Origin of the sequence: Xenorhabdus bakwenae (genome assembly GCF_030272115.1) — a bacterium.
Lineage (GTDB): Bacteria > Pseudomonadota > Gammaproteobacteria > Enterobacterales > Enterobacteriaceae > Xenorhabdus > Xenorhabdus bakwenae.
Map to the genome: position 1 here is coordinate 2073986 of NZ_CP119194.1, position 115343 is coordinate 2189328.

Consider the following 115343-nt stretch of genomic DNA (forward strand, 5'->3'; position numbering starts at 1 on the left):
CCTGATTTTCTCTAATAGAAACAACGCGTTCTATTTCTGATTTTTTCTTATTATCAACCTGTTCAGACTGACCAAAAAACAATCCACCACGTCGAATTGACATACTGCCGCAACGGCTAATACCCCGTAACTCGCCATGTTCAAGGATATCTAATGTCTCCGCACAGCACGTGCCTTCAACATGACCATCAATGATAATTTCAGGGGCATTCAGCTCACCCTCTACTTTACCGGCATGCATAATCCGAATGGCCCCCCCTTTTACGCGAATATTGCCAATAACTTTACCCCAGATCTGGATATCCCCGTCCATTTCGACATCCCCTTTGAAGACAGAGTTTTTTGCAATAATGGTATTGGGACGGATCTCGGTTTCAGGTAATTTTTTCTCTTCAGGCTTGATGCCCATAGCGGGAGTCGCAGAACTGGCAGTCGCTGCCTCGGTTGTTTTTTTCCAAACATAGCGTTTATTCTCAATTTCATTTTCATAAAGTAAAACACTAAGGCTAAAAAAGATAAAATTGCTGTCATAGTGCAGCTAAAATGCGCACCATACAGATACAGTCCCAATGCAATTCCCCAAAGGAGCCATACACTGCATAAAAAAGCGTTATCTGAAAAACGATACATTGTCATATTGTTCTCGTTTTTGTGGTTTTTTCTTATATTTCATCAGCAAAATATATCTATACATATGCCTTAGCAGGTAACAAACAGGCTGTGGAAGCACATCCTACCATTGTACAAGTATAAAAAACAATCTACGATGCTATAACAGAGTGATTTATAGCGTTATTACACGGATAAAGCTTCTATTTGAGTTTAATCCTCTGATTTGTCATTTAATTTTCTCACATTGATGAAATAAAAAAAATACATAAATTTAATTTCTTATTTATACCTATCGCCATTGAAGATGCTTGATTTCTTATCCAAACCAGATCATGCTTGCAACCATGAAAATTCATCTGACACCAGAACAAAAACGCGCCCTCGAATTGATGCATGATACTACTCGTGATAGTCGAGTCTGTGATCGCATCAAGGCCGTGCTTTTAGCGTCAGAGGGCTGGACTGCCCAGATGATTGCACAGGCCTTGCGTATTCATGAAAGTACGGTAAGCCGTCACCTAAAAGATTTCATCGCGCAGGAAAAGCTCACCCCGGAAAATGGCGGCTCTGAAAGCCATCTCTCTGCCGAACAAACCGCCGACCTGATTGACTATTTGACGACAAATTTGATGCATACTACCACTCAAATTGTGGCCTATGTCCGAACACGGGTCATGCTCCCAATCATTAGATTGTTGTAGTAAACTCCCCACTTTTTATTACTGGTGAGATATGGCTAAAGTTGATGTGGTTTGTCGTTACTGTCACAAAGCGGAAGAGGTCAAAGGGCATGGAAAAGGAAGCAGCGGACATCAGCGTTATCACTGTTATGCCTGCCGTAAAACCTTTCAACTGAATTACACCTACCAAGCCTGCAAACCCGGAATGAAAGATCAGATTGTGGATATGGCTGCGAATAATGGCGGTATCAGAGACACCGCTCGTGTCCTGAAGGTGGGTATCAACACCGTTCTTCGTACCCTAAAAAACTCGAACCCAGACAGGTAACTACACTGCCGCTGGCCGCAAATAATATTCATATTATCTGCGAAATTGATGAACAATGGTCTTTTGTCGGTAACAAGAAGAATCAGCGCTGGCTTTGGTATGCCTGGGAACCGGAGCAAAAGCAAATAATCGCGCACGTATTGGGGGATCGCAGCAGGAAAACACTGAGCAAATTGCTGGCACTTCTGGCTCCTTTCGAAATTCAATTTTTCTGTACCGATAATTATGCCGTTTACGATTGCCTTTCTGAGGAAAAACACTTTAGAGGGAAGAAATTTACTCAACGTATCGAAAGAACCAATCTGACCTTACGTACTCGCATCAAGAGACTGAATCGGAAAACGATCTGTTATTCCAAATCCGAAGAAATGCATGACAAAGTGATAGGCACTTTCATTGAGCGTGAATACTATCTTCCAAAGGTTATCTAACTATTGGGTGCATGACCCGAACACGTTGGCAGGTCTCTTTCAGCGTGGGCGGAATAACGAAATGGCTTCACCGCCAAGGTTTCAGCTACAAAAAACCCAAGGGAGTGCTTCATAAATTTGATGCGAATAAACAGCAACAATTTATTGATTACTACCAATCTCTGAAAGATGAAGCGGGTCAGAATGAGCCGATCCTATTTATTGATGCGGTGCATCCTTCACAATCCACAAAGCTCAGCTATGGCTGGATGAAAGCGGGAAAGAATCAGGTAAAAGAGATCGAAACCACCGGCAGTCGTACCCGTCTCAATATTCTGGGTGCCCTCAATTTACAACGTATTGAAGACACCGTGATCCGTGAATATCCGAGCATCAATGCTGAAAATATCGCGTATTTCTTCGGGGCGATCCGGGAAACTTACCCGCTTTCGCAAAAAATCCATATTATTCTGGATGGTGCGGGTTACCACCGAGCCGAGTTGGTGAAAGATATTGCGTATGTCCTGAATATTGAATTGCATTACCTACCGCCTTACAGCCCAAACCTCAATCCGATAGAGCGATTGTGGAAATATATGAATGAGCAAGTGCGTAACAATGTCTATTTTCCGAATGCGAAGACGTTCCGTCAAACCCTTCGTCACTTTTTTCATGTCACTTTGCCCGAAAAAGCGAAAGAACTGACGACTCGACTGACTGACAATTTTCAGATTTTAAAACCGGCATCTTCAAGTTAGATTGGTATATATATCCCAATCACATAAACCCACAATTTATTGACAACACATACAATGCATTAATAAAAATGCATCATGGTTAGATGCCATGAAAAAACACATTATTCTCAATGGCTATTTAGTTTATGTTTAGTTATATAATGCCAGCGGTTATTTAAATAATAAAAAAACACTTCATGCACTCATCAAAAAATGATTACTCACGATACGGAAAATTAGGAGTATTAGATGAAAAGGACGACGGGCTTAAACCAAAAGAGTATTTGCACAATCCAGTTGACTATGCCGGATTTCAATATCCTGGAGCATAAACAAAGAGGGTTATATATTTTACTTGATGGCGAAATGGTGTGGAAAGATTGTATAAACACTTATCACATTAAATCGAATGAAATCCTTTTTACCCACCCCGGAAGTTATGCAGCTAAAACCCGGACAGAAAATTGTCAGCTCTTATGGTTGCCCTTACACATGGAGTTTTTACGTCGTTTTTTACAACGTTTCGGCTCATTATTAAGTCAGTTAGAGCGACAGGAGTTCCCTGCGTCCAGATTGATTCCTTTTAATCAGTTTCCCTTGTTAACGGAAAGCATTCGCGGGCTGGCGAACTTACTGGCGCATGATTCCCCTCCGGCTTTGGTTCAGCTAAGAGTTGAAGAGTTATTGTTACTGCTTTCCCTGGGTAAACAAGGCGCATTGTTAATGTCTATTCTACGGAAATTAAGCAACCGGCCGGTGGAACGCCTGCAAACATTTATGGAGGCCCACTATCTCAAAGAATGGAAATTGAATGACTTCGCACGTGAATTCGGTATGGGATTAACTTCTTTTAAGGAGCTTTTTAACAGTGTCTATGGCACTTCACCCAGAGCCTGGATTAGTGAACAACGCATTCTTTATGCTCATCAATTATTACTCAATAGCGAAATGAGTATCGCCGATATTTCACTGGAATCGGGTTTTTCCAGTCAGTCCTATTTCACTCAAAGCTATCGCCGACGTTTTGGTTGTACACCCAATCGCTCCAGATGCGGCAAAGATTAGCGATTCATTTAATAACTAATCGTTAGTGCTATATTCCATAAATCAAGGCTTTCCAGTTTGATATAAACTTGTTTAGATCAAACTGAAAAGCCGCAACCACAATTAGGCGAAGATATTATGATCGTTTTTATCGATCAATATCCTCTTATTGATCTGTGCAATCCATTGGACGACGCCGTCTCATCTCGCATATAGTCATGGTGACTCATCACTGTTTAGAGCTAATCCGACTAAGTGCTAAGTCACCACCAGGGACTTTTATATTTGCCGTATTTTCGGCCTGCTTCCGCGCAGGCTTTTTTTATTCTTTTTGCTTGCTATCTGCACTATAAAAGACTGTACCTAATTTAATTCTTTCACGGCCGGTAGCCAGACGATGGCGATTAGTATCCCGCAACGAGTAAATACAGCCACAATATTCCTGCTGATAGAACGCTTCTCGTTTACTGATTTCTATCATGCGGGCAGATCCGCCCCCTTTACGCCAGTTATATTCCCAATACATTAAGTCAGGGTAACGGGACGCAGCACGAACCCCACATTCATTGATTTGTTGCATATTTTTCCAGCGCGAAATACCGAGTGAGCTGGTAATCACTGGGAAACCATGTTCGTAGGCATAAAGTGCTGTTCGTTCGAAACGCATATCAAAACACATTGTGCAACGAATACCGCGTTCAGGCTCATTTTCCATTCCTTTCGCGCGTTCAAACCAATTATCACGGTCGTAATCAGCGTCGATAAAAGGAATGCCCATTTCCTGCGCAAAACGGATATTTTCATCTTTACGTAACTCGTATTCTTTCAGGGGATGAATATTCGGGTTATAGAAAAATATTGTGAAATCAACGCCTGAAGCCAACATGGCTTCCATCACTTCCCCAGAACATGGCGCACAACAAGAGTGCAACAAGACTTTTTTGTTCCCATTTGGCAGTGGAAGAGGTTTACGCTCATCATTCAGTGACATAATATTTCTTACCTGATTCAGACAATAAAAAATCAGGAAGAGAACAAATCCCCCTCCCTGTGTTTACTGGATAGACATTTTACCTTTTTCTACTGTCTTACGACAATCTTTGTCACATAATCAGGCTTCCTGTACTTCTGGCAAAACCTGTCCACCATCAACGACTATTGTTTGTCCGGTAATATATTTCGCTTCATCGGAAGCCAGGAAACAGGCGGCATAGCCGATATCTTCAGGCGTACCCAAAGCCCGCATTGGCGTGATATCTTTCGCATAACTGAGGAATTCATCACCAAATGACGTTAAACCTTCCGTCATGATCATACCTGGCATAACGGCATTAATGGTGATACCTTGCCCCGCATATTCCAGTGCGGCACTGCGCATAAACCCGAGTTGCCCTGCCTTACTGGCACCATAGTGACTGTAACCCTGAATACCCGTTATCTCACCCGTTATTGATGAAGTGATCACAACGCGCCCGTAACGCTGCTTTTCCATGACATTCAATGCCGCTTGTACCAGAAAAAATGTCCCTTTAAGGTTGACGCTGTGCACTAAATCCCAATCCTCCGCAGTCATATCTTTCAGATAATGCTGTGGAAAAATACCGGCATTGGAACAGAGAATATCGAGCCGGCCGTACTTTTCAACAATCCGGGTAATCACGTTTTTACAGGCTGCTTGATCAGTCACATCAAGAGGAATGAAATCAACTTCCAGCGCTTTGGCAATGGCTTTCCCTCTCACCTCATCAGTACCGGCAATAATAGTCACCGCACCCGCTTGCTTCAATACTTTGGCAATTCCCGTGCCAATACCTTTGGTGCCACCTGAAATAAAAGCAATCTTTCCGGCTAAATTGAACATCGCTTTTCCTTTTGTATTAGTGGTTAACGTTTTTTATTATCTAACATAGAACTCTTCGATTTATTTTTAAACCGTGACTTTATCAAGTTTAATAAATGAAAGCAGCATATTAAAAAACACAAAATAAAGTCACATTATTTACATGAAAAATCGAAATAAAGCATCTTCCTTAAATTTTTCCGACATTGCTTATTCTGCTGCCAGAGATTACTTTTAAAGTACATAACATTTTGTTAACGATAATAATATGGAGTGAAGAGTATGATCATCGATAATTCATTCTTACATGAATATACCGGCACTGCATTATCACCGCTTTTATTTCTTAAACGGGCTGTATTGAGCAATGGTCATGATAACGCCATCATTGATGGAAAACAGCGTTGGACCTGGCACCAATATGCCAATCGCTGTGAAAGGCTTGCTATCTCTCTCCAACAAATGGGGGTGGATAAAGAAAACGTCGTTTCGGCTATTTTACCCAATATCCACGAACTGCTTGAATTACATTTTGCCGTTCCTTTGGCCGGCGGCATTCTTAATGCCTTGAGTACCCGAACAGACGCAGCCACATTAAATTTTGTTTTTGAAAAACTGCATCCCAAAATATTATTTATCGACAAAAATTACCTTTCACTATTAAATAATGTCGCTTTCAAGCAGCCAATTAAGATAATCATTGTTGATGAAAACAACTCAGCTATTCCTATATCTCCTGCCGGACATGAATTTATCTCTTACGAATCACTGGTAACCGAACACTCATCAAAGACACTCTCATTTACCCAGATTGACGAACAAGCCGCTATAAGTATCAATTGCACTTCGGGCACCAGCGGGCAACCGAAACTGGTTGTGTATTCTCACCGTGGGGCATTTTTAAATGCCATTTCCAATATTCTGGATTGGGACATGCCCAAGAACCCCATCTTTTTATGGACGCTTCCCATGTTTCACTGCAATGGCTGGTGTTTCCCCTGGACAGTTGCGGCACGGGCTGGCACACACATCTGTATAAGGAAATTTGATGCAGAAGACGCAATGCAACTGATCCAGCAACATCACGTCACCCATTATTGTGGTGCCCCGATTATTCACTACGCTTTAGGCAAGATAACGCAAAAGCATAAAAAGCATTTTAATGGTCGCGTTTATGGCCTGATTGCCGGTGCCCCACCGACAGAAATGATGTTTTCGTTGCTGAACGAAGTCGGTATCAATGCAACGCATGTTTATGGACTAACTGAAACTTATGGCCCTGTGGTCGTTTGTGAAAATAAGCATGAATGGAACGCATTGCCAGAATCAGAAAAAGTCTTAAAACGGATGCGTCAGGGAATTGTCTCTAATTTACAGGGTCAGGTAAGCGTTATTGATAAAAATAACGCGGAAGTTCCTTTTGATGGCAAAACCCTCGGTGAGATCGCAATCCGCGGTAATATCGTAGCAGCTTATGATCCGGTACGTCATGTGACACCGGAGATCACCAACCAATGGTTTTATACGGGTGATTTAGCCGTCGTCGATCCTGATGGCTATATCAAAATCATCGACAGGAAAAAAGATATCATTATTTCCGGGGGTGAGAATATTTCCAGCCTTGAACTGGAAAATGCCTTATCCAGTTACCCAAGTGTATTAGCGGTTGCTGTTGTGGCGAAACCCGATCCCTATTGGGGAGAAGTTCCCCATGCTTTTATTGAACTCGATGAAAATACAACACTCACGGAGCAGGAGTTAGACGATTATATTTGTACGGTAATAGCACGCTATAAACGCCCTAAAGGATATACTTTTTTTAACTTTACCGCGAAATGCCAATGGCAAAGTTGTAAAAGATCAATTGAGAAAACGTGTCAAAGACTGATATACCCCGCATAAAGACAATAACGATAAATGAGTCCCCCGGACTTAATTTATATGTTTAAAGACGGTGCGATGACGTGCGGCCTTTCTGACGCCGGTAAATTGATCCCACTGCTTGCCAATTTCCCCATATGGCAATACATCGAGCAGGCTGCATCAATCAGGGACATCGCCATAGCCGCACCGCTACCCTCGCCAAGACGCAAATCTAAATGCAGGTAGGGTTGCAAATGCAAATATCGTAGCGCCAGCGCGGCGCCTTTTTCTGCCGACATGTGGGAAGGGATGCAATAATCCCGTGCTATGGGGGATATCTGACAGGCGGCTAATGCGGATGCATAGGACAAGAAACCATCAAGTATCACAGGTACACCAGAAGCTGCCGCTCCCAGAATCACACCCGCCATACCGACAAGTTCAAATCCGCCCACTTTTGCCAATACATCAATGGCGTTGTTGTGATCTGGCTGATTGATGGCAATAGCCTGCTGCACAATGAACTGCTTATGTGCCAGCCGCTCAGAAGGAAAATTAGCGCCTAATCCGACCACATCACAGGGATTATTTCCTGTCAGGACACTGATCACCGCAGCGGCGGCCGTCGTATTGGCAATTCCCAGCTCACCAATACCCAATACCGTTATTCCTGCTGCAATACGCTGTTGCACCAATTGTGCGCTTGCCAACAACAACATTTCAGCGTGTTCATAATCCATCGCAGCGCCTTTGGCAATATTACCGCAGCCCCGTGCAATTTTAAGGGACAACATGTGTTCGATAGGCTCACAATCAATGCCAATATCCACGGGCAAAACATGCGTTCCACTGTTTTTCGCCAGCACACAAACACCGGTTAATCCTTGCAACATATTGCGAGCCTGTATGGCCGTAACGTTTTTAGGTGAAATAGCCACACCTTCGTCATAGACGCCATGATCAGCACACATGACGATAATCTCTTTTTGCAGGTTTTGTAGACCAACAATGCCCGGCATGCCCGATAATTGTATCGCCAACGCTTCAAGACGCCCCAAACTTCCCAATGGCTTGACTAAACTGTCAATGTGCTGTGCCGCTTTTTCCATATTTCCCCGATCCAGAGGCCGGATAGCATCGAGCAATGATTTTAGTGTCATGTTTATTCATTCCATGCCGAACGAGAAACAATCGCAGCTGATTATTCTCTCCTGATTGGCTTCGTTTATTGCCAAATCATCTATTGCCAGATCATTGCCAGCAAAAAAAGCAATTTCCCCCACCTCAATGGAAGCCCCCAGCGTATCGCCCGTTTGTCCCCCAAGACGATAATTGAAATAGAGGGCAAGCCCGTAAACCACAAGCAATGACACCATCATTGCCGACAAGGTTTGCCAATTCCCCAGTGCCATCACCAATACAACACCAACCAACACGGTCAGCGTAGTCACAGAAAAGCTAATTTGGCCAATATAACTGCTTCCCATTCCCTCGCCTTCACGGGCGTCACGTTGCGCATACATTAAAAGCACCACGGCTGTACGTCCGACAATCGATGCACAAGTCAACAAGACAAGCAAATACAAGGGGGGATGATAAGATAATTCAACAACAGCGAATGTTTTGAGGGCAAGACAGAAAATTAACCCGACTCCGCCATACGTTCCAAGCCGGCTATCGCGCATAATTTCCAGCATTTCTTTACGCTGGCGGGAGGAAAAAAGCCCATCACACGTATCCGCCAATCCATCTAAATGTAACCCGCCCGTCAATAAAACCAACGCCAGCACATAACCCACCGCACCGATATACATTCCCCCACCCGACTGGCTGATCGAAAGTGACACCAGGCCAGCCAGACCACCAACAATGAACCCAATCAACGGAAAATAAGGCACACCACGCCAATATTGGCGAAAATCGACGCCTGTCGCCCACTTTTGCGGGATCGGAAGCCGTGTCATAAACTGTAGTGTGGCCCAAAAAAGGTGTAGTTTCATTTAATCTTCACTCCAATGCCCGAAACCATCAGCCAGACTTCTTTAGCCGCTTGTGCCAGCTTTTGGTTGGCACGTCCAGCAATATCGACAAAATGGCGTGCCAATCGGTTTTCAGGTGTGATACCCATCCCCAACTCGTTAGTCACCAAATATACTGGCATCGGACACATCAGGCAGGCATCAATCAGGTCATCGATCTGGTGATGGATAACCCCCTCCAATGAGGCGAAATCAAGTTCATCGGGTGAGACACCACCCGATAAGTCAAACAACACGCTGGCAATTAATGTGGTCACACATTCTAGTATAACGCCCTCTTGGGGTTGGCGGTGCTGGCGGATAACAGAGCCTAAATCTTGATGGCCTTCCCAGGTTCGCCAATGTGTCGGTCGTCCCTGTTTATGCCGCTCAATACGCGCGGCCATCTCTTCATCGGTGACCTGTGCCGTCGCTATATATAACACCTGCTCGCACTGTTTAGCGAGCAGGTGTTCAGCGTAGCTACTCTTGCCGCTGCGGGCACCGCCTGTCACTAAAATCATGGCATCACTCCGCCAGATGAGTGTTCATGCATTAACTGATAAATCCGCGCGATATCCAGATGCTCACGCATACTGGCGGCCAACTTGTTGAATTGTTTTTCTTTATGCTGGCGGTAATTAAAGGCCACATTTTCCAGTGGAACATCGCCTTTTCTGATACGCAATTGATTTAATAGTGGGCGGGTAAACGTGTTTTGATCGAACAAACCATGCAGGTAACTTCCCATCACCAAACCATCTTGAGCCACTGCACCATCAAACCCGTTTTTTTCCTCACGATTTCTTTCTTCGCCGTTGCGCCAATATATTTGGGCAAAAGGCGTTGCCTGCTGACCAAGCCGAGTGGTTCCCAGATGGATTTCATAACCCGCAATCGGTTGTTCGCTGCATAATTTCAGCATACCTGACAACGCAGGCATGACTACGCCCCTAACCTGTGCGGTCTGTTTTTCACTGGCAAAGTGGGTTTCCGTATCCAATAAACCTAATCCTGTCATTTGCGTTAAGCCGGATTCCACCCCATCCACAATCTGCTTACCTAACATTTGATAACCCCCGCAGATCCCGATAATCGGCACATTTTTCTGATGAGCCGTGATAATTGCCGGTTCAAACCCCTGGGTTTTCAACCATACCAAATCTGCCAATGTATTTTTGCTGCCGGGAAGAATAATCAGGTCGGCTTTCTGGAGTTCAGAAGGTTTGGAGACATAATGCAAAAACACATCCGGTTGAGCTGCCAGCGCATTGAAATCGGTGAAATTGGCGATATGGGGGTATTGGATGACAGCAATATCCAGACAGTTTCCTGTTTTTTGTTGCGGCCGATCATATTTACCCACCTGCAAAGCGACGCTGTCTTCATCTTCCAGATCAAGATCCAGCCACGGCAACACGCCCAATATCGGGACTTGTGTCAAAGCTTCGATCTGATCGATCCCTGATTGCAACAAAGCGATATCACCGCGAAATTTATTGATGATCACCCCCTTGATACGGGCTTTTTCCGCCGGTTTAAGCAAGGCTAATGTGCCGTAGATGGATGCAAATACCCCGCCACGATCAATATCTGCCACCAAAATGACCGGCGCATCCACTAATTCAGCCATCCCCATATTAACAATATCGCGATCACGCAAATTGATCTCAGCCGGACTGCCCGCTCCTTCTAACACCATGATATCCGTTTCTGCCGCTAACCCGTTATATGCCCTCAAAATCTGCTGGAGCAATTGGGGCTTGTATTCGTGATATTCCGCCACAGTCATGCTGCACATCACTTTCCCCATAAAAACCACCTGCGCCTTGCGATCGCTGGTGGGTTTCAACAATACAGGATTCATCCGTACATCCGGCGCAATCCCCGCAGCTTCCGCCTGAAATATCTGCGCTCGTCCCATCTCTTTGCCATCTGCGGTAATCCCAGAATTAAGCGCCATATTCTGTGATTTAAAGGGCGTACAGCGATAGCCATCCTGGGCAAATAGCCGACAAAATCCCGCCACCAGCACACTTTTGCCGGCATCAGACGCCGTTCCCTGAACCATCAGCGATAATGTCATTCTATTTCCTCTCTTATTTCATTGTGTCCTGTTTTTCCGCCACAGCAGTGCCAATCACCACCATCGGCATACCATTATCACTCACCTTGATAATGGCCAGTTTTTATTAACCAGAATCGTTGAAAAATAGGACAATCCCTGCATCCCCTCTTTTTCGCTGGGGGGCAGTGCGGCAAGATTGCGCCAACCTTGTTCAGTCGGCAAAGTCGCATCAGCCATCATCAACGCATGTTCTAACAGATTGTGACGTTGCAGCAGGTCACGGATCAGAGGAAAACGCGAATAGATTTTCATCAGGACAATGCAGTCGTGATTGAGTAATGCTTGCTCTAAGACAGTTTCAGACGCGGTACAGGCAATGACAGCCAATGTTTGATCTTCCATCGCCAGTGGCATCGCACTGGCGGCGGCAATGGCAGAAAATGAGGTGATCCCCGGCACAATTTCCAGCCATGAGGGAGAAGTCATCTGTTGCGATACCAACCGCTGCAAAAGAAATACCCATGTACTAAACAGCATCGGATCGCCCAAAGTGATAAACCCCACTTTCCTGCCATTCGCCACTTCCTCTTTCAAGGCTTGCGCCACTTCATCCCACACCGCTTGTTTTGCTGCTATGTCGGCTTTCATTAAAAAGTGATAAGTGCAAACTTGAGTGTTCGGCGAAAGGTATTCTTCAATGATGGCGTGGGCGAGACTTCTGGCGCCTTTTTTTCCCGTCGGGGTATAGATCACATCAAGTTCAGAAAGAATACGCGCAGCCCGTACAGTAATCAGGTCACTGGCTCCCGGGCCAACGCCCATAACATACAGTTTTCCTGCTGTTGCTGTTTCGTTCATAACGCTTTCTCCTGCTCATTTAGCGCGTAAGCAAGGTGATCGACAAACATCTGCCGAATCATCGGGTTTTCCCCCAATCCCTGTAGCCAGGGGATCGCAACAATCCCCGCATTCTCCAACTGTGACTTCCAGGAGTCTTCTTCATTTGAAGCCATATCATTAGTGGCATGATCGCCGGCCACCAGCATCAATGGCATCAGATAAGCCTTGCGGATCTTTTGCTCTTTTAATCCCTTAATGATCAGAGGAAGTTCAGGATAGCTTTCGACCGCGCCTACCCGTGCCGGAAAATGGGAATGGCTCATCAGGTGATCCAGACAGGCGTAGGCAGAAAAAGCAGAGTGTGTTGTACCGTGTCCCATAAAAACGACACATTCATTCTCTGCCAACCGCGGAAGCTGGTGGCGCAGTGCCCGCATCAGTTGCAGGTAGTCATCAAAGTGGCTAAGCAGGGGCGTACCCAGCACCAACCGCTTAAAACGAGGACGAAATTTCTCAACCTCACGCCGCACTTTTTCATATTCATCGCCATTAATGATATGCAGGCATTGAACAGCAACATCGTGATAGCCTGCGTGATGCAGTCTGGTCAGTGCATCGTGGGGAGTATCAATGTGAATGCCATCGCGCTGACGCAATTTGCGAATGATCATGCCGGAGGTAAAGGCCCGAAAGAGTTTCCGGTCTGGAAACACCGAGGCTAATTGCTGCTCACAGGCTTCAATATTGTTTTTCAGCGTTTCGGGATAACTGGTTCCGAAACTTATCACCAATAATGCTTTTTTCATTTCGCTTTTCCTTATTGGTTTATTTACGTGCCAAAATCCGCCAATAACCGTGCCATCTCGTCCAATCCGTTGGCCTGCGTGATCCCCTCTCCGGCAAATTGCTGCCCCGGGCGACAGAGCACAATGCAGGGCAACCCGAGAGAAAGGCAGGGTTCCACTTTTTCCCTGAACCCGCCTTGCTCACCAGACTCTTTGGTTATGACGACCTCCGCCTGACAAAATTGGTAAAATGCCCGATTGAAATCGGCACTGAAGGGACCTTTCAGGGCAAAGATCTGATCGACCGACAAACCACAAGATTCACACAGCGCCAAAACGTCTGCGGTTGGTAATACACGAGCCAGCACCGTTTTTCCTGGCAGGTGCGCCACGTAGTCGGCCAATTGTTTACTGCCGGTGGTCAGCAAAATACGGTTTGCCAAACCGGTTGCTATTTCACACGCCTGCTTAATGGTTGCCACTTTATAGATAAGGGGATGTTCAACAGCATCAATATCGCTGGGACGGATATAACGAATGAGAGGAACACCTAACTTTTGGCAAGCGCCGACAATGTTTTGACTCAGCCGTTCAGCATAAGGATGGGACGCATCAATCACCCTTTTTGTCCCTCGCTTTTGCAGATATTCGGCCATCTCTTCGGACTCCATCCTGCCGGTAACAATTTCACCGCGGATCCCCATCGCCTGCTGTGCTCCCGCCGGCGTCGCCACTGACAAGCTATAATTTATGCCGGCAATATCCATCATCACACAAATCTGGCGGGCATCGCTCGTGCCGCCAAAAATGTGAATCAATGGTTGTTTCATAGCTTGTATCCTCTCGGCGTGATCATCAGCCCATCACGGATATACGTTGACTGGTTGCCCACGATCACCAGACTGCGCATATCAACACGGGAAAAATCCATTGAGCCAAAAGTCGTCAGCCATTTATCCTCATGTTTGCGCCCGGCCGCTTTCACCACGCCAACGGGCGTTTCTGGCGATGTCCACGGCGCCATCAGGGAAAATGCCCGGGCCAGATGCTCTTCCCGTCCGCGACTGCGGGGATTATAGAAGCAGACCACAAAATCGGCTTCTGCCGCAGCCTGAACCCGCTTTTCAATAACCTCCCACGGGGTGAGCAGATCGCTTAGGCTGATATGACAAAAGTCATGCATCAATGGCGCACCAAGCAAGGCGGCGCAAGCCGTACTCGCCGTCACGCCCGCTACCAGCCGGACTTCTACCTTGCGCTTTTGCTGGCTGACCAACGCCAAAATCAAGCCAGCCATGCCATAAATACCCGCATCCCCGCTACACACTACCGCCACATTTTTACCCTGTTCGGCCAGCTCAATGGCTGTCTGGCAGCGTTCAATCTCTTTGCACATGCCGGTTTTGATAATTTCTTTATCGCCTACCAGTGGTTTCACCAGATGGGTGTAGGTTTTGTAACCCACCACGATGTCAGCCGCTTTCAATGCCGCAATCGCCTCCTGCGTCATCATGGCTTCGCTGCCGGGACCGATTCCAATGACTGTTAACATGGATGCAATACTCCTAATGTGATGGTGACGCCCTGCTCACGCAGGGTATGACCAACCAGATGCCCTTGGCTCATTAGCCAGGCCACGGGTTGGGAGACACAGCCTATACCCACCGTTTTTCGCACAAATTCAGAAACCGGAAATGTCTGTTCACACTGGGCAAGCTGATTAACAGAGAAGATTTGGTAGGGAATTTGCCGCTCTTGGGCCAACTGGATTAACGCCGGTTCGTTTTTTTTCAGTTCAACACTGCCGACGGCTTTTAGCGCCAAAGATTCAAGGTGATGTTCCGCCAGATGGCGATCTAATAATTCTGCGAGCCGTTCCGCTTCCACTCCCCGCCGACAACCGATGCCTGCAACGATACGGCGCGGGATTAATTTAAAAGTCGGGATTGCCAGTGCCAGATGTGTCCGTTCATAGCTGATGTATACCAGAGCATCCAGCTCAGGCCGATCTTCCAGCGACTCAACGGGAATGAACCCACGCGTGTCATAGCGATCTTTTTCATCACTCAAGTCGGGATGCCACCAAATGCCGACCCGCTTGCCATTGACCAGCATTTGATTAACGGTTTTGACATTGGCACGGAAATTCTCCATTGTTCCATCAATTTCTTGCGATAACAGATCCAATGCGGCGACCTGGTTAACATCGGTTGCAGTGGTGATCACCGCCTGACCATCAAGAATAGCTGCGATCTGTTGTGCCAGCTTATTCGCACCGCCCATATGCCCCGACAATAAACTGATCGCAAACTGCCCTTTTTCATCCAGTACGACGACCGCCGGATCGGTCATTTTGTCCTTGAGCAACGGGGCGATAACCCGAATGGCGATCCCCGTCGCACCAATCATGATCAACGCGCCATATTGGGTGAATGCCCTGCGTACCGTATTGGCAAAACCACCTTCAAATGCCCTGAACCCGCTGCCGACATCCATAACTTCACTCGTCACCCATTCCGGGGAAGTGAAACAATCCATTGCTAAATGGGTTCGCAAACGACGAGCCAACGCCATCCCCCCTTCTGTCAGGCAAAACAAGGCATATTCTTTGTCAGGTGACATTAAATCAGGCGCTACGGTATTCATGGCTGAACCTCGCATCGTACAGTTTCGAGTAGTGATACTCTTCGCCAAGAAAAGCGCCTACCAGGATCAAGGCCGTTTTACGAATGCCGGCGCGGCCTACCTGTTCAGCAATTGTCGCCAATGTCCCCCGCACTATCTGGCAATCCGGCCAGGTTGCCTTATAAACCACCGCAACAGGGGTTTCCTGTCCATAACCGCCCTGAACCAACCGAGCGACAACCTCTGTCATATTCTGTACCGAAAGGAAGATCGCCATTGAAGTTTGGTGAGCAGCAAAGGCCTCCAGCGTTTCCCGGGGCGGCATCGGCGTTCTGCCTTCCATGCGGGTGATAATCAAACTTTGCGCGACTTCGGGCACGGTGTACTCCACGCCCAACTGCGCAGCCGCCCCAAGAAACGAACTCACCCCGGGCACAGAAACAAAACCAATAGCATGATTTGCCAGTTCTTCGGCCTGCTCACGTATGGAGCCAAACAGCGATAAATCTCCCGTTTGCAGGCGAACCACCAATTTGCCCGCTTGCACGCCATTCACCATCAATTCCGTGATTTCCGCTAACGTCAATCTCGCGCTGTCATGGCATTCGGCATCTGCACGGCAATAATCCAGTAACGCCCGATTAACCAGCGAACCGGCATAAATCACCACGTGCGCCTGACGTAATAATTGATAGCCTTTCAGGGTAATCAGGCTCTTATCCCCTGGTCCCGCCCCCACAAACCAGACTTTTTCAGTATCAAAACTGACGTTATCTATCTGTTCAGCGTTAATAGATTCAGGCATCATTCCGCTCCTCTTGACCGGATTTTTTCTGGCAGGACAACAAATAAGTGGGATTGTTGGGTTTGAAATAATGTCCTTGCCCGAGTGCTGTCAGTTCTCCCACCTGAATTTCACGTCCATCAAGCGCGGTCACCCGACAGGATTTCAGGTGCGATAATGCTTGCGTGAAGTTTTCCAGCAGGATAAAAGTCATGACTAAACGCCCACCTGAGTTCAGGTGCAGCAACGCCCAATCAATGACTTCTGTCAGATGCCCACCCGTTCCGCCAATGAAAATAGCTTCTGCGGTGCTGTCCAATGGCACAGGGGCAATACCAGACTGGATACGAACCCTCTGGCAGCCAAAATGCCGGACATTTTCAGCAAGCAGTGACAAGGCCTCTTCCTTGCGTTCAATGGCGAGAATATCCAATGCCGGATAGCGCAATGCCGCTTCAATACTGACGCTGCCCGTACCCGCCCCAACATCGATAAAACGGCAGGCGTTTTCCAGTTCCAGTCGTTCCAATGCCAGCGCCCTAACCGTTTCTTTGGTCATGGGGATGCGATGACCACGCAAAAACAGTTCATCTTTCATTCAGGTTCACCCTTTAAAATCACCACGACATTCAGGCCATAATCAATGTTGCCGCGTTGCACGACCTGTTCCGCGTACAAACAAATTATTTGCTCATGTTCATGGGATAAATTTTTGCCGATCACCATGCGACGTTGCTGCCCGCGCACCAGAATTTCTTGCGCAATCTGGTAAGGGCCAATGGCGTCATCCGTTACCATAGCGATTTTTTCGTGTTGCAATAGCCAGTCAAAATCCGGTTTGCGCCCGTGGCTGCTGGTGAGATAAATGTCGTTCATATCCAGCAAAATCCGGGCGCATAAATATTGGATTGAACTGATGCCAGAGATAATGCGGATATTTTGTCCAGAAAAATGCTCAATGATTCGTTTGCCGATGCCATAAAAGAGGGGATCACCCGAAGCCAGCACAATAATTTGCCGATGCTGATTCTGTTCAAGCCACTGCATCAATCCATCCACATCAGCATCCAAACGGCGGGTTTCCCCGTTGAAATGGGAAAATTCGGCGAGATGGCGCTTTCCGCCGACCAACACTTCCGCCTGTCTGATCGCTTCCAACGCCGCCCGTGTTTGGTTTGCAGCGGCGCCGGGACCAATACCAACAACAGTGATCATCGGCAATCCTCCATAAAATCCTTCACTATCGCGTCCACAGGCCGGTTGCAGCCCAACACCTGATTATCAAAAGAGAAGAGAATGGCATCACACTGCGGCTTACCACGGGCGAAACGTAGCATTTGGTCGATACGCCCGCAGATTTTCCGGGCAATTTGTTGGTACACGGCCTGCCAGCCCTGCTCTGCAATCAACTCAATGGCTGCTTCGGTGGTATCACATTGATCCACGGCCTGAATCAGTTCGAAAGGTGCCCCTATTAAGGCCAGATTGGCAATCAGCGTTTCCATGCGACCATCAGCAATATGGCTGTGGGTATGAAAGATACCGGCCGCGATTTTCACCAACTTGCCGACATGCCCTACCAGAACGATATGACGGAACTCCAGACGCACGGCTTCTTGCAACATATAACCGACAAAGTTACTCATTGTGACGACATAATTCGCATCAATACCCAACTGCTGACTGACAAAACGTTCACCATGATTTCCCGGCACAAAAATAATGCGATCCAGCCCATCGGAACGTTTGGCTTCTAATTCCAATGCCAGAGAACGTTTCCAGCTCTCTTCCGACATCGGCGTCACAATGCCTGTCGTGCCAATAACCGAAATACCTCCCTTAATCCCCAATCTGTCGTTATAGGTTTTCTTCGCCCGTTCCTCGCCTTCAGGGGCAAAGAGGATGATATCTGCCCCACGCTGCGGACCGATGACCTCCCGTACCGCTTCTTCAATGGTATGCCGTGGGGTTTTATTAATGGCTGCCCAGCCAATCGGCAAACCTACCCCCACCCGCGTTACCCTGCCAATGCCTTCATCGCCATCCAATGTGATCACCCCGCTGTCATTCAGGCAGACACGGGCAAAAATCAACATACCGTGGGTTGCATCCACATCATCGCCGCCATCTTTACGGATAGCGGCAACCGCCTGCTGTCCCTCAATCAAGGGCTGTTCAACATTCAAGACCAGGGTGACGCCCGAAGGCGTGACAATCGAAACCTGATGAATAATCTGCTGACGCAAGATCATCAATGCCGCAACCCTGGCAGCGGCTGTGGCACAAGACCCCGTGGTGTAGCCCTTGCGATACTGCTTGCCCCGATGCCAAACCGTTCCGAGGCTATTGGCTTGTGTATCACTGATTTCATTCATGCCTGACCTCCGGCATCCGGTACAGAATGGCGTTGATAATGGCGGCGGCAATATTGCTGCCTCCCTTGCGCCCTTTTGCTGCAATGCAGCTTAATCCGCGATTGATCAGGGCATTTTTTGATTCCTCTGCGCCAACAAACCCAACAGGCACACCAACGACTGCAATGGGTGCAAATGGGTGTTCCAGCAACCGAAACAGCGCAGTCGGGGCGTTGCCAAAGACAAAAATCTTCTCCCCTGCTTCTTGCAGGGCCAGATCGACGGCGGCCATTGAACGTGTGATTTGCTGGTTTTTTGCCATTTGAACGGCGCGGGGATCGCTGACATAACAACGGCACTCGCTGCCATACTGAGCCAGGCGCGTTTTATTGATGCCAGATAGCACCATTGTTGTATCGGTATATAACGTACAGCCACGCAAGATACCGTCACGAACGTGGCGCAAAACATGCGGGGAAAAATAGAGAATATCAAGCCAGTCAAAATCAGCGGTGGTATGGATCACCCGTTTGATCACCGCTTCTTGATCCGCGTCCACAAAACGATAATCAGGCCGCGATTCAAAAATAAGCTGGCTGATAATATCAAAGCTATTTCTTTCGATCTGTTGGGGTTGTCGGATGTAATCGCTCATGCTGTTCCCTCCTTATATCATCACACTGACCAGACTATGCAGCAGCGCAAACAGCAACAGCGCCATCACGGATGCCACCACCATCATCTGAACAGACTGTGGAATATCATCAGGCGTGACTTCACGCCTGGCATCGCCCATCCACGGTTTTTCGACAAGTTGGTTAAAGTAGACATTCGGCCCGCCAAGACGGATACCCAATGCCCCTGCTACAGTGGCTTCCGGCCAGCCACTGTTGGGGCTACTGTGTTGGTAGCGATCACGCCAGCCAATGTGTAACGCCTGCCGAAAATCCAAACCCTGCCATTTCGCGGCCATTGCCAGCAGAAGCCAACCCAAACGGGCAGGCAGCCAATTCGCCACATCATCCATACGTGCCGAAAACATCCCCAGCGCCCGATAGTGAGGCGTTTTATAGCCCACCATTGAATCAAGGGTATTGATTGCTTTATAAGCCAGGGCAAGCGGAGCACCGCCGAGCATTAAGAAGAACAATGGGGCAATCACGCCATCCACGCTGTTTTCTGCCACGGTTTCAATCGTGGCACGGCTGATTTGGGGAGGGAGCAATTGATCAGTGTCCCGACCGACAATTTTGCCAAGCTGTTGACGGCTGGCAGCTAAATCCCCCTGACGCAATGCCTGATAAACGGCATTTGCCGCCTCGTCTAAGCCACGTCCTGCCAACACGGTATAAATCAGCCAAATTTCAACCAAACATCCCAGCCAGAACGTCACGCCATAAACCAATTGCAAAACCCAATAGCTCGCCAGCCAGACACTCCCCACGACCACCAGCCATAACAGTACGCCGCCCCATGTCAAGTCGGTTTCAGTTTGGCAAATCCGGCGAATAAGCTGCTCAGTTTGGTTAGTCAGCTGCCCCATCCAGCGCACAGGGTGCGGCCAATGGGGAGGATCACCCAATTTCCTGTCCAGAATAAAAGCCGTAACCCACAATAAGACGGTCATAACAGCCTCCGTGCCATCATCAGCCAACGCTGGAGCAAATGGGGGCGTTGGGCAAAATGAATATGCAGATAGCTCGCCAGGGTATTGCCATTCTGGTAGCCTCCCTGCCAGCTTTTCTGCACGGTTTTTAATGTTTCTTTTGGATCACACCATTTAACACACTGAAAAACGGGGGGTTGGGTCGTGATAAAATCCGAGTAATGGAATTCATGCCCGCGCAACGTTTCCCCTTTTGCCACGAAAGGCGTATCACACATTGCCGTAGCTTCGCAGTAACCAAAGCGTTGCAGGTGATCTCCCATCTGGCTTTCACCGGCAATCAACCCCACCATGTCATGGCGTACACCATCTGCATCAATCAGGGTATCGCCGAGATACATCAAGCCACCGCATTCCGCATAAATGGGAATATCTTTGTGCTGCGCCTGACGTAATGCCAAATGCATGGCGTGGTTAGAAGAGAGGGATTGGGCATAAATCTCAGGGTATCCCCCGCCCAAATAGATCATCTGGCATTCAGGTAACCGATGATCATGCAGGGGACTGAACCGTTTGATAGTCACACCGGCTTTTTCCAGCAACAACAGGTTATCAGGGTAATAGAAGTGGAATGCCTCATCTGCTGCCAGAGCCAGTGTTAAACCTTGCCCCATCGCGGGATCAATAAGGGAATCGGTATTGCCTTTTGGCAAGGAAGATAGCTGGGTTAATGCCAGCAACTTATCTAAATCCACCAAGGCTTCGATTTGTTGAGCCAGACGAGTCCAGCACTCTTCGCGTTGGCTGACTTGTTCTTGCGCAGAGATCAACCCAAGATGGCGGGAAGGCAGGGTAACCTCTGGCATCACCGGCAGCCGCCCCAAAACAGGAATACCACAATAGCCTTCAATGGCCTGTTTTAATAACTGAAAATGGCTATCCCGATTGACGCGATTGAGCAGTACTCCCACAATATTGACTGCGGGATCAAATTGCTGAAACCCCATCACGGTAGCCGCAATCGAGGTGGAAACCGCCTTACCGTCCACCAATAAAACTACCGGACAGCCAAGTTGCTTTGCCATTGCCGCACTACTGCAATAGTTGGGATCTGTACCATAGCCATCATATAACCCCATCACCCCTTCAATGACGCCAATCTCTTTATCAACCATAGCGTGGTTAAATAAACCATTCAGGATCGGTTCGGGGAGCATAAAGGCATCAAGATTACGTGAAGCGACGCCCGTCACAGCACGATGCCAGCCACCATCCAGATAATCAGGCCCGATTTTAAACGGCTGTACCCGTAATGAACGGTTCATCAAGGCGCGCAGTATGCCTAACGTAACGGTGGTCTTGCCACATCCGCTACCTGTACCGGCAATGACAAAAGTATGTTTCTGTTGCATGTGCTTACCCCAAAACATTTAAATTCTGTATTGGTGTTAAAATTGGCATTCGTTTTAAATCTGCAACGCAGATTCCCATTCATTGATATTTATCAAATAAACGTCTTTTAGTTCATTTTCGACAAAACAATTAATATTCAATGAATAATATGGATATCCACAAATCTTTTATTTTGCAACAAATAAGCAACTTAACAAAAAGCATTATCACAATATTAATTGTGCATGAAAAATAAAACAGAGAAACTAATCCACTCCAAAATACACACTTTTAAATTTTAATAAAAACACCCTTTATTACTTTTGTGATCTTGTTCATGATTATTGATTTTTAAATACTATTTTTATTTAAAGCGAAACAAAAACTAATACACAACCACTAAGCCATCAATTAAAAACAAAACTTAACTCATTGAATTTATAATAAAAATATTAATATAATAAAGAAACCTTCATATGGATATATATTTTCAACAAACAAGTAAATTCAATTTTAAAATAATTCATATTTAAGAATAAAAATATTGATATAAATCAACTTTACTTATCCTGCATTAAAGTAATAATGATAAAAATCCGAAATAAATATAACGCCATCCATAAGAACAAGAAAAAATAACCCATAAAGTGATAAATAAAAAACAGAACTCGCCATCCTGATAAAAATATAGTTCTCCCTTTGATTATTTATATTTTAATTCCATAGAGGTAACCCAATGAATAAAGGCAATGTATGGTTAGTGGGAGCCGGCCCTGGTGATGCAGGTTTAATCACGGTCAAAGGATTACGCTGTATTCAATCTGCGGATGTCATTGTTCATGACCGTCTTGTCAATTCTGAACTTATAGCCCAAGTATCCGATCACTGTGAAATTATTAATGTTGGCAAAGAACATGATTACCATCCCATCCCACAAGAAGAGATTAATCAAATTCTGGTCAGGCATGCACAGGCGGGAAAACGGGTTGTTCGCTTAAAAGGCGGCGATCCCTATGTTTTCGGCCGTGGAGGGGAAGAAGCGGAAGTGCTGGCACAACATGGCATTAAATTTGAAGTCATTCCGGGGATCAGTGCCTCAATTGGTGGACTGGCCTATGCCGGCATTCCCGTCACCCACCGCAATTATGCATCGAGTTTCCACGTTGTGACCGGACACACTTCTCAAGGTAACGAACAACAGAATTGGGAGATACTTGCCCAATTGGAAGGAACATTGGTTATTCTCATGGGGATGACCCGCCTGATGGAGATCTGCCAACAGTTGATGCTATATGGCAAATCCCCCACAACCCCTGCGGCGGTGATCATGTACGCCAGCCACCCCAAACAAAAGAGTGTTATAGGCACACTGGAAACGCTGGCTGCAAAAGCAGAAGAACAGGATCTGCACGCACCCGCACTGATTGTGGTTGGTGATGTCGTCAATTTAGGGACAAGGCTCTCCTTCTCTCCCACTGATGGAGCAATCCATGAGTGAACATGGCGGCAATATCATCGGCATTGCCCAACAATATGGCCTTCCAGCTAATGAGCTGATTGATTTCAGTGCCAATATCAATCCGTTAGGGGCGCCAGAACGGGTTAAGGCGTTGATCAAAAATAGTCTTGCTGACATCGAAAAGTACCCAGATGTGGAATATCGCCGCTTGCATCAGGCGATCGCAGAGACCCATCAATGCGATTACAACTCAGTAATAGCCGGCAATGGTGCAACAGAACTGATCTATGCCATCACCCGTTATCTCAATCCCAAACGGGCCTTGCTGCTTATCCCGGGATTTGCTGAATATCGACGAGCCTTGCAGCAAATTGGCACAGAAATTATCGACTATCCACTAACAGAGGACGCCGGGTTTCAACCTGATTTACGCCTGTTGGATACACTTTCCACAATTCAACCCGATTGTGTTTTTATCGCTACGCCCAATAATCCCACCGGATTAATGCCGGACAACCCGTTTATGCAATCACTGGTGGAATATTGTGAACAGCAAGGAATTTCGCTGATTGTCGATGAATCCTTTATTGATTTTCTCCCTGAGAATCGCGGGTTGATTCCGCAAGTTACGGTCACCAGACATCTTTATGTATTGCGTTCAATGACCAAATTCTTTGCCATTCCCGGATTACGCTTAGGCTATTTAGTCAGCGGAAATATGGCCGGGATTGCAGAGATGAAAAATCGACGTGAACCGTGGTCAATGAATGCCTTTGCTGCACGGGTTGGTGAGATTTTATTTGATGAACATGACTATATTGCTGCAACACATCAATGGCTGACATCGCAGCAACATTATCTCGCGTCTCAGCTTTCAACTTTCCCTGAACTGACTGTCTGGCCGCCATCGGCTAATTTTCTGTTCTTTCGCTGTGATAAACCCGATCTGGATTTATGGCATGCTTTACTTACACGTCGGTTGTTAATTCGCCATTGTGAAAATTATGCCGGATTAGACGAGCGTTACTATCGTATAGCCGTGCGCAGTGAGTGGGAAAATCAGCGCCTAATTGCAGCGATGCAACAGGTTTTTGCCTATGGCTGAAGCCGCTTGTCCCGCTTCCTGCGGAGAACTGCTGCAAGGGTGGTTGTTTGGGGGGGAAAAGTTAATCTCCTGCCCGATTAATTGGTTCAGTTGTGTTGCTGTCAGTGAAGGTATTCCCATCCCCCAGGAACGGCCACGTATGCGCCAGATGGTCAATGTACTGCTGGATTACTGGCAGGAGCCACCAGAATTAACTGCTGGCTTGCGGATTGAATATCAATCGACCATTCCGATCGCCAAAGGCATGGCCAGTAGCACAGCGGATATTGCCGCTACCGCCCAGGCCACTGCCAGATTATTGGGCAAGTCACTGGAAAGCACCGAGCTTGCACAACTCTGTGTCAAACTGGAACCCACTGACAGCACGATCTTCAAACCATTAACCTTGTTTGACCATCTCACCGCCCAAACTCAAATTCCCTTCGACTGGCAACCGGATATCGATATTTTACTATTGGAAAGCCCACAAACTATTTTGACAGAAGAATATCACCAACAGGATCATCACGCACAATGGCGGGATAATGCCCCTTTATTCCAACAAGCCTGGCGACAATTTCATACAGCGAACCAACGGCATGACTATTACCGCCTGGGGGAAGCTTGCACATTAAGCGCTATTGCCAGCCAATCGATATTACCGAAACCCTGTTTTGATCAACTGCGGGATTTGGTCGAGCAAACGGGTATCTATGGTCTGAACGTTGCCCATAGCGGCAGTGTCGTCGGCCTGTTATTCGATTCACATCGCCATGACGTCAATTACCTGCGCTGGTGGCTGTGTCAAAAGAAGATTTCTGAGCACTATCCGAAAATTCACCAGGTTAAACTGATTGCGGGGGGTATTCGCTGAAATCTATACCAATCCAACTTCAGGATGCGTGTTATATTTCCCCAACCGTTTGTGACGAACAGGGAACCGTCCTTATCCAGCCAGGAAAAAACGTGAAATTAGGCACCCGAATGGTGTAATTTTTTGAGTTGTAAAATAACAGGAATACCATGAGAACACAGAAAAGATGTATGGGTTACGTCGCTATCGTTGTAGATGATTATGATAGGGCTATCGATTATTACACTAATAAATTGGGATTTACGTTGGTAGAAGATACGCCACAGCCAGGAAAAAGATGGGTTGTTGTCACCCCAAATCCTGAAAGTGACTGTAACTTACTGCTGGCCAGAGCCTCTAATGAAAGGCAAGAAGCGTTTATTGGTAACCAATGTGGTGGACGGGTGTTCTTATTCCTGCAAACTGACGACTTTTGGCGTGATTATCACAAAATGAAAGAAAATGGCGTCCATTTCTGTGAAGAACCCCGTCAGGAAGAATATGGTATGGTAGTCGTTTTTGAAGATATTTATGGGAACCGTTGGGATTTATATCAGAACGCGACTGTTTAGAGTTAATCAATAAATATTACTCTTAGCCCAATTATATTGGGCTATACCAATCCAATTTCAAGGTGCGTGTTATATTTCCCAGCGCAGCGGGGAAATATAAGGCCTCGCGGCGTCTTGCGGATGGCAACTTGAAGTTTATCGCGTATAACATTATTTCAATGAGCAGTATAATTTTTAAATCAAACTTACATTTTTTATATTTTATCCTGCCATACCAATATGTTTAGAATAGCCGCAGTCATCATATATATGACTCATGCCAAATAACAACAAATTTCAACCACAAGGAGAAAATTACCACAATTATATTGTGGATCATAGAAAAAACCAAAAATAAACAAATTAACCCTTTAAAAATAAACACAAAATTAAACTTTAACCAACATTTAAAACAGGATAATACCTTATGAGCATAATCAATATAAATATAAGTGGCAGTAGTGACATTACAATCATAAACAATACCCCATCTAACCCAGAACCACTCATTTACAATACAGACACACCCGCATCAGAACCTCTTACCGTCAATCCTTATAGGGATATGACAATAGAACCACACTCTTCTATTGAGGCAATAAGAATTGATACGCCAATTATTCCCGAAACCCGCCCCAATTATTACGTAGCCAATTCTGGCCCCGCATCATCAGTTAGAGCCGTTTTTTATTGGTCTCACTCTTTCACATCAGAATGGTTCGAATATTCTGCTATCACAGTGAAAGCCGGGGAAGACGGCATATTACAATCACCGAGCAACTCTGTGTATTACAGCAAGGTCGTCATTTATAACGAAACCGATAAACGCGCCTTTGTTACTGGATATAATAAGTAACAATATGAAAAAACATTTATAACTCATAGAGTTTAATTTAATTATTCTCTAACTAAAGCACTATTTAACTAACGCACTATTTAACTAAAGCACTATTTAACTAAGGAACTAAGGTAAAATAAAATTATGAATACCACACCTATTAATGTATCTGAAAATGACACATTGCCTGTACTCACTGACGTCATGCTTATCGTGCCTTATACCACCTCTACCCCCGATTATGAATGGGATATGTCATCAATAATAAAGGATGCCATTATTGGCGGTGTAGGGTTTATTCCAGGAGTAGGTTCCGCAATGTCTTTCCTGTTAGGGCTATTTTGGCCGCAACAGAAAGATAATACCTGGGAGCAAATCCTCCAAAAAGTAGAGCAAATGATAGAGAATGCTGCTCTACAAACGATTAAAGGAATACTTAATGGAGATATACAAGAAATCAAAGGAAAAATGGAACATGTGCAATACATGTTGGAAACCTCGCCTGGCAGCCAGGAAAGCCATGACGCCTATATGTTCCTGGCTAGATATCTGGTGAGTATCGATGAAAGATTCAAATCTTTTGATAATAAAACAAACTACCAGATCCTGCCGATGTACACTAACACGGTTATGTTACAGATCCCTTATTGGAAAATGGGGATAGAAAAGAAAAATGATATTGGGCTGACCGATATTGAAGTCAATGAGTTAAAACAACTTATCGACACATTGGTTGACAGAGCCAGAAACTATATTCATACGATGTATACTAATGAATATAATAATGCCATAAATACATCAACAGCAGAGAGTGTCACTAATAATTTATTGTCTGTAAGAGGGTATTGTTTATTACACGGTTTAGAGTGTATTGAGTTAATTGAACATCTACAAAATAATAGCCTGGAAAGTGGTTTTAATCCTAAAACTATCAGTTATTCAACCGTATTTGATCGTCCTACTAACAAAACGAGAATTCAGGCTCTGACAGAAGACGATCAAATGCAGGAACCCTTCAAGCCCTCTTTAATCGACGGTAAATACAATAAAATAAAATCATTGCTTGGCTATGTACGAAGAATCGGCAATGCCCCCAGAGTGGGTGGTATTCAAATCACGTTTGCCAACGATTCATCCTATACACTCGGCACCGTAACATCAGAAACGAGTTCTATTGAACTCAATGATAGTGTTATCGAAAGGTTGGAAGTATGGGGCAATGGCGCGGTTGATGAGGCGTTATTTACGTTAAGTGATGGGCGTCAACTCAGAGTCGGTGAGCGCTACGCGACAAAATACAGAAAATACGCTGTTGATGGCCACTATATTGCAGGGCTGTACTTAGCCAGCGATGAACCTTCACTTGCTGGTCAGGCCGCAGGTATTGCCGTTTCATACCATATGTTAGCTGATAAAAAATAATACCGGCTAATGGAATTTGAGTTGTAAATAAGCCCCTGGTTACATAGCTAATTATGTCGCCGGGGGCCGTTTTTTCTCATCATATATTCCAGTTTCACCTCGCCATGAAAATCAACAAATCATAAAAACCAAACATATGTTTGCAGTTTCCATAGAACAATCCAACACACTGTTTTAAAAGAGACTCTAACAGAATAAAATATAGTTGACTCACTTGATGTATTTAGTTACCTGATTTTCATCAATTTCTCAGCATAATATTCGAGACAAACATCACATTTTTATGTTATTTACTGGCTTTACCAATCTTACGATCATATTCTCATAACGAGAAAGAAATATAAAAATAGCCTTTACTGTCTGTCAGATATGGCATAAAACATCAGTGCAAAAAAATAACCAAAGGTATGATATGTCAAAAAGGGAAAACCAGATATTGCAACTTCTAAAGCGTGATCCTTTCATTCAGCAACAAGAAATTGCTGATATTCTCGGAATCAGTCGCTCATGTGTTGCAGGGCATATTATGAACCTAAGTAAAAAAGGTTATATTAAAGGCAAAGGGTATATTTTATCTAACGATGTTTATACTGTGACTATTGGTGCAGCGAATATAGATTTAACAAGCTATACCTCAGCCAAATTAATTTATGAAGATTCCAACCCAGGGAAAATTATTTCTACACCAGGGGGTGTAGGAAGAAATATCGCTCAAAATATTGCATTATTAAAAAATGAAAGTTATTTAATTTCCGTTATCGGTAACGATTCAAACGGCAACGCACTGTTTGATCATACAAAATCGGCCGGTGTTAATGTTAACTATTTCTATAAATTAGATGGCGAAAAAAACCTCAATCTGCAATTCTGTTATAGATGAAAATGGAAAGTGTGTCGTTACTGTTAATGATATGGGCATTCTGGAAAAATTAACGCCTACGTTATTATCTCAAGCTAAATCTTTAATTCAGCATGCTAACGTGTTAGTTATTGACTGTAATTTAACTGAAGAAGCCCTAAAATGGCTATTTAATCATTCCGGTAATGTCCCAATTTTTGTTGACACGGTTTCAAGATCCAAAGCATCCAAAATTCGCCATTTCCTATCGCATATTCATACTTTAAAACCCAATCGAACTGAAGCAGAAATCCTTAGTGGCATAAAAATTGAAACCCAAAAAGATGCCGCTGATACGGCACACTGGTTTCATCAGCATGGCGTCCAGCGCTTAATTTTGAGTATGGATACAGAAGGTGTTTATTACAGTGAAATGGATAATACATCAGGATGTTCAAGTGCAATCAATACCAATATTGTTAATGCCAATGGCGCGGGTGATGCCATGATGGCTGGCCTTGTACATTGCTGGTTAGAAGGCATGGAACTGAAAGAAAGTATCCGCTTTGCACAGCAATGTTCAGCATTAACACTCTCTTCGGAACATATTGAGATACTTCCTAAGAACCGTATATATTTTTGAATGACAAAATTAGAACCACTTGATATATACCAATCCAACTTTAGAATGCGTGTTATATTTCTCCGCGCAGCGGGGAAATATAAGGCCTCGCGTCGTCTTGCGGATTGCAACTTGACGTTTATCGAGTAGATGAAACTGGATTTAGTGGCACTGGAAATTTATATCAACTTTGCAGGAAAATGGGGGGCATGGTCATTATTGGTGGTTGTGACCTTTACGATTGTTGTTCACCTTAAACATATCAAAGCGAATGTGGCAATTGCCCGTTAAAAAACGCGCTGTCCGGCTAACCAGACAGCGCGTTTGACTGGTTTTAATCAAGAAATGATTATTTATGCGTATGCGGACGCATTGCCGGGAACAGGATAACATCACGGATGGTGTGGCTGTCAGTAAACAACATCACCATACGGTCGATACCAATCCCTAAGCCTGCTGTTGGCGGCAAGCCGTGCTCCAACGCAGTAATATAGTCTTCATCGTAGAACATCGCTTCGTCATCACCCTGATCTTTCTGGCGAACCTGCTCTGCAAAGCGCTCGGCCTGATCTTCCGCGTCGTTCAGCTCCGAGAAGCCATTACCAATTTCACGACCACCGATGAAGAATTCAAAACGATCCGTAATGAATGGGTTGTCATCGTTACGGCGTGCCAGCGGAGAAACTTCTGCCGGATATTCTGTAATGAATGTCGGCTGGATCAGGTGACTTTCCGCGGTTTCTTCAAAGATTTCACACTGAACACGGCCTAAGCCCCAGCCCTTTTCAACATCAATGCCCAAGGATTTCGCTATAGCAACCGCTTTGTCCATATCATCCAGATCGGCCATGTTGGTTTCCGGACGATATTTGCAAATCGCTTCTTTCATAGTCATCTTGGTAAAAGGCTGACCAAAATCAAATGCCTGTTCGCCGTATTTCACCGATGTTGTACCCAGTACTTCTTGAGTCAGGGTACGGAACAGTTCTTCGGTCAGTACAATCAGATCCTGATAATCCGCGTAAGCCATGTAGAGTTCCATCATGGTGAACTCTGGGTTGTGGCGCGGGGAAACACCTTCATTACGGAAGTTGCGATTGATTTCGAAAACGCGCTCAAAACCACCGACCACCAAACGTTTCAGGTACAGTTCTGGCGCAATGCGCAGGTACATGTCAATATCCAGCGCGTTATGGTGCGTAATGAATGGACGCGCACTTGCCCCTCCGGGGATCGCTTGCATCATCGGCGTTTCAACTTCCATAAAGCCTTTTTGGATCATGAAGCTGCGTAATGCCGACATCACGCGGGAACGGATCTGGAATGCCTTGCGTGATTCATCGTTCGAGATCAGATCCAAATAACGCTGACGATAGCGAGTTTCCTGATCCGCCAAGCCGTGGAATTTATCCGGCAGTGGACGCAATGCCTTAGTCAGCAAGCGCAACTCAGTACAATGGATAGAAAGCTCACCCGTTTGAGTTTTGAACAGCTTACCGCGTGCGCCTAAAATGTCACCCAAATCCCATTTCTTGAACTGCGTGTTGTAAATACCCTCCGGCAGATCATCACGGGAAACGTAGATCTGAATGCGTCCCCCCATGTCTTGCAGGGTGGCAAAAGAGGCCTTACCCATGATGCGACGAGTCATCATACGACCAGCAACGGTCACTTCGATGTCAAGCTCTTCCAGTTCTTCCTTAGTCTTGTCATCGTATTTGGCATGCAGATCTGCGGAAATGTTTTCACGACGAAAATCATTTGGGAAAGCAATGCCATTGCTGCGCAAGGCAACCAGTTTTTCACGGCGCGTTTTCAGTTCATTATTTAAATCAGGAGCCTGTTCAGCGCCTTGTTGTTGTTGTGACATTTGAGTTCCTCATAGGCCAGCTTTTAAGCTTGCTTCAATGAATTTGTCCAGATCCCCATCCAGCACAGATTGTGTATTGCGGGTTTCTACACCAGTACGCAAATCTTTAATGCGGGAATCATCCAAAACGTAAGAGCGAATCTGACTGCCCCAACCGATGTCCGATTTGTTATCTTCCATTACTTGTTTATCAGCATTCTTCTTCTGCATTTCCAATTCGTACAGTTTCGCTTTCAACTGTTTCATCGCCTGGTCTTTGTTTTTATGCTGAGAACGGTCTGTCTGACATTGGGTGACAACACCCGTCGGTACGTGGGTGATACGTACTGCAGATTCGGTTTTGTTAACGTGCTGACCACCCGCACCAGAGGCACGATATACATCAATACGTAGATCAGCCGGATTGATCTCGATATCAATATCATCATCCACTTCTGGATAGATAAAGGCAGAGCTAAATGATGTATGGCGGCGACCACCTGAATCAAAAGGACTTTTACGTACTAAACGATGGACGCCCGTTTCTGTACGCAACCAACCGTAAGCATATTCACCCATGATCTTGATGGTGGCAGATTTCAGACCAGCAACATCACCATCAGACTCTTCAATAATCTCTGTCTTGAAGCCTCTGGATTCTGCCCAACGCAGGTACATACGCATCAACATGCTGGCCCAATCCTGTGCTTCTGTGCCGCCAGATCCCGCCTGAAGATCCAGATAGCAGTTTGCGCTGTCATATTGACCAGAAAACATGCGCCGGAATTCAAGTTGGCCTAACTTCTCTTCCAGCTGTTCCAACTCAACGACGGCTTCATTGAAGGTTTCTTCGTCATCAGCTTCAACGGCTAATTCCAGCAGGCCGTTCACATCTTCCAATCCCTGGGTCAGCTGATCAATAGTTTCTACGATGCTTTCCAGTGATGAACGCTCTTTACCCAACGCCTGTGCCCGTTCCGGTTCATTCCAGACATCAGGCTGTTCGAGTTCAGCATTGACTTCTTCTAAACGTTCTTTCTTGGCATCATAGTCAAAGATACCCCCTCAGAACTGCTGTCCGCTCAGACAGGTCCTGAATGTGATTTTTTACCGGATTAATTTCAAACATATTTCGTGTCTTATACGTTGTGTATTATGAATAAACGATGGTCGCATGGATATTTTCGAACCGTGTATTGTAACGGATCTATCAAGGGGTTTATAGCCTTCATCTTTTAAATGCAACTGGAAAACCGAAGTTCATTCACCAGGGCCAAATATGCTGGATCAAAAGCTGAACATCACGTTTACCACGAAATTCGTTAATATCCAGTTTATAAGCCAATTCTACCGTTTTGATACTGTTATCCGGCCAGCGACTGACATCAATATTAAATGCAATGCCATCTAACATTGGCCCACCATTTAATGGTTCAAGCATGACTTTCAAGTGCTTTCCACCCACAATACGCTGTTGCAGTAGCTTGAATTTGCCGTCAAAAACCGGTTCCGCAAATGCCTGCCCCCACGGGCCGCCATCACGCAGAATTTCAGCAATTTCCAGCGATAATTCTTCCAATGCTAATTCACCGTCGCTCCAGATTACCCCTTCAAGTTGGGCGATATCCATCCAGTCTGCGACTAGTTCGGAAAAAGAGTGCTGAAAGAGGTCAAATTTGTCTTGTTCAATCGACAATCCCGCGGCCATCGCATGACCACCAAATTTCAACATCAGTCCGGGGGACAGAGTATCAAGACGTTCAAGTGCATCCCGCATATGTAAGCCATTAACGGAACGCCCAGAGCCTTTCAAAGTGCCATCGCCCGCCGGAGCAAAAGCAATGACCGGACGATGAAAACGCTCTTTAATACGTGAGGCCAAAATACCCACCACCCCCTGATGCCATTCGGGATGGTAAATGGCTAATCCGTAAGGTAACTGGGTATGGGTTCGCTCGATTTTATCGCAAATCAGCAAGGCCTCTTGCTGCATACCTTGTTCGATTTCCCGGCGGGTTTGGTTTAAGCCATCCAGTTCACAAGCAATCTGACGGGCTTGTGCCATGTCATCGGCCAGTAATAACGCCACCCCAACGGACATATCATCCAGACGTCCGGCGGCATTTAATCGTGGTCCCAACGCAAACCCCAAATCACTGGCGGCCAATTTTGTCGCTTCCCGTTTGGAAACTTCGAGCAGCGCCCGTATTCCCGCACAGCAACGCCCTGCCCGAATGCGATTGAGCCCTTGATATACCAGAATGCGGTTATTGGTATCGAGAGGAACCACGTCAGCCACTGTACCCAATGCCACTAAATCCAGCAGCTCTGCCAAATTAGGTAATGGAATACCTTGTTGCTCAAACCATGCCAGGTTGCGCAATTCAGCCCTGAGTGCAGACATCAGATAAAATGCCACACCAACCCCTGCTAACGCCTTAGAAGGAAAAGCGCAGTCAACTAAATTGGGATTAATCATGGCATCTGCGGCGGGCAGTATTTCGCCCGGTAAATGGTGATCAGTGACGATCACCTTGATGCCATGTTGATGTGCCGCAGCGACACCATCATGGGATGAGATCCCATTATCCACGGTGATAATCAGATCTGCGCTTCTTTTGACAACTTCATCAACCACCTGAACGCTTAATCCATAACCATCTTCAAAACGGTTTGGCACAAGATAATCAAGGTTACGATATCCCATGGCACGCAAAGCGCGGATACTCAAAGCGGTACTGGTTGCCCCATCTGCATCAAAATCGCCAACAATGACGATACGCCAATGTTCATATAATGCAGTGATCAACAAGGCAACTGCCTGCTCAATGCCATTGAGAGATTGGTAATTGAGAAGTCCCTTTGCACTACGCTCCAGCTCATCAGCTTGAAGTATGCCACGCATAGCATATAAACGGCGCAATAATGGATGGATATCCTTGGGAAGATGGTTAGGATCCGCCACCGGTCGGCGGCGGAGTTGTATTTCTCTACTCACAGTTTCTTATTCACTGATTTTTTATTCACGCGTTTTTGTATTCACTGAATGGAATGCCTGAACGATTTCGATCATTCGCCATCATGCTCTAATTCAGCCTGCAAATCTTTGGGTGACAAGTACCCACCGAGTACTTTGCCATTTTTTAGGACAATCGCGGGTGTACCCTGGACGCCAAACTGTAAGCCCAGCTGATATTGTTTTTCGATGTCGTTCTTACATGCCTTAATTTGGGAGACATTTTCGCCTTTAAAAGCAGCGTTCAGTGACTTATTCGGTGTTGCACTGCACCAAATAGACTGCATATCTTTAGCTGATTGGTGTTGCAACCCATGACGAGGAAACGCCAGGTAACGGACAGTAATCCCCAATTCGTTGTATTCTTGCATACTCTCATGCAATTTACGGCAATAACCACAGGTAATATCAGTAAAAACAGTAACAACATGTTTTTCTTTTGGCGCTTTGTAAATAATCATTTGATTTTTCAAAGCTTCCAATTTTTTAACCAGAACCTGGTTGCTGATATTTTTGGGTATTTTGCCACTAATATCATAAAGTGGCCCTTGTAACAGGTATTTGCCATCATCAGATATATAAATAGTGCCATGCTCAGTTAAAATTGAACTCACACTTGGTAATGGGGATGACGTGATACTTTCAGCCTTAATTCCCATTTTAGACAGTGTGTTATTGATAGCACTCTCATCAGCAAAAGCATTGCTGGCAACAGCCATCAACAGTAATGAAAGGCAAAACGAGATCTTCTTCATTATTCGTTCCTTTATTTTTCCACCTAGTTCGCAGCTACCCACGAGGGTGATGTTGTTGATGCAGCACTTTGAGACGTTCTGTGGCTACATGGGTATAAATCTGGGTTGTGGAGAGGTCACTATGGCCTAATAACATCTGCACAACACGTAAGTCTGCACCATGATTAAGTAAATGTGTTGCAAAAGCATGGCGTAAGACATGGGGTGACAAGCGTTCAACATCAATGCTTGCCAATATGGCATAGTGTTTGATTCGGTGCCAGAACGTCTGGCGTGTCATCTGCGTTCCCCGCTTACTGGGAAAAAATACATCAGATACAGAACCATTCAATAACCACGGACGTCCATATTCCAGATATTTTTCCAGCCAATAAACAGCCTCTTCTCCCAAAGGAACCAACCTTTCCTTATTTCCCTTACCCACAATTCTGACCACGCCCTGACGTAAGCTCACATCAGATAAGGTCAGGCCAACCAGTTCTGAAACTCGCAATCCGCAAGCATAAAGCACTTCCAGCATGGCTTTATCCCGCAATTCAAGGGGTTGGTCAACCAAAGGCGCATTAAGCAAATTTTCAACTTGTTTTTCGCTTAAATCCTTGGGCAGACGTTTAGGCAACTTAGGCGCAGATAATAGTGCTGTTGGATCATCTGCCCGCATTCTTTCACGATATAGGTACTGAAACAACCGCCGCATGGCACTCAGCAAGCGGGCTGAACTACTGGCTTTATAACCGCCATCTACTCGTTCAGCCAAAAATGATTGTAATTCTATCGACTGCACTGAAAGTAAACCATGACCATAATGCACCAACCAATTGTTCAAAGCTTGTAAATCAAGCCGATAAGAGACCAGGGTGTTTTCGGCCAGATCTTTTTCCAGCCAGATGGTATCGAGAAATTGCTCTATCAGGGGATTGGCCAGTGGATGTGGTTCCGGTGGATGCTGTTTAATTACATCATCTTCCGATGAATGATTGTCTGATAGGTTATGTTTTTTTGGCACAACACCTCCTGTCTGCCTATCTGCACCTTCCAATCGGCTATTATGCCTGAAAAAGCAATTATTCTGTTACAATACCGATCCTGATATTCGAAATTCCCTGATAAATAATGATGAAAATTGGTCTCTTTTACGGCTCCAGTACCTGCTATACAGAAATAGTAGCAGAAAAAATACGCGATATACTCGGTGAAGATCTGATCGAACTACATGATGTCAAGGATTGTGATCCCCGCTTGATGGAAGAATATTCTGTCCTGATCCTCGGTATCCCTACCTGGGACTTCGGCGAATTACAGGAGGATTGGCTGACTATCTGGGATCAACTTCCTTCGTTAGATCTGGCAGGAAAAATCGTTGCCATGTATGGCATGGGCGATCAGATCGATTATGGCGAGTGGTTTCTGGATGCATTGGGAATGCTGTATCACCATCTGTTACCAACGGGTGTACAGTTTATCGGGTTTTGGCCAACCGATGGTTATGAATTTACCAGCCCGAAACCGCTGTCCGAAGATGGCAAACATTTTGTCGGGCTGGCTCTGGATGATGTGAACCAATTCGAACAAACAGATGAACGTTTAAGCGAATGGTGCATGCAGATATTAGCGGAAATGGACGCGTTGTTTTAGTAATCCTCACTGTCCAGGATATTGGCGCATCAATTGATTCAAATGACGCCAGGCCGCGGGCGACATACTATCTGATGCTATCCATAACCGAACTGGCGGTGAGTAGCGCCTATTTTCTGCCTGACTAAATGCATGGAGCATAACGACCATACCATAGCGATGGAACCACGGTGGTTGAGCGATACGCCAGGCAGCTTTTTGCCAATGCACTTTGTTGCTTTCGAACAGTACCAACTGGCCCTGACACTGCCGGATATTTTTCTGGCTCCATGCCCAACTGCTTATAATAATGGCAAACAGTGAAAACCAGAAAAACGGAAGCCAAAAATAAGCACTGTTAATCGGCCAGGGTGCCACCAAAGCAGCAATGGCAACTACACCATGCACGCCTGTGGAAAACAGGCGGGTATGGCGAGACTCCCTTAATTTATTGTTCCACAGGACCACGGGCTTGGTTTCTGCTCTGGATCAATTTCACCATATGGTAAAGCTCATCATCTTCGGGCCGTCCATGATTCATAAGCCAATTAAAAAGGTCGGGATCTGGGCACTCCAGCAAACGAACGAAAATCCGTTTGTCATCATTACCCAATGAATCATATTCATATTCAAAAAATGGCATGATAGAAATATCCAGTTCACGCATTCCACGACGACATGCCCAGTGAATACGTGCTTTATTATCAATGTCCATGTTTAAAAAGCCCCTTTATCATTTTCATTTTCATTCGTGCCATTGAGACGGTAATAAGATTATTAACGATTCTGCCCTGTTTTTCATCATCTGCATCAGCGAAATCACGAGATATATCGACAAGATGCGAAGCCTATCGCAACAAATTGACCCTGTATGCCTTATCGATAAATAACAAGAATAACCCCTTTGCATTAAACCGCATCTCTTTTACCATTAGCGTTATTTCTTAGTTAGTTTACTGGCAGGAGCTGCTATGACTTACCAAACTCCGTTTTCTGCACAAGATCCATCTCCTTCTGCAACACTACCACTGACTTTAATTTCCCTTGATGACTGGGGGATCGTGACAGCCATTGGCGCTGATGCGAAAAAGTATCTGCAAGGTCAGATTACAGCCGATCTGACTTCCCTGAATGATAACCAGCATGTGTTAACTGCCCATTGTGACGCCAAAGGCAAGATGTGGAGTAACTTACGACTGTTTCAGCGTGGTGAAGGTTTTGCCTATATTGAACGCCGTTCATTATTAGAAACCCAATTAACTGAATTGAAAAAGTATGCGGTATTTTCCAAGGTGGCGTTTGCCAAAGATGAGGAAAATATCTTGCTCGGTATCGCCGGCACAGGAAGTCGGAGAGCGCTGAAAACCCGCTTCCCAACTCTGCCTGATACCGAATCCCCTGTTATCCAGCACGAAACCACAACCCTTCTCCACTTAGCGCTTCCCGCAGAACGTTTCCTTATCGTCACAGACAAAACAACTGCCGCTAAATTAACCGAAACGTTAGTCGAAGAGTTTCAATCGCAGCTGAATGACAGCCAGCAATGGTTGGCGCTGGAGATTGAAGCGGGGTTCCCAGTGATTGATGCCGCCAGCAGCGCACAATTTATTCCACAAGCAACCAACCTCCAGGCAATCGAAAACGGTATCAGCTTCAAGAAAGGCTGTTATACCGGTCAGGAAATGGTAGCCAGAGCCAAATATCGTGGGGCAAATAAGCGAGCCATGTACTGGCTGGCAGGTAATGCTGCTTCCCTGCCTGCCGTTGGCGATGATTTGGAATGGCAATTGGGTGATAAATGGCGGCGAACCGGTTCAGTATTGGCGGCGGTCAAACTGGCTGATGGTTCAATCTGGGTCCAAGTGGTCATGAATAATGATATGGAAGCAGGGAGTGTATTCCGTATCCGTGAAGTTGAGGGCAGTGTTCTCACCATTCAAACATTGCCTTATTCACTAGACGAAGAAAAATAACTATTGAGGTTTTTGTATGTCATTAGCTATACCTCCTGTTGATTTCGGCCCTTTCACCGATGTCATCGCGTTTATTATGGAACTGGATCAATTAAAATATGTCCATCGCAAGACGAAGTTATTGAATAATACGCGCCATGAAAACTCTGCTGAACATAGCTGGCATTTTGCTGTTGCTGTCATTGGCTTTGCGCCTTATGCCGGAGATGTGGATATTAGCCGCGTTGTACAGATGGCTTTGATTCATGACATTGTTGAGATCGATGCGGGTGATGTTATTGCGTTTGATCTGGCTGCCCGTGCAGCCATTCACGAACATGAAGTGAAAGCAGCTAACCGTATTTTTGGCTTACTGCCGGAAACCCAGGGAAAATATTTTCTGGAACTGTGGCACGAATACGAAGACGCCATCACGCCGGAAGCGCGTTTTGCTAAAACGCTCGATAGAATTATGCCGGTATTTATGAACCTGCATAACCAGGGACAGAGCTGGGTTGAGAATAATATTCGCTTTGAGCAAGTTTACAACCTGCTCCACTTTGTTGCCGAAAGTTATCCTGAACTATGGAAATACCTGCTGCCACAATTGGAAGCAGCAAAAGAAAAAGGCTGGTTGCAATAATTTTCCGCCTTTTCTCCTCTAATCTTCTCAATCAGGCTGTCAGGTACAACTGGCAGCTTTAAAATTCTTTCTTACTCTCCTTTCTTAAGCAAAGCTGACGTTAGTCAGATTTCCCTGTTGGGTATTTTAGGTCACGTATTCAATCCGTTGATGATTTTGTATAATCACCATTTTTTCGGAGAGATTAAATGGCAACGGCTGAGGTAAAATGTCGATTTTGTCAACACGTTGAATTCGTTAAAAAACACGGTAAAGGCGATGCAGGGCATCAACGCTATCGCTGTTTCTCTTGCAAACGAACCTTTCAACTTGAATACGCCTATCGGGCGTGCCAGGCGGGCATAAAAGAACACGTTGTTGATCTTGCTATGAACAACGCAGGTATCCGTGATACTGCCCGTGCATTACATATCAGTATTAATGCTGTTGTCCGCGTTTTAAAAAACTCCAACCGCGATGCGTAACGACACTCCCTTTGGATAATGTCGAAGTCCAGCTTATCTGCGAAGTGGACGAAATGGGGTCGTTTGTCGGGAATAAAAAAACAGTGTCAGACATATTTCCTGACACTGCTTTCGTTGAGTCTCGTTAATTTATTTATGATTAACGATAATCTTCAATCGGTGCACAAGAGCAATGTAAATTGCGATCACCGTAAACATCATCAAGGCGTTTAACCGTCGGCCAGTATTTATTGGCTTTTGTTTCCGCTGTTGGGAAAACGGCAATTTCACGGCTATATGCATGATCCCAATCAGAAACCAGTTCAGCCTGAACGTGTGGCGCATTAACCAATGGGTTGTCTCCCAAAGGCCATTCTCCGCTTGCCACTTTGCTGATTTCCTGCCGAATTGCCAGCATTGCGTCAATAAAGCGATCAATTTCAACTTTGCTCTCTGATTCCGTTGGTTCAACCATCAAGGTTCCCGCAACCGGGAATGACATGGTTGGTGCATGGAAACCATAGTCAATCAGACGCTTGGCGATATCCATCTCATTGATGCCGAATTCTTCTTTCAGTGGGCGAATGTCCAGAATACATTCGTGAGCAACATAGCCATTACGTCCGGTATAGAGGATCTCATAAGCACCTTTCAGGCGGCTTGCAATGTAGTTGGCATTCAGGATCGCAACCTGGCTGGCTTGTTTCAGCCCTTGTGCCCCCATCATGCGAATATACATCCAGCTAATCGGCAGGATAGAGGCACTGCCGAATGGCGCTGCGGATACTGCACCTAATGTCGTCACTTCATCCATTTCCACTACAGAATGACCCGGCACAAATGGGGCAAGGTGTTTTTTCACGCCAATCGGTCCCATGCCTGGACCACCACCACCGTGTGGGATACAGAAGGTTTTATGCAGGTTCAGGTGCGAAACATCGGCACCAATAAAGCCAGGTGTCGTAATCCCCACTTGGGCGTTCATGTTCGCACCATCAAGGTAAACCTGACCCCCGTTTTGATGAATAATGTCACAAATCTCACGGATGGTTTCTTCGTAAACACCGTGAGTTGATGGGTAAGTCACCATGATACAAGCAAGATTGTCACTGTGTTTTGCTGATTTTTCACGCAAATCAGCCAGGTCGATGTTGCCTTCTTTGTCACAGTTCACAACAATAACCGTCATACCCGCCATATGAGCAGAAGCCGGGTTTGTGCCATGCGCAGAGCTTGGGATTAGGCAAATATGGCGATGTTGTTCTCCACGGCTGGCGTAATAGCGACGAATTGCCAGCAAGCCAGCATATTCTCCTTGTGCGCCAGAATTAGGCTGCATACAGAATGCGTCATATCCGGTCAGCAATACCAGCCAATGGGAAAGCTGGCTGATCATCTGGTGATAACCCTGCGCTTGTTCTGGCGGGCAGAAAGGATGCATATCGGTAAATTCAGGCCAGGTAATCGGCATGATCTCCGCGGCTGCATTCAGCTTCATGGTACATGAACCCAGCGGGATCATGGCTTGATTCAGCGCCAGATCTTTACGCTCCAGACTGTGCATATAACGCATCATGTCGGTTTCACTGTGGTAACGACGGAAATTATCATGTGCCAAAATGTCGTCATTACGCAACATCGAGGCTGGGATAGATTGGCTGTCTGTCGCAACTTCACGATCAAGAGCATCAATATCCAGGACTGAATCAGAACCTGTTATCACTTGATACAAGGTTAACAAATCATCACGGCGGGTTTTTTCACTCAAGGATACACCGACAGCACCAAGAATATCAGTACGTAAGTTAATCTGTGCGTTAGCCGCTCTTGCCAGTACCTGAGCCTTATCTGACACTTCAATCGCTAATGTATCAAACCATGTCTTATGACGTAGTGTGATACCCGCCTTTTGCAAACCCGCAGCCAGAATATCTGTCAGTCGGTGAATACGGTTAGCAATGCGCTTCAAACCTTCATGACCGTGATAAACCGCGTACATGCCCGCAATATTGGCCAGTAAAACTTGCGAAGTACAAATATTGGAATTCGCTTTTTCACGGCGAATATGCTGTTCACGGGTTTGCATCGCCATGCGCAATGCTCTGTTACCCGCAGCATCACGGGAAACACCGATAATACGGCCCGGCATGGAGCGTTTGAATTCATCTCTGCATGCAAAGAAGGCGGCATGAGGGCCGCCATATCCCATCGGTACACCAAAACGCTGGGCAGAACCAAAGACAATATCAGCACCTTGTTTACCGGGCGCGGTCAAGATGACCAATGCCATGAAATCTGCGGCAACGCTGACAATGATTTTACGCTCTTTCAGTGTTGCAATCAGGTCACTGTAATCATGGATTTCACCCGTCGTGCCTGTTTGTTGCAGCAAGGCACCAAAGATCCCTTCCAGTTCCAGTACTTTTTCTGCTTTATCAACAATGACTTCAAATCCAAATGTTTCAGCACGGGTAAGTACGACATCCAACGTTTGTGGATGAATATCATCGGCCACAAAGAAACGTTCAGCCTTTTTCAGCTTGCTGATCCGTTTTGCCATTGCCATCGCTTCTGCGGCTGCTGTGGCTTCATCCAGTAGTGAAGCAGAGGCCAGATCTAAACCTGTCAGATCAATGGTGACTTGCTGAAAGTTCAGCAAGGCTTCTAATCGGCCTTGAGAAACTTCTGGTTGATAAGGGGTATATGCAGTATACCAGCCCGGATTTTCCAGCAAATTACGCAAAATAACGGGGGGAAGAATGGCGGGTGAGTAACCCATACCAATATACGATTGATAACGCTGGTTCTGGCTCGCTATCGCTTTCAATTCAGCCAAAGCCTGTTGTTCAGTCACGCCTTCACCAACCGCAGGAACCGCTGATAATGCGATATCACGGGGAACGATTTTATTGGTCAGATCCTCTAGAGAATTTGCACCTATTATCGCCAGCATCTCTGTTTGCTGTTCAACAGAAGAACCAATGTGGCGACGAATGAATTCACCTTGATTTTCAAGTTGGATTAATGTCTGAGTCATTGATGATAATTTCCTGAAACTCGCTATGCCTTTTATCTTTCAAGTGACAGTTTTGTTGTCTATTACTTGAAATCTATTGGCTATAAAAACGACAAAAAAAACGCCCCATTCACAATGTGATATGGGGCGATTCAAAATAATTACTCATCTTCTTCCAAGAGTGACCGATAACTTTCGGCATCAAGCAAATTAGCGAGTTCACTCTCATCAGCTATTTTAACGCGGAACAGCCAACCTTCGTTATAGGGTTCACTGTTCACCAATTCGGGAGAACTTTCCAGATCAGGGTTAACCGCAATAATCTTACCGCTGACTGGTGCGTAAATATCAGAAGCCGCTTTGACTGACTCTACAACAGCACAATCATCACCACTATTTACCTCTGTGCCTATTTCAGGCAAATCAACAAATACCATATCTCCCAATAACTTCTGGGCATGTTCGGTAATACCTACGGTATATTCACCATTGCCTTCCGAGCGAACCCATTCATGTGATTCGGTATATTTCAATTCTGCTGGTACATGACTCATCGTTGCCTTCTCCTTGTTTTTATCACTCTACAAGTGGTTTTCCCATCCGCACAAAGCCCGGTTTAACAACCTGTACGGGCATTTCACGATTACGGATCTGGACAACCGCCTGTTCACCAATACCTTGCGGTACACGTGCAAGGGCTATACTAAATCCTAAGGTTGGGGAGAATGTTCCACTGGTAATCACGCCAGAACGCATTTCACCGGAATCATCAGTGAAGTTGACAGTTAAACCACCACGCAATACTCCCTTTTCACGCATGACCAGTCCAACCAACTGATCAGTAACGGTTTCGCGTTGTCTTTCCAATGCTTCACGACCTATGAAGTGACGGTCTTCCGGTTTCCAGGCAATTGTCCATCCCATGTTGGCGGCCAGAGGTGAAACAGTTTCATCCATTTCTTGACCATAGAGGTTCATGCCCGCTTCAAGACGCAATGTGTCACGCGCCCCTAATCCAGTGGGATTTACCCCTACTGCCAATAACTGTTGCCAAAAGTCTGCCGCTTGTTCTTTGGGCAGTGCAATTTCATAACCTGCTTCGCCGGTATAACCCGTCGTTGCAATAAACAGATTTCCCGACTGGACGCCAAAGAAAGGTTTCATACCCGTTACCGCTTGTTTTTGCGCATCACTTAGCAAGGATTGCACTTTGGCTTGCGCGTTTGGTCCCTGGACTGCAATCAAGGCCAAATCATCACGCACGGTAATTTCAACGTCATATTTCTCAGCATGTTGATAAATCCAGGCCAAATCTTTCTCGCGGGTCGCCGAATTCACAACCATACGATAAGCATTATCAGTGAAAAAATAGACAATCAGATCATCAATGACGCCGCCAGATGCATTTAGCATTGCGGTATATAGCGCTTTGCCCTGTTCGGTGAGTTTGGCAATGTCATTGGCCAGAAGATAACGGAGAAAATCACGGCAATCTGGACCGTGTAGATCCACAATGGTCATATGGGAAACGTCGAACATACCAGCATCAGCACGCACTGTATGATGTTCGTCAATTTGTGAACCATAGTGCAGGGGCATCATCCAGCCATGAAAATCTACCATGCGTGCTCCGCATGCCAGATGTTGATCATATAGTGGGGTGTGTTTTGACATTATTTCCCTCTTTACGTTCTTGACATGAAAACATTCGTGACCTGAAAAAACATACGGCGCATTAACCGGCAGGTGTTGGATCATGAAGCAAAGAAGCGGTTAATCACGCAAACGATACCTTGGGATCAGAAGTTATCACTGAAACAGGAAATGAACCATAAAATAAATTAGCTGCATTGCTGTAGCCATCTGAAAAGGCACGTATTGCCATACAGAATTTTTGTCTGATTTACTGCACAAAAATACTCAAAATTTTTAACAAATGGCAAAAAAACAATCTTTTTAGATTGAAAAAAGGCTAAAGTGCGAAGTAAATCGACTCAACACACCTTAGCCTGATATGAGAAAAACTAATTCTAATTCATGGGCTGAATTAGATTTTTTCAACCGAAGCGGTTTGAGCGATCAACCAATCAGGCAGGTCATTGAGTCCCATTGCATGACGAAGCCATTGCGGCTTCATTCCCGGTAAGTGATCAGCCAGTGTTAATCCCATTCCACGCAATAATTTTTTAGCCGGGTTATTGCCATCAAATAGCTGACGAAAACCCTGCATACCTGCAAGCATGACCGCAGCACTGTGTTTACGGCGACGTTCATAACGTCCCAAATAGAGATACTGACCGATGTCTTTGCCTTGCTGGTTTAAGCGGCTCAATTCACCTGTCAGTTCTGCCACATCCATCAATCCAAGATTAACGCCCTGACCAGCCAGTGGATGGATAGTGTGTGCCGCATCGCCCAAGAGCGCCAACCGATGAGCGGCAAAATTGCGGGCATAACGCCCCGTCAATGGGATAGTTTGTCGATCACTGATCAGTCTGCATTGACCAAGACGCATATCAAATGTCGCGCTTAATTGCCGATTAAACAGCGCCGATTCCATAGTTTTGCGCTGTTGTGCAGATTCAGCCGGCAATGACCATACAATCGAACATAAGTCAGGATCGGGCAGTGGCAGGAAAGCCAATATTCCATCACCGTGGAAAACCTGACGTGCAACACCTTCATGAGGCTCCTCAGTCCGAATTGTCGCGACCAATGCATGGTGTTCATAATCCCAGAAAGTCAGTGGAATATCGGCATGTTGACGCAACCAGGAATGGGCACCGTCTGCACCAACGACCAACCGTGAAGTCAGCATGCTTCCATCGGATAACGTGATAAAGGCTTCGTTTTCTCCCCGGGCAACATGCTTAAGAGAGGATGGGGTGAAAATCATCACATCGGGCAAATTTTCCGCACGTTGCCAGAGTGCTTGCCGGATCACACAGTTTTCGATGATATGGCCCAGATGGGTCAGGCCATTTTCCGCCGCATTAAATTGAATACGTCCGAAGCTATCCCGTTCCCAAACTGCCATCCCCTGATAAGGGCTGGCCCGCATTGCAACAATATCTTGCCAGACACCAAGGTGAGTGAGTAATCGTTCACTGGCTGCATTGATGGCCGAAACACGTAACGCATATTCATCATTGACACTAAATGGCGTTGTCGGTGGGTGCTCTTCTACAATCGCAATACGCAAACCACTATCTTGCAAACCACAAGCCAACGCAAGGCCAACCATTCCACCCCCTGCGATCACCACATCAAATGATTGCATTTTTTCTTTCCTCTTAATCTGCCAATGGTGACTGTGCAACCCAACCTAATGTCTGACGGGCAAATAGATCCTGCATCGGGGATAATCTTTCCATTGTCATCAAGCCAAGATTACGTCCCATTTTTAACGGTAAATAGTCATTGGCGAATAATCTGACCAACCCATCCGTAAGTCCAATCGTGGTGTCACGATCGGCCTGACGCTGTTGCTGATACTGTGCCAGTACTTTATAGGAGCCGATATCCTGTCCAGCAGTGGCCGCTACTGAAATGACTTGTGCCAAAGCCATCACATCACGCATTCCCAAGTTAAAACCCTGCCCAGCGATCGGATGCAAGGTTTGGGAAGCATTACCGACCAACGCCAGACGGTGGCTAATTTGCCGGCTGGCGGTCGATAAAGCCAATGGATAACTATGCCGTTGACCGGTTTCCCGCATTTTTCCCAAACGCCAGCCAAATGCTTTTTGCAGCTGTTGGCAGAATTCATGCTGGCTCCAGTTATTGACTTCTGATTGTTGTTCCAGTGGGTGGCACCATACCAGTGAACTACGCCCTTCCGACATCGGTAACAACGCCAATGGCCCATGTTTGGTAAAACGCTCGAATGCCCTTCCTTGAGGATGTTCGGAAGTCAAAACATTGGCAATAATGGCAGTCTGCTCATAAGATCGCCGTTGAAAGGGTATATTACACGCCTGGGCTATCGCAGAATGGCTACCATCCGCAGCGACCAGCAGTTCTCCTGTCAGTTTTTCACCATTATTCAGCGAAACCACGACAGAACTGTCTAAACGTTCTACGGAACTCACTTTAGCCGGGCAGTAAAGTTTAATATTTGAAGATTGTTTTAATAACTCAAAAAGATGAATTCCGGCATCATGCAATTCAATCACATTGCCTAATGCCGGAATGTCATAGTCACTGGCGCAAATATTGACGAAACCACTATTGCCGCGGTCGCTGACATGAACGTGAGTGATTGGGGTAACACAATGTTGTAATGCAGGCCAAATACCGACCTGATGCAAGCGCTGGCATGTACCATAAGCCAAAGCAATGGATCTTGCATCAAAACCCAGATGTTTTCTGGCAGGTTCTGCTGCTTCAATCAAGGAGACTTGCAATTGCCCCCGACTCAACGAAGCAATAGCCAGAGCCAATGTCGCTCCTGTCATTCCTCCGCCCACAATAATCACGTTCATTATCACTTCCTGATCACGTTAACCTTAACTGTGCTTTGCCTGTACCATCAGAGCTTCTATCTCATCGGGATCTTTCACGACAGACTCAGTCAGGTTTTCATTTCCTGTTTCTGTTATCACAATGTCATCTTCAATACGAATACCGATACCCCGGTATTCCGGCGGGACATCCGCATCGGGTGCAATGTAAAGTCCAGGTTCTACAGTCAGCACCATGCCAGGTTCCAGAATACGATCGCGGTCAACACCGTAATCGCCGACATCATGTACATCCAGCCCCAACCAGTGACTTAAACCATGCATGAAAAATTGACGGTAAGCATTGGTTTCGATCAATTGTTCGACTTCACCATGCATAATTCCCAATTTTACCAACCCTTTCACCATGATGCGTACGACTTGTCCGGTAACTTCGCTTATGCTGGTCCCCGGCTTATATAGCTCAAGGGAAAAATTAATAGCTTCCAGCACAATATCGTAGATTTCACGTTGAGGGCGCGTAAACTGGCCATTTACCGGAAATGTCCGCGTAATGTCACCTGCATATCCCTGATATTCACATCCCGCATCGATCAACACCAAATCACCCTCTTTCATACGGCGTTCATTTTCAGTGTAATGCAGGATACAGGCATTATCTCCCGCGCCAACAATGGTGTTATAAGCAGAGTAACGTGCGCCCTGATGGGTAAATTCATGGTGGATTTCAGCTTCAAGCTGATATTCAAACATACCAGGGCGGCAAGCCTGCATCGCCCTGATATGCGCCTGTGCGCTGATTTCCCCGGCTTTGCGCAGGGTTTCTAATTCAGCGTCTGATTTAAACAGACGCATTTCGTGCAGCCACGGGCGCCAGTCTGCGATGACCGTTGGCGCTTTGAAGTTACGGCGGCTGTTTTTGCGCAATTTATCTAAAGCACTAAAAAAGAGGTTATCCGCGTATTCAAATTCGCCCTGAGCGTGATAAACCACTTCCAAGCCATTCAACAATAAATAGAGTTGTTCATCGAGATCGCCAAATGGCAAGGCACGATCCACCCCCAATTTTTCCAGTGCAGCGCCTTGTCCAAGACGACGACCAAACCAAATTTCCGCCGTCAAATCGCGAACACGATTAAATAACACACTGTGATTGTGGGTCTCATCGCTTTTGATCAGTATCAGAACCGCTTCCGGTTCACTGAAACCGGTCAGATACAGAAAATCACTGTTCTGACGGTAGGGATATTCACTATCTGAATTACGTGTCGCAAGCGGGGCCGAAAAAATGATAGCCGCACTGGCCGGGGCCATTTTTGACAATAATGCCTGACGACGGGATAAATATTCTTGTTTAGTCATACCCTCTCCTGCAATTCCATATTATTAGTTGGTATACCCCTTATCTTCCAAGGCTTGAAATTTATAGGGTGAATACCGCCAATCAGTGCAATGTTGGTTTTTCATTTTTTGCACTGCCTACGGTTTTAGGTGTCGCAAACGCGATATAACAGAGTTGAACCGCAACACGGACATATTCCAGTACTTCTTCAAGGGCTTGAGATAGCTCTTCCTGATCTTCGTTTTCGTCATAGCCCAACATGCCGATGTTACGTAAATCGGTGATAATCTCCTGAATTTCTGGATTTTCTGTCAATTTAGGATTGGCTACGCCCAATCCGAGCAGAAAGTGGTTGACCCATCCCGACAACGCTTCTGCGCATTCAAAAACTCCCGCCTCTTCATCAGGAAGCAACAGATGGAACGAGAAACTACTGTCATCCAGCAATTCAAACGTCGTTTCGTACAATTCCTTCAGCGGCAGAGCCAAAACCTGAGAAAATGCCAGGCCATCATTCGCAAGATCATGCACCAGTGTCTGCCAACTACTCTCGTGATTTCCACTGCATAGTAACCCACTGATTAAGCCATGTATTTCTGCGGCTGTCAGGGCAACGGACTGTTGATGCAAAATTTCATCAAATGATTGATAATTAGGTAATGAGTTTTGTATAGACATGTATATTGATCATCGTTGGCGATATAAGTTCATGCTATGCTACCATCAAGGGGAGTCGCTATACCAGACAGCACACACCGATATATCCCCAATCGATTTCGAGATGCCGCGTTGATAGCAAGGGCACGAATCCCCAAAACATAGATACTTTATATCTATAATTCATTGACTGGGATAAGTGAACATTGCCCAAAAGCAGCTGCTTGAAGATGAAGGGAAGAAAAAGGGGCTTTTGGTATTGTACGGTAATGATTGGTGTCGGCCTTGTTTTATACCATAATTTACTTTATACCCAATAGATTTCAGATTACAGCTCTGGCAACAAAGCCGCAATTTGAGAAATAAGGGATATATATCAACATCAAGGTATCGGCACAATAATAAATCAGGAAGGTGTCATGTCTGCACAACCAGTAGATATTCAGATTTTTGGGCGGTCATTACGTGTCAATTGTCCAACAGAGCAGGTTGAAGCGTTGCAAGCTGCTGCTGAGGAACTTGACCAGCGTTTGCATAACCTTAAAGAACGCACCAGAGTCACTAACACTGAGCAACTGGTTTTTATTGTGGCACTGAATGTCTGTCACGAGTTGGCACAGGAGAAGATGAAAACCCGTGACTATGCTTACAATATGGAACAAAAAATAAAAATGCTCCAGCAATCCATTGAAAAGGCACTGTTAGAGCAAGGTAAAGTGACCTGATACTCCAGTCGTCAACTTAATCTTGTTGATAAATCAGGCAGTAGTCACTATAGATTAATATAAGCAGTTGCTTTCTTCGTTTAGTTCCATACAATAGGCTTCATAGCATTGCTTAAAGCCTATTTAGTTGGTTTAAGCAGCAAAAATTTTCTCTGAGGTGTTCGTGAGCAGGGAAGTCCCCTGAGCCGATATTTCATCTCTATAGAATGTGGTGCTACGTTTCTTGTGAGCATGCTTGGCCAGACCAAGAAGCCTAATAGCAACGACGCTACGTTCACCTTGAACCAAGGGTTCAAGGGTTACCACCTGTAACGGCATCTTGGAGAACTTCTCATTCTTTATCTGTTTTGTATCCTTTGCTGTGTTAATTAACAGGCAGGTATCATGCAATCAGATCCCTCTTTTTCTCTGCGCAATTCCATTAGAAAAAAAATTCGGCAGCTACGGCAAAATCTATCCCCTGAACAACAATCGCAATTTGCTCAACAAGCCGTTAAACAGGCTATAGCGCACCCTAAAATCCAGCAAGCTGATAAAATTGCCCTCTATCTCTCCTTTGATGGAGAATTAGATACGCGTCTGCTAATTCAACAATTTTGGCAGCAAAACAAACAGGTCTATTTGCCAATATTGCATCCTTTCAGCCGCAATCACCTGCTGTTTCTCCGTTATTGCGCCGATATGCCTCTTATTCGTAATCGCTTTAATATCGAAGAGCCTCAGTTGGATGTTCGGCAGGTTTTACCCATCGCTGAACTTGATGTCATGTTTATTCCTTTGGTCGCTTTCGATTGTACAGGGCAACGCTTAGGGATGGGGGGGGATTCTACGATAGGACTCTCGCAAAATGGCAACAACAGAATTTTTATCCGATTGGATTAGCCCACAATTTTCAGTTAGTTGAGAAACTACCCAGTGCGAGTTGGGATATTCCTCTGCCAGAGATCATGACCCCAGAAAAAGTATGGCGATGGATATGAACGACGATTCTACTCAGTGAGTAACAGGGGTCATGCTTCCAATCATTAGATTGTTGTAGTAAACTCCCCACTTTTTATTACTGGTGAGATATGGCTAAAGTTGATGTGGTTTGTCGTTACTGTCACAAAGCGGAAGAGGTCAAAGGGCATGGAAAAGGAAGCAGCGGACATCAGCGTTATCACTGTTATGCCTGCCGTAAAACCTTTCAACTGAATTACACCTACCAAGCCTGCAAACCCGGAATGAAAGATCAGATTGTGGATATGGCTGCGAATAATGGCGGTATCAGAGACACCGCTCGTGTCCTGAAGGTGGGTATCAACACCGTTCTTCGTACCCTAAAAAAACTCGAACCCAGACAGGTAACTACACTGCCGCTGGCCGCAAATAATATTCATATTATCTGCGAAATTGATGAACAATGGTCTTTTGTCGGTAACAAGAAGAATCAGCGCTGGCTTTGGTATGCCTGGGAACCGGAGCAAAAGCAAATAATCGCGCACGTATTGGGGGATCGCAGCAGGAAAACACTGAGCAAATTGCTGGCACTTCTGGCTCCTTTCGAAATTCAATTTTTCTGTACCGATAATTATGCCGTTTACGATTGCCTTTCTGAGGAAAAACACTTTAGAGGGAAGAAATTTACTCAACGTATCGAAAGAACCAATCTGACCTTACGTACTCGCATCAAGAGACTGAATCGGAAAACGATCTGTTATTCCAAATCCGAAGAAATGCATGACAAAGTGATAGGCACTTTCATTGAGCGTGAATACTATCTTCCAAAGGTTATCTAACTATTGGGTGCATGACCAGTAACAGGAGCTATTGTGTCTTCAATAGCCCCTGACTTTCTAATCAATCACGATCCTTGTTAACGAGCAATCATATCTCAGTAAAGCAAGCGAGAACGGATCGTGCCCGGCAAAGCCTTCAGTTTCTGCAAGACCAATTCAGCCTGAGCTGAATTCTCCGTCGTAATATCAATAACTACATAACCAATGCCGCTGTCAGTCCGCAGATATTGAGCATCAATATTGATTTCTTGCTCAGTGAACACTTGGTTAATACTGGTCAAGATACCCGGGCGGTTTTCATGGATATGCAGTAATCGGTTCGTATCTTTGGCATGAACAGGGAGCGAGACTTCGGGAAAATTGACCGCTGATAATGTTGAACCATTATCAGAATATTTGACTAGTTTACCAGAAACTTCATAACCGATATTTTGCTGGGCCTCTTGTGTCGATCCCCCAATATGTGGCGTCAGCAGTACGTTATCAAACTGGCTCAATGGTGAGATAAAGGGATCATTGTTTGTTGCGGGTTCATGAGGAAAAACGTCAATCGCGGCACCAGAAAGATGCCCGATTTCCAACGCATTGCTGAGGGCCTCAATATCAATTACCGTACCCCGTGATGCGTTGATCAGAATTGAACCTGGTTTCATCAATTCCATTTCTGCTGCGCCAATCATATTTTTGGTTGAAGCAGTTTCGGGAACATGCAGGCTCACAACATCACTCATATTCAATAATTCAGACAAATGATGAACTTGCTGTGCATTACCTAATGGCAATTTATTTTCAATATCATAGAAATAGACATTCAGGCCAATATTTTCCGCCAAAATGCCAAGCTGTGTACCAATATGCCCGTAACCGATAATGCCTAATTTTTTTCCGCGCGCTTCGTAGCAACCTTTTGCTTGCTTATCCCATACTCCATTGTGGGCTTTGGCATTCGCCTCAGGAATACGGCGTAACAGCAGCAACAGTTCACCCAATACCATTTCAGCGACCGAACGCGTATTGGAAAAAGGCGCATTAAATACCGGAATACCGCGCTTTGCCGCCGCTTTCAGGTCAACCTGATTAGTGCCAATACAAAAACACCCAACTGCAACCAGTTTTTCCGCTGCGGCGAAAATCTCTTCGGTCAATTGGGTGCGGGAACGAATACCGACAAATCGGGCATCACGGATCGCGGCTTTCAATTCTTCCGGTTCTAATGCCCCTTTGTGATATTCAATATTGCTGTACCCTGCCGCTTTCAGGCTATCTACTGCGCTTTGGTGAACGCCTTCCAGCAGCAGAAATTTAATTTTGTCCTTTTCTAAAGATACCTTAACCATTTGCCCGCCCTAGTTGTACTTACTTTCATAATGCATATCGACGCCACCAAAATAACAAAAAAAACAGTAACGGCAATACAATCGATTGCTTATATCACAGAATAAGCAACAGTAAATAAGTTGTTATGCAAAGTAAAATAATTCGTTACGGGATAAAGGCAGAGTTTTGCGGTTTTTTTAGACATAAAAGTGATATATATCACTAAATTTTCTGTTTTGAATAAAAATAAAAATATTTTGAGAGCAGATTATTCTGCCCTCAATAAATGCTTATTCAGTGAGCGTCTTAACGCCATCCGCAGTCCCTACCAGTACTACGTTTGCTCCTCGGTTAGCAAAAAGGCCCACTGTCACCACGCCAGCGATCCCATTGATCTTATTTTCTAACGCAATGGGATCAACAATCGAGAGGTTGTGAACATCCAGAATATGATTACCATTGTCAGTGACTACGTTTTCACGATAAACCGGTGTTCCGCCCAATTTCACCAGCTCACGAGCCACATAAGCCCGTGCCATTGGGATGACTTCAACTGGCAGAGGGAATTTGCCTAACACATCGACTTGCTTAGACGAATCAATAATACAGATAAATTTCTTCGCAACCGCCGCGATGATTTTTTCCCGGGTCAACGCTGCGCCGCCGCCTTTGATCATCTGCATTTGACCATTAATTTCATCAGCACCATCAACGTAAATATCCAAAGCGTCAACCTCATTGCAGTCAAACACAGGAATACCGAGACTTTTCAATTTCTCAGTCGATGCGTCTGAACTTGACACAGTACCTTCAATTTTATCTTTGATAGTGCCTAACGCATCAATAAAATGCGCGGCGGTAGAACCTGTACCCACGCCGACAATTGTACCCGGTTTAACGTATTCCAATGCCGCCCAACCTACTGCTTTTTTCAGTTCGTCCTGAGTCATATTGATCACAGCCTATAATCAGTTACAAGGAAAAATCTGACGGCTAGTATAAACAATATTGGCTCACCTCATGAAAAAATATGGCATAGTGCTGGTTAGGCCACATAATGGTTTTTATTGGGCTGTAACACAAAAAGTGCAAACACGGAGAATCTTATTTTCAATGAAACGTCCTGATTACCGATCATTGCAAGCATTAGACGCAGTGATCAAAGAACGTGGTTTCGAGCGGGCAGCGCAAAAACTTTGTATTACTCAATCAGCGGTATCCCAGAGAATCAAGCAATTAGAAAATATGTTTGGTCAGCCACTATTGGTACGCACTGTTCCTCCCCACCCGACAGAGCAAGGGCAAAAGTTGCTTGCGCTATTACATCAGGTGGAAATGCTGGAAGCACAATGGCTGGGTGATGAAAATAGTAATGAGATCCCGTTATTGCTTTCCCTTGCTGTTAATGCAGACAGCCTGGCAACGTGGCTTTTACCGGCTCTCCATCCGGTTTTGTCTGATCTACCTATTCGGTTAAATATTCAAGTAGAAGATGAAACCCGTACTCAGGAGCGTTTACGGCGTGGTGAAGTCGTCGGTGCAATTAGTATTCAGTCTCAACCTCTGCCAAGCTGCTTAGTTGATAAATTAGGCGCTCTGGATTACCTGTTTGTCGCCTCTCCGGCGTTTGCAGACCGTTTTTTCCCGAATGGCGTCACGCGTTCAGCATTACTGAAAGCACCTGCGGTTGCATTTGACCATTTAGATGATATGCATCAAGCATTTTTACAACAGAATTTCGATTTATCGCCGGGAAGTGTGCCCTGCCATATCGTGAATTCTTCCGAAGCATTCGTTCAACTGGCAAAACAAAGTTCGACTTGTTGCATGATCCCACACTTGCAAATCGACAAAGAGCTAAAAGCCGGTGAGTTAGTCGATCTCACACCAGGGCTGTGCCAACGCCGTATGCTTTATTGGCATCGTTTTGCCCCTGAAAGCGGAACGATGAGAAAAGTCACTGACGCCCTGCTAAAACGAGGGCGCCAGATGTTACGTCAGGAAGATGATGCTCATTAACGCTGTAATTCAAAAACGGCATCAACATGATCAGAAAACTCTATGCTCTGTGGTTCGTAAGTTTCGCTGGCAGAGCCAGAAGCGGGCGCTGCCAACAAGTCAGCCTGGTATTTCAGACGACTCATTGGTATAGGCACAGCTTCAGGCGCACGATAATTAATGCTATACACAGGGCCTAACTTACTGTTGAACCCTTTTGCCAATGTCGTTGCCTGTTGAATGGCATTCTCGATGGCTCTTTGTCTGGCTTCATCACGATAACGTTGCGGATTATTGACACCAAACTGAACCGAGTTAATTTCATTCAGCCCTGCTTTCAGGGCACCATCCAATAAGGCATTCAGTTGCTCTAGCTTGTTAACTTTCACTTCAACTGAACGCGACGCCCGATAACCTGTAATACTCGATTTTCCACTCTTTTGTTCATATTGATATTCTGGCTGGGTGCGCAAATTAGCAGCATCAATATCTTTTTTTTCGATGCCACTGTTTTTCAGGAAATCAAAATATTTCGCCACTCGTTCATCGACTTTTTTCTTTGCTTCTGCCGCACTCTTTTGCGTTTCACTCACATGGATTACCAGGGTAGCCATATCTGGCGTCGCTTTAACTATCGCGTTACCAGAGGTGGAAATATGTGGAATAGAGAGTGAGTCAGCGGCGGAAGCTGTCATGCAAGACAAGCTGCCTAAAGCCATCATTGCGGCCAATACCAGTGATCTACGTTTCACAAGACCTCCTAAAGTTACATGAATAAGGCGCTTTCAAAAACATTAGCACACTCTCTAGAGAGAAGTAATCTATAGAGAAATATTGTGATTGATAAAAAATCTATATCCTTGCTGAATTAAGCCCCAGGCGATATACCACATCATACAACCAACGAAAATATTGATGATCCGTTGCGCTCTGGGTTGATTAAGCACAGGTGAAAACCATGCAGACAAGAATGACAAGGCAAAAAACCAACTGATCGACGCCATCACTGCCCCAATGGTAAACCACGACCGAAGTTCGGCGGACAATTGTCCGCCTATACTGCCCAATACGACAAAGGTATCCAAATAAACATGGGGATTCAACCATGTCACAGCGAATAGCGTGACGATAACTCGCCAACGGCTTTGGATAATTTTTTCAGCATGGGAAAATTCGACTTCTGCCGATAACGCAGTTCGAAAAGCGCCCCAGCCATACCATAGTAAAAATACAGCGCCTCCCCATGTCACCGCTTGCAATAAAAGTATAGATTGCCCCAGCAGGGTACTGCCACCAAATATTCCCGCCATAATAAGCAGAGCATCACTTGTGGAGCATAATGTTGCACTCATTAAATGGAACTGTTTCCTGCTCCCTTGTTGCATGACAAATACATTTTGGGGTCCAAGCGGAAGGATCATCGCAGCACTAAGAAAAAAGCCCTGAATAAATGTTGAAAACATGCAAAGATTCCTAATAATTATTCAATTAGTTACGATATCAGTGCATATTAAACAAGATGATGCATTAGTAAAAATGAATGATTCTAATACATCATTAGGAAAGGTGATGTGAGAAACTCTCACATCACGATATCTTGATTATTCGTTCGTCTTCTTCTGTAAAACACTATTTTGCTGATGCAGATAAACATCCATTTGCGGGAATGGAATGCCGATATTGTGCCTATCCAAAGCACGTTTAAAGTTTTCCATCAAATCCCAATAGACGTTCCAGGCATCACCATTGGTGGTCCACACACGCACAATAAAGTTCAATGATGAAGGTGCCATTTCATGCAGCCGAATAGTGACACCTTTTTCATGTTGAATGTGTTTATCTTCCTGAATCACATCACCCAACACTCTTTTCACTTCATCAATATCCGCATCATACGCAACACCTACCATAATTTGGGTACGGCGATCAGGTTCACGGCTGATATTGATAATATTGTCCGCGATAATCTTACCGTTAGGGATCACAATGATACGGCCATCTGCCGTGCGCAATGTTGTCGAGAAAATCTGTACTTGCATGACAGTTCCTTCCACGGCACCAATGCTGACATATTCGCCAGTACGCAGTGGGCGGAAAAGCACCAATAAAACACCGGCAGCAAAATTAGACAGTGAACCTTGCAATGCCAGACCTACCGCTAAACCTGCGGCACCGATGACTGCAATCACAGAAGCAGTCTGAATACCCAATTTCCCAAGAACAGCAATAATCGTAAACGCGATGATGGCGTAACGAATAATCGCGGCCAGAAAATCAGAAATGGTGGCATCAATGCCACGTAGGGACATAACACGCTTAATGGCTTTACTAACCAACTTGGCAACAAATAAGCCAACGATAAGGATCAAAAAGGCAGATACGATGTTTACCACATACTGAATCAGTAGATCCTGATTGTTGGTAAACCAGTTTGCCGCTTTATCAATCTCATTTGACAGATTGATCTTTTCCATACAAAGCCCACCGTGATTATTGGAGCCTATTTCCGTTCAATGCCGTTATTCACAACGAACACGACTCGCAGAGATAGGCTCCCGTTCAAAGAATAGAAAGCCACTATCACAACACAAGAATGTGTGGAATATAAATTATGGCAGAAAGCCTTCATGGCTTGAACACGGCCACTTATGTTTTATTTTTGTGCAAAATAAATTCTCTGTAGTCTCCCAACATCTTGATAAAATCATCTGTCCCACAAAAAGCCAGACTCTCGTTATCGTAGTAACTCATTCCTTCTTCTATAACCTCTGTATCAAATTGAAGTTGATTGGCCCTGATCATGATCTCATCTTCACTCATTAATAGCGTATATTCATGACCCGCCAACTGCCACTGGCGTTCACTCCCTTTAATCTCTTGCAAGGCCACAATGATTTTATCCAATACACGCAAATCGCCTTTCACTTCTTCATTCAACCAATGACCAATGGCTTCATGATCCATTGAAAAGGATGTTGTTACTTGGCCGGCAATATCCTGCATAAATTCATATTCCATCACATACCCCCTCACCTACTATTTTTACAGATGCCAAATAATTCCATTTGGATTTTAAACAGTTCTGCCATTTCCACCTCTGAAGCCGCCCACAAACTGAGACAAAAACTACTACGAAATTGTTATAAAACGATAGGCCGAAAAACAAAAAAAGGGGAAGCATTTGCTTCCCCATACATTGCAATATACTTTTTTATACTGCGGTTTGGAAGATCACGTCTTCCGCTTTCTCTGTGTATTGATTCAATTGATCAAAATTGAGGTAGCGATAAGTATCGGCCGCGCTTTCATCGACTTTATCCATGAACTGCAAATACTCTTCCGGCGTTGGCAAGCGCCCCAACAGTGAAGCGACAGCCGCCAACTCCGCCGAAGCAAGGTAAACATTGGCACCGGAACCTAAGCGGTTAGGAAAGTTACGGGTGGAAGTGGATACCACTGTTGCACCATCCGCCACACGTGCCTGATTCCCCATGCACAATGAACACCCCGGGATCTCAATGCGTGCTCCGCTCTTGCCGAAAACACTGTAATAACCTTCTTCCGTTAATTGAGCAGCATCCATCTTAGTCGGAGGAGCAACCCATAAGCGAGTCGGTAACTGGCCTTTATGCTGATCCAGTAATTTACCCGCCGCACGGAAATGACCAATATTCGTCATGCAAGAGCCAATGAATACTTCGTCAATTTTGCTGTTAGCCACATCAGATAACAGACGTGCATCATCGGGATCATTAGGTGCACATAAAATAGGCTCTTTAATGTCTGCCAGATCGATCTCAATAACGGCTGCGTATTCAGCATCTGCATCCGCTGCCAACAATTGAGGATCATTCAGCCAGTTTTCCATACCGATAATACGGCGTTCCAATGTCCGGCGATCACCGTAACCTTCCGCAATCATCCATTTCAGCAAAACAATGTTCGATTGCAAGTATTCAATGATTGGCTCTTTATCCAGCTTGATAGTGCATCCTGCCGCAGAACGTTCGGCAGACGCATCAGCCAACTCGAATGCCTGTTCGACTTTGAGTTCAGGCAAACCTTCAATCTCAAGAATACGACCAGAGAAGATGTTTTTCTTGCCTTTCTTCTCGACGGTCAGCAAACCTTGCTGAATCGCATAATAAGGAATGGCATGAACCAGATCACGCAACGTGATTCCAGGCTGCATTTTTCCTTTAAAGCGAACCAGTACAGATTCTGGCATATCCAACGGCATGACGCCTGTTGCCGCAGCAAATGCCACCAAACCTGAACCCGCCGGGAAAGAAATACCAATCGGGAAACGGGTATGGGAATCTCCGCCTGTACCCACCGTATCCGGCAATAACATGCGGTTCAACCATGAGTGGATAATGCCATCTCCTGGACGCAACGATACGCCACCACGGTTCATAATGAAATCAGGCAATGTATGGTGTGTCGTCACATCAACCGGTTTTGGATAGGCAGCCGTATGGCAGAATGATTGCATGACCAGATCCGCAGAGAAGCCCAGACAGGCCAAATCTTTCAATTCATCCCGCGTCATTGGTCCCGTGGTATCCTGAGAACCCACAGAAGTCATCTTAGGCTCACAATATTCCCCCGGACGGATACCACGTTTACCGCAGGCACGGCCAACCATTTTCTGTGCCAGTGAGAAGCCACGATCGCTTTTCGCAACCGCTTTTGCCTGACGGAATACATCACTGTGTGGTAAGCCCAGTGATTCTCGCGCCTTGCCAGTCAAACCACGACCGATAATCAATGGAATACGGCCACCGGCACGGACTTCATCGATCAATACATCGGTTTTCAGGGCAAAAGTAGCCAGTAATTCATTGGATTCGTGATGGCGGATTTCACCTTTATAGGGATAGATATCAATCACATCTCCCATATTCAGTTTGGAAACATCCACTTCGATGGGCAACGCCCCTGCATCTTCCATGGTGTTGAAGAAAATGGGGGCAATTTTTCCGCCCAAGACCACGCCGGCACCACGTTTATTTGGGACAAACGGAATATCTTCCCCCATAAACCACAATACGGAGTTCGTTGCCGATTTACGGGAAGAGCCTGTACCCACCACATCCCCAACGTAGGCCAATGGATAGCCTTTCTTGCTCAGGGCCTCGATTTGCTTAACCGGGCCTACGACACCGGCTTGATCAGGCTCAATACCTTCACGGGCATTCTTGAGCATTGCCAAAGCATGTAAGGGGATATCAGGGCGTGACCACGCATCAGGAGCAGGAGAAAGATCATCGGTGTTGGTTTCCCCCGTGACCTTAAAGACGGTAACGGTGATTTTTTCCGCTAATTCAGGACGCCCAAGGAACCATTTTGCATCTGCCCACGATTGCATAATCTGTTTGGCATGGACATTACCCGCTTTTACTTTTTCTTCCACATCGTAGAAGCTGTCGAACATCAGCAAAGTATGAGAAAGTGCTTTCGCCGCAATCGGAGCCAACTTTTCATCATCCAGGGCATCAATTAAAGCGTGGATATTATACCCACCCTGCATAGTTCCCAATAATTCAATGGCTTTTTCCTGTGTCACCAAAGGAGAATCAGTTTCTCCCTTAGCAACGGCAGCGAGGAAACCTGCTTTAACATAAGCAGCTTCATCTACACCAGGAGGGACACGATGGGTCAGTAAATCTACCAGGAAATCTTCTTCACCTTTAGGTGGGTTCTTCAGTAATTCGACCAGCGCTGCTGCTTGAGCTGCGTCTAACGGCCTAGGGACGATGCCTTGAGCTGCACGCTCGGCTACGTGCTTGCGGTATTCTTCTAGCACGACTTTCTCCTCGCTCTCATTGTCATTTTATATACCCGGCTGTCAGCACCCGCTAACGATCATTGAAAATGATCATCTAAAAACAATCACTAAGGGTGCAAGGTCAGAGGATTTTGCTCGCATAACATCAGAATTATGCCCAGATTCGGGCGTTTAGCATACCAAAATTTGAATAGCATGTTAATTCATTCACATAAAATCAACATTAAACCATAATAAAATTCTGGATAAATGAGTCTGGAGAGAGTATTAAAGTTTTAAATGCTATATGTTGTTATTTTGGCCTGAAAATTCCTTAACTTCTACTGCAACTATCTGTAAATAAAAACGGCTTTCCTGTTTGAAAGCCGTTTAAAATTTCTTTTTAACCTACTGCAAAATCTAAAGAATTATTTCTTTTTCTTTGCCTTAGGATTTGGCAAGTCAGTGATGCTGCCTTCGTAAATTTCCGCAGCCATGCCAATTGATTCGTACAGGGTTGGGTGAGCGTGGATAGTCAGAGCGATATCTTCTGCATCACAACCCATTTCGATAGCCAGACCGATTTCACCCAGCAGTTCACCGCCGTTAGTACCCACAATGGCACCACCGATAATACGGTTACTTTCTTTATCAAAAATCAGTTTAGTCATGCCATCTGAACAGTCAGAGGCAATTGCGCGACCGGAGGCTGCCCATGGGAAAGTCGCAGTTTCGTAGCTAATGCCTTTTTCTTTCGCTTCTTTCTCGGTCAGGCCAACCCATGCCACTTCTGGCTCAGTGTAAGCAATGGATGGAATAACTTTTGGATCGAAGTAATGTTTCTTACCAGAAATAACTTCAGCAGCAACGTGACCTTCGTGAACACCTTTGTGTGCCAGCATTGGCTGACCAACGATATCACCGATAGCAAAGATGTGAGGCACGTTAGTGCGCATTTGCTTATCCACACGGATAAAGCCACGTTCATCAACTTCGACGCCCGCTTTGCCAGCATCAATCAGTTTACCGTTCGGTACACGACCGATAGCAACCAGAACCGCATCATAACGCTGTGGCTCTGCCGGTGCTTTTTTACCTTCCATTGTTACGTAGATGCCATCCTCTTTAGCTTCTACTGCGGTCACTTTCGTTTCCAGCATCAAGTTGAACTTCTTACTGATGCGTTTAGTGAACACTTTAACAACGTCTTTATCTGCCGCAGGAATAACCTGGTCGAACATTTCTACCACATCGATCTGAGAACCCAGAGCGTGGTAAACAGTCCCCATTTCCAGACCGATAATACCACCGCCCATCACTAACAGGCGTCCTGGAACGGTTTTCAGTTCCAGTGCATCGGTAGAATCCCATACACGAGGATCATTATGTGGAATGAATGGTAGCTGAATTGGGCGTGAACCCGCTGCGATAATGGCATTCTCAAAATTGATCGTTGTTGCGCCGTTCTCGCCTTCTACCACCAGAGTGTTAGCACCGGTGAATTTACCAACACCGTTAACAACGTTAACTTTACGGCCCTTAGCCATGCCGCCCAGACCCCCTGTCAACTGAGAAATAACTTTTTCTTTCCAGAGACGGATCTTATCAATATCAGTTTGCGGTTCACCAAACACGATACCATGCTGTGCCAGTGCTTTTGCTTCTTCAATCACTTTAGCAACATGCAACAGAGCCTTAGATGGAATACAACCCACATTCAGGCAAACACCACCCAAAGTAGCGTAACGTTCAACCAGAACCGTATCCAAACCTAAGTCCGCACAACGGAAAGCAGCAGAATACCCTGCCGGGCCTGCTCCAAGCACCACTACCTGGGCTTTAATTTCAGTACTCATCATGACCTCTTAATTGTTTGTCCGGCGGGTCAGACGAAAAAAAACCATATTCCACCGGGACGTACACACCGCGAGCAGTTTACAGAATTGTAAATAACCTGAAAAGCGCGTTAACGTGACAGAAATCCCAACCTGCCAGATGCAAGACGAAAAACTCTGTCACGATAGTCATTATCAGGCCGGTATATTTACCGGCCTTTGCATTACATCACCAAACGGCGGATATCGCTCATCAATTGATTAATATAAGTGATGAAACGTGCACCATCTGCCCCATCGATCACACGGTGGTCGAAAGACAGAGACATAGGCAGAATCAGGCGCGGAACAAATTCCTTGCCATTCCAGACGGGTTTCATGGAAGAACGAGACAGCCCCATGATGGCCACTTCTGGCGCGTTGACAATTGGTGCAAAGCCGGTAGTACCGATACCACCCAGGCTGGAGATAGTGAAGCAACCACCCTGCATGTCGGAAGCAGTCAGCTTACCAGCACGTGCTTTCTTGGAAACTTCAGCCAGTTCTCTGGACAGTTCCATGATGCCTTTCTTGTTGACATCCTTGAATACAGGAACCACCAAACCGTTAGGTGTATCAACCGCGATACCGATGTTGACATATTTTTTCAGGATCAGCTTCTGGCCATCTTCAGAAATGGAGCTGTTAAAGCGAGGCATTGCTTCCAATGCTTTCGCAGCGGCTTTCATGACAAACACCAGCGGAGTGATTTTCACACCAAGCTGTTTCTTTTCAGCTTCTTTGTTCTGCTGTTTACGGAACTCTTCAACTTCAGTGATATCCGCTTCATCAAACAGATTAACGTGAGGGATCATGACCCAGTTACGGCTGAGGTTAGCACCAGAAATTTTCTGGATACGGCTCATTTCAACTTCTTCGATTTCACCAAATTTGCTGAAATCAACTTTTGGCCACGGCAGCATACCGGGCAGACCGCCACCCGCAGCAGCAGGCGCTGCTTCTGCACGTTTGATCGCCTCTTTCACATAAGCCTGAATGTCTTCGCGCAGGATGCGACCCTTACGGCCAGTTCCTTTTACTTTAGCCAGATTTACGCCAAATTCACGCGCCAGACGACGAATGACTGGAGTCGCGTGAACGTAAGCGTCATTTTCGGCAAACTCATTTTTGCCTTCTGCTGGCTTGCTTGCTGCTGGCGCTGGCGCTGCTTTCGCAGGTTCAGCCGCAGGAGCCGGAGCGACTGCTGGCGCTGAAGCCGCACCCGCAACCTCGAATACCATGATCAGAGAACCCGTTTTCACTTTATCGCCAGCCGCGATTTTGATCTCTTTCACTGTACCCGCAAATGGTGCAGGCACTTCCATTGAGGCCTTGTCACCTTCAACTGTGATCAGTGACTGCTCCTCAGTCACAGTATCACCCACTTTTACCATGATTTCGGTCACTTCAACTTCGTCACCACCGATATCGGGTACATTCACTTCTTTGCTTTCTACTGCTACCGCTGCTGGAGCTACCGCCGCTTGCGGTGCAGGTGCAGCTTCTGCCGTACCGTTTGCGGATTCAAAAATCATGATCAGCTTGTCGGTTGCAACTTTGTCGCCAACGGCAACTTTGATTTCTTTAACTACACCCGCCTGTGGAGAAGGAACTTCCATAGAAGCTTTGTCACCTTCAACCGTAATCAGTGACTGTTCTGCTTCTACTGTGTCACCTACTTTCACCAAAATCTCGGTAACTTCAACTTCATCTGCACCAATATCAGGCACGTTAATTTCGATAGACATGAATCTTTACCTCTTATGCCAGACGTGGGTTAACTTTTTCTGGGTTGATGTTGTATTTCTTGATAGCTTCTTCAACGGCTTTCACATCAACTTCGCCACGTTTAGCCAGTTCACCCAGAGCCGCAACAACCACATAAGAAGCATCAACTTCAAAGTGATGACGCAGATTTTCACGACTGTCAGAACGACCAAAACCGTCAGTGCCCAATACACGGTAATCGCTTACAGGAACGAAGCTACGGACTTGCTCTGCAAACAGTTTCATGTAGTCAGTAGAAGCAACAGCCGGAGCTTCGTTCATGACCTGAGCAATATAAGGAACACGAGCTTCTTCTGATGGGTGCAGCATGTTCCAACGCTCACAATCCTGACCATCACGAGCCAGTTCGGTGAAGGAAGTCACGCTGTATACATCGGAACCAATGCCGTATTCAGCAGACAGGATCGTCGCTGCTTCACGAACGTGACGCAGGATAGAGCCAGACCCCAGCAACTGCACTTTACCTTTTTCACCTTCCAGGCTTTCCAGCTTGTAGATACCCTTACGGATGCCTTCTTCAGCACCTTCCGGCATGGCTGGCATGTGGTAGTTTTCGTTCAGCGTGGTGATGTAGTAGTAGATATTCTCTTGTTGCTCACCATACATACGCTCCAGACCATCTTGCATGATAACAGCAACTTCATAAGCGAATGCGGGATCATAAGAGATACAGTTAGGAATAGTCAGGGACTGAATATGGCTGTGGCCATCTTCATGCTGCAAACCTTCACCGTTCAGAGTCGTACGACCAGAAGTACCACCAACCAGGAAGCCACGCGCTTGCTGGTCACCCGCTGCCCAACACAGGTCACCAATACGCTGGAATCCGAACATGGAGTAGTAGATGTAGAACGGGATCATTGGCAGGTTATTGGTGCTGTAAGAAGTTGCAGCAGCTAGCCAAGATGAAGCAGCACCCAGCTCGTTGATACCTTCTTGCAGGATCTGGCCTTTTGCATCTTCTTTATAGTATGCAACTTGCTCACGGTCTTGCGGAGTATACTGCTGACCATTAGGGCTGTAGATACCGATTTGACGGAACAGACCTTCCATACCGAAGGTACGTGCTTCGTCAGCAATAATTGGAACCAGACGATCTTTGATCGACTTGTTCTTCAGCATAACGTTCAGTGCACGAACGAAAGCGATAGTGGTAGAAATTTCTTTGGATTGTTCTTCCAGCAGCGAGCTGAATTCTTCCAGCGCTGGGATTTCCAGTTTCTCGTCAAAGTTAACGCGACGGCTTGGTACATAACCACCCAGTGCGTTACGACGCTCATGCAGGTACTTAGATTCTTCAGAATCTTTATCGAAATTGACGTATGGCAAGTTTTCGATCTGCTCATCAGATACCGGCACATTGAAACGATCACGGAACTGACGAACGCCTTCCATGTTCATTTTCTTAACCTGGTGAGCAATGTTCTTACCTTCGGCGGTATCACCCATACCGTAACCTTTAATGGTCTGAGCCAAGATTACAGTTGGTTTGCCCGTGGTATCCTGTGCTTTTTTCAGTGCAGCGTAAACTTTCTTCGGATCGTGACCGCCACGGTTCAAAGCCCAAATTTCGTCATCAGTCATATCTTTGACTAATGCAGCTGTTTCCGGGTAACGACCGAAGAAGTGTTCACGAACATAAGCACCATCTTTAGACTTGAATGTCTGATAGTCGCCGTCCAGCGTTTCGTTCATTAATTGAACCAGTTTACCACTGGTGTCTTTACGCAGCAGTTCGTCCCAACGCTCACCCCACAGGACTTTCAGTACCTGCCAGCCAGCACCTTCGAAGATCCCTTCCAGTTCGTTAACAATTTTACCGTTACCGGTTACTGGGCCATCCAGACGCTGCAAGTTACAGTTGATGACGAATACCAGATTATCCAGTTTTTCACGAGTTGCGATAGTGATCGCACCTTTAGATTCTGGTTCATCCATCTCACCGTCGCCCAGGAAAGCGTAAACGGTTTGTTTAGAAGTATCTTTCAGGCCACGGTTTTCCAGATATTTCAGGAACTTAGCCTGATAAATAGCGGAAATTGGTCCCAGACCCATTGAAACAGTTGGGAACTGCCAGAAGTCAGGCATCAGTTTTGGATGCGGGTAAGAAGACAGGCCATTACCACCGATTTCCTGACGGAAGTTGTTCATCTGCTCTTCTGTCAGACGGCCTTCAAGGAACGCACGTGCGTAAACGCCAGGGGAAATGTGGCCCTGGAAGTATACCAGGTCACCGCCATCATTTTCGTTACGAGCGCGGAAGAAGTGGTTAAAACACACGTCATAAACGGTAGCGGAAGACTGGAATGAAGCCATGTGACCACCCAGCTCTAGATCTTTTTTAGATGCACGCAGAACGGTCATCACCGCATTCCAGCGAATAGCAGAGCGGATGCGGCGCTCTAAATCCAGGTTGCCAGGGTAAGCAGGCTCATTCTCAGCAGGAATAGTGTTGATGTAATCGCGGCTTGCAGCACCTGCAGCAACGCTAACACCACCTTTACGAGCTTCATTCAAAACCTGATCAATCAAGAACTGAGCACGTTCAACACCTTCTTCACGGATGACCGATTCGATCGCCTGTAACCAATCGCGAGTTTCGATCGGATCCACGTCATTTTTCAAAATATCTGACATGGTGTATTCCTTATCTGTTATCTATTTTCTAATGGTTATTGGAGCCTATCTTCTGGTCATACCTTTTGACGAAACTGCCTGTTATGACCGGAAGATAGGCCCTGCTGTATATTGCTGCTAAAACTCTTGAAAAGAGTTGACAAACTGTACAAACGCAGCAGTCAAATCTGTACAGTTAAGTTAGAACCCGCCCCATTCGGGAATTTGATTTGTCTATGACGTTCCAAGGGACAGGCTCTTATTCCTGATGTTGCTGGAGCCGCCTCAATGAACGCTCACGGCGAGTACGTTCACGAGTCAGATCCAATAAAACTTCTTCAATAAAGGCCAGATGACGATGGGAAGCCTCACGGGCTTTTTCCGGTTCTCTCGCCATAATAGAGCGAAAAATTTCAGCCCTGTGGTTACTAACAGCTGCCAACATTTCTTTACGGGTATAAATAACTTCAAAATTGCGCCTGATATTTTGTTCTAACATTGGGATCATACAGCGCAATAAATGCAGCAATACCACATTATGGGCAGCTTCCGTGACAACAAGTTGGTATTGCAAGACAGCATCAGATTCCGCATTCACATCACCACGTTGTTGTGTTTCTTGAATGGCAAGATGGCTTTGCTCAATGCGTTGGAAATCCTCATCAGTTCCTCTAAGGGCGGCATAATAAGCTGCAATCCCCTCTAACGCATGACGGGCTTCAAGGAGATCGAACTGGGATTCTTGATTCTCTGCAATAAGTTGGGCAAGTGGGTCGCTGAAACTTTGCCACAGATTGTTCTGCACGAAAGTTCCGCCCCCTTGACGACGGAAAAGAAAGCCTTTGGCTTCCAATTTTTGAATGGCTTCGCGTAATGAAGGACGTGATACTTCAAACTGCTTTGCCAGCTCACGCTCAGGCAGCAGTTTTTCTCCCGGGCGTAGCGAGCCTTCGAGAATGAGCTGTTCAAGACGCTGCTCAATCACATCTGATAACTTTGGTTGGCGAATCTTGCTATAGGCCATATCTGCTGTAAGCCATTCAATAAGTAAATGTTGCTTTGGACTATGCCCGACTCAGCTAAGTCTTACTGACTAAATCTTAGCCATTAAATCCTAGTTAACAGGTCAAAGTCAATTGGTAATACCAATTTAGAATACAGGGTCTTAAAGTAACAAAGTATTCACTAGCTGTCTATAAAGACCTTGGGCTAAATCATAAAAACCTGCAAATTTTAACAAAATATTTTAAATATTATTAGAAAATTATAACCAGAGAGGATTTTTAGATCGGAGATATCAGGGAGATTTAACGTTTTTTAAACGCATAGATGAGCAAAATGAAACGTTACAGCAAGATAAAAACTCAAAATTATGCAAAAAATATGAATTAAAATTCAGGCAGAAATCATTACAGACAATTCATAAGTCAATCAAAATAGCCAGACTCAAACAACGGTTCCCGATGCCACTGGTAAGTTCAAGCCGCGAGGCCTTATATTTCCCCAGCAGAAAAATAAAGGGCTTCCCTGGCCCTCTATCTCTCTTGTGTGTCAAACTAATGCGCCATAAATCGTCAACAGCGCGACAATAATCACAATAGTAAAGGTCGCTTTTTTCGCTAATGTTACGGCAGCAACAGGTGTTTCTATAGGGTCAAGACGGGGTTCTTTACTTAATGCGAATTGTGCTAATTGACTAACTACCTTGTATTGTGATGACCGAAAATCAGTGAGTGATGCAATCCAGGCGGGTAAGGCTCTCTCTCCATGTCCTAACAAAGCATAGGTAATACCTGCCAACCGTGCAGGAAGCCAATCCAGCCAGTGCAGTATCCCGTCAACGCCAGATTGTGCTCTCTGCACTGCCGTTGCGTGCTGGGCCAACCAACGTTGATAAGCTCTCAGGCAACCATACCCCATCAAAACCGCCGGACCGAATTGACCCAAGACAGCCAACCAAAAAATAGGGGCAAGATAATAACGGAAATTTATCCAAATCAATGAATTTTGTATCTCACGCAACCGCTCTTCTTTTGTGGTGTCAGGTAATATTCCCCGAATCATCGTCAGACGAGCAAGATACTTTTTCTGCTGCCCAAAATCATCCTGGCGCACAGCCTGAAGATATCCGCGGTAATCATGCCGCAGCCTGCCTGCACCAATACATAACAGACTGATTATGATACCCAGCACAATCGCGAGCATACCAAAAGCAACAGAGCTAGAAATATCAATAAGCTTCCATGTCAATAAAGCGACCAGAAAGGTCATACCCAGGCTACCCCATAGTGAATGTGATTTGAGTCTGGCAAAAGCCGGGGCTAGATAGCGTTCCAGTTGCCAGTGATCCCTCATCTTAAAAACACGTTCCCATGCCAGTATTAACAATAGAATAAAGAGAGTCATCCAACTCGCTCCTGCAATAATTGACGGTAATGTTCCCAATAAAAATAAGATCCAGGATCGGTTTTCCTTCCCGGTGCGATATCGCTGTGTCCTGTAATATTGTCACGAATATCAGGATATTGGCTAATAAGCAGCTCAGTAACCTCCGCTAATTTAGTGTACTGAATTTCAGTAAATTCCTCATAATCTGTGCCTTCCAGTTCAATGCCTATCGAAAAATCATTACATTTCTCACGGTCACAGTAGCAGGAAACACCAGCATGCCAAGCTCTTTTATTGAAAGGAACATATTGTACAACCTCACCATCGCGCCGGATTAAGCAGTGAGCAGAAACACGTAAGTGCTTAATTTCATCAAAAAAAGGATCGGCTTTAGGATCTAATGTTCCCATAAATAATTGATCAATATAAGGGCCACCAAACTTGCCAGGAGGTAAACTGATGTTATGAATAACCAATAATGCGGGTGTTTCTTCTTCTGGGCGCAGATCACAATGCGGGGAAATCACCTTTCTCGCACCATCAATCCACCCTTCATGCAGCTTCATTCTTTTACCTCCCCCTTAATATTTAATATCACCCTGCCAAAATAACCCTTCCAATATGGCCAATAGCAATCAACTTCATTAAGCGTAATGCTATGGCATAAGGTGTAACAAGTTAGTTAGCATGTTAGCACCTTCAATCGGCCAATATATCGGATGGTTTCTTATTTACGGGCAGACTCGAAAAATTTGTGCAAAAAAATGTAACATAAAGTTATTTTTTCGAGCCTGCTTCATAATTTTTATTAACCATATTTTATTTTTCTCTTTTTTCTCCATGATTATTGGCACCGATACCCAATAGATTGCAACTTAAAAGATGAAGGGTATGCCTGCTATTGAACATGGCAATCAGTCCAGATATGTATACAAGGAGAAAAAATGAAACAACAAGGATTTACCTTAATTGAAGTAATGGTTGTTATGGCTATTGTGTCTATTCTCGGCGCAATTGCCATTCCCAGTTATCAGGGATATATCCAAAAAGCCGCATTAACCGATATGCTACAAGCTATTGTGCCTTATAAATCAGGTGTGGAACTGTGTCGCTTCGAGGCTGCAAATTATAAAAATTGTCACTCTGGTCACCCCTCCATTCCATCAGGCCACAATAGCCGCTATATCAGCACCATTTCAGTAAAAGAGGGGGAGATAACGATAGTGGGTCAGCAAAACCTTAATGGACTCCATGCCACGTTAAAACCTATTCAGGATACGAAAACGGGGTTCACTCAATGGGAAGCGATTTGTGAATCTGAAAATGAATCGTTAAAACTAAAATGTCAGGAAACCTTGAAATTTTAAACAGTTATTTTCATTCCTGACAGGCTTTAAATTAAAGAGAAAACCATTATACCAATCCAACTTCAAGATGCGTGTTATATTTTCCCACGCAGCGGGGAGATATAAGGCCTCGCGTCGTCTTGCGGATTACAATTGGAAGTTGATCGAGTATAAGTCACACCAATATTAAAGGAATAAAGATAATGATAAATAAGGATCACCTTTTAATGGAAAAAGAAATAAAAGAGCTATGTCAACGACATCAGGCCATTATTATAAAAAAAGATTTCCATACAATCACAATTGCCTGTAATAAACCACCTAATGAGGATTTCATTGCCGCACTGAGATTTATTTCAGGTTTAATCGTTAATGTAGATATTTGGCCACAAGCAAAAATAGAATCGATGTTGACACAAGAAAATTCATTAATGTCAGCAAAAAATTACTGTTCAGAAAGTGATGAAGAGGAACCGTACCGTATAAATCACCTTGATAGCCACCATACTCATTATCATGATGCAATACAAACCAACAATCTCCATGATGAAGAAATAGACACACCCGTTATTCAATTAGTTAATCAGACAATATTAACTTCAATACAAAAAAGAGCTTCAGATATTCATTTTGAACCATCTCAACGTGGTTACCAAATACGTATTCGAGTTGATGGTACATTACATACCATGCAGGCACCTCCTCCTCAAATGAATACGGGTATTCCTGCTCGCTTAAAAATCATGGCAAAACTCAATATCGCTGAAAAACGCCAGCCTCAGGATGGGCAATTTGACTGGAGTGATAACAAAAACAGTTATGCGATTCGTATATCAACACTCCCCACACTACATGGAGAAAAAATAGTCCTGCGTATTTTAAATACCATACATCAACTATCTCTGGAACAGTTAGGATTGCCTGAACCACAATTACAACTTTTACAACAAAAACTCCATTTTCCACAAGGGATGATTTTAGTCACTGGGCCGACTGGCAGCGGAAAGACAGTCACATTGTATAGCTGCCTGCAATATTTAAACCAAGCGAAAAAGAATATCTGTAGTGTCGAAGATCCTGTCGAAATTCCTTTAAATGGCATCAACCAAACACCAGTTAATAACAAAATTAGTCTGGATTTCGCCAAAGTTCTCAGAGCATTATTGCGCCAAGATCCCGATATTATTATGGTTGGCGAGATCCGTGACAATGAAACCGCTGAAATATCAATGAAAGCAGCTCAAACAGGCCACTTAGTTTTATCAACCCTGCATACCAATTCCACTATTGATACGTTATCTCGCCTGCATAATCTGGGAATTTCTGGCTATACCACAGCCTCATGTGTGAAACTAATTATTGCTCAGCGACTGGTTCGTAAGCTTTGCCCCCATTGCCGACAACAAGACAGTATATCCACAGAGATCCCTAATATTACTGGTTCAGCATCTATAAAAAAATGGAATGCGGTCGGTTGTGATCACTGCTTTTCTGGCTATTACGGCAGAACTGCTATCTATGAATTTCTCGAAATCAAACCTGAACTCCAGCAAGCCCTGTCTGAGTGTTCTAACGCCAGCTTCCCACATCTACTTACCTCACAACAAGATGCAACGCTTTTTTCCGCAGGGCTGACATTAGCGGAAAAAGGAATCACCACTCTTGAAGAGATTTATCAGATTACAGGCCATGAGACAGTATGAAAATAGAATATATTTACCAATGGCAGGCAATTAACAAGCATGGAAAAGCCATAACAGGGGAGAGTATTGGGCACAATAAAAAAAGTGTATTCCAATACCTCAGCCATCTCGATCTTCAACCCTATACCATTAAATGTAAAAAAATTATTTATTACAGCAAAAAGGAAATTGCCTATCGCCTGCATTTTATTCATCAGTTAAGTACGTTACTGACTTCAGGCATCCCTTTACTCAAGGGACTGACTATTTTACTGCAAGAGTGTAAATATGCTCTCTGGCGATGTGTATTGATGGATATAATTCAGAAAATTCGTCAGGGAGAGGCATTCTCCACCACACTCGAACACTATCCGAAGCTATTTTCTCCCTTGTTCTGTCAGCTTATCGCAGTAGGAGAACAAACCGGCCAGCTTGAAAACTGCTGCCAGTTAATCATTAATCGGTTGGAACAGCAAAATAGGCTGGGGAAGAAAATTCAAAAGGCTTATCACTATCCCTTGATAGTCGCTTTTGTGAGCTTTTTGGTTATTATTCTGATGTTGATCTTTGTTCTGCCAGAATTCCGACAAGTCTATTCTTCGCTAAATGCCACCCTGCCCTTGTTAACACAGTGGGTTCTATCAGGATCTGATTTATTGATCCATCATGGCGTATTACTATTGTTAATAATATTTATATTATTAACCAGTTATCTATGGCTACGTCACCGTTTTCCCATTTTTAAAGCAAAAGAAAAAATGCTCTTCCTGAGATTCCCTATTTTTAAGCAACTCACTATTTATCAACAGACTAATCAAATATTTCATATCCTGTTTATGACACAGAAAGCGGGATTAACACTAATGGCGGGGCTTGAATGTGCCCTCATAGCAACTCAGCATCCTGTTTTTATTGCTGGCGTGAAAAACCTGCACAGGCAAATTCAACAAGGCATACCAATGAGTGACGCATTAAAACAAACAGCATATTTCCCTGCGCTATGCCAACAATTTGTCATGGCAGGTGAAGAATCAGGAGAATTAGAATTATTTTTATTCAATCTTGCAGAATGGTATCAAGAAAAATCAATCAACCTTGCTGATAGATTGGTTCAATCATTAGAACCTTTGTTGATGTTAATAATGGCCTTGATTGTCGGTTTATTATTGCTGGCTATGTACCTGCCTATTTTTCAATTAGGTGCAATATTAACTTAACAAGGTAATTACATATTTCATTATCTTTTCCCAAGACGGCCAAAGCAGGAATTGTACGTGTTTGTTTATAGCCCATCAGCGTCCCTTGAGTTACAATTCGATTATGCTATCAGAGATATTTAAAGGGATAGAATGACTTATATTGTTGCACTTACGGGTGGAATTGGTAGCGGTAAAACGACTATCTCTAATGCATTTTCATCCCTTGGTGTCCCGCTTGTTGATGCAGATATTATCGCCAGAGAAGTTGTCGCTCCTGGCACCCCCGCACTACAAGCAATCACCACGCGCTTTGGGACCAATATATTATCGCCCGATGGTAGCCTTAATCGCGCAATGTTACGCCAAAAAATTTTCGCTGCCCCAGAAGAGAAACAGTGGCTCAATGCTCTTTTACATCCACTGATCCAAATAGACACACAGCGGCAATTAACCCAGGTGACTGCCCCCTATGTCATCTGGGTTGTTCCTTTGCTCATTGAAAACAATTTAATGCATTTGGCAGATCGTGTTTTAGTTGTTGATGTCCCAGTTGAAGTACAGATTACCCGAACCATGGCTCGTGATGGAGTAAGCCGTGAGCAAGTAGAAAATATTCTGGCTGCACAGGCCAGCCGTCAGGACAGACTGGAAAAGGCAGATGATGTCATCGTTAACCACAGCAGTGAACAAGATCTTACCTCTCGTGTGGTCGAGCTACATCAACAGTATTTAAAACAAGCAAAATCAGTCAGACAGGAAAACCGTAATGAGTGATGCACCATCCACTATTATTTTTGAACATCCACTCAATGAAAAAATGCGTTCATGGTTGAGAATTGAGTCTTCACTACAACAGTTGGAAAAACAACGTCATCTGAATTCTCAGACGAGTAGCCTTTCGTTTTTTCGTACAATTGCTGAATTAATTGAGATCATGGAACGCGGTGAAGTCCGCTCTGAGCTATTGAAAGAGCTGGATCGCCAGCAAGCGAAATTAAAACAATGGCTCAGCGCTCCGAATGCCGATACGGCGATGATCCATAGTTTGACAGAGCAACTTAAAGAACGCAGTACTGCCTTGAACCAAGCCCCACGGCTTAACCAATTTATCAAAGAAGATCGGATTATCAGCATGGTACGCCAACGTCTCAGCATTCCCGGAGGATGTTGTAGCTTTGACCTGCCAACATTGCACCTGTGGCTACATTTACCACAATCTGTCAGGGATAAATCCGTCACAGCCTGGCTGGACAGCCTTAATCCGTTACAACAAGCCTTAGAAAACATTCTGGAACTCATACGCCACTCCGCCGCTTTCACCCCTAAAGTCAGCCATAACGGATTTTATCAGGGGAATGCTGATGAAGCCGATTTGTTGAGATTAAAATTGGACGTGGTGCCAGATACATTGGTTTACCCACAAGTCTCCGGCTACAAAACACGTTTCGCTATCCGTTTTTTACCAATGGATAGTGAACATGGTGTTGTACCTGCCCATTTGTCATTTGAATTGGCCTGCTGTTAACATAGGCCCAATAAATTTCAAGCTGTGATGTGAAAATGGAGGGTATGACCTTCAAATCAAGCGGGAGAAAGTATTATGTCTGAAGTATTGACTGTCGAATGTCCAACGTGTGACAACACAGTAATATGGGGAGAAATTAGTCCACATCGCCCATTTTGCAGTAAACGTTGCCAATTAATCGACTTGGGTGAATGGGCCAGTGAAGAAAAACGAATAGCAAGCCAAAGTGACAGTCCAGAAAATGATAACTGGAGTGAAGAGCCTTAATATCACGTAACATATGTTATAGCGGTGCCTGTTTTATTTGGCGCCGCTTATATTGAATGATTTGACTACCCTAATTTACTAAAAATCCTTTAGCAGGAACTATTTTGGGTTAGAAAGCCTACAATACTACGGTTTGCTGGAGGAAATTCATCAGCAATTAATTCTGATTGTAAAACCCAGCGGGAAGGTTGCCCTTCTTTACCAAACGGCTCGTTTTCCCATTCATCCACCAGGAAAAAATCAAGGGTAATACTTCTATCAGGAAAATCATGTTTGATGGTATCAATTAATTCACAGTGCGTTACTGTGATCCCAACTTCTTCCTTTAATTCTCTGATCAATGCTTGTTCGGATGTTTCTCCCTGTTCGCGTTTTCCTCCGGGAAACTCCCAAAAACCGCCCATATGTGAATCAGCCCTACGCTGAGTGATAAAAATTTCATCATTGCTATTTTTAATAATACCTGCTGCAATATGCAGATGTTTTTTTTCCATAATCGCTTTTCTTACCGTCTATTATTCAACTTAAGTCACTATCCATTGCAGGTTACATTAGAATGAGTTGAAGCTGCAAATCTGTATTTCATGCAATAAAATGTCATCGCTTTTAATTACCAATTACCTCTCTGGAAAAAACAAATCATGTGAAAACAAACTGTAAACAGTGTCAAAAATTAACTTACAAATAGATTAAAACGACTATTTTAAGCATTAAGGAAGCACAGTTTATGCTAAATGATGTTCAATCATTGATCGAAGCACAGCAAATCGCCTATCAATTTCCTGGTGAAACAACGTCGCTATTTTCTGGTATCGATATATTCTTAAATACAGAAAAATATGCGCTAGTTGGGCGCAATGGTATTGGTAAATCCTGGCTGGCATCAATACTGGCACAACAGATCCGTCCCACAGAAGGTAGTGTAAAACATTTTTGTAGGGTGGGTTATTTGTCACAAGGTTTAACACCTTTTTCCGGTAATGTCGCAGATATGCTGGGGTTAACCAAAATCATGAGCGCCAATGAACGTGTCCTTGCTGGCGTTGGTGATGAAGCAGATTTTGATGCTATGGAAGGAAACTGGGATTGGCAATTTCAAACTGAGTCTTTACTGGCAGAAGGTGAACTCAATCCAGGCGTATTAAATCAACCGGTTAATTCCTTGAGCGGTGGAGAACAAACACGGATCAGGTTGTTGGCGCTGAAACGTCAAAGCGCAGGTTTTATGATCCTAGATGAACCAAACAATCACCTTGACCGACAAGGTCGCCTTTGGCTGGCTCAGTGGTTAAGTGCTTTTGATGGCGGAGTTCTGCTGGTTACCCATGATACCCAACTATTACAGCATGTATCGGTTGTTTACGAACTCAGCGGATTAGGGTTATCCCGCAGTATCGGTGGATGGAAAACCTGGCTGGAAAGTAAAGAGCAACTACGGCTGGGCATTCAACGTGAAGTGGATCAAACCCAAAAAAGCCTAAAACAAGCCTTACGTGATAAGCAAAAAGATCATGAAAAGAGTAGCAAAAGGCAAAGTCAGGGGAAGCAACGGCGGAAAAATGCCAATCAGGCTAAGATCCTGCTTGATCACGCATTAGGACGCTCAGAAGCAACACTATCACGGATAGCAAAACAGAATGAAGAGCGATTGCAACACAGCTCTTCATTAGCTATAGAAGCCAGAGCAAAACTCGAAATTATCGATCCGCTGTCAATCGCTGTTGCGACTCCGCAAACCGCCACTTCTCCGTTACTCTATCTTCAGGATGTCATTCTGCCTTTCGGCTCCGGTACGTCCATCAGTTTAACCATCAATAATGGTGATCGCTTGGCTATCACTGGTAAAAATGGTAGCGGAAAATCCACTTTATTAAAGGTAATGACGGGTTCACGGGTTCCGAAACAGGGTATCTGTCGTATCACTCCGTCACACAGTCTGATGGATCAGCATTTTTCGTTCCTTGATAAAAACCAATCCGCGTTACATAACTTTCAATTACAGTCGCCAGGCTGGACAGAAGATCGTTACCGTACCCGGTTGGCACAATTGCGTATACGCGGTGAGGAAGCCTTGAAACCTGTCAGTTATCTCAGTGGAGGAGAACAACTTAAAGTCGCGCTGGCTTGCCTGTTTTGTGGGCCATATGCACCTGCCCTGCTGTTATTAGATGAACCAGATAACCATCTGGATATTGAATCTCGTGAGCTGCTGCAAAAAGCGCTACATGATTATACAGGAGCAATGGTACTTATTTCTCACGACGATAAGTTCATTGAAAATGTAGGCAATATGCAGGAATTAATATTATGACAAAACCCTCAAATCTATTTCTTAAGCAAGTTCCATTGAAGAATTTTTTTGCAGAATAAGATCTAAGGGTTTTCGATAAATTAACCCGTGCCAGTAGTAACTGAATTCACCATTGGCACGGCTTTCTTGCTTATAAACTCACTCTACTTATAAGCGACCGTGGCAATGCTTATATTTTTTGCCAGAACCACATGGGCAAGGATCATTGCGTCCAACTTTACGCTCTCCCGTTGCCATTTGAGCTTCGGCCTTTGACATCAACGCACCCTGCTCAACTTCATGGCTCAAATGTTGTTGTTTTGCCAAACGTTCAGCCTCTTCACGACGCTGCTGTTCAAGCGCCTCAACTTCTTCCGGCATTCTAACCTGGACCTTGCTCAAGGTACTGATCACTTCATATTTCAATGATTCCAGCATATTGGCAAACATGGCAAAAGATTCGCGTTTATACTCCTGTTTTGGATCTTTCTGGGCGTAACCACGCAAGTGAATGCCTTGGCGGAGGTAATCCATCGCCGCCAAATGCTCTTTCCACAATGTGTCCAGGGTTTGCAACATGATGCCTTTTTCAAAGTTACGCATCATTTCTGCACTGACAATTTCTTCTTTTTGCTTATAAATTTCGATCGCTTTTTCAAGAATACGTTCACGCAATGTTTCTTCGTGCAATTCAGGCTCTTTGTCCAACCACTCTTTGATTGGCAGATTCAAATCGAAATCGTTGATTAAACGTTCTTGCAATCCTTCAATATCCCACATTTCTTCCAGTGATTGCGGTGGAATATGAGCATCAATGGTTACCTTGAAGACATCTTCGCGGATGCTGGTGATGGTTTCGCTGACATCACTCACATCAAGCAAGTCGTTACGTTGAGCATAAATAGCCCGACGCTGATCGTTCGCAACATCATCATATTCCAGCAACTGTTTACGAATATCAAAGTTACGGCTCTCAACTTTACGTTGAGCATTCGCAATCGCTTTCGTCACCCATGGGTGTTCAATGGCTTCCCCTGGCTGCATACCCAGTTTACGCATCATACCGGTCACACGATCGGAAGCAAAAATGCGCATTAAGGAATCTTCCATTGATAGGTAGAAACGTGAAGAACCCGCATCACCCTGACGGCCCGCACGACCACGTAACTGATTATCTATACGCCGTGATTCATGACGCTCCGTACCAATAATGTGTAAGCCACCCGCAGCCAATACTGCATCATGGCGTTCTTGCCATTCTGCCTTGATTTTCTCGATTTGTGCTTCAGTTGGCTCTTCCAATTTAGCGACTTCCGCCTGCCAACTGCCCCCCAACATGATGTCTGTACCACGTCCTGCCATGTTGGTTGCAATCGTCACTGTACCAGACTGGCCAGCCTGCGCGATGATGTCGGCTTCCAATGCATGAAATTTTGCGTTCAGAACGTTATGTGCAATACCCGCTTGCGTTAATGCGTTAGCCACAAGTTCTGATTTCTCAATCGAGATTGTCCCCACCAAAACAGGCTGACCACTGCTTGTCCGTGCTTTGATGTCTTCAATGATTGCCTCAATTTTTTCCGCTTCTGTCATATAGACCAGATCCGGTAAATCCTGACGGATCATTGGGCGATTGGTTGGAATAACAATGGTATCTAATTTATAAATGGAGCTGAATTCAAACGCTTCCGTATCCGCTGTTCCTGTCATCCCCGCCAGTTTTTCGTATATACGGAAATAGTTCTGGAATGTGATTGAAGCCAGCGTCTGGTTTTCATTCTGGATCTCGACACCTTCTTTCGCTTCCACAGCTTGGTGCAAGCCATCAGACCAACGACGTCCTTGCATGGTACGCCCGGTATGTTCATCAACGATGATAACTTCACCCTCTTTGACGATATAATCAACATCGCGGGTAAACAGGGCGTGAGCACGCAGAGCCGCTGTTACATGGTGCATCAGCATAATATTGGTCGGTGAATACAAGGATTCGCCTTCATCCATCAATTTGGCATCCACCAATAACTCTTCAATCAATACCAGGCCACGCTCTGTCAGGTTGACTTGACGTGTTTTTTCATCAACAGAGAAATGTCCTTCACCCTGGAAGGTTTCTGAATCCTCTTTTTCCTGACGAACCAGTTTCGGGATCAGCTTGTCTACTTTGATATAAAGCTCAGAACTGTCTTCCGCCGGTCCTGAAATAATCAGAGGTGTACGGGCTTCGTCGATCAGAATCGAGTCAACTTCATCCACCAATGCATAGTGCAATTTGCGTTGGACTCGCTCTTCTGGGCTAAATGCCATATTGTCGCGCAAATAGTCAAAACCAAACTCATTGTTAGTACCGTATGTGATATCCGCAGCATAAGCTTCACGTTTTGCCGGTGATGGCATACCCGGTAAGTTAATACCGACACTTAAGCCAAGGAATTCAAACAGCGGGCGGTTATTTTCAGCATCGCGCTGTGCCAGGTAATCGTTCACGGTAACAATGTGAACACCTTTACCACTTAGGGCATTAAGATAAGCCGGTAATGTTGCGGTCAGTGTTTTACCTTCACCTGTACGCATTTCCGCTATGCAGCGTTCATTCAAGACCATCCCGCCCAATAACTGCGCATCAAAGTGGCGCATACCAAATACACGTTTACTGGCTTCACGCACAGTAGCAAACGCTTCTGGCAGAATTTTATCCAGTGATTCTCTCTCGTTAAAACGGGCACGAAATTGCTCTGTTTTCGCTTTCAACTCTTCATCAGAGAGTTTTTCAAAGTCCGGTTCCATACGGTTGATCTCATCAACCACTTTACGTAAACGGCGCAAGGTACGGTCATTGCGGCTACCAAAAATTTTTGTCAGTAATTTAGTCAGCATAATTAGTACATCTCAGATAGGGCTATTGTTGTAGCCAATCAATCATTTCTTAAAAATGAGCTTATTAAACTTAACGTTAAATAAGCCGGTAGTATTAAAGCAGAAATAGATGATTGGGCGTTGGCCCTGCCCTAATTCCCTGAACTTTTGCGATCCAGAGAGCTGGAGTATGGGTATCAGGAAGCACAGCATCAATCATCGCAACATCTGAGATAATTTCTTCAAATGGCATTGGTGCTTGTGTCAGCATGGCATGCAACGTATCCAGCATAAGTCGTTGCATGGAGGGAGAAGAAATCTGGGGACTTTCTTTTGCGCCTTCGTACTTGATTGGCTCTGCCACCGAAAAAGCAAAAGAAAGTTGACGGATCACATTACGAACGGCATGTTGCTGCCAATAATTTAAATAATTAGCAGGTTGGCGCTGGACACTTTTTAATTGGAGTAAGTGTAATTCAAATAAGTGATCAAAAGAGGAAAATGCCGGGTGACGGCTTCCCTGGGCAGAAGAAGTATTTGTATGATGCAGGCTTTCTGCCACGCCAGCGAAAACAGTAGGAACACCAATTCCTGTAGCAACCATGCCCAGTAAAAGGTGAGACCAAAAATAACGCCTACCAAATTGTCGCCAAAGATTTAAAATACTCATTAATCCTTCATTAATAAATACTGGAACTGCCCCTATTATGCGAGATAGCCGCCCACAATCACTGGATAAGCTGTTTGAAGACGCGGCAACTGTCGGAAAAAGCCCACTTCAAATGATCCAACAACATGCCATCGCATTACTGAAACTCAACCGTGCCGTTCTCAGTTTGCTTCCTGCACAATTGCACCCGTGGTGCAGGGTCGCTAATTATCGCAAACAAATTCTGGTACTGGAAGCCGGAAATGCCAGCTGGATGACCCGGCTGCGCTATGAAATTCCTGTCTTACTCTCTACATTGAGAAGCGAAATTCTACCATCTTTATCCTCAATCGACATCAGGATTAACCCATCATTAATGGTTAAGTGTGATAATAATGAACAAAGATTCTCAAAATTATCAACCAAAGCATCCAGTAATGATAATCAGGAATTACCAAAGCGCCAGCTCACTCGTGAAAGCGCAAAAACATTAATGATGTTGGCTGAAAATAGCCCTGAAAAATTGAAAAAGAGGCTAGAGCGGTTGGCTGCGCTGGCCGGAGAGAGTACCAGTACAGCCAAAAAGAAGCGTTAACGCTGAATAAAAAACATCAGAGAAAGAAGCGTGATAGATAATATAACCCATTGGGGCATCATAGGAATGTTCTCAACATTCTTTATCAATCCACATGTCAGCCATTATGCCAACACTAGTGATGGTGCGCGGAAAGCCAATGGCATTTCAGCTTCATCTTCAAATGTGACAAATTCCCAGGCGCTTTCCTGTGCTAAAACAGTTTGCAGTAACTTGTTGTTTAGTGCATGGCCTGATTTAAACGCAGTAAAGGCACCAATGATATTATACCCACACATGAATAGATCACCGATGGCGTCCAACATTTTATGGCGGACGAATTCATCTTTAAAACGCAAACCATCTTCATTGAGTACGCGGTAGTCATCAACGACAATCGCACAATCAAAGCTGCCACCGAGACACAAGCCTTTAGATTGCAAATACTCAATATCACGCATAAACCCGAAAGTACGCGCACGACTAATCTGGCGAACAAATGAATCCGCAGAGAACTCCAGCCCATAGCGCTGGGTACCCGCATCAATCGCCGGATGATTAAAGTCGATGGTAAAATCCAGGCTGAAACCATGATAAGGCGCCAATTCAGCCCATTTATCACCGTCTTCCACACGGACGCTTTCTTTCATTCGCACGAATTTCTTCGCGACATTCAGCTCTTCAATACCCGCATCCAATAACAGGAAAACAAACGGGCTAGCGCTGCCATCCATAATCGGGATCTCTGGTGCATCGACTTCAATAACAATATTATCGATCCCTAAACCTGCCAACGCTGCATTCAAATGTTCAACTGTTGAAATACGCACATTATGCTCATTCACCAGACAAGTACAGAGCATAGTATCACGCACAGATTTGGCATCTGCCGGAAAATCAACCGGAGGATTCAAGTCAGTACGACGATAGATGACCCCGGTATTAGCCGGCGCTGGACGCATTGTCAGCGTGACTTTTTTTACCGGTGTGCAAACCGACGCCGGTCGCTTGAACAATACGTTTTAGTGTCCTTTGTTTGATCATCGTTTATATCTCGCAATGTTACTTATCCCGCCAATCACTATAATGTATGACTGGCAGGATAGTTTAACACAAAAAGCGGAGAAGCCAATTTTTTAGCAATTAATCAGCCTGCTTACGCAAAAATGCAGGAATGTCCAGATAATCAGGCTCTTTGCCCGTATGTGCATTTTGGTCATTGACGACTTTTGCTACCGTTTTGTTCTCATCAGACAATGAAGAAATTCCGCCAGATATCTGCTGGTAACGGCGCTCCATCGGATTTGTCTGAGGAGCTTTATTATTGGTCACCAGGGTGATTTCTGGGCGTTTGTCCATGCCAATGCCTGTTGCCACAACGGTTACACGCAGCTCATCATTCATATCTGGATCCAGTGATGTCCCGATAACCACCGTTGCATTATCAGAAGCAAATGCACGGATTGTGTTACCAACGGTTTCAAACTCATCCAAACGCAGGTCAAAGCCCGCTGTGATGTTAACCAAAACGCCACGGGCACCAGAAAGATCAATATCTTCCAGCAGTGGGCTGGAGATAGCCATCTCTGCGGCTTCTTCCGCACGATCTTCACCTTGTGCAATACCTGAACCCATCATGGCATAACCCATTTCCGACATCACGGTACGAACGTCAGCGAAGTCAACGTTCATCAGTCCTGGGCGGGTGATCAGTTCGGCAATCCCCTGAACCGCGCCTTTCAGAACATCATTGGCTGCACCGAATGCATCCAACAGAGAAATACCTCGTCCCAGGACTTTCAATAATTTGTCATTTGGAATCGTGATCAGTGAGTCCACATGCTTGGACAGTTCAGTGATCCCTTGTTCCGCGAAGGCCATCCGTTTTTTGCCTTCGAAATTAAATGGCTTAGTGACAACGGCAACGGTCAAAATGCCAAGCTCTTTGGCAATTTCGGCTACAACAGGGGCAGCACCCGTTCCCGTGCCACCTCCCATACCAGCGGCAATAAACACCATGTCTGCACCTTCCAGTGCTGTACGCAGTGATTCGCGGTCTTCTTCCGCCGCAGTACGACCAACTTCCGGGTTCGCACCAGCGCCTAATCCTTTTGTAATGCCGTTGCCAATCTGGATAGTCTGACCAACAGCCGTCTTACGCAGTGCCTGAGCGTCCGTGTTAACAGCAAAGAAGTCAACACCTTCAATGCGCTCACGCACCATGTGCTCCACAGCATTACCGCCGCCGCCGCCGACGCCGATGACTTTAATCACCGCGTCGTTGGTTAATTCCAGTGGTTCAAACATAATTTCTCTCCGTTTTGTGCCTTTATAACGAGACCTGCGACTTTGTCATGGTCTCTGTATAAAAAATCAAAATTCTTTTTTCAGCCAGTGGCTGACTTTCTTAAACCAGCCACTCACTGACGTTCTTTTATCGGCATCGGAATCTCCGCCAAGGTGGGATTCTTTGCCATAATGCAGAAGTCCAACCGCTGTTGAGTAGCAAGGCTCCTGCACATAATCTGTCAATCCAGTGATGTTCAGAGGGCGGCCAATGCGAACCTGGGTATGAAATACCCGTTGAGCGCATTCGGCCAGGCCATCAATTTGGGCTCCTCCCCCAGTCAGGACAATCCCTGCCGCTAGGTGGTGTTTCACTCCCTGCTGCCGCAATTGCTCCTGCAATCGCAATATTTCATCATTAACTAAATTCAGCAGTTCGGTATAACGGGGTTCGATAACTTCAGCCAGTGTTTGACGTTGCAAGCTACGAGGAGGGCGTCCTCCCACGCTTGGAACTTCTACACTTTCATCCTTACTTACTATCGAACCCAATGCGCAGCCGTGACGAACCTTGATGGTTTCAGCATCACTTGGAGGAGTACCAAACGCATAAGCGATATCACTGGTCACCACATTGCCTGCATAAGGAATCACCTTGGTATGACGCAATGCACCACCAGTATATACAGCGATATCCATCGTCCCGCCGCCGATATCAACGACACAGACGCCCAATTCACGTTCATCTTCTGTTAACACAGCATAACTTGCTGCCAATCCTGCAAAAATAAGTTGATCAACTTTCAATCCACAACGTTCAACAGCTTTTACAATGTTTTTCGCCATGTCGTTATGGCAGGTAATCAAGTGGACTTTTGCCTGCATACGCACACCAGAGAGTCCAACCGGATTTTTGATCCCTTCCTGATAGTCAATCGCGTATTCCTGTGGGATCACATGCAAAATACGGTGTTCATCACGAACACGAACTGACTTAGCTGTATGGACAACACTGTCCACATCATCCTGTGTAACTTCTTCTTCTGAAACCGGCACCATACCAATTTCGTTCTGGCAACTAATATGTTTGCCGGAAAGCGCCAGATAGATTGAAGATATCTGGCAATCCGCCATGAGTTCAGCCTGATCAATGGCACGCTGTACGCACTTGACAACCGACTCAAGATCGTTGACACCGCCTTTGTCCATGCCGCGGGATGGGCAACTTCCTACTCCGATAATATTAACCATACCATCGGGCAGAATTTCACCAACCAGGGCAGATACCTTTGCTGTACCGATTTCAAGGCCAACTACTAATTTTCTGTCCGTTGATTTGATCATCGTTATTCTGCCTGTCTCTGTATTATTACCAGTCACTGTTTGTTTTCTTGCCCATTCATTGGAACCGGCGCATCAGTTAATAAAGGAGCCCAACCTACCGCAGCACCACTGTCATAACGTAGGTCAACATAAGCCACACGTTTTTCAGTGTTTCTCAACAACACAGGATAAAGTTCAACAAAACGTTTCATTCGCTCCATTTTATCTCGATTTCCTAGCTCTAAACGGATATCGTTATCCAATATCAGTTGCCAGGAGTTACGTGCTGTCATGATCACTGCTTTCAGTTTCATCTGGTGTTTTTCAAGAAAAGTCGCCATTGTGTGGTACTCATTCAATGCGTCTTTTTCTTTGCCTTCTGGCCCATACAACATCGGATACTGGTCATTTGCACTGCGCTCTATAGGTAAGCTAAATACCCGGCCTTCGGCATCCAACAGTCGGGTATCATTCCAGCGCGCATAAGGTACGTATTCTACCAGATGTATTTTAAGTTCATCAGGCCATTGTTTGCGAACAGTGACCTGCCGGATCCATGGCAATTGTTCAATCTTTTCCTGAATGACGTTGACATCCTGAGTCATAAATGTCCCGGGAGAACCCAGGGATAAAATAGTCTGTCTTACGTCATCATTCGTGGTGTAATGGCGCTCACCAGTCAGTACCAGCTTTGAGAGTGGTAATCTGCTAGGATCTTTCATCCAGTCCAGTGTCATCCAGCCCCCCCATATGATGGTGCCGACGACCATCAAGAAAAAGATAATCCCTGCCAGGTAGTAACCATTACTAGGACGAAATCGCTGTATTTCACCCTCCCGCTCCCGGCTATTCCGGGCTGCCTGCGACATATTAATCAGCCAACTCCAAAATTCTCACTACGAGTTGAGAAAAACTTAATCCAGCCTGACGCGCAGCAGTTGGCACAAGGCTATGGCTGGTCATGCCAGGGGACGTATTCGCTTCCAACAGGTAGAAATTACCATTCCCATCGTCCATGATATCGACTCGCCCCCAGCCATGACATCCCAGCGCTTTATACGCCTTTGAGGCGATATCTAATAGCTCTTGTTCTTTTTCTGCACTCAAGCCGCTTGGACAAAAATATTGTGTTTGGTTGGAAATATATTTCGCATCGTAATCATAAAATGTATCTGGAGCCTGAATACGGATAGAAGGAAGAGCTTCATCCCCTAAAAATCCGACGGTATATTCAGGGCCAAAAAGCCATTTTTCAACCAACACATCAGTATCGTATTGAAATGCCAGTGCCAATGCGCTACGCAATTCGGCATATTCACTCACCTTAGTCATCCCTACGCTGGAGCCTTCCAGATTCGGTTTAATCATTAATGGCAGACCTAATTCTTGAACATACTCTTTGAGTTGAAAATCATTAAGTTGTTCAAATTTTAGAGAATTAATGACGACATAAGGTGAAACAGGCAGTTTTGCTCCCAGCCAGAGTTGTTTTGTGCGCAATTTGTCCATTGACAAGGCTGATGCCATCACTCCGCTGCCGGTATAAGAAATTTGCAAAAACTCCAGCAAACCTTGCAACGTACCATCTTCACCACCGCGACCATGCAGTGCGATAAAGACTTTATTGAATCCTTCCTCTTTGAGTTTAGTCACATCAAAGTCTTTTGTATCAATTGAATAAGCATTAATGCCTGCTTCCTTCAGCCCTGCCACAACCGCATGTCCTGATTGCAATGAAACTTCGCGTTCAGCGGAAGTTCCGCCCAACAGAACAGCAACTTTATCAGCCATGATGTCCTCCCTCATAAAAAGATGGCTGCAATTTTGTTTCAGCCAAATTGCGCGCTATTTTACCGATATTGCCGGCACCCTGTACCAAAACTAAGTCATTGTTTTCTATCACCTGTGACAGAATGGTTGAAACTTGTTCAGGTTCTGATACAAAAATCGGGTCCAACTTGCCACGACTGCGGATAGTACGGCATAAAGAACGGCTATCCGCGCCTGGGATCGGCGTTTCACCAGCGGCATACACATCCAACATTAATAGAACATCTACCTGACTCAGAACATTGGCAAAATCATCATATAAATCACGCGTTCTGGTATAACGGTGTGGCTGGAATACCATGACAATACGCTTATCCCCCCAACCCGCTCGTGCCGCTTTAATCGTGGCATCAACTTCTGTTGGATGATGGCCATAATCATCAACCAGCATCACGCTTCCTTCTTTGCCATTGATATGTTTAAGAGGAAAATTCCCCAGAAAATCAAAACGGCGTCCGGTTCCCTGAAACTCAGCCAGTGACGCCAGAATAGCGGTATCATCAATGCCTTCTTCTGTTGCCACGGCAACTGCGGCAGTTGCATTCAGCGCATTGTGGCGTCCGGGGGCATTTAAGATCACATGCAAATCCGGCAAGTCAGTTCGGCTGATGGTGAAAAATCCCTGAGCCCCTTTTTGCTCATAGTGAGTAATACGAACGTCTGCTTCCTCACTAAAACCGTAGGTCGTGATATAACGCCCAATTCGGGGAACCAGTTCTTTCACGACAGGATCGTCAATACACATAACCGCACGCCCATAAAATGGCAGGTTATGCAGGAAATTAACGAACGTTTGCTTTAGGTTTTCAAAATCCCCCTGGTAGGTATCCATGTGGTCAGCTTCAATATTAGTGACAACCGCCATCATGGGTTGCAAATGCAAGAATGAAGCATCACTTTCATCTGCTTCTGCAATCAGATAGCGGCTGCTACCTAATCGAGCATGTGTACCCGCTGCTTTGACTAACCCACCATTCACAAAGGTAGGATCGAGCCCCGCCTGCGCATAAATGCCAGCAATCATCGCCGTCGTCGTGGTTTTTCCATGCGTTCCCGCAATCGCAATACCGTGGCGATAACGCATAAGCTCTGCCAGCATTTCCGCACGGCGGATCACGGGGATCCTCGCTTCACGCGCCGCCACAATTTCGGGGTTTTCTGCCGAAATGGCCGTGGATGCCACGACGACACTGGCGTCCCGCACATTTTCTGGACGGTGATTGAAATAAATAGTTGCACCCAGTGCGATCAATTGCTGTGTGACAGGATTGGGGGCCAGATCAGAACCACTTATCTGATAACCTTCATTAGCCAACACCTCGGCGATACCACCCATGCCAGCACCGCCAATGCCAACAAAGTGGATATGCCTGACTTTTCTCATTTCAGGCACTGAAGCTCTTAATTTCGCCAACTGTTGTGTATTCACGTTTTACTCTTCACTCGTTATGTTTACATCAACCGTTCTACCTGGAACGGCCTGAATGATTCTCTACAGCATCGTTCAACGCTGCTGCTACACGCTCGGTTGCATTAATGATGGCGGTTGAGCGTGCTTTTTCTGCCATTTCCAGCAATTGTGGGCGTTGCCACTGAATTAATAGGCCTACGACAGCATCAACCGTAAATTCGGGTTGTTCGAGTATCTTTGCGGCTCCCGCTTTTTCCAGTGGCAAGGCATTCCAATATTGCTGGCGATCTTTATGCTGGAAAGGAACAAAAATCGCCGGTAAGCCTGCGGCGGAAACCTCACTGACCGTGAGTGCACCAGAACGACATACGACAATATCAGCCCACGCATAGGCCTGCGCCATATCATCAATAAATTCAGTCACTTTGAATTCAGATTTAACCGAATTGTCATATTGTTTCTGCGTCTCTTCCCTGGCACCCTTGCCAGCCTGATGCCATAAAGTGATCTTATCGCCCAAGTGAGCAGCGACTTCCGGCATAGTTTGGTTCAGGACTCTTGCTCCCTGACTACCGCCAATAACCAGTACCCGAACAGGCCCTTTACGCCCGGCCAAACGCTGTATTGGCTCTGGCAATGCCAATACATCCTCCCTTACAGGATTGCCAACAACCGGCGCATCAGGGAATGCCCCTGGAAATGCCTGTAAAACTGTTTTGGCAATTTTGGCTAACCAGCGATTCGTCAGCCCCGCAATACCATTCTGCTCATGCAGTACAACCGGAATGCCACACAACCAGGCCGCTATACCACCAGGCCCAGAGACATAGCCACCCATCCCCAGCACAACATCAGGCTGATAACGACGCATAATGGCTTTTGCCTGTCGAATGGCCTTAAAAATTCGCATTGGGGCCGCAAGCAACGCTTTGATCCCCTTGCCCCGCAAACCTGAAATCTGAATAAATTCGATATCAATGCCATGCTTCGGCACTAAATCAGCTTCCATGCGATCCGCAGTTCCCAACCAGCGAATATCCCACCCCTGCTCTTTTAAATGGTGGGCAACGGCCAGCCCGGGGAACACATGGCCGCCCGTACCACCCGCCATCACCATTAAACGCCGGTTATTGCCACTCATTTAGGGCTCCTTACAAACGCCTGTGCTTTTGCCAGACGGACTTCATAATCAATGCGCAACAACAAGACGATGGCCGTTGACATCACGATCAAACTAGAGCCACCGTAACTGACTAAAGGTAATGTTAATCCTTTGGTTGGCAGCATACCTGCCGCCGCACCAACGTTAATGAACGCCTGAAAGCTGAACCATATGCCGATGGCACAAGCCAAAAAGCCAGAAAACCGTTGATTAAGTTGCAATGCCCGACGACCGATCATCATTGCGCGGAAAGCGACGAAGAATACCATTGCCAGCACTAAAACCACACCGAAATAACCCAATTCTTCGGCCAGAATGGAGAAAATAAAGTCAGTGTGGGCTTCCGGCAGGTATTCAAGTTTTTGGACTGAATTTCCCAGCCCTTGCCCAAAAAAGTCGCCACGACCAAATGCCATTAACGATTGGGTTAACTGATAACCACTGCCAAAAGGATCTTCCCACGGATCCAGGAAAGAGGTCACCCTGCGTATACGGTAAGGTTCAGCAACAATCAGTACGCACACGGCAAATATTCCGCAACCAATAATGGCAAGGAACTGCCACAATTTCGCGCCGGCCAGAAATAGCAGTGCCAAAGTTGTCACAAATAACACAACCACGGTCCCTAAATCAGGCTGTGCCAGCAACAATATCGCCAATGCAACCATGACACCCATCGGTTTGAAAAATCCCCAGAAGTTGTTTCTGACTTCCTCAACTTTTCTAACCAAATAGCTGGAGAGATAACAAAAGAGTGATAGTTTCGACAATTCCGCTGGTTGAATACGTAACGGGCCTATCGCTACCCAACGTGACGCCCCATTGACTGAACTTCCCACAAACAGCACCACAACCAGCATCATGATTGTTACTAATAACATGACGTTGCTGTAACGCTGCCAGAAATCCATCGGAATGCGCAACGTAATCAGGGACAAGAAAAAACACAGTGACAAATAAATGGCATCACGTCGTGCAAAGATAAAAGGATCCTGGGCAAGGCGCTGTCCAACGGGCATTGATGCCGACGTCACCATGACAAAGCCAATCACAGCCAACCCTAATATCATCCAGACCAGGGTACGATCATACATAACGGTATCTGTGGCATCGGCTGCCACATTTCCCGTCAACCAAGTTTTAAATTTACCAAGGCCCGGAATGGTCATCAGCCTAACTCCTCTGCCAAACGGGCAAATTCATGACCACGATGTTCAAAACCATTGAATTGATCGAAGCTCGCACAAGCGGGTGACAGCAGTACCATGTCGCCAGAAACCAGCTTGGGAGCAATTTCTCTCATCGCCTGTTCCATTGTTTCCGTCAGTGTTGCAATTTCCGGGCGCAATTGTGCTAGCTGCCCGCCATCACGACCAAAACAGTAAAGGCGAATATGATCCCCTGATATATAGGGTTTCAGTGGGGTAAAATCTGCCGCTTTTCCATCTCCCCCCAATAAAAGATAGAGTGTCCCTTCCGGCTTCAATCCACTAAGTGCCGCCTGGGTGCTGCCGACGTTGGTCGCCTTAGAATCATTCACCCAACGAACCCCCTTTCTCATGTGAATCACCTGAAAACGGTGTTCCAGCCCGGCACAGGTACGTAAAGCCTGAAGGCTGGCCGCACGAGGAATGCCTACAGCATCTGCCAGTGCTAACGCTGCCAAGCCATTGGTATAGTTATGTAGCCCGGCCAACTGCATTTCACGGGTTGCCAGCACCGGATGTTGATTGACCACCAGTTGTTGCTGTTCACTATCAAGCCGATAATCACCGCTATCCACACCAAAGCTGATACAACGGCTATCTTTGCCTGTTTCTGGTAATGTCAGCGCATCCTGTTCATTGACCACACACGTTTTTGCCTGATTGTAAATGTGCAACTTCGCTGCCCGATACTGTGCCAACCCTTTGGGATAACGAACCATGTGATCTTCGGTTACATTCAGTACCGTCGCTGCCGCAGCTTTCAAGCTATATGTTGTTTCAAGCTGGAAACTGGACAGCTCCAATACATAGAGCTGACAAGGCTGTTTCAGCAATTCCAGTGCCGGGACACCAATGTTGCCCCCCACACCAACCTGCCACCCCGCCGCTTTCGCCATTTCGCCAACCAGAGTGGTCACGGTGCTTTTACCATTTGAACCTGTAATGGCAACGATCGGCGCAGTCGCTTCGCGGCAAAACAGCTCAATATCGCCGATAATTTCAACACCCGCATCAGCCGCCGCTTGCAATTCAGGCGTTGCCAGGGCAATGCCCGGGCTGGCAACGATTAAATCGGCCTCCATCAACCCTTGTTTGTTCAGGCTGCCTGTGTGACATTCGACGCTATCAGGCAGCTTATCGCTGCCCGGTGGCACTATACGGGTATCCATCACACGCGGGATCACGCCACGTGTAATAAAAAAGTCAATGCAGGACAGACCTGTCAGCCCTAACCCAACGATGACGACTTTTTTACCCTTGTATTCTGTCATGATTAACGTACCTTCAGCGTTGCCAGACCAATCAACACCAGCATCAAGGAAATAATCCAAAAGCGCACGATAACGCGTGGCTCCGGCCAACCTTTCAATTCATAGTGATGGTGAATCGGTGCCATACGGAAAATGCGCTGTCCACGCAGTTTGAATGATCCAACCTGCAAAATGACCGACAACGTTTCCACCACAAAAACCCCGCCCATGATGATCAGCAGGAACTCCTGGCGCAGTAATACGGCAATGGTTCCCAATGCTCCACCCAGAGCCAATGAACCAACATCGCCCATAAACACTTGCGCCGGATAAGTGTTAAACCACAAGAAACCCAGCCCGGCGCCGACAATCGCAGTACAGACAATCACCAGTTCACCTGCATGGCTCAAATAAGGGATATGCAGGTAGTTCGCAAAATTCACGTTACCTGTCGCCCATGCCACCAAAGCAAACCCTGCTGCAACAAGTACTGTCGGCATAATGGCGAGACCATCTAATCCATCCGTCAGATTCACCGCGTTACTGGTTCCGACAATCACAAAATAAGTCAGCAGAATGTAAAGCAAGCCCAGTTGTGGCATAACCTCTTTGAAGAATGGTACGACTAGTTGTGTTGCCGCTGTCTCTTTGCCGATGCTGTACATAGCAAACGCAACACCCAATGCAATAACGGATTGCCAGAAATATTTCCAACGCGCAATTAGCCCCTTGGTATCCTTACGCACCACTTTGCGGTAGTCATCCACAAACCCGACGACGCCATAACTGACTAAAACAAGTAAGACACACCAGACATAAGGATTATCCAGACGAGCCCACAGCAGCACAGAACTCGTGATGGAGAATAAAATCAACAACCCTCCCATTGTCGGTGTCCCACGCTTGCTAAAATGGGATTCAGGGCCGTTGTCGCGTACAACTTGACCTATCTGCAATTTTTGCAGATAAGCGATCAAAGTTGGTCCCATCCATAGCGCGATGAATAATGCAGTAAGCAAGCCGACGATGGCTCTGAACGTCAAATAAGAGAAGACGTTAAAGCCCGTGTGATACTTAACCAAATATTCGGCCAGCCAAACTAACATTGGAAGTTCTCCTTCAGTACGTTCACTACCTCTTCCATCGCGGCACTGCGTGAACCTTTAATTAATAGGGAAATCATTTCTTGTTGTTCCAATAAAGGAAGCAGCGCTGCAACCAATTCAGCCTTGTTCGCAAAATGCTGCCCCCGACCACTCGCGTCACTAATATGGGCACTGAAAGCCCCGACGCTGAGGACCTTATCTATATTTGTGGATGCCACGGCTTCACCCACCTCACGATGGCACTCAATCGCCTGCTCCCCCAACTCGCCCATGTCACCAACAACCATGACCCGATAACCGGACATCTTCGCCAGCACATTCGCCGCCGCAATCATGGAGCCGGGATTTGCATTATAGGTGTCGTCTAATATCACTTTTCCCTCAGTCAGAAGGATAGGAAACAAACGTCCTGCAACCGCTTTCAACCCCGATAATCCGGTACGAATATCATCCAGTGATGCACCAACAGAAATTGCCAGCGCACTGGCTGCCAATGCATTGGCAACATTGTGTTTGCCCGGCAATGGCAATGTCAGTTCAACGCTGCCAATTGGGCTATGGAGACAAAAATGCGCAGACAACGGTTGTTCTAAAATGTCCGTTGCGTAAAAATCCGCTCCCGTCGTTGATGATGCGGAAAAGCGCCATACGGTTTGCTGCTCGCTAATGCTGTGCTGCCAATGTTCCCAATCATGGCTATCCAGATTGATTATGGCGGTTCCGGTCGGAGCAAGGCCGGCAAAGATTTCACCTTTAGCCTTTGCCACCCCCGCTAAAGAGCCAAATCCTGCCAAATGGGCGGAAAAGAGGTTATTGACTAATGCGCTTTCAGGACGCGTCATTTCCGTGGTGTAAGCAATCTCTCCAATATGGTTGGCACCCAGTTCAATAACAGCAAACTGATGCTCATCAGTCAGTCTGAACAGGGTCAATGGCACCCCAATGTCATTATTGAAATTGCCTGCGGTATAAAGGGTATTTCCACACTGACGCAAGATAGCAGCGGTCATCTCTTTTACGGATGTTTTCCCCGACGAGCCAGTTAAAGCCACAATTCGTGCTTTACTTTGCTGACGAACCCAGCCCGCGAGTTTTCCCATTGCCAGACGCGTGTCCTTGACCACAACCTGCGGGCAATCAATATCCAGACGACGGCTGACCAATAAAACACCGGCACCCTGCTGTACTACATCAGCGGCGAAATCGTGGGCATCAAATTTTTCCCCTTTTAAGGCAATAAACAAACCGCCATGCACGATGTTACGGCTATCCGTTTCCACAGTATGAATTGGCAAAGTTTCAGCTTGCTGCTCGGTAACGCGATATAACACGCCATCCGTCAACTGTGCCAATTGTTGTAGGGTCAGAGGGATCATGCAATTACCCCCAACAAACGCGCAACAGTCAGGCGATCTGAGTAATCCAGACGACGATTGCCGACCAGTTGGTAATCTTCATGGCCTTTGCCTGCCACCAGAACAACATCTTCTTCGCTTGCCTGCATAATGGCACTGGTGACGGCCTCAACACGCCCATGAATCGCCATCGCCTGCCCCGGATCGATGAACCCTTGCAGGATATCAGCCACAATTGCCCGAGGCTCTTCACTGCGAGGATTATCATCCGTGACAACCACACGATCAGCACCCTGCTCTGCAACGCCGCCCATTAATGGACGTTTACCTTTGTCGCGATCACCCCCACAACCAAATACACACCAGAGTCGCCCCTTACAGTGCAGGCGAGCCGCAGACAATGCTTTTTCCAACGCATCAGGCGTGTGGGCATAATCAACGACAACTGTCGGGCGATCAGCAGCAGAAAAAACTTCCATACGTCCACAAACAGGTTTCAGACAAGAAGCCATCGATAACAATTTATCCAGGGGATAATCCAGAGACAACAAAGTGGCAAGTGCCAGAAGTAAGTTGCTGACATTGAACGCACCCATCAAAGGGCTATTGAGCGTTCCATTTCCCCAACTGGAAGTAAATGTGATGGATGCACCTTTATCGTGATAATGCACCTCACTAGCTGATAGCCAACGCCCCTGCCAATTTTCCGGCAAATTATTTTCCATTGAGACCGCAACGGCGTCCGGCAGACAGGACAACCACTTCTGCCCAACCGCATCATCAGCATTGATGATTTTCTGCTTCACATTATGGTGACTAAACAGTCGCCATTTGGCCTCTTCGTAACTTTCCATATCGCCATGATAATCAAGGTGATCACGGCTTAAATTAGTAAAAATAGCAGCCTGAAATGGCAATGCGGCCACGCGTCCCTGAACCAAACCATGTGAAGAGACTTCCATCGCCACAAAAGTGGCACTTTGATGAGCAAGTTGCTGTAAATCAAGCTGAATATCAACCGCAGAACCAGTCGTATTTTCGCTGGGGACTATCATGCCCAACAAACCATTTCCTACTGTTCCCATCACGGCACTGGTTTCGCCAAGCCCCTGGCTCCATTGCGCCAACAGTTGTGTTGTTGTGGTTTTCCCGTTGGTGCCGGTAACGCCAACCAATTTCAGTTTATTGCCGGGATGTTGGTAAAACTCACCCGCCAGTTCGGATAATTTATCATTTAAATCATCCAGATAGATAACAGGCACGCCGTGCATTTTCTGCACTGTGCCGTTATCCGCTGTCCCTTTTGCTTCTGCAATTACCGCCGCGACACCCTGAGCGATGGCTTGAGGAATATATTTCCGACCATCTGTCTGATGCCCCTGAACCGCAACAAACAGATCTCCGGCAGCCGCCTTACGGCTATCCAATGTCATTTCACGCAGCGGAAGCTCCGGTGTATCAACACCCCAAGGAGCCAATAAATCGCGCAAATTACGATCTGCCACTTTTATCCTCTTTATTGTTAATTACAAATTCGTTTTTATCGCCAACAGGCAATGCGTCTGGTTCAACATTCATGGTACGCAGAACCACACTCATGATGGCACCGAAGATAGGCGCTGAAACTGCACCACCATAATATTTGCCTGCCTGTGGATCATTAATGATCACAACCAATGAAAACCGTGGATGACTCGCAGGTGCAACCCCTGCGGTGTAAGAAATATACTTATTGACGTACTTACCATCCGGCCCGACTTTTTTTTGCCGTCCCCGTTTTAATCGCAATGCGATAACCTTTTATCGCAGCCCGTACCCCTCCTCCTCCCGGTAATGCCACACTCTCCATCATGTGTACCACTGTCCGCATAACAGATTCAGGGAATACCCGGGCGCCCGGAACGGGTGGATCGACTTTAGTAATTGACAACGGGCGATAAATACCCAAACTGCCTATCGTTGCGTAGACTCGCGCTAACTGTAACGGTGTTACCATTAGCCCGTAGCCGAAAGAAAAGGTGGCCCTGTCAAGATCTGACCACCGTTGTTTATTGGTTGGAAATAAGCCACTACTTTCTCCGACCAGCCCCAAATTGGTCGGTTTTCCCATCCCAAAGCGTGAATAAACATCCACCACCTCTGAGGCAGGCATCGCTAACGCCAGCTTGGAAACACCCACGTTACTCGACTTCTGTAAGATCCCGGTGATAGTTAACTCAGGACGGGGCGCAACGTCTTTGATTTCATGCCCCCGCGAACCGTAGATTAAGCGGTATGGCCGGGTATCTAACACCGTATTTTCTTTGACAATGCCACTATTCAGTGCACTCATCACCACCAGCGGTTTCACCGTGGAGCCAGGCTCAAAAATGTCGGTGATGGCGCGGTTACGCATCGCATCTTTCGGTGTTCCAGCCAAATTATTGGGGTTATAAGACGGACTGTTTGCCATCGCCAAAACTTCGCCGGTGTTGACATCAACCAGTACCGCTGTACCTGATTCGGCTTTATTCAGTGCAACCGCTTTCGTCAATTCTCGGTACACCAACGTCTGAAGACGCTCATCAATACTGAGCGTCAGATCGTGGGCCGCCCTGCTATCGGTAGAGGAGATATCTTCGATGACACGCCCGGTACGATCTTTACGAACGGTTCGGCTTCCCGGCATACCTGTCAGCCAGTTATCAAAACTCTTTTCAACGCCCTCAATACCTTTGCCATCAATGTTAGTCACCCCAATAATATGTGCGGTCACTTGCCCTGCCGGATAATAACGCCGGGATTCCTGACGCAAATAAATACCGGGTAGCTTTAATTTCTCGACATAATCGCCGATAGAAGTGTTCACCTGGCGGGCAAGGTAAACAAAACGCCCCTTGGGATATTCGCTAATTTTACTGGTTAACTGTTCAAGAGGGATAGAAAGAGCATCAGCCAAAGCCTGCCAGCGGGTGTCATTTGTGATGCCACCTTTTTCAAACACTTCCTTGGGATCTGCCCAGACCGCATCAACAGGCACACTCACCGCCAGTGGGCGCCCATTGCGATCATTAATCATGCCACGGGCAGTCGGGATAGATTGGATGCGCAGGGAACGCGAGTCACCTTCTTTTACCAAACGATCAGGATTGATAATCTGCAAATAGGCAACACGAATCAAAAGCCCGATTAAAGCAACCCCAATGCCTCCACACAGCAAGGCAAAACGCCAGCTTACAAAACTTGCTTTATCTTCTTGCTTTTTCAACTTTAAAGAGCGTGCAGCTTTCATCGCCCACCTTTTGGTTGTCAACTGGACTTATTGAGTAATCACAATATTCTCTTTACTTGGATCAACGTGTTGCATCTGCAATTTTTCAGTTGCGATCCGTTCAACCCGACTGTGATCACCCAATGCGTTCTCTTCAAGGAGCAGGTTACGCCACTCAATATCCCGAACATCAAGCTCGATCACATGAAGCTCTTTTTCCGCAGTCAATAAGCGGGTTTGATGTGCGACCGTCACAACACCGATGGCTGAAACGACAACTGCCACCAGTAAAATCAGTGGAAGTTTGGCATGACGAATTAAATCATTACCCATCACTCCAACTAACCCATGACGTTCAGCAGCCATCATTCACCCGCCTTTTCAGCAAACCGTAAAACCGAGCTTCGCGCTCTTGGGTTTGTGCCGACTTCACCTTCTGAGGGTTTCATTTTGCCAATGGATTTCAGACTTCTTCCCCCCAGCGTTTTTAACTGCGCTTCCGTGAGAGGCAAACCGACTGGAACCTGCGGTCCCTGACTGTGTTGTCGGATAAAGCGTTTCACTATGCGATCTTCCAACGAATGGAAACTGATGACAGATAATCGCCCTTGTGGTGCCAGAATGCGCAGTGCGCCATCCAATGCACGTTCTATCTCTTCCAGTTCACTGTTAATGTAAATCCTGATAGCCTGAAAGCTGCGTGTTGCCGGATGCTTATGCTTTTCTTTAACCGGGCTTGCCTGAGCAATTAACGCTGCCAGCTCGCGGGTACGCGTAAGAGGCTGTTCCTGATTGCGTGCCACAATGGCCTTCGCTATACGCTTGGCAAAACGTTCTTCGCCAAATGTTTTCAGCACCCATGCGATATCCTCTGCTTCAGCCTTCATCAACCACTCTGCGGCTGACTGCCCCCGTGTGGTATCCATGCGCATATCCAACGGCCCGTCACGCATAAATGAAAAACCACGTTCAGGATCATCCAGCTGTGGGGAAGAAACCCCTAAATCCAGTAATACGCCATTAATTTTTCCAACCAGACCCGCGTCTTCTACATACGTTGCCAATTCTGAAAATGGCCCATGAGTAATAGAAAAACGTTTATCAGTAATGGCCTTTGACGCTTCTATAGCTTGTGGATCACGATCGATCGCCATCAGACGTCCATTAGGACCCAATTTCGACAAAATCAGGCGAGAATGCCCCCCACGTCCAAATGTTCCATCGATATAAATTCCATCTTCTTGAATATTCAATCCATTGACAGCTTCATCCAGCAGTACACTGGTATGTTCAAAATGACTCTTTGCCATGTTTATAGTGATAAATCCTGTAGTCTTGCTGATAGAGGTTCTTGTGTGGATTGTTCAACCGCAATATCATCTTGTACCTGTTGATACCAGACTTGTTCATCCCACAATTCAAATTTATTAAATTGCCCAACCAGCATGACCTCTTTTGTTAGCCCTGCGTGCTGACGCAGTGTGCTGGCTAATAAAAGACGTCCTGCACTGTCCATTTGACATTCACTGGCGTGTCCCAATAACAAACGTTGAACTCGACGTTCGGCTGGATTCATGCTGGATAAGCGAGATAATTTTTTTTCGATGATTTCCCATTCGGGTAATGTATAAAGCAACAAGCACGGCTGATGAAGATCAATAGTACAAACCATTTGGCCTGTTGATACTTCATTCAGCATTTCTCTATATCGGGCTGGTACAGTGAGCCGCCCTTTGCTATCGAGATTAACCAGTGTTGCTCCACGAAACATACTCAGGTTACCCCTTGATGGCCCAAATCGCCACATTATCCCACAAATCACCACAATTAAGAGTTTACGGATGGTATGAAAACCTTGTCAAGCCAGAGCCAGTGCGCTTTAGCTAGATTTACAGAAAGATTCGGAAGAGAAAAAGAAGGATTTTTTAGTTTTGGCTATATTAATAATAGATAACACTATGATAATTTTGAATAATTTAATAAATCTGTAGAGAGCCTTACTCGGGATGGAATTTAGTGTAATTAATTACCACTTAAATTAATTTATGTAACTCATATCTCATTGTTGACTAATTGTTAATCATCATAAACGTATTAATAATAACTATATATTTAGGTTACAATAGCATAAAAAATAGTAACATATTGAAATCTTGTATTTATCTTAAAATATAAAATGACTACATATCAATCAAGTAAAAAAATAATATCCAGATAACAAATAACATACATAAACAATAATTTTATGTTACAAAATTATTTATCCTGTGAATTTAAATAACACATTATCGATTTTCGCGGTCATAAAAATCCGTTTAGCAGAATTTTAGTAAGAATAATCTCAAAATTACCTCAACACGCGTATTTTGATGATTTTAGGCAGACAAACAGCACCCTCATCTTTAATGAGGGTGCTCAATTAGGCTTTTCGGCTTAACTTGCCGCGACGGCATAGATGACGACGCATTCGGGTTATTCCAGGAGTTGGACGCTGCTTTTCATCCAAACTGGCTAATACCAGTTCAAGGGCACGTTCAGCGACATCACGATGGCGTTGTGCCACCGACAATACCGGACATTCAAGGAAATCAAGCAACTCATGATCACCAAATGTGGCAATAACCAATGGGTTTGGTAAACGACCACTGCGCTTGAGGAGTGTATCCATGACGCCCTGAAGTAATGCAAATGAAGTGGTATACAAGGCCTGAGGAACAGGGTTTGCCTCCAACCATGAAGCAAATATTTCAGCCGCAGCTTCACGTTCATAGCTATTGGCATAAAGGTAGTTAACTTCTCGTGGATCATGCTCCCATGCTTCGCGGAAACCTTGCTCACGCAAGAAACTGACCGATAATTCAGGCAATGCCCCCAAATAAAGGACAGATTCAGCCGGGAATTGACGCAACTCCTGTGCCAACATCTTCGCATCTTCGAGATCATCGCCAACCACACTGATAAAGTGTTCACGATCCAAAGCACGGTCAAGTGCGATGATTGGCAATGTGCGATTAGCCCAGCGCTGGTAGAAAGGATGCTCAGGCGGTAAAGCAGTGGAAACAATGATAGCATCGACCTGACGTTGCAAAAGATGTTCAACACAGCGCATTTCATTATCAGGCTGATCTTCAGAACATGCGATCAATAACTGGTAGCCACGCTCCCGTGCCTGGCGTTCAAGATAATTGGCAATACGTGTGTAACTGGTATTTTCCAAGTCGGGTATGACTAAACCAATTGAACGGGTTCGCCCCGCCCGAAGGCCAGCAGCGACAGCATTGGGATGATAATTATGCTCCCTGACCACTGCCATCACTTTTTCTACTGTCTTATCGCTGACCCGATACTGCCTGGCTTTACCATTGATGACATAACTGGCCGTAGTACGTGAAACACCTGCTAAGCGGGCGATCTCATCCAGTTTCACATTAACCCCTCAGTAAGATGATGAAAAAGCCCTACTTTACAGTAGGGCTCAATAAATATCTGTATTTTAACCCGCAGATTACGATTTTTCATCGCATAATTTTATCTCCGCGCGAGACACCAACTATACCCGATCGCGCGACTTCGACAATCTCTGCCACGTCTCTGACGGAATCAAGAAAAGCGTCCAGTTTTTCACTCGTTCCCACTAATTGGACGGTATAGAGTGTTGAAGTCACATCAACGATCTGCCCGCGAAAAATATCGGTGCTGCGCTTAATCTCTTCCCGTCCATATCCACTGGCTTGTAATTTAACCAGCATGATTTCACGCTCAACATGAGGCCCTGCGGTTAATTCGTTGACTCGCAATACATCCACCAACTTATGCAATTGCTTTTCAATTTGCTCCAATACCTTAGCATCACCTTTGGTTTGAATGGTCATGCGTGACAACGTGGGATCGTCAGTAGGAGCAACGGTCAAACTTTCGATGTTATAACCCCGTTGGGAAAACAAGCCAACTACGCGGGATAAGGCTCCCGATTCGTTTTCAAGTAATACAGACAAAATCCAGCGCATGATCAGGTCCTCTCTGTTTTGCTTAACCACATTTCATCCATTGCTCCGCCTCGGATCTGCATGGGATAAACATGTTCTGTCTCATCAACGGTAACATCCACAAAAACCAGACGGTGATTTTCAGTCATTTCATGCAGTGCCCGGGCCAATTTAGCCTCCAACTCATCGTAAGTTTGGATGGAGATACCTATATGCCCATAAGATTCTGCCAATTTGACGAAATCAGGCAGGGATTCCATGTAGGATTGAGAATGACGCCCCGCGTATATCATATCCTGCCATTGTTTCACCATACCCAAGAAACGGTTATTCAGATTCAGTACCAGAACAGGCAGACCATATTGCAGGGCAGTAGATAATTCTTGAATATTCATCTGGATACTGCCATCCCCTGTTACACACACGACCGTGGCTTCCGGTTTTGCCAACTTCACACCAAGCGCCGCCGGCAAACCAAACCCCATCGTTCCTAAACCACCGGAATTGATCCACCGTCTCGGTTTATCAAATGGATAATGCAGAGCAGCAAACATTTGATGCTGACCCACATCTGACGCAATATAGGCTTCCCCTTTGGTTAGACGATAAAGGGTTTCAATAACGGCCTGTGGCTTGATTTTCACTGTCGTGTGATCGTAATCAAGGCACTTGCGGCTGCGCCACTGTTCAATGGCAAGCCACCAATCTTTCAGGGCATCAGGATCTTGGGTATCTTCTATGGAATCCAATAATTCCAGCATCTGACCAAGTACCTGTTTAGCATCGCCAACAATCGGGATATCCGCCGTTACCGTTTTGGAAATCGAGGTGGGATCGATATCAATATGTAATACAGTCGCTTCCGGGCAATATTTTTCCAGGTTATTAGTTGTTCTATCGTCAAAACGTACCCCCACGGCAAAAATGACATCCGAGTTGTGCATCGCTTTATTCGCTTCGAAAGTCCCATGCATACCCAGCATGCCCAGACTTTGGCGATGCGTTGCAGGAAATGCGCCCAATCCCATCAACGAACTGACGACCGGAATGTGCAAATATTCAACCAACTTCAACAATTCAGTGGTACATGCTGAATTTATGGTCCCCCCCCCCGACATAAATCACCGGTTTTTTTGCTGCCACCAGCGCCTTCAATGCACGTTTAATTTGCCCCTTGTGTCCCTGTACCGTCGGGTTATAAGAACGCAGGTTAATTTTTTCAGGATACACATACGGGAATTTCAATGCAGGATTGACGGTATCTTTAGGAAAATCGATAACAACAGGCCCTGGCCGGCCACTTGCGGCCAGGTAAAAAGCTTTTTTAATCGTATCTGGGATATCTTCTGCTTTTTTTTATCAGGAAACTATGCTTCACAATGGGGCGGGAAATTCCCACCATGTCGCACTCTTGAAAAGCATCATTACCTATCAGGGAACTAGCAACCTGACCAGATAACACGACCATAGGAATTGAATCCATGTATGCCGTTGCAATGCCCGTAACAGCATTGGTTGCCCCCGGCCCGGAAGTGACTAAAACAACCCCGACTTTTCCCGTACAACGCGCATAGCCATCCGCCATATGAACAGCACCCTGTTCATGGCGCACTAAAATGTGTTCGATTCCCCCAATCGTATGCAGGGCATCATAAATATCCAGTACCGCCCCGCCCGGATAACCGAACACGTGTTCAACGCCCTGATCGATTAGCGATCTGACAACCATTTCGGCTCCTGACAACATCTCCATCGAGTTTGCCTCCAGGCTCTGTTTGCAAGTTAATCGTCGTAATTTCATAAGGTAGCGAAAAAGTTACCTTATTTATTCCATTTCTTATATATTCCATAACGCCAAGTTAACTAACATAACGTTAGATACAAGTGTTAGCAAACATCAATTTACATCCTGAAAACATTCGTTGAAGAAGAGCCGGACTTTTGCCTATTTTCAATCCAGATACATAGATTCAATTTCGCGCTGATAACGCTCAACAATAACCTTACGGCGCAATTTCAATGTCGGCGTTAATTCTCCTTTTTCCATTGAGAAAGCTTCCGGCAAAAGAATAAATCGTTTGACCTGATGGAATTTAACAATATTTTTTTGCATTTCCTTTAGGCGTCGTTCAAACAACGCGACAACCTGGTGATTGCACAGCAACTCAAGACGATCACGGTAATGGAGGTTGATAGATTTCGCGTATTCTTCCAGCGCGTCATAACTGGGCACAATCAACGCAGAAACGAATTGGCGGGCATCAGCAATGACGGCAATATGTTCAATAAAACGATCTTGTCCTAACATCCCTTCAATCATTTGCGGCGCAATATATTTGCCTGTTGACGTTTTCATCAGATCTTTCAGGCGCTCGGTAATATACAGATTACCATTAGCGTCCAGTCTTCCGGCATCGCCTGTTCGCAACCAGCCATCCTCCGTAAAGGCATGGACCGTTTCCTCCGGGCGGTTGAAGTAACCTTTCATGACAATAGAGCCACGCACCTGGATCTCCCCTTCCGCACTAATGCGAACATCAATATCAGGTAATGGCGTACCAATTGAACCCAACAGATAATTTTTTTCTTCCCAGCAAGATACCGTGGCACACGTTTCTGTCATGCCGTACCCATATTTGATATCCAGGCCAACGGACAGAAAAAAACGGGTAATGGCATCGTCGAGGCGTGCTCCCGCCACGGGCAAGAAACGCACTCGCCCGCCTAAAAGACCACGGAGCTTATTCAACACCAATTTGTCAGCCAATTGATAACTACCGCGCGTGAATGGGCAACCTTTTTTATTCTCCTGCTGACGCATCCAGTGCGCCTCTCCCCGTTTCAAGGCCCAATTAAAAATCATCCTACGCCAAAAAGGCGCACGGGAAACTTTTTCTAAGATCGCGCTATGAACTTTTTCATAAAAACGGGGGACAGAACACATCACTGTCGGGTGCACATCAGACATAGCTTCACGCACCAGATTCGTATCTGTTAAATAGACGTTCAGGGCACCCGTGTGCATGACATAATAACTCCACGCCCGCTCAAAAATATGGGACAGCGGCAAAAAGCAGAGCGATACATCCTGGTTGGTCAATGTTAATCTCTGGTCATGCAGATAAAGCTGTGCCGCCATATTCCGATAATCCAGCATCACCCCTTTTGGCTCTCCCGTTGTGCCAGAGGTATACATTAACGTGAAAAGGTCATTCAAATCCTGATCCGCAATACGGCGATTAAGTTCTGCCTGATATTGCGAATAATCATTGTCAATAAAAGCGGATAAATACAATGCCTGCGGGCATCCTTTCAAGTCGACAGATTCATCCATAACAATGAGATGAGCAAGTTGAGGACACAGCTCAACCAGTGATACTGCAATGTCATATTGCTCCTGCCCGCCAACAAATAACACCTGCACACCTGCATCATTAAGAATAAAGGCAGCCTGATCACCCGTATTAGTCGCGTATAATGGCACTGTCACAGCCCGAAGCTGAAGAATGGCTAAGTCAGCCAATGACCATGCCATACCATTCTGGGCAAAAATACCCACTTTCCCCTGCACTTCTATTCCCAATGACAATAATGCGTTTGCCACGGATCTCGTTGTACATTCAACCTGCCGCCAATTCATTTCCAACTGTTCTGATGGTGACCATTGCCGAAAGGCAATTTTTTCTGGATATTCATTGAATTGTTGCTGCAAGCGATTCACCAAGTGATAGGCGTGCAGAGGATCTGTTATCACAATATATTCCTGTATAAATATTTCATTCAGCGTCTGAGTGTATTCTCTACTTTCAGCTTACAGATGTTAGCTATTTGCGCGCAGTCTACCTATTCCTAGTAAAAGGGGGAAGTCCATTTTTGATAGAGCGCTATCCCTGTATGCAGCTATCTTGTATACAACATAGGGATAGACTCTTATTTCATCTATACCAATTCAACTTCAAGATGCGTGTTATATTTCCCCGCACAGCGGGGAAATATAAGGCCTCGCGTCGTCTTGCGGATTGCAACTTGACGTTTATCGCGTATATTCTGCTTGAGCGTGATCTATTCTTGCTTACCAAGATGACTTAACAATGATTTCATCCACTGATGGCCTTGATCCCGCTCTGTTGCACCATGCCATATCAAATAACAAGGACGAAAAATCGGACCATTAGGCAAAGAGACTGAACAGATATTTAACTGCTCAGAATAGTGCTCAACCATCCATTTGGGCACTATGGCAACTAAATAAGTCTGCGAGACAATATTAAGAACGCTATTTAAATCCGTTCCCTGATAAGAAACAGAACGCAATAACTCATTATTTTCATAGTAAGGCTTACTAAATGAATCTATGTTATCCAACGCAACGATGGCATGTCTTTCTTCCTGCAATTGTTGCTGAGTAATTCGCTTACTAATTCTGGGGTGATGTTTAGAAACAGCCAAAACCAATTCATCATTAAACAGAGAATAATTATGGAAATTAGAACATTCCAATTGATTATAGCTGATAACAAATTCTATTTCCTGATATTTTAATTTTTTCTCAACACCATCATTAATTTGTGTTTTAATGACAACTTCGATATTAGAATCATGTTTTTTTACCTGCCCAACAATTTGAGCAGCTAAACGAATATCAAGAGGACTACAAATAGAGAGATGAAATACTCTCGTACTCTTATTGGGATCAAATCCCACTCCAGGCAGTTCATTATGGACAATTTGCAGTGCCTGTCTGAGTGGCCCAAAAAGCTGTTTTGCTCTCGCCGTTGGCTGAATACCCCGACCATAACGCACAAATAATTCATCACCAAACATGGTTTTCAAACGAGCCACTGCATTACTGACAGCCGGTTGTGACATTCCCAATGCCTGGGCTGCACGTGTAATATTCTGCATTTGCATTACAGTATCAAAAACAGTCAGCAAATTAAGATCCACACTACGCAATTGAATATCGCATGATTCTTTTTTTTCTGTCGTTATTGAGTTGTATTCTGTCATTATTTCACTCCACTAAATTTATAGCAGCGCTCTCATTAAATATGGAAATTAATAAGATCAATTACCCCAATTTATTAAAAAATATATTGAGATTCATTCTTGTACAAAAAAATAAAACACACATAACCAATACATTCTTATCTACGTAACCGTAATATTTTTATAGGTATGAATATTAATGTATTATATATGAATGGTAATAACTCAATTTACACTAATGACTTTTATCAAAAACAATTAGCCAATAATGAAATACCAATCTATCAAAATATAATTTATTAATATTCTGTATGGTTATGACTTCTTAACCTAAAACACGGTGGTTAACATCCATCTATCCTTGTTCCTTATCCATCAGAACAGGATTTTACTCCATATATAGATATGAAAAATAGATAAAAACATCGCTAAAAATGTAAAAAATAGTCACCAAACTCAACAATTGCTCAATAAAAAACCGAAAATGTGGGCAACCCACGTTAAATTCATACTTATACTGCTTGACATTATTTTTTAGATAACGTATCTATAAAATACATTGACAATTAAAATTAAGTTAACAAATTCACAAAGGTTAGCTCACATGATTCACCCTATTCTTCTACTAAGCCTACTAATTATCGCTTTTAATAATGCGCGTGGTATGTTGGTGGGTGAAAAACAAGGATAAGTTAACCTCCATCAGACACAAAAAACCCGCGCCATGCGCGGGTTTTTTTTTACCTGCCGGCGCTCAGAATCAAAAATAAAACCCAGTTACAGAACTAAGTTATCTAACGAAATTAACGAGTTAATCTATTTAACAGGAGTACAACATGAGCCAGCAAGTTATTATTTTCGATACGACGTTACGTGATGGAGAACAGGCGTTACAAGCCAGCCTGAGTGTGAAAGAGAAACTGCAAATCGCTTATGCACTGGAAAGGCTGGGGGTTGATGTCATTGAAGCCGGTTTTCCCGTTTCTTCTCCGGGTGATTTTGAATCAGTCCAAACCATCGCCCGTGAAATCAAAAATAGCCGTATCTGTGCCTTATCCCGCTGTGTTGACAAAGATATCGATGTCGCCGCTGAAGCCCTGAAAGTCGCTGAAGCCTTCCGCCTGCATATGGTACTGGCTACCTCAAATTTGCACGTCGAGCATAAATTAAAAAGAACCTTTGATGATGTTGTGGAAATGGCGGTTCGCTCCATCAAACGAGCGCGCAACTATACCGACGATGTCGAGTTTTCCTGCGAAGATGCAGGCCGTACCGATATCGATAATTTGTGCAAAATTGTCGAGCAGGCCATCAAAGCGGGCGCAACCACCGTCAACATTCCAGACACGGTAGGTTATACCACGCCTTACCAATTTGGCGGTATTATACGCACATTATTTAACCGCGTACCCAATATTGATAAAGCGATTATTTCAGTCCACTGCCACGACGATTTAGGTATGTCCGTCGCTAACTCCATTACCGCCATCCAGGAAGGTGCCCGTCAAATCGAAGGCACGATCAATGGATTGGGAGAACGTGCAGGTAACTGCTCGCTGGAAGAAGTGATTATGACTATCAAAACGCGCCAGCAAATGTTGGGAGTACATACCAATATCAACCATCAAGAAATTTATCGTACCAGTCAGTTAGTTAGCCAAATTAGCAGTACACCGATCCCCGCTCATAAAGCCGTTGTTGGCAGTAATGCGTTTTCCCATTCATCCGGCATTCATCAGGATGGTGTGCTGAAAAATCGTGAAACTTACGAAATCATGACGCCAGAATCTATCGGCTTGAAAGATACCCAGTTGAACCTGACCTCACGTTCTGGACGTGCCGCAGTAAAACATCGTATGACAGAGATGGGCTATCAAGAGAGTGACTACAATTTGGATGTACTGTATCAAGCATTCTTGAAATTGGCAGATAAAAAAGGACAGGTGTTTGATTACGATTTAGAAGCCTTGGTGTTTATCAATCAACAACAGCAAGAACATGAACATTTCCGTCTGGACTATTTCAGTATCCAGTCAGGCTCCAATGTCATACCTACTGCAACCGTTAGTCTGGCCTGTGGAGATGAAATCAAATCTGAAGCCTCAACGGGCAATGGTACTGTTGATGCCATCTATCAGGCCATCAACCGCATGACGGGTTACCCTCTGGAATTAATTTCCTATCAATTATCCGGTAAAGGGCATGGTAAAGATGCGCTCGGTCAAGTTGATATTATCGTGGAATGTTTTGGCCGCCGTTTCCACGGCATGGGCTTGGAAACTGACATTATTGAATCCTCTGCCAAAGCGATGGTCCATGTTCTGAACAATATCTGGCAAGCAGAGCAAGTAGAAAAAGAGAAGCAACGCATCTCCCAAAGCAGTAACCAAGACAGCAATATTCAAAACAATCACCAGAACAACAAAAAGGAAACTGCACAATCATGACCTCAAGCCAATCTATTTCAAATGACGCGACTCAGGGCAAGCAAGAAACCAGGCATTGCCACATTGCTGTTTTGCCGGGTGATGGCATTGGCCCTGAAGTGATGAAGCAAGCCTACAAAGTGTTAGATGCCATCCGTCAACGTTTTAATATCCGTATCACAACCAGCGAATATGATGTGGGGGGGATTGCCATTGATCGTCATGGCACACCTTTACCTCAAGAAACGATAGCTGGCTGCGAAAAAGCTGACGCGATCCTATTTGGCTCCGTAGGTGGCCCGCAATGGGAACATCTACCGCCCGCCGAACAGCCAGAACGTGGGGCATTATTGCCATTACGAAAATACTTTAAATTATTCAGCAACTTAAGACAGGCCCGCTTATATACAGGCTTAGAATCATTCTGTCCTCTTCGCCATGATATCGCCGCCAAAGGCTTTGATATTTTATGCGTCCGTGAGCTGACAGGCGGAATTTATTTTGGACAACCCAAAGGGCGCGAAGGTGAAGGAAAATATGAGCGTGCTTTTGACACTGAGGTTTATCATCGTTTCGAGATAGAGCGGATAGCACGTATTGCATTTGAATCTGCGCGCAAACGTCGCCATAAGGTGACTTCGATTGATAAAGCGAATGTTTTGCAAAGCTCCGTGTTATGGCGTGAAGTCGTTAGCAAAATCGCCAAAGAATATCCTGACGTTGCAATCGGGCATATGTATATTGATAACGCCACTATGCAGCTTATTAAAGATCCCGCTCAATTTGACGTTCTATTGTGCTCCAATATTTTTGGCGATATTTTATCCGATGAATGCGCAATGATCACGGGTTCGATGGGCATGTTGCCTTCTGCCAGCCTGAACGAAAAAGGTTTTGGCTTATATGAACCTGCGGGCGGTTCAGCCCCTGATATTGCAGGTAAAAATATCGCCAACCCAATTGCTCAAATATTATCCACAGCACTGTTGCTGCGTTACAGCCTTGGACACCTTGATGCCGCTGATGCTATTGAACGGGCGATCAATCACGCTTTGGAACAAGGTTATCGTACCGCTGATCTCGCGGGCAATGACAAAGCGGTCAGCACCAATGCAATGGGCGATATCATTGCACGCTATATCACCGAAGAAGTTTAGAAAAATCTATCCAAAGGGAAATATAAGCATTGAAAAAAGCCAGTAAGATAGCTTACTGGCTGGTAAAAAAGACCATTACTCAACAAATCAGAGGTAAATGCAGCATGAGAGGAGTAAAAATGAACACTTTTGGCTGGCTTGATTTTAAATTTGTGTAGATTACGCTTCCAGAAGGTTAATTCACAGAAAAAGCTAAAGTTATAAACATTTATTGTCTGGCCAGAACCATTTTATTCACTTTTTCTGTGGATATGTATGTGAAAAAGAGCGGGGTAAAACGGGTATACTTTTATTACATATTTTTACACTCTCTATAGCATAAAATAAATAATCATTATTTTTCATTACGTTAATGCATTTTACACCCCTTTTAACATGACCTATTACTGATAAAAATTTTTAGCTTTCCCCGCAATGAGCAAATATTAGCCACAGGTGAATTTATCCACAGGATATGCCTTTTAGTTAAACAAAAATCGCCTATTTTTGTAGAAAATATCCTTCATTAGCGCTGTAAATCAAACCAGTGATCTCACTTTTTATCACTTATCCCATAAATCTGTGGATAACATGGTGTAAGATCCTGTTTATTATCACTGTAAATAGGTGAACAATCATAATGAGTCTATTTTTAATGCAGCAAACATCAATGAAAAAATCTTTTATATCATGCTATTATCAAAATGATCATGCTAACGATAAATTAATAATGGTTTTCAAAAATTCATGTGAACATTTTTTAATCAACAAAAAGTATACTCTATAACATGTACTTTACACCGCCAGCACCGCCTGAAAACGAACAACAACTCTTCAATCGTGCCCATTCCCTGGCTGGCTTATCTATGGGTGAACTTGCTGCGTTGGCCAGGCTCTCCATTCCCCCCAATTTAAAACGTGATAAAGGTTGGGTCGGTATGTTGCTTGAATACTATTTAGGCGCAAATGCGGGCAGTAAACCTGAACAAGATTTTGAACATATTGGTGTCGAGTTGAAAACTATCCCTGTGGATAGCAAAGGTTATCCATTAGAAACAACCTTTGTCTGTGTTGCTCCTTTAACAGGTAATAGTGGCATTACCTGGGCAAACTGCCACGTCAGGCGTAAATTATCCCGCGTCCTGTGGATACCGGTTGAGGGGGAAAGAAATATTCCATTATCTGAACGCCGTGTAGGCTCTCCGCTGCTTTGGAGTCCGAATGTGATTGAAGAAGAGTTGCTGCGACGCGATTGGGAAGAACTGATGGATCTTATTGTATTAGGAAAAGTCGAAAGCATTACGGCCCGTCATGGTGAAGTACTGCAATTGCGTCCCAAGGCCGCCAATAGCCGAGCACTGACAGAAGCAATAGGAGAATACGGCCAGCCAATTATGACGTTGCCCAGAGGTTTTTATTTGAAAAAAAACTTTACTGCGCCGTTATTGGCTCGCCATTTCTTCTTGTAACCCTTAATTGGCAGAAACCCTGAATACGCTATTTGTCTTTCAGTTTAAAATCAAACAGTTTCAAATGCCTGAGACAAATCCGTTATCAAATCATCTGCATTTTCAATACCGACAGAAATTCGGATCAATTGTGGGGTAATTCCGGCAGCCAGACGCTTCTCCAACGGAATGGAAGCATGAGTCATGGAAAACGGCTGACCAATCAAGCTCTCCACGCCACCTAAACTTTCCGCCAATGTAAACAGTTGCAGCGCTTTAATGACGCGACGCGCATAATCTTCATCCCCTTTCAGTACGATGGAGATCATGCCACCAAAACCTCGCATCTGACGTTTTGCCAATTCATGCTGAGGATGAGAAGCAAGACCGGGATAATACACTTTCTCAACTTGTGGCTGCTGTTCAAGCCAATGCGCAATCTTCTCAGCACTGTCAATATGGCGCTCCATACGCAGGGACAATGTCCGGATACCACGCAGGACAAGGAAACTACTGAACGGATCAAGAATGCCGCCAATGGAATTTTGCAAGAAGGCAACTTGCTCGGCCAACTCTGCATTATTTCCCACCACGGCAAGGCCAGCAACAACATCAGAATGACCATTCAGGTACTTAGTTGCAGAGTGCACAACAATATCAAACCCCAAATCAAGCGGACGCTGAATATAGGGGGAAGCAAAAGTGTTATCTGCCACGCTGATAATATTATGCCGCCTGGCAATTTGTGCAATCGCCGCTAAATCAGCCAATTTCAGTAGTGGGTTAGTGGGCGTTTCCACCCAAATCATTTTAGTGTCGGGCTGAATTGCCGCTTCCAGTGCTGTAGTATCCCCTGCCTCAACATAAGTGACTCTCAGACCCGCCGTCCGGCGACGCACTTTTTCCAGCAATCGGTAAGTCCCGCCATAGAGATCATCTACCGCAATGATGTGGCTGTCTTTATCAAGTAACTCCAAAATAGTTGAACTGGCTGCCAGACCAGAGCCGAAAGCATAACCCCGCGTGCCATTTTCCAATTCAGCAATCGCACGCTCTAAGACATCACGCGTTGGATTCCCGCTACGGGAATATTCATATCCCGTATGCTGACCGGGTGCAGGTTGAGCATAAGTCGATGTGGCATAAATTGCGGGCATCACTGCCCCCGTGTGATCAGGTACATAGCCTGCATGAACGCTTTGTGTATCAAATTTAATCCGATTAAATTTAGTCTTATCAAACTTAGCCATTAATTTATTCCTGAAAGAGATCAATTGAGTTGTTGACGCCATGCGTTCAGAACATCGGTACGAGTAACAAGCCCCAGAAAACGATTGTTATCATCAACAATCAGAGCCACATGACCAACATCAAAAGTGGCCATTAACTGCGCCAATGACGCTTTTTTATTGAGCGTATGAACCTGATTGGTCATCGCTTCAGTCACAGACAATGAGAAATGATGTGAATTGGCCTGAATGGTATGCATGAGATCCCACTCATCAATAAGCCCGACAATTTGATCGTTTTCGATCACAGGTAACTGTGAAATATCATACAGACGCATACGGCTATGAGCGATTTGCAAGGTATCCTGTGGAGAAACTGAAACCGTCGCCCCATCCTGATAACGATAAGTAATATAATCGCTCAAATTATTTTCTTGTGGTTGTGAACGCAGCCCTTGTTCCAATAACCAGTAATCATTAAACATCTTCGACAAATATTTGTTACCGCTGTCACACGCTAACGTCACCACACGTTTCGCCGTTGTCTGTGCACGGCAATAACGTAGCGCCGCCGCTAACAATGTTCCTGAAGAAGAGCCAGCCAAGATCCCTTCTGTCAATAGTAAATCGCGGGCGCAGGCAAACGCTTCTGCATCAGTAATGCGATAAGCATGGTGAACCTGAGAAAAATCCCCAAGAGGCGGGACAAAATCTTCTCCAATACCTTCCACAAACCAACTTCCCGCTTCGTCATAGTGACCATGCTCAACATAATCGGCAAGAATAGAACCTTTAGGATCTGCGAGGATAAATCCCGTATGAGGGGAAATTTCCTTAAAATACTGGCTCAAGCCACCCAGAGTCCCGCCAGAACCGACCCCCACGACCACAGCATCGACATTCTGCTCCATCTGCTGCCAAATCTCCGGCCCCGTGGTAGCAAGATGGGCGGCTGAGTTCGCCGGATTATTGAATTGATCAATATAATAAGCTCCACTGATTTCTTTCGACAGGCGCAGAGCATAGTCCTGATAGTATTCTGGATGCCCTTTTCCAACATCAGAGCGTGTCAGGCGAACATCCGTACCCAGCGCCCGCAGGTGATAAATTTTTTCGCGGCTCATTTTATCAGGTACAACTAAAATCAGCTTATAGCCCTTCATGGCGGCAACCAACGCCAACCCAATACCCGTATTACCTGCCGTGGCTTCAATGATGGTGCCCCCGGGCTGCAACACCCCCTGTTTTTCCGCCTGCTCAATCATTGAAAGTGCAACACGATCTTTAATCGAACCGCCCGGATTCTGATTCTCTAACTTAATGAATAGCTGGCAAGGGCCTGTATCCAGATGAGTCAATTCCAATAGCGGTGTATTCCCTATAAGTTCAAGAACTGAGCGTGGTGCTGCCATATTTGCCTCTTGATAATCGGTAAAATTTGCAAACAAAACTTTCAGACTGGGAAAGAATAACGCTGCATGGTAATCAATTTGAAAGAACAAATGAAAACTACATATAACAAAAGAGAATTAATTAATTCGATATTGATAAATTAAAACATGTCTATACCCATCCAACTTCAAGATGCGTGTTATATTTCTCCGCGCAGCGGGGAAATATAAGGCCTCGTGTCGTCTTACGGATTGCAGCTTGAAGTTTATCGGGTATACAACTCATTATTTTTTTTATCATTTAATAATAAATAAATCCTAATAATAGGGCTTGATGAAAATAAGTTCCTCATAACGAAAATCTCATTACAATCTAAACATCATCATTCAACCTGATAAAAAGAGGCACCTATGTATACATACAGAGAAGCCGCCAATTTTGCGACATTCGTGTTATATGCAGCGAAAATGAATGAACAGTACTACAATAATCCCACTCCCCCAGCCGACCC

At 45.3% G+C, this 115343-nt stretch carries 95 protein-coding genes, 1 other RNA gene and 11 pseudogenes (2 of these 107 running past the window's edge); 35 read left to right on the plus strand and 72 right to left on the minus strand.

The genetic code is table 11. The features are described from left to right. Nucleotides 1-409, minus strand: the 5' portion of a protein-coding gene (locus PXH59_RS10645; RefSeq protein WP_285808307.1) for a bactofilin family protein. Its footprint begins 32 nt before the window's first position; 409 of the gene's 441 nt are visible here — the first part of the coding sequence; its start codon is at nucleotides 407-409; the stop codon falls past the left edge of the window. 547 nt (nucleotides 410-956) lie between these two features. On the opposite strand from PXH59_RS10645, the pseudogene PXH59_RS10650 reads away from it, so the two are divergent. From PXH59_RS10650 to PXH59_RS10665, 4 genes and pseudogenes are all read left to right on the plus strand, one after another. Next, a pseudogene (locus tag PXH59_RS10650) lies at nucleotides 957-1274 on the plus strand (helix-turn-helix domain-containing protein); the annotation flags it as partial. A gap of 70 nt (nucleotides 1275-1344) precedes the next feature. Continuing rightward, nucleotides 1345-2051, plus strand: a protein-coding gene (locus PXH59_RS10655; protein WP_285808308.1) for an IS1 family transposase whose coding sequence is annotated in 2 segments (ribosomal slippage) — nucleotides 1345-1594 and nucleotides 1594-2051 — 708 coding nt in all. Because the reading frame shifts where the segments join, the coding sequence is not laid out codon by codon here. Between the two features lie 26 nt (nucleotides 2052-2077). Next, nucleotides 2078-2788: pseudogene (locus PXH59_RS10660) on the plus strand (IS630 family transposase); the annotation flags it as partial. 228 nt (nucleotides 2789-3016) lie between these two features. Continuing rightward, a complete protein-coding gene (locus PXH59_RS10665; RefSeq protein ID WP_285808309.1) occupies nucleotides 3017-3832 on the plus strand; it encodes a helix-turn-helix transcriptional regulator in 816 nt (271 codons plus the stop codon). Nucleotides 3833-4133: 301 nt separating this feature from the next. Here PXH59_RS10665 and PXH59_RS10670 read toward each other — a convergent pair whose 3' ends face one another. Both PXH59_RS10670 and PXH59_RS10675 read right to left on the minus strand, forming a co-directional pair. Then, nucleotides 4134-4802 carry an epoxyqueuosine reductase QueH gene (locus tag PXH59_RS10670; protein WP_047767801.1) on the minus strand — a complete coding sequence of 223 codons (669 nt, stop codon included), beginning with the start codon at nucleotides 4800-4802 and terminating at the stop codon, nucleotides 4134-4136. Between the two features lie 120 nt (nucleotides 4803-4922). Beyond that, nucleotides 4923-5672, minus strand: a complete 750-nt coding sequence (locus tag PXH59_RS10675; protein WP_047767843.1) for an SDR family oxidoreductase — start codon at nucleotides 5670-5672, stop codon at nucleotides 4923-4925. A 261-nt stretch (nucleotides 5673-5933) separates the two neighbouring features. Here PXH59_RS10675 and PXH59_RS10680 point away from each other — a divergent pair, with 261 nt between their 5' ends. Further along, a complete protein-coding gene (locus PXH59_RS10680; RefSeq protein ID WP_285808310.1) occupies nucleotides 5934-7553 on the plus strand; it encodes an AMP-binding protein in 1620 nt (539 codons plus the stop codon). 35 nt (nucleotides 7554-7588) lie between these two features. Here the strand turns inward: PXH59_RS10680 and cobT are convergent, their stop codons facing one another. The 16 genes and pseudogenes from cobT to PXH59_RS10760 form a co-directional block, all read right to left on the minus strand. Then, a complete protein-coding gene (cobT, locus tag PXH59_RS10685) occupies nucleotides 7589-8674 on the minus strand; it encodes a nicotinate-nucleotide--dimethylbenzimidazole phosphoribosyltransferase (RefSeq protein WP_285808311.1) in 1086 nt (361 codons plus the stop codon). 80 nt (nucleotides 8675-8754) lie between these two features. Beyond that, nucleotides 8755-9514 (minus strand): annotated as a pseudogene (gene cobS / locus PXH59_RS10690) (adenosylcobinamide-GDP ribazoletransferase). Next, complete coding sequence (gene cobU / locus PXH59_RS10695) at nucleotides 9511-10056, minus strand: bifunctional adenosylcobinamide kinase/adenosylcobinamide-phosphate guanylyltransferase (RefSeq protein WP_285808313.1); 546 nt, start codon at nucleotides 10054-10056, stop codon at nucleotides 9511-9513. Before cobU ends, cobS begins: the two are co-directional and overlap by 4 nt. Beyond that, nucleotides 10053-11618, minus strand: coding sequence for a cobyric acid synthase (locus PXH59_RS10700; RefSeq protein ID WP_285808314.1), 1566 nt, complete (start codon nucleotides 11616-11618; stop codon nucleotides 10053-10055). The genes cobU and PXH59_RS10700 overlap by 4 nt, the downstream gene beginning before the upstream one ends. 81 nt (nucleotides 11619-11699) lie before the next feature. After that, complete coding sequence (locus tag PXH59_RS10705; protein ID WP_285808315.1) at nucleotides 11700-12458, minus strand: cobalt-factor II C(20)-methyltransferase; 759 nt, start codon at nucleotides 12456-12458, stop codon at nucleotides 11700-11702. Further along, nucleotides 12455-13246, minus strand: a complete 792-nt coding sequence (gene cbiK, locus PXH59_RS10710) for a sirohydrochlorin cobaltochelatase (protein WP_047767789.1) — start codon at nucleotides 13244-13246, stop codon at nucleotides 12455-12457. The genes PXH59_RS10705 and cbiK overlap by 4 nt, the downstream gene beginning before the upstream one ends. A gap of 23 nt (nucleotides 13247-13269) precedes the next feature. Then, a complete protein-coding gene (locus tag PXH59_RS10715) occupies nucleotides 13270-14055 on the minus strand; it encodes a cobalt-precorrin-6A reductase (protein ID WP_285808316.1) in 786 nt (261 codons plus the stop codon). Continuing rightward, the gene (locus PXH59_RS10720; RefSeq protein WP_047767785.1) at nucleotides 14052-14777 is read right to left on the minus strand and encodes a precorrin-3B C(17)-methyltransferase; all 726 of its coding nucleotides are present in this window, start codon (nucleotides 14775-14777) and stop codon (nucleotides 14052-14054) included. Before PXH59_RS10720 ends, PXH59_RS10715 begins: the two co-directional genes overlap by 4 nt. Further along, on the minus strand, nucleotides 14771-15871 hold the full coding sequence (cbiG, locus tag PXH59_RS10725) for a cobalt-precorrin 5A hydrolase (RefSeq protein ID WP_047767783.1): 1101 nt from the start codon (nucleotides 15869-15871) through the stop codon (nucleotides 14771-14773). The genes PXH59_RS10720 and cbiG overlap by 7 nt, the downstream gene beginning before the upstream one ends. Then, entirely contained in the window at nucleotides 15852-16655 is an 804-nt protein-coding gene (locus tag PXH59_RS10730; protein ID WP_285808317.1) for a cobalt-precorrin-4 methyltransferase, read from the minus strand. Before PXH59_RS10730 ends, cbiG begins: the two co-directional genes overlap by 20 nt. After that, the gene (locus tag PXH59_RS10735) at nucleotides 16648-17232 is read right to left on the minus strand and encodes a decarboxylating cobalt-precorrin-6B (C(15))-methyltransferase (RefSeq protein WP_285808318.1); all 585 of its coding nucleotides are present in this window, start codon (nucleotides 17230-17232) and stop codon (nucleotides 16648-16650) included. The genes PXH59_RS10730 and PXH59_RS10735 overlap by 8 nt, the downstream gene beginning before the upstream one ends. Further along, a complete protein-coding gene (locus PXH59_RS10740; RefSeq protein WP_285808319.1) occupies nucleotides 17229-17849 on the minus strand; it encodes a cobalt-precorrin-7 (C(5))-methyltransferase in 621 nt (206 codons plus the stop codon). The genes PXH59_RS10735 and PXH59_RS10740 overlap by 4 nt, the downstream gene beginning before the upstream one ends. Then, nucleotides 17846-19009, minus strand: a complete 1164-nt coding sequence (gene cbiD, locus PXH59_RS10745) for a cobalt-precorrin-5B (C(1))-methyltransferase CbiD (RefSeq protein WP_285808320.1) — start codon at nucleotides 19007-19009, stop codon at nucleotides 17846-17848. The genes PXH59_RS10740 and cbiD overlap by 4 nt, the downstream gene beginning before the upstream one ends. Then, the gene (locus PXH59_RS10750) at nucleotides 19002-19643 is read right to left on the minus strand and encodes a cobalt-precorrin-8 methylmutase (protein ID WP_285808321.1); all 642 of its coding nucleotides are present in this window, start codon (nucleotides 19641-19643) and stop codon (nucleotides 19002-19004) included. Before PXH59_RS10750 ends, cbiD begins: the two co-directional genes overlap by 8 nt. Before the next feature lie 12 nt (nucleotides 19644-19655). Next, nucleotides 19656-20615: an adenosylcobinamide-phosphate synthase CbiB gene (gene cbiB, locus PXH59_RS10755; RefSeq protein WP_285808322.1), complete on the minus strand. Its 960-nt coding sequence runs from the start codon at nucleotides 20613-20615 to the stop codon at nucleotides 19656-19658. Further along, complete coding sequence (locus PXH59_RS10760) at nucleotides 20612-22006, minus strand: cobyrinic acid a,c-diamide synthase CobB (protein ID WP_285808323.1); 1395 nt, start codon at nucleotides 22004-22006, stop codon at nucleotides 20612-20614. Before PXH59_RS10760 ends, cbiB begins: the two co-directional genes overlap by 4 nt. A 716-nt stretch (nucleotides 22007-22722) precedes the next feature. Here PXH59_RS10760 and cobA point away from each other — a divergent pair. The 8 genes and pseudogenes from cobA to PXH59_RS10800 all read left to right on the plus strand — a co-directional run. Further along, complete coding sequence (gene cobA, locus PXH59_RS10765; protein ID WP_047767768.1) at nucleotides 22723-23484, plus strand: uroporphyrinogen-III C-methyltransferase; 762 nt, start codon at nucleotides 22723-22725, stop codon at nucleotides 23482-23484. After that, nucleotides 23477-24550 carry a threonine-phosphate decarboxylase CobD gene (gene cobD, locus PXH59_RS10770; RefSeq protein ID WP_047767767.1) on the plus strand — a complete coding sequence of 358 codons (1074 nt, stop codon included), beginning with the start codon at nucleotides 23477-23479 and terminating at the stop codon, nucleotides 24548-24550. Before cobA ends, cobD begins: the two co-directional genes overlap by 8 nt. Continuing rightward, nucleotides 24543-25403 carry a GHMP family kinase ATP-binding protein gene (locus tag PXH59_RS10775; protein ID WP_285808324.1) on the plus strand — a complete coding sequence of 287 codons (861 nt, stop codon included), beginning with the start codon at nucleotides 24543-24545 and terminating at the stop codon, nucleotides 25401-25403. Before cobD ends, PXH59_RS10775 begins: the two co-directional genes overlap by 8 nt. 149 nt (nucleotides 25404-25552) lie before the next feature. Next, nucleotides 25553-25954: a VOC family protein gene (locus tag PXH59_RS10780; protein WP_285808325.1), complete on the plus strand. Its 402-nt coding sequence runs from the start codon at nucleotides 25553-25555 to the stop codon at nucleotides 25952-25954. A gap of 406 nt (nucleotides 25955-26360) precedes the next feature. After that, a complete protein-coding gene (locus PXH59_RS10785; protein ID WP_235428292.1) occupies nucleotides 26361-26789 on the plus strand; it encodes a JHE-like toxin PirA in 429 nt (142 codons plus the stop codon). A gap of 126 nt (nucleotides 26790-26915) precedes the next feature. Beyond that, nucleotides 26916-28193 carry an insecticidal delta-endotoxin Cry8Ea1 family protein gene (locus tag PXH59_RS10790; RefSeq protein ID WP_047767759.1) on the plus strand — a complete coding sequence of 426 codons (1278 nt, stop codon included), beginning with the start codon at nucleotides 26916-26918 and terminating at the stop codon, nucleotides 28191-28193. 412 nt (nucleotides 28194-28605) lie between these two features. After that, nucleotides 28606-29674 (plus strand): annotated as a pseudogene (locus PXH59_RS10795) (PfkB family carbohydrate kinase). A gap of 171 nt (nucleotides 29675-29845) precedes the next feature. After that, nucleotides 29846-29944 (plus strand): annotated as a pseudogene (locus tag PXH59_RS10800) (DUF817 domain-containing protein); the annotation flags it as partial. Between the two features lie 58 nt (nucleotides 29945-30002). On the opposite strand, the gene lysS reads toward PXH59_RS10800, so the two are convergent. The 5 genes from lysS to xerD all read right to left on the minus strand — a co-directional run bounded on the left by lysS (nucleotide 30003) and on the right by xerD (nucleotide 36198). Next, entirely contained in the window at nucleotides 30003-31523 is a 1521-nt protein-coding gene (lysS, locus tag PXH59_RS10805) for a lysine--tRNA ligase (protein WP_047767756.1), read from the minus strand. A 9-nt stretch (nucleotides 31524-31532) separates the two neighbouring features. Next, nucleotides 31533-32631, minus strand: a protein-coding gene (gene prfB / locus PXH59_RS10810; protein ID WP_152669769.1) for a peptide chain release factor 2 whose coding sequence is annotated in 2 segments (ribosomal slippage) — nucleotides 31533-32555 and nucleotides 32557-32631 — 1098 coding nt in all. Because the reading frame shifts where the segments join, the coding sequence is not laid out codon by codon here. A 135-nt stretch (nucleotides 32632-32766) separates the two neighbouring features. Continuing rightward, nucleotides 32767-34500 (minus strand): single-stranded-DNA-specific exonuclease RecJ, encoded by a 1734-nt coding sequence (gene recJ / locus PXH59_RS10815; RefSeq protein WP_047767752.1) that lies wholly within the window; start codon nucleotides 34498-34500, stop codon nucleotides 32767-32769. A gap of 71 nt (nucleotides 34501-34571) precedes the next feature. Further along, the gene (gene dsbC / locus PXH59_RS10820) at nucleotides 34572-35273 is read right to left on the minus strand and encodes a bifunctional protein-disulfide isomerase/oxidoreductase DsbC (protein WP_285808326.1); all 702 of its coding nucleotides are present in this window, start codon (nucleotides 35271-35273) and stop codon (nucleotides 34572-34574) included. 34 nt (nucleotides 35274-35307) lie between these two features. Then, nucleotides 35308-36198 (minus strand): site-specific tyrosine recombinase XerD, encoded by an 891-nt coding sequence (xerD, locus tag PXH59_RS10825; protein ID WP_285811742.1) that lies wholly within the window; start codon nucleotides 36196-36198, stop codon nucleotides 35308-35310. Between the two features lie 191 nt (nucleotides 36199-36389). Here xerD and fldB point away from each other — a divergent pair, with 191 nt between their 5' ends. After that, nucleotides 36390-36908: a flavodoxin FldB gene (gene fldB / locus PXH59_RS10830; RefSeq protein WP_047767838.1), complete on the plus strand. Its 519-nt coding sequence runs from the start codon at nucleotides 36390-36392 to the stop codon at nucleotides 36906-36908. A gap of 6 nt (nucleotides 36909-36914) precedes the next feature. On the opposite strand, the gene PXH59_RS10835 is transcribed toward fldB, so the two are convergent. Together PXH59_RS10835 and sdhE are read right to left on the minus strand one after the other, a co-directional pair. Next, a complete protein-coding gene (locus PXH59_RS10835; RefSeq protein ID WP_285808327.1) occupies nucleotides 36915-37355 on the minus strand; it encodes a protein YgfX in 441 nt (146 codons plus the stop codon). After that, the gene (gene sdhE / locus PXH59_RS10840) at nucleotides 37336-37602 is read right to left on the minus strand and encodes an FAD assembly factor SdhE (RefSeq protein WP_285808328.1); all 267 of its coding nucleotides are present in this window, start codon (nucleotides 37600-37602) and stop codon (nucleotides 37336-37338) included. Before sdhE ends, PXH59_RS10835 begins: the two co-directional genes overlap by 20 nt. A 256-nt stretch (nucleotides 37603-37858) precedes the next feature. Between sdhE and ygfZ the strand changes: the two genes are divergently transcribed. The 3 genes and pseudogenes from ygfZ to PXH59_RS10855 all read left to right on the plus strand — a co-directional run. After that, nucleotides 37859-38860 (plus strand): tRNA-modifying protein YgfZ, encoded by a 1002-nt coding sequence (ygfZ, locus tag PXH59_RS10845; protein WP_285808329.1) that lies wholly within the window; start codon nucleotides 37859-37861, stop codon nucleotides 38858-38860. 16 nt (nucleotides 38861-38876) lie between these two features. After that, complete coding sequence (locus PXH59_RS10850) at nucleotides 38877-39482, plus strand: HD domain-containing protein (RefSeq protein WP_285808330.1); 606 nt, start codon at nucleotides 38877-38879, stop codon at nucleotides 39480-39482. Between the two features lie 188 nt (nucleotides 39483-39670). Further along, a pseudogene (locus PXH59_RS10855) lies at nucleotides 39671-40026 on the plus strand (IS1 family transposase); the annotation flags it as partial. 59 nt (nucleotides 40027-40085) lie between these two features. On the opposite strand, the gene gcvP reads toward PXH59_RS10855, so the two are convergent. The 7 genes from gcvP to PXH59_RS10890 all read right to left on the minus strand — a co-directional run bounded on the left by gcvP (nucleotide 40086) and on the right by PXH59_RS10890 (nucleotide 49424). Further along, nucleotides 40086-42962, minus strand: coding sequence for an aminomethyl-transferring glycine dehydrogenase (gcvP, locus tag PXH59_RS10860; protein ID WP_285808331.1), 2877 nt, complete (start codon nucleotides 42960-42962; stop codon nucleotides 40086-40088). Between the two features lie 140 nt (nucleotides 42963-43102). Then, nucleotides 43103-43495, minus strand: a complete 393-nt coding sequence (gene gcvH / locus PXH59_RS10865) for a glycine cleavage system protein GcvH (protein ID WP_047767737.1) — start codon at nucleotides 43493-43495, stop codon at nucleotides 43103-43105. A gap of 22 nt (nucleotides 43496-43517) precedes the next feature. Further along, nucleotides 43518-44615 carry a glycine cleavage system aminomethyltransferase GcvT gene (gene gcvT / locus PXH59_RS10870; protein WP_285808332.1) on the minus strand — a complete coding sequence of 366 codons (1098 nt, stop codon included), beginning with the start codon at nucleotides 44613-44615 and terminating at the stop codon, nucleotides 43518-43520. 373 nt (nucleotides 44616-44988) lie between these two features. Further along, nucleotides 44989-46221 (minus strand): FAD-dependent 2-octaprenylphenol hydroxylase, encoded by a 1233-nt coding sequence (gene ubiI / locus PXH59_RS10875; protein WP_285808333.1) that lies wholly within the window; start codon nucleotides 46219-46221, stop codon nucleotides 44989-44991. A gap of 13 nt (nucleotides 46222-46234) precedes the next feature. Continuing rightward, entirely contained in the window at nucleotides 46235-47425 is a 1191-nt protein-coding gene (ubiH, locus tag PXH59_RS10880) for a 2-octaprenyl-6-methoxyphenyl hydroxylase (RefSeq protein ID WP_285808334.1), read from the minus strand. A 24-nt stretch (nucleotides 47426-47449) separates the two neighbouring features. Further along, a complete protein-coding gene (gene pepP / locus PXH59_RS10885) occupies nucleotides 47450-48766 on the minus strand; it encodes a Xaa-Pro aminopeptidase (protein WP_285808335.1) in 1317 nt (438 codons plus the stop codon). Between the two features lie 82 nt (nucleotides 48767-48848). Beyond that, entirely contained in the window at nucleotides 48849-49424 is a 576-nt protein-coding gene (locus PXH59_RS10890; protein WP_047767731.1) for a YecA/YgfB family protein, read from the minus strand. A 398-nt stretch (nucleotides 49425-49822) separates the two neighbouring features. Here PXH59_RS10890 and zapA point away from each other — a divergent pair, with 398 nt between their 5' ends. The 4 genes and pseudogenes from zapA to PXH59_RS10910 all read left to right on the plus strand — a co-directional run bounded on the left by zapA (nucleotide 49823) and on the right by PXH59_RS10910 (nucleotide 51906). Then, nucleotides 49823-50128: a cell division protein ZapA gene (zapA, locus tag PXH59_RS10895; protein WP_047767729.1), complete on the plus strand. Its 306-nt coding sequence runs from the start codon at nucleotides 49823-49825 to the stop codon at nucleotides 50126-50128. Between the two features lie 146 nt (nucleotides 50129-50274). Continuing rightward, nucleotides 50275-50458, plus strand: a non-coding RNA gene (gene ssrS / locus PXH59_RS10900) — 6S RNA. A gap of 54 nt (nucleotides 50459-50512) precedes the next feature. Further along, a pseudogene (locus PXH59_RS10905) lies at nucleotides 50513-51108 on the plus strand (5-formyltetrahydrofolate cyclo-ligase). A gap of 90 nt (nucleotides 51109-51198) precedes the next feature. Beyond that, on the plus strand, nucleotides 51199-51906 hold the full coding sequence (locus tag PXH59_RS10910) for an IS1 family transposase (protein ID WP_285808336.1): 708 nt from the start codon (nucleotides 51199-51201) through the stop codon (nucleotides 51904-51906). Nucleotides 51907-52001: 95 nt separating this feature from the next. Here PXH59_RS10910 and serA read toward each other — a convergent pair whose 3' ends face one another. Both serA and rpiA read right to left on the minus strand, forming a co-directional pair. Further along, nucleotides 52002-53243, minus strand: a complete 1242-nt coding sequence (serA, locus tag PXH59_RS10915) for a phosphoglycerate dehydrogenase (protein ID WP_285808337.1) — start codon at nucleotides 53241-53243, stop codon at nucleotides 52002-52004. Nucleotides 53244-53513: 270 nt separating this feature from the next. After that, a complete protein-coding gene (rpiA, locus tag PXH59_RS10920; RefSeq protein WP_285808338.1) occupies nucleotides 53514-54173 on the minus strand; it encodes a ribose-5-phosphate isomerase RpiA in 660 nt (219 codons plus the stop codon). 163 nt (nucleotides 54174-54336) lie between these two features. On the opposite strand from rpiA, the gene PXH59_RS10925 reads away from it, so the two are divergent. Next, nucleotides 54337-55242 carry a LysR family transcriptional regulator ArgP gene (locus PXH59_RS10925; RefSeq protein WP_047767721.1) on the plus strand — a complete coding sequence of 302 codons (906 nt, stop codon included), beginning with the start codon at nucleotides 54337-54339 and terminating at the stop codon, nucleotides 55240-55242. Here the strand turns inward: PXH59_RS10925 and PXH59_RS10930 are convergent. The 11 genes from PXH59_RS10930 to ampD form a co-directional block, all read right to left on the minus strand. Further along, nucleotides 55239-55973: an oxidative stress defense protein gene (locus tag PXH59_RS10930; RefSeq protein ID WP_285808339.1), complete on the minus strand. Its 735-nt coding sequence runs from the start codon at nucleotides 55971-55973 to the stop codon at nucleotides 55239-55241. The genes PXH59_RS10925 and PXH59_RS10930 overlap by 4 nt on opposite strands. 69 nt (nucleotides 55974-56042) lie before the next feature. Beyond that, complete coding sequence (argO, locus tag PXH59_RS10935; RefSeq protein WP_285808340.1) at nucleotides 56043-56684, minus strand: arginine exporter ArgO; 642 nt, start codon at nucleotides 56682-56684, stop codon at nucleotides 56043-56045. A 138-nt stretch (nucleotides 56685-56822) separates the two neighbouring features. Next, entirely contained in the window at nucleotides 56823-57695 is an 873-nt protein-coding gene (gene mscS, locus PXH59_RS10940; RefSeq protein ID WP_285808341.1) for a small-conductance mechanosensitive channel MscS, read from the minus strand. A gap of 172 nt (nucleotides 57696-57867) precedes the next feature. Next, nucleotides 57868-58239 carry a YacL family protein gene (locus PXH59_RS10945; protein ID WP_047767715.1) on the minus strand — a complete coding sequence of 124 codons (372 nt, stop codon included), beginning with the start codon at nucleotides 58237-58239 and terminating at the stop codon, nucleotides 57868-57870. 193 nt (nucleotides 58240-58432) lie between these two features. Continuing rightward, the gene (acnB, locus tag PXH59_RS10950) at nucleotides 58433-61030 is read right to left on the minus strand and encodes a bifunctional aconitate hydratase 2/2-methylisocitrate dehydratase (RefSeq protein ID WP_285808342.1); all 2598 of its coding nucleotides are present in this window, start codon (nucleotides 61028-61030) and stop codon (nucleotides 58433-58435) included. Between the two features lie 389 nt (nucleotides 61031-61419). Further along, nucleotides 61420-62847, minus strand: a complete 1428-nt coding sequence (lpdA, locus tag PXH59_RS10955; protein WP_285808343.1) for a dihydrolipoyl dehydrogenase — start codon at nucleotides 62845-62847, stop codon at nucleotides 61420-61422. A 203-nt stretch (nucleotides 62848-63050) separates the two neighbouring features. Beyond that, nucleotides 63051-64613, minus strand: a complete 1563-nt coding sequence (gene aceF, locus PXH59_RS10960) for a pyruvate dehydrogenase complex dihydrolipoyllysine-residue acetyltransferase (protein WP_285808344.1) — start codon at nucleotides 64611-64613, stop codon at nucleotides 63051-63053. A 13-nt stretch (nucleotides 64614-64626) separates the two neighbouring features. Next, a complete protein-coding gene (gene aceE / locus PXH59_RS10965; RefSeq protein ID WP_285808345.1) occupies nucleotides 64627-67290 on the minus strand; it encodes a pyruvate dehydrogenase (acetyl-transferring), homodimeric type in 2664 nt (887 codons plus the stop codon). A 238-nt stretch (nucleotides 67291-67528) separates the two neighbouring features. After that, entirely contained in the window at nucleotides 67529-68293 is a 765-nt protein-coding gene (gene pdhR, locus PXH59_RS10970; protein ID WP_047767706.1) for a pyruvate dehydrogenase complex transcriptional repressor PdhR, read from the minus strand. Between the two features lie 527 nt (nucleotides 68294-68820). Next, nucleotides 68821-69675, minus strand: coding sequence for a beta-lactamase regulator AmpE (gene ampE, locus PXH59_RS10975; protein WP_047767704.1), 855 nt, complete (start codon nucleotides 69673-69675; stop codon nucleotides 68821-68823). Beyond that, the gene (gene ampD, locus PXH59_RS10980; RefSeq protein WP_285808346.1) at nucleotides 69672-70223 is read right to left on the minus strand and encodes a 1,6-anhydro-N-acetylmuramyl-L-alanine amidase AmpD; all 552 of its coding nucleotides are present in this window, start codon (nucleotides 70221-70223) and stop codon (nucleotides 69672-69674) included. The genes ampE and ampD overlap by 4 nt, the downstream gene beginning before the upstream one ends. A gap of 378 nt (nucleotides 70224-70601) precedes the next feature. Between ampD and ppdD the strand changes: the two genes are divergently transcribed. From ppdD to yacG, 6 genes are all read left to right on the plus strand, one after another. Continuing rightward, nucleotides 70602-71024 (plus strand): prepilin peptidase-dependent pilin, encoded by a 423-nt coding sequence (gene ppdD, locus PXH59_RS10985; RefSeq protein ID WP_047767701.1) that lies wholly within the window; start codon nucleotides 70602-70604, stop codon nucleotides 71022-71024. A 182-nt stretch (nucleotides 71025-71206) separates the two neighbouring features. Next, nucleotides 71207-72706: a type II secretion system protein GspE gene (gspE, locus tag PXH59_RS10990; RefSeq protein ID WP_047767699.1), complete on the plus strand. Its 1500-nt coding sequence runs from the start codon at nucleotides 71207-71209 to the stop codon at nucleotides 72704-72706. After that, nucleotides 72703-73902 carry a protein transport protein HofC gene (gene hofC, locus PXH59_RS10995; protein WP_285808347.1) on the plus strand — a complete coding sequence of 400 codons (1200 nt, stop codon included), beginning with the start codon at nucleotides 72703-72705 and terminating at the stop codon, nucleotides 73900-73902. Before gspE ends, hofC begins: the two co-directional genes overlap by 4 nt. A gap of 132 nt (nucleotides 73903-74034) precedes the next feature. Next, entirely contained in the window at nucleotides 74035-74658 is a 624-nt protein-coding gene (gene coaE / locus PXH59_RS11000; RefSeq protein ID WP_285808348.1) for a dephospho-CoA kinase, read from the plus strand. After that, nucleotides 74651-75409 (plus strand): cell division protein ZapD, encoded by a 759-nt coding sequence (zapD, locus tag PXH59_RS11005; RefSeq protein ID WP_047767694.1) that lies wholly within the window; start codon nucleotides 74651-74653, stop codon nucleotides 75407-75409. The genes coaE and zapD overlap by 8 nt, the downstream gene beginning before the upstream one ends. 75 nt (nucleotides 75410-75484) lie before the next feature. Further along, the gene (gene yacG / locus PXH59_RS11010) at nucleotides 75485-75676 is read left to right on the plus strand and encodes a DNA gyrase inhibitor YacG (RefSeq protein ID WP_285808349.1); all 192 of its coding nucleotides are present in this window, start codon (nucleotides 75485-75487) and stop codon (nucleotides 75674-75676) included. An 89-nt stretch (nucleotides 75677-75765) separates the two neighbouring features. Here the strand turns inward: yacG and mutT are convergent, their stop codons facing one another. Then, complete coding sequence (gene mutT, locus PXH59_RS11015; protein WP_047767690.1) at nucleotides 75766-76170, minus strand: 8-oxo-dGTP diphosphatase MutT; 405 nt, start codon at nucleotides 76168-76170, stop codon at nucleotides 75766-75768. A 233-nt stretch (nucleotides 76171-76403) separates the two neighbouring features. Here mutT and PXH59_RS11020 point away from each other — a divergent pair, with 233 nt between their 5' ends. Further along, nucleotides 76404-77987 (plus strand): ABC-F family ATP-binding cassette domain-containing protein, encoded by a 1584-nt coding sequence (locus PXH59_RS11020; protein ID WP_285808350.1) that lies wholly within the window; start codon nucleotides 76404-76406, stop codon nucleotides 77985-77987. Nucleotides 77988-78134: 147 nt separating this feature from the next. Here PXH59_RS11020 and secA read toward each other — a convergent pair whose 3' ends face one another. Together secA and secM are read right to left on the minus strand one after the other, a co-directional pair. Continuing rightward, on the minus strand, nucleotides 78135-80843 hold the full coding sequence (gene secA / locus PXH59_RS11025) for a preprotein translocase subunit SecA (RefSeq protein ID WP_285808351.1): 2709 nt from the start codon (nucleotides 80841-80843) through the stop codon (nucleotides 78135-78137). Between the two features lie 94 nt (nucleotides 80844-80937). Further along, nucleotides 80938-81492, minus strand: a complete 555-nt coding sequence (secM, locus tag PXH59_RS11030) for a secA translation cis-regulator SecM (protein ID WP_285808352.1) — start codon at nucleotides 81490-81492, stop codon at nucleotides 80938-80940. A gap of 37 nt (nucleotides 81493-81529) precedes the next feature. Between secM and PXH59_RS11035 the strand changes: the two genes are divergently transcribed. Next, nucleotides 81530-82066, plus strand: coding sequence for a DUF721 domain-containing protein (locus PXH59_RS11035; RefSeq protein ID WP_285808353.1), 537 nt, complete (start codon nucleotides 81530-81532; stop codon nucleotides 82064-82066). Between the two features lie 104 nt (nucleotides 82067-82170). Here PXH59_RS11035 and lpxC read toward each other — a convergent pair. The 21 genes and pseudogenes from lpxC to leuO form a co-directional block, all read right to left on the minus strand. Further along, nucleotides 82171-83089: pseudogene (gene lpxC, locus PXH59_RS11040) on the minus strand (UDP-3-O-acyl-N-acetylglucosamine deacetylase). Between the two features lie 99 nt (nucleotides 83090-83188). Then, nucleotides 83189-84352: a cell division protein FtsZ gene (ftsZ, locus tag PXH59_RS11045; RefSeq protein ID WP_047767678.1), complete on the minus strand. Its 1164-nt coding sequence runs from the start codon at nucleotides 84350-84352 to the stop codon at nucleotides 83189-83191. A 66-nt stretch (nucleotides 84353-84418) separates the two neighbouring features. Further along, nucleotides 84419-85675, minus strand: coding sequence for a cell division protein FtsA (ftsA, locus tag PXH59_RS11050; protein WP_047767675.1), 1257 nt, complete (start codon nucleotides 85673-85675; stop codon nucleotides 84419-84421). A gap of 32 nt (nucleotides 85676-85707) precedes the next feature. Next, nucleotides 85708-86523 (minus strand): cell division protein FtsQ, encoded by an 816-nt coding sequence (gene ftsQ, locus PXH59_RS11055; RefSeq protein WP_285808354.1) that lies wholly within the window; start codon nucleotides 86521-86523, stop codon nucleotides 85708-85710. A 1-nt stretch (nucleotide 86524) separates the two neighbouring features. Further along, nucleotides 86525-87445: a D-alanine--D-alanine ligase gene (locus PXH59_RS11060; protein WP_285808355.1), complete on the minus strand. Its 921-nt coding sequence runs from the start codon at nucleotides 87443-87445 to the stop codon at nucleotides 86525-86527. Next, nucleotides 87438-88913: a UDP-N-acetylmuramate--L-alanine ligase gene (gene murC / locus PXH59_RS11065; RefSeq protein ID WP_285808356.1), complete on the minus strand. Its 1476-nt coding sequence runs from the start codon at nucleotides 88911-88913 to the stop codon at nucleotides 87438-87440. The genes PXH59_RS11060 and murC overlap by 8 nt, the downstream gene beginning before the upstream one ends. 37 nt (nucleotides 88914-88950) lie before the next feature. Then, nucleotides 88951-90036 carry an undecaprenyldiphospho-muramoylpentapeptide beta-N-acetylglucosaminyltransferase gene (murG, locus tag PXH59_RS11070; RefSeq protein ID WP_285808357.1) on the minus strand — a complete coding sequence of 362 codons (1086 nt, stop codon included), beginning with the start codon at nucleotides 90034-90036 and terminating at the stop codon, nucleotides 88951-88953. Beyond that, the gene (gene ftsW, locus PXH59_RS11075) at nucleotides 90033-91226 is read right to left on the minus strand and encodes a cell division protein FtsW (RefSeq protein WP_285808358.1); all 1194 of its coding nucleotides are present in this window, start codon (nucleotides 91224-91226) and stop codon (nucleotides 90033-90035) included. Before ftsW ends, murG begins: the two co-directional genes overlap by 4 nt. After that, entirely contained in the window at nucleotides 91226-92536 is a 1311-nt protein-coding gene (gene murD / locus PXH59_RS11080; protein ID WP_285808359.1) for a UDP-N-acetylmuramoyl-L-alanine--D-glutamate ligase, read from the minus strand. The genes ftsW and murD overlap by 1 nt, the downstream gene beginning before the upstream one ends. Nucleotides 92537-92538: 2 nt before the next feature. Then, nucleotides 92539-93621, minus strand: coding sequence for a phospho-N-acetylmuramoyl-pentapeptide-transferase (mraY, locus tag PXH59_RS11085; RefSeq protein ID WP_285808360.1), 1083 nt, complete (start codon nucleotides 93619-93621; stop codon nucleotides 92539-92541). Further along, on the minus strand, nucleotides 93615-94997 hold the full coding sequence (gene murF, locus PXH59_RS11090; protein WP_285808361.1) for a UDP-N-acetylmuramoyl-tripeptide--D-alanyl-D-alanine ligase: 1383 nt from the start codon (nucleotides 94995-94997) through the stop codon (nucleotides 93615-93617). Before murF ends, mraY begins: the two co-directional genes overlap by 7 nt. Next, nucleotides 94994-96481, minus strand: coding sequence for a UDP-N-acetylmuramoyl-L-alanyl-D-glutamate--2,6-diaminopimelate ligase (gene murE / locus PXH59_RS11095; protein WP_285808362.1), 1488 nt, complete (start codon nucleotides 96479-96481; stop codon nucleotides 94994-94996). Before murE ends, murF begins: the two co-directional genes overlap by 4 nt. Beyond that, nucleotides 96468-98247, minus strand: a pseudogene (locus tag PXH59_RS11100) (peptidoglycan glycosyltransferase FtsI). The gene murE and the pseudogene PXH59_RS11100 overlap by 14 nt, the downstream one beginning before the upstream one ends. 27 nt (nucleotides 98248-98274) lie before the next feature. Next, on the minus strand, nucleotides 98275-98595 hold the full coding sequence (gene ftsL, locus PXH59_RS11105; protein ID WP_047767659.1) for a cell division protein FtsL: 321 nt from the start codon (nucleotides 98593-98595) through the stop codon (nucleotides 98275-98277). Continuing rightward, nucleotides 98592-99536 carry a 16S rRNA (cytosine(1402)-N(4))-methyltransferase RsmH gene (gene rsmH / locus PXH59_RS11110; RefSeq protein ID WP_047767657.1) on the minus strand — a complete coding sequence of 315 codons (945 nt, stop codon included), beginning with the start codon at nucleotides 99534-99536 and terminating at the stop codon, nucleotides 98592-98594. Before rsmH ends, ftsL begins: the two co-directional genes overlap by 4 nt. Nucleotides 99537-99538: 2 nt before the next feature. Then, on the minus strand, nucleotides 99539-99997 hold the full coding sequence (gene mraZ / locus PXH59_RS11115; RefSeq protein ID WP_047767655.1) for a division/cell wall cluster transcriptional repressor MraZ: 459 nt from the start codon (nucleotides 99995-99997) through the stop codon (nucleotides 99539-99541). 648 nt (nucleotides 99998-100645) lie between these two features. Further along, a complete protein-coding gene (cra, locus tag PXH59_RS11120) occupies nucleotides 100646-101653 on the minus strand; it encodes a catabolite repressor/activator (protein WP_047767653.1) in 1008 nt (335 codons plus the stop codon). A gap of 88 nt (nucleotides 101654-101741) precedes the next feature. Then, nucleotides 101742-102233, minus strand: a complete 492-nt coding sequence (gene ilvN, locus PXH59_RS11125; RefSeq protein WP_047767651.1) for an acetolactate synthase small subunit — start codon at nucleotides 102231-102233, stop codon at nucleotides 101742-101744. A 2-nt stretch (nucleotides 102234-102235) separates the two neighbouring features. Beyond that, a pseudogene (gene ilvI / locus PXH59_RS11130) lies at nucleotides 102236-103965 on the minus strand (acetolactate synthase 3 large subunit). Between the two features lie 198 nt (nucleotides 103966-104163). Then, the gene (locus PXH59_RS11135) at nucleotides 104164-105963 is read right to left on the minus strand and encodes an AMP-dependent synthetase/ligase (protein ID WP_434223377.1); all 1800 of its coding nucleotides are present in this window, start codon (nucleotides 105961-105963) and stop codon (nucleotides 104164-104166) included. A 311-nt stretch (nucleotides 105964-106274) separates the two neighbouring features. Beyond that, nucleotides 106275-107222 carry a transcriptional regulator LeuO gene (gene leuO / locus PXH59_RS11140; RefSeq protein ID WP_285808364.1) on the minus strand — a complete coding sequence of 316 codons (948 nt, stop codon included), beginning with the start codon at nucleotides 107220-107222 and terminating at the stop codon, nucleotides 106275-106277. A gap of 815 nt (nucleotides 107223-108037) precedes the next feature. Here leuO and leuA point away from each other — a divergent pair. The 4 genes and pseudogenes from leuA to mutH all read left to right on the plus strand — a co-directional run bounded on the left by leuA (nucleotide 108038) and on the right by mutH (nucleotide 112232). After that, complete coding sequence (gene leuA, locus PXH59_RS11145; protein WP_285808365.1) at nucleotides 108038-109648, plus strand: 2-isopropylmalate synthase; 1611 nt, start codon at nucleotides 108038-108040, stop codon at nucleotides 109646-109648. After that, nucleotides 109645-110784, plus strand: coding sequence for a 3-isopropylmalate dehydrogenase (gene leuB / locus PXH59_RS11150; protein WP_434223315.1), 1140 nt, complete (start codon nucleotides 109645-109647; stop codon nucleotides 110782-110784). The genes leuA and leuB overlap by 4 nt, the downstream gene beginning before the upstream one ends. Before the next feature lie 47 nt (nucleotides 110785-110831). Next, a pseudogene (locus PXH59_RS20265) lies at nucleotides 110832-110942 on the plus strand (hypothetical protein); the annotation flags it as partial. 609 nt (nucleotides 110943-111551) lie between these two features. Further along, nucleotides 111552-112232, plus strand: coding sequence for a DNA mismatch repair endonuclease MutH (gene mutH / locus PXH59_RS11155; protein WP_285808366.1), 681 nt, complete (start codon nucleotides 111552-111554; stop codon nucleotides 112230-112232). Between the two features lie 50 nt (nucleotides 112233-112282). Here mutH and PXH59_RS11160 read toward each other — a convergent pair whose 3' ends face one another. Further along, nucleotides 112283-113461 (minus strand): trans-sulfuration enzyme family protein, encoded by a 1179-nt coding sequence (locus tag PXH59_RS11160; protein WP_285808367.1) that lies wholly within the window; start codon nucleotides 113459-113461, stop codon nucleotides 112283-112285. A 20-nt stretch (nucleotides 113462-113481) separates the two neighbouring features. Further along, complete coding sequence (locus tag PXH59_RS11165; protein ID WP_285808368.1) at nucleotides 113482-114852, minus strand: pyridoxal-phosphate dependent enzyme; 1371 nt, start codon at nucleotides 114850-114852, stop codon at nucleotides 113482-113484. A 390-nt stretch (nucleotides 114853-115242) separates the two neighbouring features. On the opposite strand from PXH59_RS11165, the gene PXH59_RS11170 reads away from it, so the two are divergent. After that, nucleotides 115243-115343, plus strand: the 5' end (the start) of a protein-coding gene (locus PXH59_RS11170) for a lipase family protein (protein ID WP_285808370.1). The gene runs 772 nt beyond the window's last position; the window shows 101 of its 873 coding nt (coding positions 1-101); the start codon lies at nucleotides 115243-115245; the stop codon falls past the right edge of the window.

What these genes read in the sequence shown, in the direction of transcription:
- PXH59_RS10665 (WP_285808309.1), top strand. Translation starts at nt 3,017, where the DNA reads ATGAAAAGGACGACGGGCTTAAACCAAAAGAGTATTTGCACAATCCAG.
- PXH59_RS10670 (WP_047767801.1), bottom strand. Translation starts at nt 4,802, where the DNA reads ATGTCACTGAATGATGAGCGTAAACCTCTTCCACTGCCAAATGGGAAC.
- PXH59_RS10675 (WP_047767843.1), bottom strand. Translation starts at nt 5,672, where the DNA reads ATGTTCAATTTAGCCGGAAAGATTGCTTTTATTTCAGGTGGCACCAAA.
- PXH59_RS10680 (WP_285808310.1), top strand. Translation starts at nt 5,934, where the DNA reads ATGATCATCGATAATTCATTCTTACATGAATATACCGGCACTGCATTA.
- cobT (WP_285808311.1), bottom strand. Translation starts at nt 8,674, where the DNA reads ATGACACTAAAATCATTGCTCGATGCTATCCGGCCTCTGGATCGGGGA.
- cobU (WP_285808313.1), bottom strand. Translation starts at nt 10,056, where the DNA reads ATGATTTTAGTGACAGGCGGTGCCCGCAGCGGCAAGAGTAGCTACGCT.
- PXH59_RS10700 (WP_285808314.1), bottom strand. Translation starts at nt 11,618, where the DNA reads ATGACATTATCGCTGATGGTTCAGGGAACGGCGTCTGATGCCGGCAAA.
- PXH59_RS10705 (WP_285808315.1), bottom strand. Translation starts at nt 12,458, where the DNA reads ATGAACGAAACAGCAACAGCAGGAAAACTGTATGTTATGGGCGTTGGC.
- cbiK (WP_047767789.1), bottom strand. Translation starts at nt 13,246, where the DNA reads ATGAAAAAAGCATTATTGGTGATAAGTTTCGGAACCAGTTATCCCGAA.
- PXH59_RS10715 (WP_285808316.1), bottom strand. Translation starts at nt 14,055, where the DNA reads ATGAAACAACCATTGATTCACATTTTTGGCGGCACGAGCGATGCCCGC.
- PXH59_RS10720 (WP_047767785.1), bottom strand. Translation starts at nt 14,777, where the DNA reads ATGTTAACAGTCATTGGAATCGGTCCCGGCAGCGAAGCCATGATGACG.
- cbiG (WP_047767783.1), bottom strand. Translation starts at nt 15,871, where the DNA reads ATGAATACCGTAGCGCCTGATTTAATGTCACCTGACAAAGAATATGCC.
- PXH59_RS10730 (WP_285808317.1), bottom strand. Translation starts at nt 16,655, where the DNA reads ATGCCTGAATCTATTAACGCTGAACAGATAGATAACGTCAGTTTTGAT.
- PXH59_RS10735 (WP_285808318.1), bottom strand. Translation starts at nt 17,232, where the DNA reads ATGAAAGATGAACTGTTTTTGCGTGGTCATCGCATCCCCATGACCAAA.
- PXH59_RS10740 (WP_285808319.1), bottom strand. Translation starts at nt 17,849, where the DNA reads ATGATCACTGTTGTTGGTATTGGTCCCGGCGCCGCTGCAAACCAAACA.
- cbiD (WP_285808320.1), bottom strand. Translation starts at nt 19,009, where the DNA reads ATGAATGAAATCAGTGATACACAAGCCAATAGCCTCGGAACGGTTTGG.
- PXH59_RS10750 (WP_285808321.1), bottom strand. Translation starts at nt 19,643, where the DNA reads ATGAGCGATTACATCCGACAACCCCAACAGATCGAAAGAAATAGCTTT.
- cbiB (WP_285808322.1), bottom strand. Translation starts at nt 20,615, where the DNA reads ATGACCGTCTTATTGTGGGTTACGGCTTTTATTCTGGACAGGAAATTG.
- PXH59_RS10760 (WP_285808323.1), bottom strand. Translation starts at nt 22,006, where the DNA reads ATGCAACAGAAACATACTTTTGTCATTGCCGGTACAGGTAGCGGATGT.
- cobA (WP_047767768.1), top strand. Translation starts at nt 22,723, where the DNA reads ATGAATAAAGGCAATGTATGGTTAGTGGGAGCCGGCCCTGGTGATGCA.
- cobD (WP_047767767.1), top strand. Translation starts at nt 23,477, where the DNA reads ATGAGTGAACATGGCGGCAATATCATCGGCATTGCCCAACAATATGGC.
- PXH59_RS10775 (WP_285808324.1), top strand. Translation starts at nt 24,543, where the DNA reads ATGGCTGAAGCCGCTTGTCCCGCTTCCTGCGGAGAACTGCTGCAAGGG.
- PXH59_RS10780 (WP_285808325.1), top strand. Translation starts at nt 25,553, where the DNA reads ATGAGAACACAGAAAAGATGTATGGGTTACGTCGCTATCGTTGTAGAT.
- PXH59_RS10785 (WP_235428292.1), top strand. Translation starts at nt 26,361, where the DNA reads ATGAGCATAATCAATATAAATATAAGTGGCAGTAGTGACATTACAATC.
- PXH59_RS10790 (WP_047767759.1), top strand. Translation starts at nt 26,916, where the DNA reads ATGAATACCACACCTATTAATGTATCTGAAAATGACACATTGCCTGTA.
- lysS (WP_047767756.1), bottom strand. Translation starts at nt 31,523, where the DNA reads ATGTCACAACAACAACAAGGCGCTGAACAGGCTCCTGATTTAAATAAT.
- dsbC (WP_285808326.1), bottom strand. Translation starts at nt 35,273, where the DNA reads ATGAAGAAGATCTCGTTTTGCCTTTCATTACTGTTGATGGCTGTTGCC.
- fldB (WP_047767838.1), top strand. Translation starts at nt 36,390, where the DNA reads ATGAAAATTGGTCTCTTTTACGGCTCCAGTACCTGCTATACAGAAATA.
- sdhE (WP_285808328.1), bottom strand. Translation starts at nt 37,602, where the DNA reads ATGGACATTGATAATAAAGCACGTATTCACTGGGCATGTCGTCGTGGA.
- ygfZ (WP_285808329.1), top strand. Translation starts at nt 37,859, where the DNA reads ATGACTTACCAAACTCCGTTTTCTGCACAAGATCCATCTCCTTCTGCA.
- PXH59_RS10850 (WP_285808330.1), top strand. Translation starts at nt 38,877, where the DNA reads ATGTCATTAGCTATACCTCCTGTTGATTTCGGCCCTTTCACCGATGTC.
- gcvP (WP_285808331.1), bottom strand. Translation starts at nt 42,962, where the DNA reads ATGACTCAGACATTAATCCAACTTGAAAATCAAGGTGAATTCATTCGT.
- gcvH (WP_047767737.1), bottom strand. Translation starts at nt 43,495, where the DNA reads ATGAGTCATGTACCAGCAGAATTGAAATATACCGAATCACATGAATGG.
- gcvT (WP_285808332.1), bottom strand. Translation starts at nt 44,615, where the DNA reads ATGTCAAAACACACCCCACTATATGATCAACATCTGGCATGCGGAGCA.
- ubiI (WP_285808333.1), bottom strand. Translation starts at nt 46,221, where the DNA reads ATGCAATCATTTGATGTGGTGATCGCAGGGGGTGGAATGGTTGGCCTT.
- ubiH (WP_285808334.1), bottom strand. Translation starts at nt 47,425, where the DNA reads ATGAACGTGATTATTGTGGGCGGAGGAATGACAGGAGCGACATTGGCT.
- pepP (WP_285808335.1), bottom strand. Translation starts at nt 48,766, where the DNA reads ATGACTAAACAAGAATATTTATCCCGTCGTCAGGCATTATTGTCAAAA.
- PXH59_RS10890 (WP_047767731.1), bottom strand. Translation starts at nt 49,424, where the DNA reads ATGTCTATACAAAACTCATTACCTAATTATCAATCATTTGATGAAATT.
- zapA (WP_047767729.1), top strand. Translation starts at nt 49,823, where the DNA reads ATGTCTGCACAACCAGTAGATATTCAGATTTTTGGGCGGTCATTACGT.
- PXH59_RS10910 (WP_285808336.1), top strand. Translation starts at nt 51,199, where the DNA reads ATGGCTAAAGTTGATGTGGTTTGTCGTTACTGTCACAAAGCGGAAGAG.
- serA (WP_285808337.1), bottom strand. Translation starts at nt 53,243, where the DNA reads ATGGTTAAGGTATCTTTAGAAAAGGACAAAATTAAATTTCTGCTGCTG.
- rpiA (WP_285808338.1), bottom strand. Translation starts at nt 54,173, where the DNA reads ATGACTCAGGACGAACTGAAAAAAGCAGTAGGTTGGGCGGCATTGGAA.
- PXH59_RS10925 (WP_047767721.1), top strand. Translation starts at nt 54,337, where the DNA reads ATGAAACGTCCTGATTACCGATCATTGCAAGCATTAGACGCAGTGATC.
- argO (WP_285808340.1), bottom strand. Translation starts at nt 56,684, where the DNA reads ATGTTTTCAACATTTATTCAGGGCTTTTTTCTTAGTGCTGCGATGATC.
- mscS (WP_285808341.1), bottom strand. Translation starts at nt 57,695, where the DNA reads ATGGAAAAGATCAATCTGTCAAATGAGATTGATAAAGCGGCAAACTGG.
- PXH59_RS10945 (WP_047767715.1), bottom strand. Translation starts at nt 58,239, where the DNA reads ATGGAATATGAATTTATGCAGGATATTGCCGGCCAAGTAACAACATCC.
- lpdA (WP_285808343.1), bottom strand. Translation starts at nt 62,847, where the DNA reads ATGAGTACTGAAATTAAAGCCCAGGTAGTGGTGCTTGGAGCAGGCCCG.
- aceF (WP_285808344.1), bottom strand. Translation starts at nt 64,613, where the DNA reads ATGTCTATCGAAATTAACGTGCCTGATATTGGTGCAGATGAAGTTGAA.
- aceE (WP_285808345.1), bottom strand. Translation starts at nt 67,290, where the DNA reads ATGTCAGATATTTTGAAAAATGACGTGGATCCGATCGAAACTCGCGAT.
- pdhR (WP_047767706.1), bottom strand. Translation starts at nt 68,293, where the DNA reads ATGGCCTATAGCAAGATTCGCCAACCAAAGTTATCAGATGTGATTGAG.
- ampE (WP_047767704.1), bottom strand. Translation starts at nt 69,675, where the DNA reads ATGACTCTCTTTATTCTATTGTTAATACTGGCATGGGAACGTGTTTTT.
- ampD (WP_285808346.1), bottom strand. Translation starts at nt 70,223, where the DNA reads ATGAAGCTGCATGAAGGGTGGATTGATGGTGCGAGAAAGGTGATTTCC.
- ppdD (WP_047767701.1), top strand. Translation starts at nt 70,602, where the DNA reads ATGAAACAACAAGGATTTACCTTAATTGAAGTAATGGTTGTTATGGCT.
- gspE (WP_047767699.1), top strand. Translation starts at nt 71,207, where the DNA reads ATGATAAATAAGGATCACCTTTTAATGGAAAAAGAAATAAAAGAGCTA.
- hofC (WP_285808347.1), top strand. Translation starts at nt 72,703, where the DNA reads ATGAAAATAGAATATATTTACCAATGGCAGGCAATTAACAAGCATGGA.
- coaE (WP_285808348.1), top strand. Translation starts at nt 74,035, where the DNA reads ATGACTTATATTGTTGCACTTACGGGTGGAATTGGTAGCGGTAAAACG.
- zapD (WP_047767694.1), top strand. Translation starts at nt 74,651, where the DNA reads ATGAGTGATGCACCATCCACTATTATTTTTGAACATCCACTCAATGAA.
- yacG (WP_285808349.1), top strand. Translation starts at nt 75,485, where the DNA reads ATGTCTGAAGTATTGACTGTCGAATGTCCAACGTGTGACAACACAGTA.
- mutT (WP_047767690.1), bottom strand. Translation starts at nt 76,170, where the DNA reads ATGGAAAAAAAACATCTGCATATTGCAGCAGGTATTATTAAAAATAGC.
- PXH59_RS11020 (WP_285808350.1), top strand. Translation starts at nt 76,404, where the DNA reads ATGCTAAATGATGTTCAATCATTGATCGAAGCACAGCAAATCGCCTAT.
- secA (WP_285808351.1), bottom strand. Translation starts at nt 80,843, where the DNA reads ATGCTGACTAAATTACTGACAAAAATTTTTGGTAGCCGCAATGACCGT.
- secM (WP_285808352.1), bottom strand. Translation starts at nt 81,492, where the DNA reads ATGAGTATTTTAAATCTTTGGCGACAATTTGGTAGGCGTTATTTTTGG.
- PXH59_RS11035 (WP_285808353.1), top strand. Translation starts at nt 81,530, where the DNA reads ATGCGAGATAGCCGCCCACAATCACTGGATAAGCTGTTTGAAGACGCG.
- ftsZ (WP_047767678.1), bottom strand. Translation starts at nt 84,352, where the DNA reads ATGTTTGAACCACTGGAATTAACCAACGACGCGGTGATTAAAGTCATC.
- ftsA (WP_047767675.1), bottom strand. Translation starts at nt 85,675, where the DNA reads ATGATCAAATCAACGGACAGAAAATTAGTAGTTGGCCTTGAAATCGGT.
- ftsQ (WP_285808354.1), bottom strand. Translation starts at nt 86,523, where the DNA reads ATGTCGCAGGCAGCCCGGAATAGCCGGGAGCGGGAGGGTGAAATACAG.
- PXH59_RS11060 (WP_285808355.1), bottom strand. Translation starts at nt 87,445, where the DNA reads ATGGCTGATAAAGTTGCTGTTCTGTTGGGCGGAACTTCCGCTGAACGC.
- murG (WP_285808357.1), bottom strand. Translation starts at nt 90,036, where the DNA reads ATGAGTGGCAATAACCGGCGTTTAATGGTGATGGCGGGTGGTACGGGC.
- ftsW (WP_285808358.1), bottom strand. Translation starts at nt 91,226, where the DNA reads ATGACCATTCCGGGCCTTGGTAAATTTAAAACTTGGTTGACGGGAAAT.
- murD (WP_285808359.1), bottom strand. Translation starts at nt 92,536, where the DNA reads ATGACAGAATACAAGGGTAAAAAAGTCGTCATCGTTGGGTTAGGGCTG.
- mraY (WP_285808360.1), bottom strand. Translation starts at nt 93,621, where the DNA reads ATGTTAGTTTGGCTGGCCGAATATTTGGTTAAGTATCACACGGGCTTT.
- murF (WP_285808361.1), bottom strand. Translation starts at nt 94,997, where the DNA reads ATGATCCCTCTGACCCTACAACAATTGGCACAGTTGACGGATGGCGTG.
- ftsL (WP_047767659.1), bottom strand. Translation starts at nt 98,595, where the DNA reads ATGATGGCTGCTGAACGTCATGGGTTAGTTGGAGTGATGGGTAATGAT.
- rsmH (WP_047767657.1), bottom strand. Translation starts at nt 99,536, where the DNA reads ATGGCAAAGAGTCATTTTGAACATACCAGTGTACTGCTGGATGAAGCT.
- mraZ (WP_047767655.1), bottom strand. Translation starts at nt 99,997, where the DNA reads ATGTTTCGTGGAGCAACACTGGTTAATCTCGATAGCAAAGGGCGGCTC.
- ilvN (WP_047767651.1), bottom strand. Translation starts at nt 102,233, where the DNA reads ATGCGCTGGATTTTGTCTGTATTACTTGAAAACGAATCGGGAGCCTTA.
- leuO (WP_285808364.1), bottom strand. Translation starts at nt 107,222, where the DNA reads ATGACAGAATACAACTCAATAACGACAGAAAAAAAAGAATCATGCGAT.
- leuA (WP_285808365.1), top strand. Translation starts at nt 108,038, where the DNA reads ATGAGCCAGCAAGTTATTATTTTCGATACGACGTTACGTGATGGAGAA.
- leuB (WP_434223315.1), top strand. Translation starts at nt 109,645, where the DNA reads ATGACCTCAAGCCAATCTATTTCAAATGACGCGACTCAGGGCAAGCAA.
- mutH (WP_285808366.1), top strand. Translation starts at nt 111,552, where the DNA reads ATGTACTTTACACCGCCAGCACCGCCTGAAAACGAACAACAACTCTTC.
- PXH59_RS11160 (WP_285808367.1), bottom strand. Translation starts at nt 113,461, where the DNA reads ATGGCTAAGTTTGATAAGACTAAATTTAATCGGATTAAATTTGATACA.
- PXH59_RS11165 (WP_285808368.1), bottom strand. Translation starts at nt 114,852, where the DNA reads ATGGCAGCACCACGCTCAGTTCTTGAACTTATAGGGAATACACCGCTA.